The organism is Pedobacter jeongneungensis (genome assembly GCF_039538295.1).
GTDB classification, from domain to species: Bacteria; Bacteroidota; Bacteroidia; order Sphingobacteriales; family Sphingobacteriaceae; genus Pedobacter; species Pedobacter jeongneungensis.
The window spans coordinates 346,029-460,931 of record NZ_BAABBY010000006.1 but is presented as its reverse complement, the minus strand read 5'-3'; the positions used below and the strand labels follow the sequence as shown (position 1 = coordinate 460,931).

Here is a 114,903-nt window from a genome sequence, read left to right as displayed (position 1 = left end):
TCTTAGGCATAAAAACCTTGACGACTTTTTAATGTGCCGCTACCGCTTTAGGTAATCTGATTAATAATTAAGCAAATTAGATATTTGTTATCCTAAAATTAAATATCAAAACAAATCTAAAGGACGATTTGCGTGTTGTTTTGATGTTTAATGTTTTAAAGTTGTAAGTTGTAAGTTTTAAAGTTGAAAAGTTGGAATGTTCCAAGATAACCTTCAAACATTCCAACTTTTTTATTTATTGAACTATTCAGCTCTTTTCAAGCCAAATTTCTCAATTTTACTATATAAGTGACTTCTTTGAATATCAATCTCGTCTGCGGTTTTTGATACATTCCAGTTATTTTTTTCCAGTTTGAATTTGATAAACTCACGTTCAGCATGGTCTTTATAATCCTGGAAATTGTTAAATGAATCAAATGATGAAGTTAAGGCTGAACCTCCGGCGCCCGCAATCTGTGCACTTGTGGCAGCACCGATGTTTGTTCCACCACCCGGGTTGGCAAATGCTCGCACATCATTTTCGGTAATTACCTTATCACTTAAAATAATTAAACGCTCAATCATATTGTGAAGCTCACGCACATTACCTGTCCATGGTAAAGCCTGCAATGCCGCCATACCACCATCATTTATTTTCTTTACCGGCATGCCATAATCACTGCAAATGCTTTCTAAAAAGTTCTGTGCAATTACCGGAATATCGTCGGTACGTTCTGTTAAATGCGGCACGTGGATATTGATTACGTTTAATCGGTGGTACAAGTCCATACGAAAATTACCGTCTTCAATTTCTTTTAATAAATCTTTATTGGTTGCTGCTAAAACACGCACATTTACTTCAATTTCTTTTTCGCCACCCACACGCGAGATTTTATGTTCTTGCAACGCCCGTAGAACTTTTGCCTGGGCGGATAAGCTCATATCACCAATTTCATCCAGAAATAAGGTGCCACCATTTGCAAGTTCAAACTTACCAATACGCTGTTTAACAGCAGAGGTAAATGAACCTTTTTCGTGACCAAACAGTTCACTTTCAATTAATTCAGAAGGAATTGCAGCACAGTTTACCTCAATTAGCGGACTATCGGCGCGGTTGGATTTTTCGTGTAACCAGCGGGCTACCAGTTCCTTACCACTACCATTTGCACCGGTAATTAAAACGCGGGCTTCAGTAGGGGCAACACGTTCTATGGTTTCTTTAATTTTAGAAATACTTTCCGATTCGCCTAAAATTTCGCGGGTTTTACTGGCCTTACGTTTTAAAACCTTGGTTTCGGTAACTAAATTTCCACGGTCTAAACCGTTGCGTACGGTGATGAGTAAACGGTTTAAATCAGGTGGTTTCGAAATAAAGTCGAAAGCTCCTTTTTTACTGGCCTCGATGGCGGTTTCAACTGTTCCATGACCAGATATCATAATAAAAGGCAGATCGGGTTTGATAATTTGTGCCTGTTCCAGCACTTCCATCCCGTCCATTTTATTCATCTTGATATCGCAAAGTACCAGGTCGAAATTTCCTTTTTTGATCATTTCGAGGCCATCGATACCATTATCAGTATCTTCAACATCGTAATTTTCGTATTCCAGAATTTCGCGTAAGGTACTCCTTATCGCACGCTCATCGTCAATTATTAATAGTTTAGCCATTAGAGATGTATTCTTTTATTTCAGATGCGAATATATTATTTTTTAATTAATGTATAGTTTTTTATACAATTTATAGGCTATAAACCATTAAGTAGGAGAAAGGTTTTAATGATTATAATCCATTTTGAATTTACTCAGATCTGGTTTGTACTTTTTGTTTCTTTTTAATTCCAGATCATAAATCGTTCTGCCCAGATTTTTCATAAAAGGGAAACAAACCGTATCATATTCGTATTTATTATCATTGAAAATACCGTCTTCATTGCTTTGTACCACTGCTGTGAGGAAATATTCAATTCCATTTTTAAAATCAACGAAATATGAATTATCGATGATGTAACCATAACTATCGCCATATTTATTAAAAATCCTGATGTCTGGATCTGGCGTTTCCTGCTCACGACCATAATAAAGCATTTTTGCATAAGTAGCCCAAAACGCTTTCGGATCGTATTTAGGAAAATCACTTTCCGTTGGATACTTGCTCATGTAGGTGTAAATTAACTTATAATCTTCCGGAGTCAGGTTAAATCTTTCTTTAACCGGGAAAGCTTCCGGAAAAATCAGTTTCTGCATCAGTTTTTGCTGATCGTTAATGGCAAAAGCATTTTTTCCGGCCAAACTGAAAGGTTTGTTTACAAGTTTATCGGTGCTGTCCAGATAACCTTTGCCCATCACCAGATTGGTTAACTGCAGCTCATATTCCTTTGGGTCATACTGAGCCGCTTGATCATACACCAATTTATCGCCGTTATAAAATTTAACGGGATTGGTATGTCTGGTTGATTCGCCGGCATTGCCAATGGCCAAACGGTTTAAAATCCGGCTGTCATTCAATCCGTTTGCTTTTAGCTTTTCGTTAATTTCGGCACGACCGATAAATTCGAATAAACGGTTAAAGGCATCATTATCGCTGGTGAGCAGGATTTTTTTGATATAATGCTCAATAGAAGGGAGGCTGCTTTTTGCGCTGGTATCTTTTAAAACTTTAGTCTGGCCTTTATAGGCACTATCGGTAATCATGATGCTTTTGGTAGTTAGTCCTATACTTTTTAAACGATTTACCTTTTCCAATGCAAAAATTACGGCGGCAAGTTTAACCGTACTTGCAGGGTAAAAATAATGGTGCGGATCTAAATTATAACTGAAGGTTTTAAATGCCGGTTTATTCTTTGCATCGCGGTTTACCTGAGTATAAAGGATTTGTACCTGGTTATGATCGGGATGGTTGAGTATGGCCGAAAAAAGTTCGGGCTTGCTCTCCAGTAATTTCTTTAAGAAGACAGTATCAGTTTGTGCCATAACAGACAGGCTAATGAACGATAATATAACGGTTAAAATCCTTTTCATGGTTGAAAATTTGATTCCTAATTTAGCTTTTTCTGTTAGAAAGACTGTTTTCCATCATCCATTTTACATGTTGCTTAATTTTATTACCTTTGCAGCGCTTTTGGTTTCCGGCTTTACACCCGGAATTAAAAGGGAATACAGTGTAAATCTGTAACTGTCCCGCAGCTGTAAGCTCCTTAACGGATTTCCAATCAATTTGCCACTGTTCCGATTCGTCGGGATGGGAAGGCCGGAAACCCGGGAGTAAGTCAGAAGACCTGCCTTAGCATTATATTTCATAGCTTTCGGGGATTGAAGCTAAGGGGTGATGTACTTACGTAATCGTATTTCATTTCTTTTCCATCTGTTGGCTGTGGGTTAAACTCACAATCAAAATGACACAAAAACATTCTGCCTATGCGGGCACAATGCGGTTTTTTATATTTTCTTCTATTCTGTGGACAGGGTTTTTATTGCCCTTAAATACCTGGGCGCAAACAGACAGCACGAAGAAAAGTACGCAGCTTAAGGAAATCCGGATCAGGGAATATCGGTTAACTGAGCAGAGTAAATCGCCTACACCGCTTCAGATATTATCAGGTGAAGACCTTAAAAGGATGAACAGTCTTTCGGTTGCCGATGCCCTCCGTTATTTTTCTGGCTTGCAGTTAAAAGATTATGGTGGCATTGGGGGACTAAAAACCGTTAATGTACGCAGTTTAGGTACCAACCATACCGCTGTTTTTTTGGATGGGATTCAGGTTGGAAATGCACAAAATGGCCAGGTAGATTTGGGAAAATTCTCATTAAACAACCTTGAAGAAATCTCCTTATACAGTGGCCAAAAGCCAGAATTACTTCTGCCCGCCAGGGCTTACGCCTCTGCCAGCAGCATCTACTTAAAAACCAGGGTGCCTGAATTTGAAAAAAATCAGCATCAGCAATTAGAATTGGGCTTAAAAGGCGGATCTTTTGGTCTCATTAATCCAACCTTGGTTTATCAGTATAAGGTTAATGATCGCTTAAACGCCAGTATCAATACCGAATATATACACGCAGATGGAAAATACAAATTCAGATCGACTAATGGCGTGTACGATACCATTGCGGTAAGAAATAATGCCGATGTAGAACGCTTTCGCTTGCAGGCAGCACTTTTTGGTAAATTTAAAGATGGAAAATGGCAGGCACAGGCTTATTCTTTCTTATCAGAAAGAGGCCTGCCGGGTGCAATTGTATCCAACAGGTTCGATTTTACACAAAGAATCTGGGACCGTGATTTTTTTGTTCAGGGAGGTGTAGAAAAGCAACTTTCGGCTAAACTAAGCATTCTTGTTAATGGAAAATATAGTTATGCTTATCAGCGTTATTTGGATCCTGATTTTGTAACCACTACGGGCCTTTTAGATAACCGTTTTAAAGAACAGGAAGCTTACTTTTCCATTTCCGGCAAATATAAAATCAATTCGATATGGGAAACTGCTTATGCATCCGATTATACTTATCAGACATTGGATGCCAATATTTACAGGTTTGCTTATCCCACCAGAAATACCTTTTTAAATGTTTTAAGTTCGTCGTTAACATTAAATCAGCTTAATGTAAGGGCGAGTGTATTAAGCACTACTGTAACCGACCAGGTAAAAGTTTATTCTTCAGCAGGTGATAAACAGGTTTTTAGTCCAACGGTAATGCTTTCATGGAAACTGCTCAAGGATAAGGACATCAGAATCCGCGCTTTTTACAAAGACATTTTCCGGATGCCAACGTTTAACGACCTTTACTATACTTTCATCGGCAATACTTTATTAAGGCCTGAATACGCAAAACAGTATGATGTTGGCGTAACCTATTTCAAAAACTTTAAAAACCAGAAATTTAAGTTTATCGATATTCAATCTGATGTTTATTATAACCGCGTAAAAGACAAAATCGTAGCACAACCAGGTGCAAACTTATACCGCTGGATTATGTACAACATTGGTCTGGTGGATATCCGTGGTTTAGAAATTAACGCAAAAACTGCATTTGAGCCTTTTACCGATCTGATGGTAAATCTTGCCATTAATTATACCTATCAAAGAGCGGTAGATATTACTTCAAAATCTGAAGATCAATATCAAGACCAGATCCCTTACATACCCCAAAACAGTGGTTCTTTTTTAACGAGGCTTGATTATCACCACTGGCGGGCAAACTATAGTTTCATTTACACCGGGTTTCGTTATAACCAAAAAGCAAATATTATAGAAAACTATATGGAACCATGGTACACCCATGATGCTGCAATTGGTTATGAATTTAAACTGAAAAAGGGAAGCTTAAGCATTAATGGCGAAGTAAATAACTTGCTTAATCAACAATTTGATATCATTCCGAATTTCCCTATGCCCGGCAGAAACTACAGGTTAACCTTAAATTATAAGTTATGAGGCAGCTAAAATTTTCGATATGCATTTTGGCTTTTCTAGCGGCAACTACCACTTCCTGCAGGAAAGACCCGAAGCCTTTGCCATCTGAAATTACCAGGGTTGAGCCAGAGCCAACATCAGCCATTAAAGGTTTCTACCTGGTTAACGAAGGCAATATGAACATGAATAAAGCCTCATTGGGTTACCTTGATCTGGTAAATGGCATTTACACCCGCAACCTGTACAACCAGGTAAATCCTGAAGTTACCAAAGGTTTAGGCGATGTGGGCAATGATATTGGCCGTTATGGCAGCAAGCTTTACGTGGTGGTTAACGTTTCCAATAAAGTAGAAGTTTTAGATGTGAAGACCGGTAAAAAAATCGGTCAGATCAACATCACCAATTGCCGTTATGTAACTTTTGGTAACGGAAAAGCTTATGTAAGTGCTTATTTAGGCAAAGTTGGCGATCCTAAAGCGCCAAATGGTATTGTAGCCGAAATAGACACAACGGCTTTAAAGGTAAACCGTACTGTTGAGGTGGGCAGGCAGCCGGAAGAAATGGCCATTATTGGCAGCAAATTATATGTGGCCAATTCTGGTGGTTATAGTCCGCCTGATTATGAGCATACCGTTTCCGTGATCGATCTGTCAGGTTTTAAAGAAATTAAACGGATTGAAGTTGCCATTAACCTTCACCGGATTAAAGCCGATCGCTATGGCGATTTGTATGTTACTTCGCGTGGTGATTATTACACCATCCCTTCAAGACTTTTTGTAATTGATACCCAAACCGACCAGATTAAAAAGGTATTTAACATTGCTGCAAGCAATTTGGCCATAGATGATGATTATGCTTACATCTACGCCACCGAATGGAATTATATCGAACAGAAAAATACCATTACTTATTCGATGATTAATGTAAAAGATGAAACATTGACGGACCGCAAATTTATTATGGATGGTACCGAAAAGAATATTAAAATCCCATATGGCATTGCAGTTAACCCCAACAGTAAAGATGTATATGTAACCGATGCCAAAGATTACGTTACGCCCGGCAAATTACACTGTTACAGTCCGGAAGGGCGCCTGAAATGGTCGGTTACTACAGGCGATATTCCTGCACACATTGCATTTACAAACTAAAATCTAATAATATGAGAAATCTCTACAAAAACAACATTTTATTTTTGGCTGCCGCCATGGTGGTTTTTGTTTCATCCTGCAAAAAAGAAAGCATTGAAATAGCCGAAAAAACACAGGTAATATCAGATACCAAAGGTATTTACATGCTTTGCGAAGGTTTAATGGGCAATGGCAACAGCTCTATATCGTATTACGATGTTGCTACAAAAACAACTGTTGCCGATTATTACAAACAGGTAAACAATGTAGCACTCGGAGAAACTGCAAACGATTTGCAGCAGTATGGCAGCAAAATGTACTGTGTAGTAGCAGGTATTCAGGGCAGCAAACAATCTTTTCTGGATATTATCGACATCAAAACCTGTAAATCGTTAAAAAGGATTTCATTCAATTCGGCCACCGATGGGTATATCCCAAGGTTTGTTGCTTTTTATAAAGATAAAGCTTATGTATCACGGTACGATGGAAGAGTAAGCCGGATTGATACCGCATCAATGGCTATTGATGGAGAAATTATGTTATCAGAAGGTTTAGAGCAACTTGCTGTATCCAATGGAAAGCTTTATGTGTGCAATTCATCACATCCGTATTACCAGAACGGTGCAAAAAACAAAGTATCAGTAATCGACCTGGCCACCTTTACCAAAACAAAAGATATTACCGTAAACAATAATCCGGTTAGGATACAAGCGGCTGATAACGGCGATTTATTCGTAGTGTGCTGGAATGATTACATCATTAATAACGACCCTTCGTTAGATAGGATCAGCAGTGCTACCGATACCAAAACCGCCTCTTACAGTTACGATCTGGGCGCCATTGCCATTAACGGCTCTTCGGCGTATATATCTAAAGATATTTACAGCAATCCCGATATCAAAGCTTTAAATACAGTTAGTGGAGCACTTGGTTCAAGTTTAATTACCGATGGGCACTCGATAAACATTATTTATGGCTTAACAATAAATCCATTTGGTAAAGATGTAATGGTTGCCGATGCTAACAGCTATAACGGTACCGCAGGCACAGCCTATTGTATAGGGACAGATGGTAAAGTGAAATTCAGTTTTGCAACCGGTGTGTTGCCACAGCATGCCGTATTCAACTACACTTATAAATACGAATAAACAACAACCATATATAATAATAAACAAATGAAAAAAAGTTACCTGATCTTAACGCTCTGCCTTGCAACACTGATGTTTAGTTGCAAAAAAGACAATGAAGCAGCTCCTGATGTAAATCTCTCTGTTAAAGGAGAAACCATGACGGCTAAAGTGAATACTAAAGTTGCATTCTCTGCCGGAACAAATAATGGAAAAGGCTTTAATCACCAATGGAAACTGGATGGTAAAGTAGTAAGCACCGCGTATAATTTTGATTTTATACCCACGCAGGCTGGCACTTATGTAATAGAATATACTGCAAGTAACAATGTGGGGGCATTCTCTCATAAGTACACTGTAACCGTTCCTGTTCCGGTAGTGGCCATTACGCCAAATAGTACCAAATTTATTACTACGGTATTTGAATATTTACCAGCACCGGGCCAGTTTATTAATGAAAGTTTAGGAAGCCTTGCAGGTGCACAAAAAATTATTGGCGATGTATCTCAAACCGGCCTTGTTAGTTTAGGTGGCTTTGGTGGGTACATTATTTTCGGATTCGACCACTCTGTGGTAAATAATACCGGTGCTGATTTAGCCATTTACGGCAACCCGATTGGTGGAACAACCCCATGGGCCGAGCCGGGCATTGTGATGGTAAGTCAGGATGTGAACGGTAACGGAAAACCTGACGACGAATGGTATGAATTGGCGGGCAGCGAATACAACAATCCTTTAACCATAAAAAACTACGAAATCACTTACACCAATCCAAAAGGTTTCGCTAATGTAAGCTGGATGGATAACCAGGGCAACAGCGGCACCTATGATGTAAACAATTTCCACAAGCATAATTTCTATCCTGAATTTGCACCAGACCAGGAAAAATTAACGTTAAAAGGCACCCTGCTTCCATCTACCTGGGGTAAAAACGGCAGCATTTTCATTAACAACGCTTTCTCATTAGGTTATACCGATAGCTGGTCTATTGATGATGATTATGCCACTAAAAGATACAATAGTTTTGATTTAGACTGGGCCGTTGATAAAACCGGAAAGAAAATCGCTTTAAATACCATCGATTTCGTAAAAGTTTATACTGGTCAGCGGGAAAAAGGGAATACGCTTTTAGGAGAAATATCAACCGAAGTTAAAGGCGCAATGGATTTAGGTATCAAATAGTTTTCTTAAAAGAAATTACACTGGATTCACGCTCTTTTATAATTCAATAATCTTATTATGAAAACAAAATTTATCATCACCTTAACGCTTTTATCAGCCGTGCTTTTTTCTTGTAAAAAAGAAAATGCAGTTGAAAAAGAGGGCGAAGGGGAAAAGCCTGTTACTAACCAATCGCCATATTTAAATAAAATATATGAATTTAAACAGGCGCCAGGTCAATTTACCAACGACCTTGTTAAAACCGATGTATTAATCGGCAGCGCGGGTAACGGCCTCGTTTCACTTGGCGCTTTTGGTGGATTTATCGTATTTGGATTTGATCATAGCGTAACCAACGCAGCAGGAGCCGATTTGGGTATTTACGGTAATCCGTTAATCGGCGCAGATATGGAATTTTCTGAACCCGGAATCGTCTCAGTAATGCAGGATGTAAACAAAAACGGTCTGCCTGATGATGTTTGGTATGAACTGGCCGGAAGTGAATACAATGCCTCAACCACCATCAAAAACTATAAAATTACCTATTATAAACCAGCAAAAATAACCGACGATATCCGCTGGACAGATAATCAAGGTAAAGAAGGACTGGTATTGAGGAATCAGTTCCATACACAGGATTATTTCCCTTTATGGTCAACCGCCAGTGAAATTTCTTTCACCGGAACATTGCTTAAAAACACCCTTACCCCAGGTGAGATCATTACCAACAAACCTTTCGCCTTTGGTTATTCGGATAATGGCTCAAATGAGTACATTGCTTTGCAGGAATCGTTGGGAAGGGGATATAACACCTTCGATATCGATTGGGCAGTTGATGCCGCAGGGAAAAAGGTAAATCTGACTTCAATTGATTTTGTAAAGGTGTACACCGGGCAAAACAGCAATGGGAATCCTTTTAGTCCGGATAATGACAACGATCGTTCGCGCTACCTGGGCGAAATCTCAACCGAATTTGGTGGAGCGGTTGACCTTAAACTTTTAAAAAAATAAATACACAATATGAAACAATTTAACTTAAACCAATTTTTAGCAGGCGCACTATTTCTTACAACAGGATTATACTCTTGTAAAAAAGACAATGTAGAGAATCTGCAGGTAGATCCTGTTGAAGGTAAATATAAAAATGGCTTTTTTGTAATAGCAGAGGGCTCCATTGGGCAGAATTCAGGTAGTGTGAGCTTTTACCATTATGGCGACGATACCCTTAATATCAGGGTTTATGAAAAAGAAAACCCGGGTAAAATATTATCAAATGCGGCGAAAACAAGCACCTTACAGTTTGCCTCCATTATTAATGGTAGCATCTACCTGATGAGCAAAGTAAACGGACCCATCGTAAAAATACACGAATATACCTTAAAAGAGGAAGCCAGATATGTGCAGGAAGCCAGCAACTGGAGAAGCATTATACAGGTTGATGGAAACAGGGGATTGGTGAGCGCAAACGACGGCGTTTATCAGATCGACCTGAACACACTGGCTGTGCAAAATAAACTGACTTCAATTGGTACGGTAAATACGGGCGACATGTGGAAAAAAGGTGATTATGTGTACTTATTACAGAGCAACGGAGCCAAAATTGTATCTGCCAATAACTATTCGCTGGTAAAAAGTTTCTCTAACATTAACCGTGGGTTTGCGCAAACACCAAATGGGAAAATCTGGGGATCAACAGGCAGCAGGTTAATTGCCATTGATAACAACCTGGATACTGCTGGTGTAGCACTAAAGGTTGCAGTGGGTACATTCGCACTTGAAGCGCCGACAAGGCTCACCGCATCAACCAAAGAAAATGCCGTTTTCTATCATTCAGGAAAAGCCATTTATAAATATGTAGATGGTGATGCCACTTCATTAGCCCAACCTTTTATTACCATTACCGAAGATCCCTTTATGGTTTATGGCGCCATCCGTTACGATAAAAACAAAGATTACATCGTGGTTAATGGAATTCAGGGTTATGGCGCTGCATCTACCGTTAACTATTTGCTAATCTATAATGCATCAACAGGCGCTTTGGTTAAAAGAATTAAATATGGCGGCGATGGTGTAACCACTGATTTTACAAAGATATTTTTTAATGATTTAGCCATTTTCCATTAAAATATTATAATGCCTCAAATGTTAAAGGTCTGCAAAATTATCATTGCAGGCCTTTTTTATAAAGCTTGATTTTAATACTACAAGCCCTTATTTATAAACCCGGTAGTAGCGGCAGCCTCCGGTTTTTCATCGGAGTTACAGCGGATAACGGGATTATCGTTTCCGAAGTACTGCCAACTTTCCTTTTCAGAAAAGAAACTCTACTCATTTTTGCGCCTCGCTAAAGCCTATTTTTTTGCCACGGAAGCACAGAAAACACGGACAATATTTTTTGACACTAAAATAATATTAAAATATACTGAAATAGACGCGTCGAAGACTAAGTTAGTGTCTCGCAAGACTCAAATCATATCAAAATACAGTTAAATATACTCATCGAAGACTGAAATATACTCACCGAAGACTGAAATATACTCATCGAAGACTAAATTTGTGTCTCGCAAGACTCAAATCATATCAAAATACAGTGAAATATACTCATCGAAGACTGAATTAGTGTCTTGCATGAATCAAATCATATCAAAATGCAATGAAATATACTCACCGAAGACTGAAATATACTCATCGAAGACTGAATTAGTTAACCTGTGCTCTGTGGCTAAAAATTTAAAATAAGCTGATCATTTTGGAGCGCAGTTGCGGTGCTGGTCGGTGCCGGTAGTCCCGCTTTCCTTCCTGCCCCGATGAAAAATCGGGGGCATCCATCCAATCGGGCTAAGAACTATTGTTTGTGTCCTTAAAAGCGACCGTTGTAAATAAACCTGATAGAGCAGGTTAGCCCGGACGCCGATTCTTCATCGGGGGAGGACTAACAGCGATAGCAGGGCTGCTACCCCCCATGAAACAATGACATTCGTTTCCAAAAAATAATGCGATAACCATGCCTTTTCAAAATGCACTATAGTTAAATGCGGTAGCCTATATAAAATCTCCGTGTTAATCCGTGCATCTGTGGCTAACAAAACCCATCCCTTTCGTATATTTAACCACGCATTCCTAACCCCATGAGCATCCACACCGATATGAAAAGGCTTAGCCGACTAAGCGCTATTTTATTGCAATTGCAAACCAAAAGACTGGTAAATGCAAACGATCTGGCAGAAAAGTTTGCTGTAAGTGTGCGCACCATTTACCGCGACATCAGGGTATTGGAACAAACCGGTGTGCCCATCGCCAGTATAGAAGGCAAAGGTTACGCACTGGCCGAAGGTTATAAAATCCCTCCGGTAATGTTTACCGAACAGGAAGCCAATGCCTTAATCACGGCTCAGCAATTAATTAACCTGAATAAAGACAGCTCACTGATTGACACCTATAAAACAGCGGTAGACAAAGTAAAAGCCGTATTGAACTACACTGTAAAAGATAAAGTTGAACTGCTCTCTAAACGCGTCGCCGTGAGTCCGGCAAGCCTTGAGCAGCCTACCAGCAGTTCCTTAACCGCAATCCAGAATGCACTCACCAGTTTTACCGTGTTACGTATGAGTTACAGGGCAGAAGGTAAAAACGACAGTTCGGAAAGGCTGATTGAGCCTTTCGCTTTTTATTACAGCATGCAGCAACACTGGACGCTGATTGCCTTTTGCAGGCTGAGAAATGATTTTAGAATGTTTCGTTTAGATAGGATAGAAGCAGTTTACCCAACCGATTTTAAGTTTGCCCCGCATCAGCTCAGTCTGCAGGAATATTTACAGGAAAAAGAAAAAAACTTTACGGCCCCTGACAAACAGTTGTCATAAGCACCCAATACCTTCGTTGCACAATTAAAATTAATTAGCAATGAATTTAATATCAACCCGCATCATTACCGCTCAGGTAGAGGTACTCATTAGTTTTTACGAACAGGTAACTGGCCTTACAGCCACCAGGTTCACACCCGATTTTGCAGAACTGAAAACCAAAACCGCTACTTTGGCCATTGGCAGCACCCGGACTTTACAGTTTTTTGGCGGCGACAGCGTTGCCCAACCTGCACAGAACCGCACCGTAATTATCGAATTCAGGGTTGATGATGTGCAGCTACTTTTTGAAAAGTTAGCCGTTTCCCTGAAAAGCTATATTTTGCAAGAACCCACCCTCATGCCCTGGGGCAATCAATCTTTATTGTTAAGAGATCCTGACGGCAATCTGGTCAACCTTTTTACTCCGGTTACGCCAGAGGCTGTTGAGAAGTTTCGGGGGTAGTTAAAACTGATATGTTTCAGGGATGAAATAAAAAGGGGCTGTCCGATCATTTTCGGACAGCCCCTGGTTTGCCTTGTTAATAATTTATAACCGGAATAATATTACCTTAAAACGGATACGAATAGAGTGTGGTGTTGCTTTTAATGTCTTTTGCAACGCTGTAACTACCATATCCATAACCAAGATTGCGATTTGTTAGGTTATACACAATAAAATCGAAATTAATATTCGAAGGCAACCTGAATGATACAAATCCGTTAGCGTCCGTTACGCCTTTAAGGGCTGAAGAACTGATTATTTCTGCAACATTACCAGAGTTGAGTTTAATGTCGTTAACCGGATAAGCAACCACACCCACGTTTCTTAAGGGAGTTCTGTAATCGCTGGTGGATATCAGCGTAAGGTTTAAAACGCCTGAAAAGTCAGAAACTTTAGTGCTCTTCTTTTTATCCGTATTGGCAACAACCTGAACAAATTCATTAATACGGTACCTCAACTGATTAACAATTGCAGTATCTGCAGTTACAAGGTAATTTTTGGGTAACAGCTCAGAGAAATTAGCTACGCCATCCTGATCTGTACTTATGGTACTAATTAATGCATTTGGAGTTGGATAGCTTGTATTTAAACTGATTTGCGCATCGTATAACGAAACTTTAATCCCGGCTAAACCTTTCCCTGCATCATCTACGAGTTTATAACTCAATTTGCCAGAATTTACACCATCAACTAATTTAACGTTGGTAATCTTCTTGCAGGAGAGTGCTAAAATAAACAGCCCCAACAGGGCCATAATTTTACATTTCATATTCTATAAAATAAGCTCGGTTTCGATCAAACTATGGTTGATATATAGTCATTGAATAGTTAACCGTGGCATCTTTTTGTACCGATACGCTACTATTATAGTTGTAAGAAGCATTGTTAACCGTGTTATAAAGGTAAATTGAATACTGCTTATTTGAAGGGATTTTGAAAGTAATTAAACCGGCATCGTTGGTAACGCCCGAAAAATCGGCAACTTTTAAATTGGCAGCAGTAGTTGATGCATAATTGAATTTATTTGACGGAATTACAATCACACCTATGTTTTTTAAAGCCTGATTATTATTGTAGGATCTAACGCTAAGCGCAAATGTTCCTGAATAATCTGTTACTTTGGTTTCTTTAGCTTTAACAGCACCCGTAAGCACCTGAACATATTCCTGAACCATATATGCTACATTATTTACCTTTGCAGAATCAGCAACGAGCATATAATTATTTGGATTAAGGTCTCCAAAGTCGGCCAAACCATTTGGATCTGTTAAACGTGTTTCTAAAAGGACGTTGTAATTTGAATAATAGGCATCCGTACGGTCAAATAAAGATACTTTTACATTTGGCAATCCTTTTCCGGCACCATCAGTTAACCTATAGGTAAGTTTTCCGCTGGTTGAAACGGTCACATCAACATTAGTAGTTTTTTTGCAGGACATAAAAGCTGCAACAAGAAGAATTAAGAGGGTTAATTTTGATTTCATATTTATTTTATTTTGGGCGCAAATATAGAATAATGATTGAGCACTTATTAAATATTTTTTCCAATTAAAAAAGAAGACAAATAGTGATTTGATAATCAGGGGAATTAGAAAATTACAAGCAGAATGAAATACCCGGAATTTAAACGAAATGTCTCTATATCCTTACCACATATCACATATTATCCATTAAAATTACATTGAATTTATGCCCGTCGGGATCTGTAAAAGTAAAGCCATAATAATTGGCTTCATCTCTTTGTACTTCCTTCACGATGGTACCCCCTGCATTTTTAACCTTATCGGCAAATTCATTTACTTCTGCTTCAGTTTCTGCTGATAGGGTGAAGACAATTTCGTTGTTTGATATAGGTTCCGGTGCTAAAAATTCATCTATTGTGGAGCCCTGTTGAAAAAAATGGATCACAAAATGATTTGCACCAAAAAGAAAACTGGCCAATTGAGGTGCATTGTTTGGTCCATAAGGGCTGAAACCCAAAGCGGTATAAAACTGATTGCTGCGCTGAGCATCTTTTACGCTGTAATTTGCCCAGATTTTTGTTTTTGCATTCATATCGATGTTTTTTATTAAAGATGATCTCAAAATTATCGTTTAAATCAGAAATACATCAGGTGCAGGGGTGACATTTTACAGGGCTGTTTGTGCCAGAAAAAGTCAGCTTAGGATATTTTAGGAAAGTTAAATAAACAACGAGTTTAACCTGCATAAATTTCTGAAGATATTTAAAGTATTTTTGATGCTGATCCGTCTTCACTATCACAATCCTTTTTAATGTTACAATTGGCATCAAAGAAGGAAATATATCTCAAAGATCAACATAAAATAATGGCTAGAAAACAGTTAAACAGTGGAAATGCTCCGGGCGTGGAATTAGCAAAAGCAAAAATAACCAGAGAAAGTTTGGGCAATGTTGCCCGCCTGCTTACTTATTTAAAACCCTATCGCGGCAAATTCGTTGCCGCATTGTTTTTTCTCTTTTTATCGAGTTTGGTTGGACTGGCCTTTCCATCTTTTATCGGTGCTTTAATTGATACTGCACAGGGTAAACACACCAATAGTTACCTGCCGGGCACCATACAGGGTATTTTAATGTTAGCTTTCGCAGTATTAGCATTGCAGGCGGTGGTGTCTTATTTTAGAATCTTATGGTTTGTCAATGTAGCAGAACGCTCCCTGGCCGACATCAGACGCGATACTTACTTCAAACTGATCACCCTGCCCATGAATTTCTTCTCCAACCGCAGGGTAGGCGAGCTGAACAGCAGAATCTCTGCCGACCTTTCTCAGGTTCAGGATACCTTAACCACAACCATTGCAGAAATGTTGCGGCAGCTTGTGTTATTTGTAGGCGGGATTGTTTTTATGGCCATCATCTCGAAAAAACTGGTTTTTGCCCTGCTGTTGGTTTTACCGGTGATGATTGTGTTTGCGGTACTTTTTGGCAAGTTTATTAAAAAGATTTCGCGCCAGGCGCAGGATAAAATGGCCGAATCAAACAGTATTGTTGAAGAAACCTTATCTGGCATTTCGAATGTAAAAGCTTTTGTAAACGAAGCATTTGAAGCCACACGTTACAAAAACACCATCCGCGAAGTAGCTGATATTGCCATCAAAGGCGCGAAATACAGGGGCATGTTTGTTTCTTTTATTGTACTCTGCGTTTTTGGAAGCGTGCTGGGAGTGATTGGTTATGGTTGTGTACTGGTCAGTCAGCACGAAATAACCTTTGGCGAACTTCTAAAGTTCTCATTATACGCGATGTTCCTCGGCAGTTCGCTGGGAAGTTTTCCCGAACTTTTTGCCAACCTGCAAAAGGCTGTTGGGGCCAGCGAAAGGGTACTGGAGATATTGGGAGAACAGGGAGAGCCGGTATCTATAACAGAAAAGGATAATGCGGTAAAACAAAAAATAACAGGTAATCTCGCTTTCAACCACATTAATTTTGCCTATCCTTCAAGGCCGGAAGTTGAAGTGTTAAACCAGGTATCTTTTGAGGCTAAAGCCGGACAAAAAATAGCGATAGTGGGTCCAAGTGGTTCAGGTAAATCGACCACTGCAGGATTGATCCTGCAATTTTACCATCCGCAGAGCGGTGAAATATTGTTCGATGGCAAACCAGCCTCGGCCTATTCGCTTACGGATATAAGGAACCAGATCGCGATTGTGCCGCAGGATGTGATGTTATTTGGCGGAACGATATTGGAAAACATTGCTTATGGCAAGTTAACAGCCACCAAAGCAGAAATTATAGAGGCCGCTAAACGGGCAAATGCTCATGATTTTATCAGTGCATTTCCTGAAAGTTACGAAACCGTAGTTGGAGAACGTGGGGTAAAACTATCAGGCGGACAGCGTCAGCGCATTGCCATTGCCCGCGCACTGTTAAAAAACCCGTCTATTTTAATTTTAGACGAAGCCACATCTTCACTTGATTCTGAATCGGAACGTTTGGTACAGGAGGCCCTTGAAGAATTAATGAGCGGCCGCACCTCTATCATCATCGCCCACCGTTTATCAACCATTCGTGAAGCAGACAGAATCCTGGTAATGGAAAAGGGACAGGTTATTGAATCGGGTACTCATCAGGAACTGATGAGGAGTGAGCAGGGTTTGTATAGGTATTTGAGCGGCTTACAGTTTGAGGTGCAGTAGTAAAGGCTAAAAACAAAAATGGGAAAGAACTCGATTTCTCTAGTCTTTCCCTTCTTGTGATCCCGCTGGGATTCGAACCCAGGACCACTACATTAAAAGTGTAATGCTCTACCAGCTGAGCTACGGAATCTACTTTGTTTAAAAACGTTGTGCGTTTCCTTTAAAGTGGTGCAAATATAGGGTTATGATGTATTTCATGCAAATAAAAAATCACCAAATCCCTTACTGTATTGATTTATAGGCGAATTAATTATTTACCTTCTGTTTTTTAAATAGATTTGATATTTTTATCGCTCCATATTTAATCGCTGCCATGTATAAATTTCTTTCCTTCCTGTTTTTTTTGCCGCTTCTCTTTACATATTCATGCAAATCCGATCGTGTTAAAGAAGAAGAAAAGGCTAAACACCGGCAGGATTCACTGGCTTCCTGCGAAAAGAATATGCCCAGTCGTTTTGGTGCCGTAAAAGATTCTTCCAGTTTTGCTTCGAACAAAGTGAGTCACGAGGGTATGGTTTTAATACCTGCAGGCCAATTTGCAATGGGGGCTTCCGATAAAGAGGGCAGGGATGATGAATATCCTCAGCACAAGGTTAAACTGGCTTCATTTTGGATCGATGTAACCGAAGTAACCAATGCCGATTTTAAAAGATTTGTGGATGCCACAGGTTATAAAACCACTGCCGAGCGCAAACCCGACTGGGAAGAAATGAAGAAACAACTTCCGGCAGGTACACCGAAACCACCCGATAGCGTTTTTGTGGCCTCATCTCTGGTTTTTTATCAACCCAAAAGCATCACTTCTTTAAACGATGCATCACAATGGTGGCGCTGGGTTAAAGGTGCCGATTGGAAACATCCGCATGGCCCTAAAAGCGATATCAAAGGAAAAGAGAACTATCCGGTTGTGCATATTTCATGGGATGATGCCATGGCTTATTGCAAATGGTCGGGCAAACGTTTACCTACCGAAGCTGAGTGGGAATATGCTGCCAGAGGTGCATTAAAAGACCAGAAATACCCATGGGGAAACGAGGATATCGAAAAAGGCAAGGCTAAAGCCAACACCTGGCAGGGCGGTTTTCCTATCAAAAATACCGGTTGGGATGGCCACAACGGATTAGCGGCCGTGAAACAGTTTAAAGCCAACGGATACGGATTGTATGATATGGCCGGCAATGTATGGGAGTGGTGCAGCGATTGGTACAGGCCCGATTATTATGCTACGCTTCAGGGCATAAGCAATAATCCTCAGGGACCATCAGACAGTTATGACCCAATGGAGCCAACGGTACCTAAAAGAGTGGTTAGGGGAGGTTCGTTTATGTGCAATGCTTCTTATTGCAAAGGATACCGCGTAACCTCAAGAATGAAAACCTCTACTGATACCGGCCTGGAACACACGGGTTTCAGGTGCGTAAGTTCCAATTAACAATAAATTTAAAATCACGCAAACGTTTGCACAATACATAATTAGATTTTATTGTTTAGTTTGGCCGTATCAATTTAAACCGAACCAAACTTTATGCAACAAACCACCAAACCGGGCCAAACGCAGGGGCCGAAGCCATTAATTATCATCTGTGCTTTATTTTTTATTTTTGGCTTTGTAACCTGGGCAAACGGAACATTAATCCCATTTTTTAAATTATCTTTCGGCTTATCAAATTTACAGGCGTTCTTTGTAACCTTTGCCTCGTATATGGCTTATTTCTTTTTAGCCTTACCATCATCCTGGATCCTTAAAAAAGTAGGCTTCAAAAATGGTATCGTTTTAGGCTTAGTAATTCTGGGTTTAGGTTCTTTAATATTTATACCTGCAGCATCAACACGTACTTTCGGCTTATTTCTGACCGGTATTTTTGTTCAGGGCGCTGCACTGGCCTTGCTTCAAACCGCCTCTAATCCTTATTTAACCATTATTGGCCCCATAGAAAGTGCGGCAAAAAGGATCAGTATTGCCGGGATCTGTAATAAATTTGCCGGAATGATTGTTCCATTAATCATGGGCAGTTTGTTCCTTAAAAATGCTTCTGAAGTGGAAAAACAAATTAAAGCAGCTACAGGAGCGGTGCACGAACAACTTTTAAACGACGTTTTAGGACGTGTAAATATGCCATACATTGTTCTGGCAATCGTTTTTAGCCTCTTTGCTTTTTTCATCAAGTTCACTAACCTTCCGGAAGTTGAAGTAGAAGAAGATGTAATAGACGAAACCAAAGGGGAAGTGGTAAAACACAAAAGCATTTTCCAGTTTCCACATTTATTCTTGGGCGCACTTTGTATTTTCGTTTATGTAGGCGCAGAGGTAATGGCGGGCGATATTATAGGGATTTATGGTCGCGAGTTAGGCATTAGCACAGAGATTAGCGGAAAATTAACCTCGATTACCCTTTTTAGTATGTTAATCGGTTATATTATTGGTATCGTTACCATTCCAAAGTATATATCTCAACAAAAAGCCCTTAGAATTTGTGCAATTTTAGGGATCATATTTACGGTTTTATCTTTCGCCATTTCGAGTTGGTTCGCGGTTATTTTTGTGGCCTTATTGGGTTTGGCAAATTCGTTAATGTGGCCGGCAATTTTTCCGCTGGGGATTAGTCATTTAGGGAAATTTACCAAAATTGGTTCAGCCATTATGGTAATGGGTATTGCTGGCGGCGCGATTATGCCTTTACTGTATGCATTTTTGAATGAAAAATTACACGTTCACTTCCAATTGGCCTACCTGTTAACCGTATTGCCTTGTTACCTTTATATTTTGTTCTTTGCTATAAAAGGCCATAAAGCCGGACTAAAGTTAAAATAACCAAAACCAAATAAATTTTATGATTAAGCCCGGTCTATAATTAGATTGGGCTTTCTTTTGTGCTTAATTTTCAGTTATTTTGGCGAAATTATAAATGAGGTCTGAATCTCATATCTCAAATCATAATACTCATATCTCAATAATGAACAAAGCTATTTTTCTCGATCGCGACGGAGTACTTAACCACGAAATTTACGATTACATCTGCCGGGTAGAAGATTTTAAAATATTAGATTACCAGATCCCTGTACTCAAAAAGTTCTTCGACGAAGGCTATCTGCTAATCGTAATTACCAACCAGGGCGGCATTGCCTTGAAACGTTATACCGAACAGGAACTGGCCATTATGCACCAGATGTTAAGGAATGCTTTTGTTGCCAAAGGAGCAGATATTGCCGGTTTTTACTACTGTCCGCACCACCCAACCGTTGGCGGAGAATGCAAATGCAGAAAACCAGCCTCCGGAATGATTCTTGATGCCATCGACATGTACGACATAGATCCCGCACAATCTGTAATGATCGGCGATAAACCACGTGATGTTGAAGCCGCAAACGGGGCAGGTGTAAAGGGAATCCTGATCGAACCTGATGAGCAGATCAGTTATGAGAAAGTGAAAGAGGTTTTGAAAAGAGAATCTTTAGTTTAGTTTGGAGTTTGGAGTAGGCATAGCAGCCAACAAACCTTAATGGTCTTAACTTCTTAATGTCCGGAAAACGTAAAATGGAAGATGGATGATGTAACCTGCAATTCGTCCCTTATGCGTCTTATATTTTCTATTTTAATAATCCGGGCGTTTTAACACGCTGTACACTATATCTTTTTGGCTGTCCTTCGACTACGCTCTCCACAGGAGTCCTTTGGACAGGATGACAGCCAAAAAGGATGCCGTTTCCATCGTTAACACAAAATAACGCGATGACTTACGAAGTTTAGAAAGGGAAGGAGAGAGTAAATAACTTGGTAAGTCAGAAGCTTCTGAAATCTATTACGGCTTTTCCTCACCTAATACTTACGAAATCCTTCCATGCACTTGCCCATTAAGATTTCGTAAGATGTCCTGGCCACCTAGACCTGATTGAAATGGCATTCCGGTATCACTAACTATTGGTTTGCACTGAACAACCACCGGAATATAATGTAAAGCAGGACTGTTGTAACCGATAAGCACTGTAACTGCTCTCCAAAAAAAATGGAAAATGTAAAAGGGAAAACGACAGATGTAGCCTGCGACTTGCCCATCATCCATTTCCATTATGCTCCATCTTCCGTAAAACAAAAAATCCTAAGTCTTAAACGGGAAACCCGACTCAAGACTTAGGACTAAAGACTCTCGACTTTAAATATTACTTACCCGCTGCCTTAGCATGATCTGCTAAGAAAGTAGCCAAACCGCTATCGGTTAAAGGGTGTTTCAATAAACCAACAATTGCAGCCAAAGGAGCAGTGATTACATCAGCACCCAATTTAGCACAGTTTACAATGTGCAACGGTCCGCGGATTGAAGCAGCTAAAATCTGTGTTTCGTAACCGTAGTTATCAAAAATAGTTCTGATATCTTCGATCAATACCAAACCATCGCTCGAAATATCATCCAAACGACCTAAAAACGGAGAAACATAAGTAGCTCCGGCTTTTGCAGCCAATAAAGCCTGACCGGCAGAGAAAATTAAAGTACAGTTGGTTTTGATTCCTTTTGATGAAAAATATTTAATGGCTTTAACACCATCTTTAATCATCGGAACTTTAACCACAATTTTAGGGTTTAAAGCAGCTAAAGCTTCACCTTCCTTAACAATCTCGTCGAAAGTGGTCGAAATTACTTCTGCACTTACGTTATCATCAACGATATCGCAGATTGCTTTATAGTGGTTAATTACATTTTCATCGCCGGTAATACCTTCTTTAGCCATTAAGCTAGGGTTGGTGGTTACACCATCTAAAATGCCAAGATCTTGCGCCTCTTTGATTTGATCAAGATTTGCTGTGTCAATAAAAAATTTCATGCTTATAAATTCTTAAAATGATTATTAGGTTCTGTTGCTAGAACCCCTGAAGAATTTAATATCCCCCCTTCAGGGGGTTAGGGGGTAAAAAAAAAGGGCAAGCACCTTCTATCGCACCGCTACAACCTTCTACCCTTGCTATGTTCCCATCCTGGGGGAGTTCAAAGGGAGCTGGTCGTAAAAGACTTGCCCGGCCACAAAGGTAGAAAAAGAAGTTGTTTCACAAAACCCAATTTTCTATTTTTTTTGTCATTTAAGCTATGTTGCTGATTAGTAAATTAATAAATTTAAAATGTGTATTTTTAGGAAGGCAAAAACAGGAGTAAATAATCAAAATGCTTAATTATATTTATTAATAAATTAAAAATTTAAATATAAATCACAAATTAAAACGTTTTAGGCTCAATTTTATTAAAAAAAGCCAAATTATTATAGGATATTACCATTATGGATTTCATAAATAATAAGCTAAAAAATTATAAATACTTTAATTTAATTGCTTTATATTACATAAGAACTAAAATTTTTCTAAAAAATATATCAACTCTGTAATTTAAGAATTCTTTTTCGTATCTTAGTGTTTCCTATACACTAACAACTAACGAGCAAAGAATGGAACCAAACAGTGGATTGTACGATGCGCAATTTGAACACGATGCCTGCGGTATTGGGTTCGTTGCGCATGTGAAAGGGCGAAAATCGCATCAAATCATCTCTGATGCACTTACTATTTTAGAGAACCTGGATCATAGAGGGGCAAGTGGCGCAGAACCAAATACCGGCGATGGTGCAGGTATTATGATTCAGATTCCACATGAATTTTTTTACGACGAATGTTTAAAAGCTGGCTTTAGCCTACCAGAAACCAATAATTATGGTGTTGGTATGTTATTTATGCCAAAGGATATCAGATCCAGGGAAGAGTGCAGAGAATTGATTTACCGTGCCGCCGAAAAACTAGGCCTTGAGATTTTAGGCTTCAGAAAGGTTGATGTTGATACAACCGATATTGGCAGCATGGCCCTTTCGGTTGAACCTGAAATTGAGCAGGTATTTATTGCACGCCCTTATGCGGTGGCACCTGGTGCTGATTTCGAACGTAAACTCTACATTTTCAAAAACTACCTGATTAAACTGATCGTGAATACCGTTCACGGTGGCAAAGATTTTTATATCGTTTCGCTTTCTGCGCAAACCATTATATATAAAGGTCAGCTTACTTCATTGCAGGTACGTACATATTTTAACGATCTTACCGATAAACGCGTAGTTTCTGCGCTGGGTTTGGTACACTCACGTTTCGCAACCAATACTTTCCCGTCGTGGAGATTGGCCCAGCCGTTCCGCTTTATTGCACACAATGGCGAGATCAATACTTTGCAGGGAAATTTAAACTGGTTCAGGGCAGGTGTTAAATCTTTTGCTTCGGCATATTTTACACCGGAAGAACTGGATATGTTATTGCCGGTAATCGACGAAACCAACTCTGATTCGGGCTGTTTGGATAACGTAATCGAATTGTTGCTTCATGCAGGCAGAACACTTCCTCACGTATTGATGATGCTGGTTCCGGAGGCATGGGACGGCAACGAGGATATGGATCCTGTTAAAAAGGCATTCTACGAATTCCACGCTACTTTAATGGAGCCATGGGATGGACCTGCTGCCATTGCTTTTACCGATGGTAAATTAATTGGTGCAACTTTAGACCGTAACGGATTACGTCCTTCGCGTTATACCATTACTTCTGATGACCGCGTAATTATGGGCTCTGAAGCTGGTGCATTGGCTATTGATCAGAGTACGGTGATCGAAAAAGGCCGTTTAACCCCTGGCAAAATGTTCGTAGTGGATATGGAGCAGGGCAGAATCATCAGCGACAACGAAATTAAACAACAGGTTTGTGGCAAAAGTCCTTACGCCGACTGGATCAACCAATACCAGATCCGTTTGGAAGAATTGCCTGATCCACGCGTAATGTTCACCGGCCTGTCAGAAGAATCTATTTTTAAATATCAGCAGGTTTTTGGTTACAGCAGAGAAGATATAGATCTTTTACTTAAACCAATGGCCATCGAAGCCAAAGAGCCAATCGGTTCAATGGGTACTGATACCCCTCTAGCTATATTATCAAAACGTCCTCAACACTTATCTTCTTATTTTAAACAGTTATTTGCACAGGTAACCAACCCACCAATTGACCCCATCCGCGAGAAAGTGGTGATGAGTTTGGCCAGTTTTATGGGCAGCATGGGTAACCTGCTGGATGAAACACCAAAACAGGCGCACTGCGTAGCTATTAAACACCCGATTTTAACAAATCAGGAACTTGAAAAATTAAGAAGTATCGATACCGGTGTTTTCCAGGCTAAAACTTTACAGACTTATTTCAGGGCCGATGGTAAACCTGGCGCTATGGCAAAAGCTTTAGACCGTTTGTGCCGTTATGCCGTTGATGCCGTTGAAGATGGTTTCCAGGTAATTGTATTAACCGACAGGGCAATCGATTCAGAGCACGCTGCAATGCCATCCTTATTAGCTGTTTCTGCAGTACACCATCACTTAATCCGCAAAGGTTACCGTGGTGCAGTAGGTATTGTAATCGAAGCTGGAGATATCTGGGAAGTGCATCACTTTGCCACTTTATTGGGCTTCGGTGTTACTGCGATCAATCCTTATTTAGCTTTAGAAACCATTAATGGTTTCCAGCAAGAATCTGGTTTATCAGCAGAGCAGTTAACCAAAAACTACATTTATGCGGTAAATAGCGGATTGCTTAAAATCTTCTCTAAAATGGGAATCTCAACCCTGCAATCGTACCAGGGTGCGCAGATCTTCGAGATTTTAGGTCTGGATAAAAAAGTGGTGAATACTTATTTCACAGGTGCGGTTTCGCGCATCGGTGGTTTAGGTTTAGATGAAATTGCAAAAGAAACCTTAATTAAACACCACCGCAGTTTTGGTCCGTTAACGCAGACCGAAAACTTATTGCCTGCTGGTGGAACTTATAAATTCCGTCGTAAAGGTGAAGCGCATTTGTTTAATCCGCAAACCATTCACTTATTGCAGAATGCTACGCGTAAAAATGATTACAACATATTTAAACAATACTCTAAACTGGTAAATGAGCAAACGCAACAGGCTTATACCATCCGTGGATTGTTCGAATTTAACTATAGCCGTCCGTCTGTTCCTTTAAATGAGGTAGAATCTACCGAGGCAATCTTAAAAAGATTTGCAACAGGGGCAATGTCGTTTGGTTCCATTTCGCATGAGGCACACTCAACCCTGGCTATTGCCATGAACCGCATCGGCGGAAAAAGCAATACCGGAGAGGGTGGTGAAGACGAAATGCGTTATACTAAATTGCCAAATGGCGACAGCATGCGTTCGGCCATTAAACAAGTGGCTTCTGCACGTTTTGGTGTAACCAGCTATTATTTAACCAATGCCGACGAGTTACAGATTAAAATGGCTCAGGGTGCTAAACCTGGAGAGGGTGGACAGTTACCCGGACACAAAGTGGATGACTGGATTGCAAAAGTTCGTCACTCTACACCAGGTGTGGGTTTAATTTCTCCGCCACCTCACCACGATATTTATTCGATTGAAGATTTGGCTCAGCTGATTTTCGATTTAAAAAATGCCAACCGTGAAGCAAGAATCAATGTAAAACTGGTTTCGAAAGCAGGAGTTGGTACCATTGCAGCGGGTGTAGCTAAAGCACATGCTGATGTAATTTTAGTATCGGGTTTTGATGGTGGTACCGGAGCATCTCCGCTAACGTCTATTCAGCACGCAGGTTTACCTTGGGAGCTTGGATTGGCAGAAGCGCATCAGACTTTGGTGAAAAACAAATTACGTAACCGTATCGTGTTACAAACAGATGGTCAGCTTAAAACAGGTAGAGATATCGCTATCGCTGCTTTATTAGGTGCCGAAGAATGGGGTGTGGCTACTGCAGCCTTAGTAACTTCGGGCTGTATCATGATGCGTAAATGCCACCTAAATACTTGCCCGGTTGGTGTGGCTACGCAAGATCCGGAATTAAGAAAATTATTCACCGGTGATGCTGATCACGTCGTAAATTTATTTTATTTCCTTGCTGAAGAATTGCGTGAGATTATGGCTGAATTAGGTTTCAGGACTATCCACGAAATGATCGGCCAGGCTGATATTTTAAAAGTACGCGAATTGCCTGCTGAAGACTGGAAATTAAAACACCTTGATTTATCGGCTATTTTATACAAAGCTGAAGACAATGGCTTGCCGCTGTTCAATACCGAAGGTCAGGATCATGGTTTAGATCATGTGTTAGATCATAAATTAATTGCCGCTGCACAACCAGCTATTGACAATAACGAGCCTGTTTTCGCAAGTTTCGAGGTTAAAAATACTGACCGTGCATTAGGTACCATGTTATCAAACGAGATTTCGAAAGTACATTTGGGTGCAGGCTTACCTCCGGATACCATCAACTTTAAGTTTGTGGGTTCAGCCGGACAAAGTTTCGGAGCTTTCAACACCCGCGGGGTAACTTTATCGTTAGAAGGTGAAGCGAATGATTACGTAGGTAAAGGATTATCAGGAGCAAGATTGGCCATTTATCCTTTCTCAAATTCAACTTTTATACCGGAGCAAAATATCATTATCGGTAATGTGGCCCTTTATGGCGCAACTTCTGGTGAATTATTTGCCCGTGGTAAAGCCGGTGAGCGTTTCGCGGTACGTAATTCCGGAGCAACTGCGGTTGTAGAAGGAGTGGGCGACCACGGTTGCGAGTACATGACAGGTGGTGAAGTGCTGATCCTTGGAGATACCGGAAGCAATTTTGCTGCCGGGATGAGTGGTGGTGTGGCCTGGATCTATGATGCAAACGGAACTTTTGCACGCAAATGCAATAAAGAAATGGTTGATTTAGATCCATTACAAGCTGAAGATGAAGAACGTATTTTAGCACTACTTAAAACACATATCCGCTTAACAGATAGCAGGGTTGCAGAATTTATCTTAAGTGATTGGAAAACACAGTCCGCTCATTTTGTAAAAGTATTCCCTAAAGAATACAAAGCGGTTTTAAGCAAACGTAATCAACAAGTAAAAACACACTAGGCCATGGGAAAAGTAACAGGATTTCAGGAATACGATAGAGTTGCGCCCACAAGAGAAGAGGCTGCAACACGTGTAAAACACTATGGGGAATTTTTAAATGAATTGCCCGCTCAAGAATTAAATAATCAAGCTGCCCGTTGTATGGATTGCGGCGTTCCTTTCTGCCAGTCAGGTTGTCCGCTGGGCAATGTGATCCCGGAATTTAACGATGCCGTGTACCAGGGAAAATGGGAATTAGCTGCAAATATTTTATTAAGCACCAATAACTTCCCCGAATTTACCGGCAGGATTTGCCCGGCACCATGCGAATCTGCATGTGTATTGGGTATCAATCGTCCACCGGTTTCTATCGAGGAAATTGAAAAACACATCATCGAAATCGCTTTCGAAAAAGGTTTTATTAAAGCTAAAGCTCCACTAATCAGAACCGGTAAAAAAGTTGCTGTAATTGGTTCAGGTCCTGCAGGTTTAGCTGCTGCTGCACAGTTAAATAAAGTAGGACATGAAGTTACCGTTTTCGAACGTGATGATGCGCCCGGAGGTTTATTAAGATATGGCATTCCTGATTTTAAACTGCAAAAAAATGTAGTGGATCGCCGTATCGATTTAATGAAAGAAGAAGGCATTATTTTCAGATGCAACGCCAACGTAGGCGAAAATGTTGAAATCGGTACTTTATTAAGAGATTTCAATGCCGTGGTTTTAGCCGGTGGTTCTACCATCCCACGCGATTTACCAATCCCTGGCCGTTCTGCCAAAGGTGTTCACTTTGCTATGGATTTCTTAAAGCAACAGAATAAACGTGTTGCCAACAGGGCCGTTGAAGTGGAAGATATTATGGCTACAGGTAAAAATGTAATCGTAATCGGTGGTGGTGATACAGGATCTGATTGTATCGGTACTTCAAACCGTCATGGCGCTAAATCGGTTACGCAGTTCGAAATTATGCCAATGCCGCCACAGGCACGCAACGAACACATGCCATGGCCAAATTATCCGATGTTGCTAAAAAATACTTCATCGCATGAGGAAGGTGCACAAAGGGCATGGTCGGTAAATACCAAAAACTTTATTGCCGATGAAAATGGAAACCTTAAAGCTTTAAAGGTAGTAGATGTTGAATGGGAAATCGATGCAAATGGTCGTCCGGTTACTTTTAAAGAAGTTGCGGGTACCGAAAGAGATCTTCCTTGCGAACTGGTACTTTTAGCAATGGGTTTCTTACATCCGCAAAAAGAAGGATTAATTGAAAAACTAGGGGTAGAGCTGGATAACCGCGGAAATGTTAAAGCTTCGGAACATACTTACCAAACCAATATTGCAAAGATTTTTGCTGCAGGTGATGTTCGCCGCGGACAATCGTTAGTGGTTTGGGCCATCTCCGAAGGCAGGGAAGCTGCACGCAAAGTAGATGAATACCTGATGGGTACCACTAAACTGGCATCAAAAGATGCAGTTGCTTACGCTTAAATAAGTTACAGTTCTATATTTTTAGGGTCGTGGTGCAAGCCACGACCTTTTTTGGTTTATAATTAATCCGTCATTCCCAATCTGATTGGGAATTGTAATGCCTGATAGGTTTAGAAATCCCGCCTGCACTGGATAAAAGTAATCATAGATCTTTCTATAAAATTCATTATTTAAGCTCCAGACATGCCGGAGCCTAAAAATATTTCCTTCATACATTAAGGAGTGCTACAATTGCTGCCGATCAAAGGCGTATATGTACTATTCAATTGTGTGGTATGAAATTTAAAATAACACCCGCTGTTATAATATACACCCTCCATGTAGCCATTATTATAATTATTAGCATGTTCAAGATCTATCGCCAGTATTTTGCTTTGATACAACAGCGTAATTTGGTTATTAAGAATGGTGTGCCCAATATACGTACGATCTGCCCCAAACTTAGCAAGTATGGCATCTACTTCGGCTTGCGTAAGGGTTTGCTGAGCCATTCCTCTATACCAATAAAGACCAACAGAACTACTGGTAGCCGTCTTACAATTTTGAGTAGTACAGGTTTTGTTAATCACATTGCCTACATACACATTAAGATCGGTTACGGTTTTTGGCAATGCAGCCACATCAGGACTGATACCGGCATGTAAGAATAAAGTATTGCCTGATTTTTCTAAGATATTCTTGCTTCTTAGCCACTTACCTAACTCGCTATCAGCATCGTATAGTGCAGAATAGGGCTCACCTATGGTTTGGGCATTGGCCGTATATTTTGCGTTCACATAGCGATAATCTCCTATCAGATTCATAATATCATGATTTCCCAATATAAAATGCACTTTACCACCCACATTTGCTGCTTCCTGTTCCAGTTTATAGATCAGCCACAAACATTGTGTTACATATTTTCCTCTGTCAAAAACATCTCCCATAATGAAGAGGTGGCCTGTACCATAACTCCACTTGTAGTTGTTATCTATAATATTTGCTTTTTTGAGTAGCAGAATAAACGCATCTATACTACCTTCAATATCGGAGGTTGCGAAATATTTGGTTGGTAATGTGGCCGATTCTGATGGCTCACGATTGAGTAACTGCGGCTTCAGATTTACTGCAAAAGAGCCACCTCCCGGCAGTTCTACATTAAGATTTACCTGATCGCGACTAGCATATGTTTGGCTCACATAACCGTTTTGCTTAGTAATCGATTTTACGATATACTGGTTGTTCCTGAAAAACACATATGGTCCATCAGGATCTGATTCTACAGCGTTCCTGATCGAGAGATCAAAAGACACATCACTGCTACTGCTATTCTGGTTATGTACTTCAACGGCTATAACATTATCTCCGGTACTGAAATGTGATTTTGCTATCTTATAAGTAAAAAAGTTATTTTCCTGAGCGGTAGGTATAAAAGTACTTGTTCCGGTGGTGTAGGTAATGGTTCCGGTTTGAGGCATTAGCGGTGTGCGCAGTACTTCAGTTCCATTAATATATACTACAGCTCCATCGTCATGTATCATAGAGAGGATTACCGAATCAGGAAGTGCATTTACATCAGTTATATTAACATGCTTCCTAAAGTAATAAGTCACAAATCCCGATTGTAGAACTGTAGCTTCATCGCCGTCGCCAAAGCCAAATTGGCCTGATCCCGTTTTCCAGCCTGAATCGTTAAAGCCGGCAGAACGCCAGGCTGAGCCTTGATCAGATCCATTATCAAGGTATTTCCAGCTGGATTTTTCATCCACTACTGATTGTGGCGAAGTTACACCCTGAACTACAGATTCTTGTTTTAGTTCATCGTTTAAACCTGGATTTAGACTCATTTTTTGGCAACTCATTGTCGCAGCTACCGCAACAAAGCAACAGGCAAGTAGAAATTGTTTTTTCATTTTTTGTTTTTCATAGGTTAGAAATAGGTACCAGCCATCTGATTAAAAGGCCTTTCTTCACTAATTTAGAGATTAGCGAATGACTATCATCTCCTTATGACAATTTGCCACTTAATTAATCAATTTTGTATGATTATCGGTTAATTTTTGACTAGGCCGCTTTAGACGAGCTGTGCCATTTTGATAAAATTGGGCTATAAAAAGATTCTTAGCCTTTGCTCGATTTTCATATCTATTTCAGCTACGGAAACATAGAAAACACAGAGCGTTGAAGTTAAAATGTAACTCAGTCTGTTATCTTCCCCATGTGCCATCCTTTCGACCGTAGCGGAGCAATCTAAGACCTAATCATCATTATTTTTGCCACGGAAGCACCGAAAATATGGAAAAGTTATGTGCTGTTGAGAGTATGATGATAGACTTTATAAAACGGTCGTCATCTCAACTGAAACGTCCCGAATATTCGGAAGAGAGATCTACCTCGGGATAGATTTAGCTTCGCTGTGCACTTACGTGGTTCTCGACTTCGTTGCACCACGCTCGAAATGACGATCATTTGGATAGCCCTACAGAATAAAACTATAGCTTAATCTTTACCGATAATTTATAAATATCATAAGCCACTTTCTGGATCAGGTCAAATTGTTCTGGTATTAAATCTTCACCTTTTTTTATCGCTAAACTGGTATCATTTAACCTGATTAACGGCACATTATCAATTGTACTGGTACCTTGCTCTAAGTTTTCGATAGCCGTATCCAGCAAATAGTTGGTATTATTCGCAATCGGTTTTAAAGCCTCGAAACTTTCAAAAATAAATTCATGCTCCTTATTATACAGCGAAAGCGTGGCCACATACGAAGATAATAAATGACTTAATGCCGTAAATTGGTGTACTTCTTTAATAAATAACTGTTTGCTTTTCGGTTCTGAGAACATTCGCTGAAATAAGGAAGCCAAATTTGCAGTACTTACATAAACTTCTTTCCGTGCGAGTTTATATTCCGTTCTGTTATAGTTTTTTTCGAAATACAGTTTAACTACCTGGGCATAATAGGCCTTATTGGCTTTCAGAATATTAAGCATGGCTTCTTTTAGTTTCTCATGCTCCCAGGTCGGGAATAAAGAATAACTGGCCAGTAAGGCAATACCTGAGCCAATAAAAGTATCATAAATCCTTTCACGCGCCAATGCTATTGATCCCATACCTAAGAAATCAAAAAGGATCAGGATATAGGGTGTCATAAAAAGTACGCTGACTACATAATTTTTCCTTTGGAAACTATAGCAACCGATCATACAGATCAGCAGGATTACGAACAGCGTATTTTTATCATCAATGTAAGTTACCACGCCCATTCCTATAAATGCGCCAACGGTAGTTCCTATTAAACGCTGGTAATTGCGTTCTTTGGTCAAACTAAAGCCTGGTTTCGATATCACCAGAATGGTTAGCAGGATCCAGTAACTGTGCGAGAAATTGAGGAGCTGAGAAACCACAAAGCCTAAAAGCATTACCACTGTTACACGCAGCGAGTGCCTGAAAGTAGACGAACTGTACGTTAAATTCTCGGTAAAAAGTTTAAAATCAAATTTCTGCCGGGTTATAAATTTTTCTGTATCTACCTCAGCCTGACGGATATCCTTACTGTTCCTGATTTTGAAATAACTGAAAATCGTTTTCACCCTCGCCAGTATATTTTCAATATTAACTTCAATATTTTTTAAAGCGATAATGCCCAGGGTATTGTATTCCTGATTTTGATTGTTTTTCTCCAGGTCATTGATCTTAACTTTTAAACGTTCAATTTCAATCAGTAAACGTTTCGAAATTACCGGCGTTCTGCCACTTTTTAAGCCAAAAGCAATATCATCCAGCGCATAAGAAATCCGTTTAATCGCCATTTCATAATCCGATAATATCCCAGCTTTATCAAACTGATCGTGAAGCTGCTGGTAATTGTAATAGGTAGACATTACCTGCTCAAACAGGTCGACCATATCTACAAACACCAGTAAAAGAAAACGACCTTCAGGAGTAGAATCCCGAACAATTTCGCGTGTTCTGAAAAGCAGTTCCCTTACGGCATCCTGTTTTTCATGAACAGAAACCTGAAGCTGTAATAAATCTGAATAGGTTTTATCGTAATTATTGTTCTGGTGATAAAATTTGGCTTTCTCTCTTAAAAATTCTGCCACTTCCAAAATAGAATCACTTAACGATTGCTGAACCAGGCGGAAGGGGCGCAGGCGGTAAACAAAATAGCTCAACCCCGTGTACCAAAGGCTTCCTGCAAGCACCATAACGGCATGTAGCAATACTTCCTGCCATGGCCTGATGTCATCGATGCTCAGCACCATAATCAGCAAAACAGCCGTACCCACCGATGCTGCCCTGATGCCGTAAATGTAGAACATTGAAAATACAAAACTCGATATAGCAAGCAGAAAACCGATAAAATAATGGCTTCTATTGGTTAAACCTGTCAGGATAGAAAAAGTAAAGATTAACGCAGTGGTAACCAGCATGGCATTTCTCCGGTGTACCATTGGCCCAGGGCTATCTACCACACTTACACATAAGGCGCCGAGTGATAAGGTCATCCCGTACTTTAGCATACCAAACTGGGCAAGGATTAAAGAGGGGAGCAGCACACCAATAGTAATACGGAGACCGTCGGCAAAATACGTACTCAGTAAAAAGTCTTGTATGTTTCTAATGGGTTGCCTGATCTGCATGTTACAAAAATAACATAATAGCGAAGTTTTTTGTTGTGATTAAAATTAAGTTTTTTGCTTTTTTTAAACTTTTAAGCAGAATTTCGTTAAATAACTGGTTAACAAAATAATAGCAAATGTTTATAAGTGGAAGCGGCTAAAATGTTAACAACATTATTAAAAGCGCGAATTAGAGATAAAAACGATTGTTTAGTTGAATTAATCTGTTGATAAACAGCTATTTTAGGTTGATAACTATGTTTATAAAAACGTATATTTTTCTCTTGACAAATGAGTGTTTTCGTGCTAAATTAGGTCATATCAAATACGAAGTACTTTGAATTCTGACAAACAATCCAAAAGAGATAAAGAGCCGAAAGGGGAATTATTTCGGATAGTTTACAGGGAAAACGATAATTTCATAAAGGGTTAAACCGAGTAAGAATATACACTACCACCGCAAGGTTGGAAGATAAGAAAATCGAACAGGCCCAAACAGAGCTTATGGAAAACTCAGAAGTTTACGGACGGAAGAGTTGGAAATAAATTTTCACGGATCGCAAAAGTTGCAAAACCTAACGAAAACGGAAAAATCAAAGTAACAAGAATTAGATGCTTTAAAATACAATTACGGTTGTTTTTAAAGTTAAAACGGGGAACTTAATCGAAAGAAGAAAGTCCCCGTTTTTATTTTGACCAAATTTTTCACCTCCCTTGAAATATATAAAAAATGTATATTTGTATATAAATACATTTATCATGGAAAGCTTTGTAATACACATACCTACTAAAAAAGCCGGATTAGTTAAAGAGCTTTTAAAGGAACTGGGGGTTACTTTTGATAAAGTTGACACAGATTTAGGGAATTGTGATAAAAATCATGTCCCAAATGCGGAAACCATTAAGGCAATGAACGAAGTTAAAGAGGGTAAGGGAGTCAAATTTGCTAGTGCCGACGATTTATTTGCCAGTATTAAGTAATGTATCAGATTGTTGCTTCCAACAAATTTCTTAAAGATTTAAAATTGCTTAAGAAGCGCTCATTAAAAGATTTTGCATTGCTGCAAGATATAGTAACCATATTGGCTGAAAGGCCACTTAGGTTTAAGCAAAAAACATTATCCTCACAAATTAACGGGAAATTTCAGCGGTTACTGGGAATGTCACGTAAAGCCGGATTTACTGTTGATCTGGGATGAAAATGAAACAATAAAGTTAATAGAGTTAATCCGCACAGGTACGCACTCAGATTTATTTTAAACATTCAGGCCAAAAAAGAATAGTTAATTCTTCCTAAAATATTAAATTTACCAAATGGCCAAAAAAGGTAAATCAATCTCCAATCCGTCAAAAAAGATCTTCGTTTTAGATACCTCGGTTATTTTATACGATCATGATGCCGTAAATAACTTCCAAGAACACGATGTGGCCATCCCAATTCAGGTTTTAGAAGAATTAGACAATTTTAAAAGTGGTAACGATACACGTAATTTTGAAGCCAGGAGTTTTATCCGCCTGATTGATGAAACCTCTAAACAAAAACTCATCAGCGACTGGATTTCGTTAAGAAGTCCTGATTCAGGTAAATTTAAGGTTGTTCTAAACGAAAAACCATTAGTTGTGGATGCCGAAGAAGTGTACGGAAAAGGCAAAACCGATCACAAAATTTTAAATGCTGCTTTAAGCCTCAAAGAAGAACATCCAGACAAAAAAGTAGTGCTGGTTTCAAAAGATATTTGCCTGAGATTAAAGGCAAAAGCCCTCGATTTGAATGCTGAAGATTACGAAACCGGTAAAATTAAAAATGTAGATGAGCTTTATGCCGGCAAAACAGAATTGATTGATTTCCCAAGTGAAATTATTGAGGAAGTAAAGAAAAATACTTTTGTAGACGCAAGCGACTTAGGATTACCACCCAAAAATGCCAATCATTTTTATATCCTTAAAAACAAAAGAAAAACAGCCAACGTATTTTACAATAACAGCCTAAAAACCATTTCTGCTGTATCTACTGATGCGATTTTTAAAATCAAACCAAAAAACATCGAACAGGCTTTTGCCATTCATGCGCTTTTGGATCCCGAAATTAAACTGGTAAGCATACAGGGCAATGCCGGAACAGGAAAAACCTTGCTGGCGCTGGCCAGTGCTTTGGAGCAGCGCAAAAATTTCAGACAGATTTATGTTACCCGTCCAATTGTTTCGCTGAGTAATAAAGATATTGGTTTCCTTCCGGGAGATGCAAAATCAAAAACAGATCCGTTTATGGCGCCGATATGGGATAACCTGCGCTTCATTAAAGAACAATTTATTGGTGATGATAAAATGTCGGAAAAAATTGACGAGCTGATTAATACCGAAAAAATAGCCATTGCGCCTTTGGCTTTTATCCGTGGCAGAACCCTCACCAAGATTTTCTTTATCATTGATGAAGCACAAAATCTTACCCCGCACGAAGTTAAAACCATCATTTCGAGGGCAGGAGAGCATACTAAAATTGTTTTTACGGGAGATATTTACCAGATTGATACACCATATCTCGACTCGGAAAGCAATGGATTGTCTTATTTAATCGAAAACGCTAAAAATCACCCTTTGTATGCGCACATTACCTTGCAAAAAGGGGAGCGGAGCGAATTGGCAAATTTGGCGAATGAGTTGTTATAGCGAATGATCCAACAATATCCTCATTCCGACCGTAGTGGAGAAATCTTTTAAATTTGATTTTTGTAGCTTACTCAAAAGATACCCACAGATGGAAAAATCCTCGTTTATCAGTGTAGATTGTGGTTAAAAGCCCTTAACTCAATGATATTTCTTTAAACTTCTCAAACAGATAAACAACCCAATCAAGGTTAACACGGCGCTCAGTATAAAAGGCGCCCCTGGAAAATAAACGGGTGCTTTACCCTCTATAAAATAGGCGAAAATATGTGTCATAACCCAGGGTGCAAATATCGCAGCTAAGCTTTGTAAGCCTGTTAAAACGCCTTGCATTTCGCCCTGTGCATTTGCAGGAATCTGATTGGAAATTAAACCCTGCATTGCTGGTCCGCCGATTCCGGCCAAACCGTAAGGCACCATAAAAGCAAACATCATCCAGCCTTTACTGGCAAATGCAAAAGCCACAAAACCAATTACATATAAAATCAAACCAAAATAAACCGCTTTCTTTTCGCCAATTTTGGGTAAGATCACCCTGATTAAACCACCTTGCACAATTCCAATTACTAAACCAACAAATCCTAACGAATAACCCACCCAGGAAGCATCCCAGTTGAATTTTTCCATCGTATAAAACGTCCAGTTAGACTGAACGGAATGACTGGCAAAATACAACAAGAATAAAGTAATCATTAAACCCAACAGTGCCGGATATTTACCAATACTAAACAAAGAGCCAATAGGATTCGCCCTTTTCCATTCAAAAGCCCTGCGTTTTTCAACCGGTAAAGATTCTGGTAAGATAAAATAACCATAAAGCCAGTTGATTAAAGATAAACCTGCAGCAATCATAAAAGGAACCCGGGTACCGAAATGGCTAAATGCACCACCTAAAACCGGTCCTAGAATAAAACCTACACCAAAAGCAGCACCCACGAGACCGAAATTCTGTGCTCTTTTTTCAGGCGGAGATACATCTGCGATATAAGCCTGCGCCGTGGTAAAACTAGCTCCGGTAATGCCCGCAATAATTCTTCCTACAAATAACCAAACAATTGAAGGGGCAAAAGCCAGGAAAATATAATCGATACCCAAGCCAAACAACGAACTCAATAATACAGGCCTTCTGCCGTATCGATCGCTTAAAGCCCCGATAATCGGAGAAAATATAAACTGAACGGATGCATAGGCCAAAGTAAGCCAGCCGCCATATTCTGCCGCCAAACCAAAGCCTCCACCGGTAAAATCCTGTATAAGTTTTGGTAAAACCGGAATAATGATCCCAAAGCCTGTAAAATCGATCAGCAGGGTGACCATAATAAAACTCATTGCAGATTTTTTCTCGTTTGCCATTATATTAGAGGTTGAAAAACAAAAGTATCAGAATTACTTAAGTTCTACAAACCTTTAAAAACCTGATCGGTGTAAACGAAATATTTAATAAAGAGCCCTTGTTTATAAACCTGATATAGCGAAAAGCCCGCATCCCGATTTTCCATCGGGGAGGACTTGCAGCGGTAGCAGGGCTGCTGCCCGCCATTAATACTGAACCCTACATTTCCAAAAAAAACATAAAACTCAATTAATCTGCACAATTACGGAACGCGTTAAACTGGCCTTCAGTAAATTAAAATTCCATCGGGCATAAAAAACCTATAACAAAGGTCAAAACTTTTCCACAATGCCTTAATTCGGCATAATTTTGTTAAATTCGCATGGTTATAGTAATACCCTTTTTTAATATCGTTTTAAGTAGCGAGAATAATAATTTATGGCAGAAGATTTAGAAAATCAGCAGAACGACAAAATCATTCAAATTAACATAGAAGAGCAGATGAAATCGGCCTACATTGATTATTCAATGTCGGTAATCGTATCAAGGGCATTGCCCGATGTACGCGATGGATTGAAACCAGTACACCGCCGTGTGCTCTACGGCATGTTGGGTTTAGGTGTAACCAGCGGAAAACCTTATAAAAAATCAGCCCGTATTGTAGGCGAGGTTTTAGGTAAGTATCACCCACACGGTGATGCATCCGTATATTTTACCATGGTTCGTATGGCTCAGGACTGGAGTTTGCGTTACCCGATGGTAGATGGACAGGGAAACTTTGGCCACATTGATGGTGATTCGCCGGCTGCAATGCGTTATACCGAGGCACGTTTTAGCAAACTTGCCGAAGAAATGGTTGCAGATATTAATAAAGATACGGTTGATTTTCAGTTAAACTTTGATGATACTGAGCAGGAGCCAACAGTTTTACCTGCAAAAATACCTAATTTATTAGTTAACGGTTCTTCGGGTATTGCCGTGGGGATGGCCACTAACATGGCGCCACATAACTTAACTGAAGCGATTGACGGGGTTATAAATTATATTGACAACCGGGATATTACCATAGAGGAATTAATGAAGTTTGTAAAAGCTCCCGATTTCCCTACAGGTGGTATTATTTATGGTTATACAGGTGTAAAAGAAGCATTTGAAACCGGTCGCGGACGTATTGTAATGCGTGCAAAAGCCGAAATCGAAAACATTAAAGACCGCGAGGTAATTATCGTTACCGAAATTCCGTACCAGGTAAATAAGGCACAAATGATTGAGCGTACTGCTGAATTGGTTGGCGAGAAAAAACTGGAAGGTATTTCGAACATCAAAGATGAATCGAACAAAGATGGTATCCGCATCGTGTACGAAATTAAACGTGATGCAAATGCCTCTATCGTTTTAAACAACCTTTATAAATATACAGCGCTACAAACCTCGTTCAGTGTAAACAACATTGCATTGGTAAAAGGACGTCCGCAGATGTTGAATCTTAAAGATTTGATTGTGCATTTTGTAGATCACCGCCATGATGTAATTGTTCGCCGTACCAAATATGAATTAGCCGAGGCTGAAAAACGTGCACACATTTTAGAAGGTTATTTAATTGCTTTAGATCACTTAGATGAAGTAATTAAATTGATCCGTGCATCCGAAACGCCAGAAGAAGCCCGTTTAGGCTTAATGGAAAAATTCGGTCTGAGTGATCTTCAGGCACGTGCCATCCTGGATATGACTTTACGTCGTTTAACAGGACTAGAGCGTGATAAGATTAAAGAAGAATATGCTGAATTAATGAAAACCATCGAATACTTGAAATCTATTTTAGCGGATGAAGGTTTGCGGATGAAAATCATTAAAGATGAGCTGGAAGAAGTGAAACAGAAATTTGGCGATGAGCGCAGAACTACCATCGTTCACTCGGCCGAAGATATGAGCATGGAAGATTTCATCGACGATGAAGAAGTTGTGATCACCATTTCTCATGAAGGTTATGTAAAACGTACGCCTGCAAGCGAATTTAAAGCGCAGGGAAGGGGTGGTAAAGGATCTAAAGGCAGTACCTCAAGAAATGAAGATTTTATTGAGCACATGCTCGTAGCCACCAACCATAACTACATGTTGTTCTTTACCGAAGCAGGAAGGTGTTTCTGGCTCAGGGTGTACGAAATTCCGGAAGGTTCGCGAACCAGTAAGGGAAGAGCGATCCAGAACATCATCAATATTCCGAAAGAAGAAAAAATTAAAGCTTATATTAAGGTTAAGAACCTTAAAGATCAGGAATATTTAGAGAACAATTTCATCATTATGTGTACTAAAAAAGGTACCATTAAGAAAACTTCTCTTGAGGCATATTCTCGTCCGCGTGTAAATGGTATCAATGCCATTAACATTAACGAAGGCGATATTTTATTAGAAGCTTGTTTAACCAATGGCGAAAGCGAAATTGTAATGGCCTTACGTTCAGGCAGAGCGATTCGTTTTAACGAAAAAACCGTTCGTCCAATGGGTAGAACAGCTACCGGTGTACGTGGTGTAAGGCTTGCGCACGATCAGGATGAAGTTGTTGGCATGATTGCTGTTAACAATCCTGAAGTTACCGTGTTGGTGGTATCAGAAAAAGGTTATGGAAAACGTACCGATATTGAAGATTACCGTGTAACCAACCGTGGTGGTAAAGGGGTAAAAACCATTAATGTTACGGAAAAAACCGGACAACTGGTATCGATTAAAGATGTTACTGATAGTGAAGATCTGATGATTATTAATCGTTCAGGTATTGTAATCAGAATTCCGGTTTCAGCTTTAAGGGTAATGGGACGTGCCACTCAGGGGGTTCGTTTAATATCGTTAAAAGGTGATGACGAAATTGCATCGGTTACCAAAATTGACCACGAAGAGGACGAAGAAGAAACAGTAGATTTAACAGATGTTGTAGTTACAGACGGTGAAGAAATAGAAGCCGATACTACTCCTGAAGCTGATGATACTGAAGAAGAAGAGGACGAATCGGATAACGAAACGGAAGAAGAAAATTAACTAAAATTAAGATTAGAATAAAAATTATGAAAAGAGTATTTCTAAGTATATTTCTAGCAGGTGCGGTAAGCGCTGCTTTTGCTCAGAAAAGTGAAATAACCGCGGCAAAAAACGACTGGGGTTTATTCCAGCTAACTTCTTCAAGCGCCACAACACCGCTTGCAAAAAAACTTGAAGCATTAGCTAAAGGCTTGGCCCATACCGATAAAGCTATTGCTGATGAGAAATCTAAAGTAATGCCGGAAGCATGGTCGTACCGCGCTTTGTTTGCTTCTTCTGCAGCCATTTTAGATTCTACCAGCACCGCAAATGCTGATGCAAACCTTAAAATTGCACAGGATGCAATTGTTGAAGCTAAAAAACTGGATACCAAAGGCACTGAAAAAGATAACATCAATTCAGCTGAAACCAACATTATTAATGCGGTTAGAAACGGCGGTGTAATCGCTTACAACAAAAAAGATTACAAAACGGCTTACGAAAAATTTGTTGCAGCAACCGTGATCAATCCACAGGATACTTCGATGTATTTAAATGCTGGTATTGCAGCAAGAAATATTGAAGATTATCCGGGTATGATTACCCAGTTTAAAAAAGTAATCTCTTTAAACTCACCACAATCTAAAGATTTATATTCTGAAATCATTAACGCTGCTTTAAGCAAACAAAAAGATACAACAGCAGCCTTAGCAGTGATTAAAGAAGCTTCAGCTAAATTCCCTGAAAATACCGACTGGATTAAAACTGAAACGCAGATCTATATTGATAGGGGTGATGCAGCAAAATCTGAGCAGATGTTAACTGCTTTGGCAGCAAAAGAACCAAATAACCCTAATTATCAGGTATTATTGGGAAATATTTATTTCAGCCAGGCTTTAAAATTGCAAGCAGACAGAAATAAAATTGATGCTAAAAAAGTGAAAGAATTTAATGAGGTAACGGCTAAAATGAATGCTTTATTAGATAAATCTCTTCCTTTTTACAAAAAAGCACTTGAAGTAGATGCTAAAAATCAAGGAGCTTTAGAAACATTGAAAACCATCTATGGTTTCAGAAACGACACTAAAAATTACGAAGACATTAAGAAACGTTTAGACGCATTGCCTAAACAATAATTTATTCACCAATCTAAAAAAAGAGCCCTGAAATTTCGGGGCTCTTTTTTTTATGTTTATTTTTATGGTTTATTACGGTTTTATCACATTAATACATTTATGCAGAATTGCCTTAAAATATCTTTAACCGCCCTTATTTTCGTCTCATTTAATGCTGTAGCCCAAAAAAGCCAGATTTTAATCGCCAGGAATGCTGTCGGGAAACTTCAGGCATCTATCGCCAATAAAGAAGATGAGAAAAAGCAGTTAAGTATTATTACAGAAGGTTTAAAATCGATAGAATCTGCCGAAAAAGACAATAAATCAAAAAACTGGACCGAAACCTGGTCGATAAAATCTTACCTTACTTCGTTTGCATCATTAATCGATACCGACCCGAATAATGCGAATAAATTTTACGATAGCGCTGTAGAAGCTGTTGCCAAAGCAAAGTCATTAGACCGTTATAATGACAATGGGGGACTTATTAAGGCATCTGATCACAATATTCTGATCAAAAAGCAGGATAAAGGCAACGAAGCTTATTTCAACAATGAATTTAAAGAGGCATTTGCTGATCTTAAAGAAGTATCGGATAATTTTCCGGCAGATACCACTCTGGCGCTAAATACCGCGATTTGTGCGTTAAATATTCAATCGTACGATGAATCTTTAACTTATTTTAAACGTGCAAAAGAAAATGGAATTAGAAATCCATCTGTTTTTCAGAAAATGGCGCAGATGTACGTAGTAAAATCAGAAAATGAAACTGCTATTAAAACTTTAGAAGACGGACTGGCCTTGAATCCATTTAATCGTTTTTTAACCAACGATTACATCAATCTCTTATTGGATACTGAAAATTACAGTAAAGCGCAGGGATTGATCGAAAATAATTTAAAAGTTGAAAAAGGAAATAAATTGCTTTATTTCCTGTACGGTTACCTGCAACAGGTTGGCGGTAATAATGCGACTGCAATTTTAGCTTATGATAAAGCTTTGTCAACTGATCAGAATTATTTTGACGCCTTGTATCAATTAAGCTTAGCGTACATCAATACAGCTAATGAAACATTGCGTAAAAATGATGCAGACAAAACCGAAAAATATAAAGGCTTAATTAACCGTGCACAATTTGCTTTGCAACGCGCCAACGAAATTAATCCAAACGATAAAAAAACTGTACAGTTGCTGATTGATATCTACAACAAAAAGGGAGCAACAAATAAAGTACAGGAACTTAACCGCAAACTCCAGGAACTATAATTTTATTGAATATTTATGACGATAGGGATGGTAATAGAAAATACAACTTAACATAATATTAATTATAAGACAAGTCTATTAAAACAATTACCTGTCTCAAATTGTCCTAAAAATATGTACGATCATTATAGTTTCGAAGAAGCTGCTGCTTACCAAATTGAACTCGCCAAGCAATTAAAATTTCAGCCATTAGAGAAAATTGAAACCATTGCAGGCGCTGATATTTCTTTCAATAAAAACAGTTCGACCATGTATGCCGGAATTGTAATACTCACATATCCGGGCATGGTTTTAAAATCATTCGCCTTAGAAACTTACGAAACGAATTTTCCATATAAAGCTGGATTTTTAGGCTTTAAAGAAGTTCCGGCATTGTTAAAAGTTTGGGAACTCATCCGTAATAAACCAGATGTTGTAGTACTTGATGGGAATGGAATTCTGCATCCACGCCGTATGGGCGTCGCCTCGCATTTTGGAATTTTAGCCAATCACTCAACCATTGGCTGCGCTAAAAGTATTTTGCACGGAAAAAACCACATTCCGGAAAACGTTAAATTAAAAACTGAGGAAATTAAAAACAATGCAGACGAGCTGCTTGGTTTTGCACTCAGAACAAAGATAAATTGTGCGCCGGTATATGTCTCTGCTGGTCATTTAATTACCGCAGAACAAAGCCTGGATATTATTAAAAATTGTGTTGGTAATTACCGTATTCCTGAACCAACCCGCATGGCGCACAACATTGTCAACGATTTTAGGATTGGTAAATTAAAAGCTGGTTTTCATGAGACATCGGCGCCCTTAACTTTGTTTTAACTCCTCAAAATTACCGTCATTTCGAGCGAAGTGCAACGAAGCCGAGAACCACGTAAGTGCAGCGAAGCTAAATCTGTCTCAAGATAGATCTCTCCATTGCACTGCGTTCCAGTCGAGATGACGGAAATTCCTAAACCCAATTAATTCCTTTTTTAAGCAACTGAACGGTTTTATATTCATCTGAACCTGCTTCAGGCTGAATATTGTAACCCCAATTAGCCTGTGGTGGTAAACTCATTAAAATAGATTCGATCCGGCCATTGGTTTCCAGTCCGAATTTCGTTCCCGAATCGTACACCAGGTTAAATTCTACATAACGGCTACGACGTTGATATTGCCATTCCTTTTGTGCTTCAGTAAATTCTTTATCCCGGTTACGGTCAATTAATTCCGTATAAATTGGTAAAAATGTTTCGCCAATATTCGCAGAGAAATCTAAAATCTGCTCCCAGGATAAATTGGTATTTTCAGGCTTTAATCTGTCGTAAAATATACCGCCAATGCCCCGGGTTTCTTCACGGTGTTTAATGAAGAAATAATCATCCGCATGTGTTTTAAATTTCGGATAAAAATCAATGCTGAAATCGTCGCAGGCCTGTTTTAATTTATGGTGAAAAAAACGGGCGTCGTTTTCGAATACATAATGCGGAGTTAAATCGATGCCGCCACCAAACCAGCGGGTTTCTTCGTTTAATTCGAAATAACGGATATTCATGTGGATAATCGGAACCAATGGATGGTTTGGATGAATCACAATTGAAACACCGGTTGCAAAAAAATCATCTTCAGTAACGTTAAAAGCTTTTTTTACAGCTTCGGGTAATTTACCGTGTACCGCAGAAAAATTAACACCACCTTTTTCAATAATTGCGCCATTTTGCATAATCCGGGTGCGTCCGCCTCCCCCACCGCTTCTCTCCCACAATTCCTCTTCAAATTTTCCTTTGCCATCGGCAATTTCCAATCCACGGCAAATTTCATCCTGAATTTGCTTATATCGCTCTGCTACTTCTTCTTTAAACATGACGGCTCTTTCTAATTCCATGCAAATTTACACCTATTAAAGCTGCTATATTGATTTATGTTTAGATAGTACATTTTATTGACATTGATTTTTAGTCTGGAGTCTTTAGTCCTTAGTCTAAAGTCCTAAAACTAACTTTCCAGGTAATTAAGGTCTTTATTAAAACTTTCTTTCAAATACGATACAGAAATCATCGCAATTACTGTTACAATCCCCATTACGATAAACCCTGCTGAAACAATGTTATAACGGTGAACAAAAAATTCGAAAACAAATGTAATCGGAATTAAAGCACCACGCACAAAGTTTGGTGCGGTGGTTGTTACGGTTGAACGGATATTGGTTCCAAACTGTTCTGCAGCAATGGTTACAAATGTAGCCCAATAGCCTACAGCAAAGCCCATAAACAAGCAAATTAGAATAAAGCTGTTTTCGGTTAAGCCTGTACTGGTTAAATAAACAATCACGGTAATTACCGATAAACTTTGAAAAATAAGCACGGTTTTCTTACGCGATTTTAAAACCTGTGCCAGAAATCCACACACTACATCACCGATGGCAATACCAAAATAAGTGTACATAATACCTGTACCGGCATTAAGCAAATCTTTTGCACCAAGAGCCTTACCAATTTCCGGCGATTGTGTAACCAAAATACCTACAATAAACCAGAGCGGAAGCCCTAAACAGATACAAGCCAGATATTTTAAAAAACGTTTTCGGTTTGAAAAGAGCATAAAGAAATTGCCTTTCGAAACTTCAGAGTTTTGCTCAGCATGTTTAAACATCCCCGATTCGAATGTGCCAACACGTAAAAGCAATAACAATAAACCCATGCCGCCGCCTACAAAATAAGAAGTTTGCCAGGTAAAATGTTTGCCGATGGTGGCTGCCGCTGCTGCACCCAATAAGCCTATACCAGCTACTACCATGGTTCCGTAGCCACGTTTTTCTTTATCCATCGTTTCGGTAACCAGGGTGATCCCGGCTCCAAGTTCGCCTGCAAGACCAATGCCCGCTACAAATCTGATAATTGCATAGGTGTGTACGTCAGTAGCAAAACCATTAGCCATATTGGCCAGGGAATACATTAAGATAGAACCAAACAATACTTTAATCCTGCCAAATTTATCGCCAATAATACCCCAGAGCAATCCCCCAAGCAATAAACCAAACATCTGCATATTAATAACGTATTCACCTTCAGTACGCATATGCTCAGCAGAAACACCGATATCAGTAAAACTTTTTACCCGTACAACGGAGAATAAAACGAGATCGTAAATGTCGACGAAATAACCTAGAGCGGCTACAATGACTAAGAAAATGACGCTACGGTTAGCTTTTGCCTGATTGTCCATTTAATTTATTTGGTTTAAAACGCTGAAAGTACGCAATAACACAAATATTTAAAATAGATTTTAAAAATAAAAAGCCACTCAGTTTAGAGTGGCTTTTCAGATCCTACATAGGAGGATTCTTTTTTGTTGTGTCAGGTGGCATTTTCGTTGTCGTGTCTGGCGTCTTTGTAGACGTAGTATCCATCGGTGCCGTAGTTGTCGAATCCGTCTTGGTACTGTCTGAAGAACCAGCCATATTTTTTGACGAATTGCATGCTGATGTGGCTATCATAAGAGAGCCTGCAAAAGCAAGACTTAAGATTATTCTTTTCATAGTTTTTATTGTTATCTATCAAACTAACAACCTTATAATCATTTGGTTTTATTTTTTTTCTTCAAAAAAGCTTTTATCTTTATTAAAGTGTTGATTATTAATATTTTGCAAGTATTAACAAGAAGCTATTCGTGATGGATTTTTAGCTTATTCAATAATTCCGGGGATACATTTTCAGCATACATCCCGTAACCATCAACCAAAACGCCTTTCAGATTGCCAACGTTTGATGAAATGGCATAAACCACCGAACTATCGGCAGGATCAGTCATGCCTTCAAAACGATAAACCTCCTCAATTTCAAATTCTTCGGGCATCAGGAACAAATCAATTGATTTGCATTCCAAACCGTCAGGAGTTAAATTGAAATCTAAATTGTAACCGCGACTATCTAAATCTGTTAAAGCGCCGCTAATTGTATCGTAAACATGCATAACCTAAATTACGGAAATATTACTAAAACAACATGGCTAAAACTTTAAAAGGTGATAAAACTTTCTGATATTAGTAAATATGATTATTTCTCAAAACACCCTGAAATGGGTAATGCGCTTTTACCCGCCTTTGTTTTTCCAGCGCATTTGGGTTCAGAAATTTGAAAATGAATTTAGAAGCTGTACGGTTAAACTTAGCAAGAGCTTCCTGAATAAAAATTATAACGGGTCTATTTTCGGGGGGACTATTTACGCCGCTACCGATCCTTTTTATGCCTTATTATTTGATCAGTTGATGCAGCGGCGCGGTTTTAAAGTACGTGTATGGTTAAAAAGTGCCTCTATACAATATTTAAAACCCGGGCGTTCTACCTTATATTTTACCATTAAGGTAACCGATGAAATGCTTAATGAGGCCGAACACGCTTTAAGAACAGTCGGGAAGTTTGTGAAAGCCTATCCTATGGAAATTACCAGTAAGGATGGTGAGTTGTGCGCTACCGTAATGAATGAAGTGTATATCCGAAACCTGCACCAGGGCGAAATGCCCAGAGTTGCTTACTAATTTTTAGATTATGCCGAGTATTAAGAATTTAATTTTGCAGGGTGAGGGTGTAATGCTCGATTTTAAAAAAACCATTACCAGTACCGAAAAAATTGCCAAGAGCCTGGTTGCTTTTGCCAATAATAAAGGTGGTAAGTTATTAATAGGTGTTGCTGATGATGGCTCAATTAAAGGAGTAAAATCAGAGGAAGAAGAAAAGTACATGATCTTAACTGCTGCACATCAGTTTTGTAAACCTGCTATTGAAATCCAGTTCGAAGAAATTTATGTTGATGATAAACTGGTGTTAGTGGTTAACATTCCTGAAAGTGATATCAAGCCCCATTATGCACTTGATGACCAGAAAAAATGGTGGGCCTATATCCGCATTGATGATAAAAGTGTGCTGGCCAGCCGGATCATCGTGGAAGTATTGAAGCAGGAGTATAAAAACAATGGTGTGCTCATCTCCTATTCTGATAACGAAAAAAAATTGCTCGAATACCTGGAACAGAACGAAAAAATAACCCTTAAAGAATTTAGCAAACTGTTGCGAAGTTCTTACCGAAAGGCCCAAAAAGTTCTGGTCAATTTAATTTTAACCAATGTAATTAAATCGCATACCACCGAAAAGGAAGAGTATTTTACTGCGGTGAGGTAGTTTAAATATAACTATAATAGCGCTTCATTAAAGCAGTCGTCATTCCCGCGCAGGTGGGAATCTTAATCTTTAGGCTTATTGCATTAAAATTCCCTATCAACCCGATAGCTATCGGATGAAGCGCAATCCGGAAAGTTCGAGAGAAAGATTTAATTCTGTAGATTTCTTGGCTCCGTTGCACTCCGCCCGAAATGACGACATCTGGACATTAACTTTTCTACAACCCTATTTTTTGAGCTTTAAAAACCCGACCTTTGCAAACTATGTTTTCTAAAATTTACACCAAATATAAACCCTATTATAAGGAAAATCTTCATTTGGCGCTGCCAATTGTAGGTTCGCAGGTAGGTCATACTCTGGTGCACATGGCCGATAGTATTATAGTTGGCCATTTTACCGATACCATTCAATTAGCAGCAGTTTCGCTGGTTAACAGCATATTCATGCTCATTTTAGTGATCGGTTTGGGTATTTCCTATGGTTTAACGCCATTGATTGCTCAGGAAAACGGTCGTCAGAATTACGATGAATGCGGAAAACTTTTATCAAACAGTTTAATTATCAACATCTGTGTTGGCATATTCTTGTATGTGCTGGTTCAGTTGGGGATATTCTTTGTAATCGATCACCTCGAGCAAACACCGGAAGTGGTTCGTTATGCCAAACCTTATCTTAATCTTTTATCGGTTTCCATTATTCCTTTATTGGTTTTCCAGACCTTTAAACAATTTGCAGAGGGTTTAGGATTTACCAAGCAGGCGATGTTTGTTTCCATCTGGGGAAATGCCCTCAACATTATTTTGGGGATTATTTTTGTTAAAGGAATGTTTGGCATCAAATCAATGGGGGTTAGTGGTGTAGGTTTAAGTACTTTGATCGACAGGATTCTGATGGCGACTGTAATGTCGATTTATGTATTGCGCTCACAACATTTTAAAAAGTACCTGATCAGTTTCAAAGCTACATTTTTTGATAAATTAAGGGCAGTTAAAATTGCAAAGATCGGAATGCCTGTTGCCATGCAATATTCTTTCGAAATCAGTGCTTTTAGTGGTGCTGCTGTACTAATTGGCACTATTGGTGCGGTAGAACAGGCTGCGCATCAGATTGCAATTAGCCTTGCTGCTATGACCTACATGATTGCCAGCGGTGTGGCTTCTGCAGCTACCATAAAAACCGGGAATAATTTTGGAAAAAATAATTTTGATGATCTGCGTAAATCGGCAATTGCAAGTTACCATGTCATTTTACTGTTTATGTGCTGTACTGCAGTTATTTTTGTATTGGCCAACAACGTCATGCCTTTTATTTATACCGAAGATGTAGCAGTAATTCCCATAGCAGCGCAGTTATTAATCATTGCAGGCTTTTTTCAACTGTTTGATGGTACGCAGGTGGTGGGTTTAGGCGTGTTACGTGGCATAGGGGATGTTAATATTCCAACTTTTATCACATTTCTGGCCTACTGGGTTGTTGGAATTCCTGTGGGGTATTTATTGGGTTTTCAGTTTGGCTTAGGTGTTAACGGGATCTGGTATGGATTAACTTTGGGTTTATTAACTGCCTCTATCCTATTATTTTTAAGGTTTCAGAATAAAACGAGAAGTTTGAAGGTGCAAAAGCTAAATTTTTAGATTAATCCGTCATTTCGACCGCAGTGGAGAAATCTATCAGACACAATTTTCTTATAGATAGATTTCGCCTTTCTCCAAGTTGAAATGTCGTAACCCCCGCAAAAAAAAAGGTCACTGCTTAGCAGGCCCCATTATGATTGCGTCATTGATCCTAAAACTCAAAACAGATTCTTCGTGCGCTACCATTGACAGATTTAGAAAGGTCGTCATTGCGAGGAGGAACGACGAAGCAATCTTTCCTGCTAGCGACCATTGTTAGAAAGATTGCTTCGTCGGCTGAAAAAGCCTTCTCAGCAATGACGAACTTAGCGGCTTATCATTGCGCGAAGATTCTTCTGTCATTCATATTGATTTTTATAAAATTAATTATCCCTCAGAATGACAAACTAATGCTATTTCCCTCCAACATTCACCACCACACCAATGGTGAAGATAGAATTGCCCGCAGACATGTATTTGCGCTTCTTCAGGCCAATATTACTACTAGTGGTATATTGTAGCTGAAAAGTTTTGCTAAGTGCCATTCGGGTAAAAAATACGGGTTCGAAAAAAATGTTATCTTCTTTAGGCTGTACTACACCATTTAAAAAGAAACGATCCATTTTAATATGACTAATCCTTAATGCCGTACCATAATTGATCGGAAAGTCAGTTCCAAATAAACGCAGGTTATTTTTCTTTTTCGAGCTGTAGTTTACCTGTAGAAAAGTTTTTCTGTAATCCACATCCTGTACTTCATTGCTAATCAGTACGTCATCTTTAAAATCGCGGAAAGTAATATCGCTCCAGCCCTTACCTACTCCGGCATAAATTTCAATAATCCGGTTATTTTCTGGTCCAAAAGTATCAAAGTAACCACCGCCAATTTCAATTAATTTGTGTCCAAAATCTTTGGTTCTCCTTTCGCTGTTCATTCTTGAACCACTAAAAAGTAATCCAACATGATCCGAAACGGCGTAGGCACCATTAACACTGGCATTACCTTTTAAAGAAATATGCGCCCCACCACTAAATTCGCCCTGCTTACTTAACATGGGCGTATTTGGAACATTAGGCATATAAACAGAAGAACAACTGGCTGCAAAAAGCGCTAAAACCGGGAGTGTGAATCGTAAGTATTTAATCATAGATGCTATATAAACAGATTTTGATGACAAAAATTGTGTTAATGTTCCATTTTCATGAAATCCATTACTCTTTTAAATTCGTCGTGTAAACCGGCTTTTAAATGTATTTTTTGTTTGGTAATGGGGTGAATAAACTGCAGTTCAGAAGCATGCAGCAACATGGTCGTCATATCCCATTGCTCTTTGAAGAATTTATTTTGTTTGTTACAGCCATGTGTGCGATCACCAATAATCGGATGAAGGATATGACTGAAATGTCTCCTGAGCTGGTGCATTCTCCCGGTTTTAGGCGTGGCTTCTACCAGTGAATAACGTGAAGTTGGATGTTTGCCAAAAGCCACTTCAACCTCTGCCTTTTGGAGTGTTCTGAATGAAGTAAAAGCGTCTTGCATCGTTCCGTTTTCTTTTGCCAGCGGATAATCAATGTCCATCGCATCAGGCGCAAATCCCCTTAATATGGCTAAATATTTTTTATCGGTTTCGGCATTCATAAACTGCTGATGCATAGCAGTTTCAGAAACCTTATCAAAAGCAAACAATAAAATTCCGCTGGTTTTTCTATCGAGCCTGTGTACCGGACTAACATGTTTGCCCACCTGATCTCTAAGCATTTGTAATGCAAATTCAGTGGCATCTCTGGCAATAGAAGACTGATGCACTAAAAGACCATGCGGCTTATTAATTGCAATCAAATGCTCATCCTGATAAATAATCTCCAACATATTGCCGCGAAGATAAGGATATTATGTTTTTTGAGGGATGGCTTAAGCAAATAAATCAAACGCTAACCGGTAAGTATTGCAATGTGCATCAACAATATCTTTAATCTCAGTGGAATAGCCACCACCCATACTTACCTGTAAAGGCAGGTTTTTGTTTTTACAGGCCTGCAGCACAATCCTGTCGCGTTCTTTGCAGGCAGCTTTACTTAACGAGAGCTTACCCAGTTTATCGGTAGAAAGCACATCTACGCCCGAAAGGTAAAATACAAAATCAGGCTTTGATCTTTCGAATGCTTTTTTAAGATTAATATTTAATAATGAGAGATATGCTTCATCCTGCAAGCCATCATCCAATGGTACATCCAGACTGGAAATCTCTTTCCTGAATGGAAAATTTTTATCGCCATGCATCGAAAAAGTAAATACACGCGGCTCGTGCTGAAAGATTTCTGCGGTACCATTACCCTGGTGCACATCTAAATCAATAATTAAGATACGTTGGGCTAAGTTATTATTTAATAAATAGTTAGCAGCAATGGCCTGGTCATTTAACAGACAAAATCCTTCTCCCCAATTACTACCCGCATGATGTGTTCCCCCAGCTACGTTAAACGCAATTCCATTCTCCATAGCAAAATAAGCGCCATCAATGGTGCCTTGTGCAATCCTCAGCTCTCGTTCAACAAGTTGTGCATCTAAGGGAAAGCCAATCCGCCTTTGGTCTTTAGCTGAAAGTGTTAAATCCCTTAACTGCTCCCAATAAGCCTTTTGGTGTGTCAGCAGTACAATTTCATCGCTAAGTGGCTCAGGACTGAACAAATTTTGATGTTCAATCGTACCTTCATGTAATAGTTGTTCAGGTATCAGTTCATATTTCAGCATAGGAAAACGGTGTCCCTCGGGTAAAGGGTGCGCGTATATCGGATGCCAGGCAATTTTAATCATTAGCCTAGAATCTCTCCCACGTGTTTTTCTATATTGTTGCAAATCTGATCTACCGGAAGATCATTTGCATCATAACCAAACGGATTCTCTATTTCTTCAGCTATCAACTCCAAACTCGCTAATACATAAAGGATAAAGGGAACAATTGGCACAACAAAGTAACCTAAACTAAAAACCCAGCCAAAGGGCAGGGTGATTACGTAAACAAAAATAAATTTCTTAATAAATGCGCTGTAAGAAAACGGGATCGGAGTATTTTTGATTCTTTCGCAGGCACCGCAAATATCAGTAAACTGATTAAAGTCGCCCGAAAGTACGATAAATTGTTCCTGCGAAATTGCCCCCTTTTCTAACAGACCGTAGAACCTGCTGGTTAAACTGCTTGCTATCTGGTTTGGAATATGTTTACCTTCCTCAACTTCAATTAACAAGCTGTTCTTGCCAAAATACATCTTTTCGCGTAAATGTTCTTTTAATGCAAAAGCATATTTAGGGATGCCATATTCGAAAAAGCGGACATCATCCTCTTCCAGTTTAAGTGCTTTAATTTTTATGGCCAGGTTACGGCTTACGTTGGTTAGCGCCCCCAGCAATTTTCTGCCTTCCCACCACCTGTCGTAAGCAGTATTAGTTCTGAAAACCAATAATAGCGATAAAACAAAGCCTAATAAGCTGTGCATCATACCGATATTGGTCACATTGCTGGTTTTAGAAAGCTGAAAATAATTTAATTCAGCATATGCCACCAAGCCTGAAAATACGGCTACTCCAAGCATTAAAGGCCAAAGCTTTCTGAAAGTGTCGCTCTTATCGATATGAAAAATGAAGGTACTCCAGTCTTTAGGGTTGTAGTTGATCATTTTTATTTCTTCTTTTATTTATAAAATATCTTTACTCACTTTTAACAATGCTTGTCCGGCCAGATAAATATCCTCATAAGAATTATAAAGTGGAACAGGGCTTAACCGTATTACGTCAGGCTCACGCCAGTCGCCCAGCACATGATTCGCCATTAATCCATCGAAAATCTCTTTTCCATTACATTGGGCTATAATAGATAGCTGAGCACCTCTGTCTTCAGGATTTTTTGGTGTGATGATTATGTACTGCTCCGCACCTAATTGATTATTTACCTCATTTATAATATATTCGAGATATTGAGTTAAAGCAATACTTTTAATCCGTAAAGGCTCAATAAAGCCAGCCTGTTCAAAAATCTGAAGTGATGCATGGTACAAAGCCATAGGCATTACCTGTGTACAGCTTACCTGCCAGCCGTCGGCTCCAGCCTCAGGCACAAAACCTTTTTCCATTTTAAAACGCTTGCTTTCCTGATACCCCCACCATCCGGCAAAACGGTTTAAATCACTGTTAAAATGTTTCTCATGAACAAAAATCCCGCTAATGCCACCAGGACCTGAATTTTGATACTTGTAAGAACACCAGCAAGCAAAATCGACATCCCAATCATGCAGTTTCACCGGAACATTTCCGGCTGCATGTGCTAAATCCCAACCTACAAGGGCTCCAATATCATGACCGGCTTTGGTAATAGCTTTCATATCATACCACTGACCGGTATAGTAATTAATCCCACCAAATAGCACCAATGCAATTTCGCCGGCATTTTCTTTAATCTGATCAACAATGTCTTCTGTGCGAAGGGTTTCTTCGCCATCCCGTGGAAAAACCTCTATAATCGCTTCTTTTGGATCGAAACCATGAAACCTCACCTGACTTTCAATTGCGTACTGGTCAGACGGAAATGCGCCGCCTTCCATCATAATTTTAAAACGTTTACCTTTGGGCTGGTAAAAACTCACCATTAACAAATGCAGGTTTACGGTCAGGGTATTCATCGGACAAACTTCTGCCGGAGAAGCGCCAACAATGGGTGCCATTAATTTTTTAAGCGCTTTATGATAGAACATCCAGGGTTCGTTTCCATCAAACCAACCTTCAACCGCATAGTTGGCCCAGTTATCTAACTGGCGTTTTAAAACATCACTTGCAGCTTTAGGTTGAAGTCCTAATGAATTGCCGCACAGGTAGATAAAGTATTTTCCGTTATGCTTTGGAAATAAAAATTGAGATCTAAACTGATGGAGCTGATCTGCCTCATCCTGCGCTTTAGCAAATGAAAGGGTATTTTCGAAATTCATTGCCTCAATATTACAAAAAAAGCAGGTATTGTTTCCAATCCTGCTTTTCAATTATTTTGGTTTAATTAAAATTTCATGGTATCGTGTTTACCTAAATCAGGCGTATCACCAGTAACCACAGCCTTTAACATGCTGAACAGCACCACGATTTTTGAAGATGATGCATCCCAGTATTCAGCTTCCTCAGGCGTAACTTTTATCAGGATTAATCTTGGATCTTCAATTCCATCAGGGAACCAGGCTTTAATAAAGGGTGAAAAATAGGCTTCTTTACGTACTTTATCATCAACAAGTTCAGCTTTACCCTTAACGGTTAAATAAGTATTTTTTGAAGGATCGCTGTAGGCCAGCAATACATTGTTCTCTTTTGAAATCTCTTTCGATTTTGGCGAATATTCATTGGTGTAAAACCACAGACTTCCGTCGTCTTCTATTTTTGCCGTGCCCATTGGCCTGCTTCCAAATTCATCACCTGAAGAGAAAGTAGTAAACATACAGGTTCTTACACTTTCTGCCATTTCTTTCAGGATTGCTATATTTTTCTCGTTTTTCATGATTTTTAGTATATGAAAGAAAAACAGGAAGCAGCCTAAAAGGTTTGCATGAATTAAACCTTATTTGGTTTACTGACGTATTTATTACCTTTTACGAAGAAACGCCAGGGCAATAAAGCGTGCTCTTTAGCATAAGCAATCCCTACGCGGGGCGTGGCTGCAATATCTTCTTCTTTATACTGGATTCCATGGTCTTCAATCCAGATTTCCTCTCCCGCAAGGTTTTTTGTGTTAAATGTCCTATCAATCCCTAAAGCTTTCGCAGCAGAACCTGGCCCGGCAGAAATAGCGCCTTTAGTATAAGGCATATTCCTTCTTTCTTCAATGATGTCGATACCTACCAGCGGCTCAATACCCCTGATTAACACCGCATGGGGGTCATTTTCAACCGAAGTAACCACATTAAAAAGATTATGCATGCCATAACAGAGATAAACATAAGCAATTCCGCCAGAGCCGTACATGGTTTCTGTCCGATTGGTACGGCGACCACCATAAGCATGTGAAGCTTTGTCTTTGATTCCAAAATAGGCTTCGGTTTCGACGATGATACCTGCAGTGATTTCGTTATCAATTTTAGTGTACAGCACCTTACCGAGCAGATCTTTGGCAAGTGCCACTACATCTTCATTCAGGTAATATTCCGGATTTAATTTCAATATTTTATATCAATTATCTGTTTAATAAAATATCGATAATTTGCTCTAAATAAGCCTGATCTGTTTCATCAAACTTATTCAGCACTTCACTATCTACATCTAATACCCCAATCACTTCTCCGTCAACAATCAAAGGCAAAACGATCTCTGATTTAGAAGCGGATGCACAGGCAATGTGACCGGGAAATTCTTCTACATCGGGAACAATAATGGTTTTCGCTTCTGCCCACGATGTTCCGCAAACACCTTTTCCTTTTTTAATTCTTGTACAGGCAACCGGGCCCTGAAATGGTCCAAGTACTAATTCATCCTGTTTAACCAGGTAAAAACCTACCCAAAACCAGCCAAACTGCTCTTTAAGCGCTGCAGCAACGTTGGCCAGGTTGGCAATAAAATCTGTTTCGCCATATAACAAAGCTTCAATCTGAGGAATGATGGATTTGTATTGTTCTTCTTTGGAAGTATCTCTGGTAATAATTAAATCTTCTGCCATTTTCTTTTTTCTGTAAACCAAAGTTAATCATGATTTATGAGATGTACAGATGCTTTGATTTTAATGACGAAAATTTGAAAGATAAGCTATGTTTAAAATCCTTAGTTTTGGCACATAAACCCTTATTTTATGATTGTAACTTTAACCATTACCAAATTCCGGGGCATTACCATTCCTTTTGCTTTTATGGGAATGGCGATTCTAAGGATTCCATTAGGATTAAATAAGCGCTGCAGATTCTGGAAATTAATGGGAAGCGGAAAGGATGCACAGGTAGATCAGGCTCCGGATTATAAGCATTGGGCCGTATTAACCACCTGGGATAACCGAAAGGATTATGACGCTTTCCATCAAAATTCATTTGTGATGAAGTGGTTCAGTTTATTTGGAACCGAAAGCTTTACCATCTTATTAAATCCTTTATCAAGCCATGGCTTATGGTCTAAAAAAGAACCATTTAAAGTTACATATTCAAATCAAATTCATACCGGAAAAATCGCAGTGATTACCAGGGCTGCGATCAGATTTAACAAGCTCAAGGAATTCAGGCAGAACATTAAAAGAGCTGCTGTTGCCATGCGAAATGCCCCTGGCTTTATCCTTTCAGCCGGAATTGGTGAAAATCCGTTTTTTGACCAGGCTACGTTTTCCATCTGGGAAAATGCAGAAAGCATGAAAGCTTATGCTTATAAATCTTTTGATCACGCTGATGTGATTAAGCTTACCAGAGAGCGGAAATGGTATAGGGAGGAACTATTTGCCCGCTTCGGAATCGTGGAGAGCTGGGGAACATTAAACGGCATTTCAATCAATAATACAAACGAATAAATATACAATATGAGAGTAGTAGCAGAACTTCCACATCCGGAATGTAAGATTACCATTTTTTCAATGAACCAGAAATTCATCATTAAGTTTGAACAGGGCACTTTTGAGCAGAGTTATAAATTAGCCGAACTCGACCTGAGCGGAGGTGGGGTAAATGATGTATTCGAAATTCTGGATGAAGAATTTATCCAAACGGTTATTGCAAGGTTTAAGGTGATGCGAACAGACTTCACAGCGGCGTATAACAGGCATCAATATTAGATATTTGTAATGTAACTAACTGACATTCACTTAATTAACTAATAAAACAAAATTATATTCTGCTTTTTATAGCTATTTTCGAACTAAAAATAGCCATCGTCAATAGTATTAATTTAACATAATAATCTTAAGTATTTGATATAATGATACTTAAACACTTAAACAAAATAAAATTTTGAGTGTCGATTTTACCAAATAAATGGGAGGTTTATTAGTTTATTGGTCATTTGTGTATTGGTTTAGTGTTTAGCGAGGTGCAGGACAATACTCTAATTCAAAACGTCATCTCGACAGAACGCAGTGGAATGCCCGCCAGCTTCGGGTAGGGAGAGATCCATTCTTAAAGTTTAACTTGAAATAGATTTCTCCACTACGGTCGAAATGATGGAACGCGAGAAGATTGGGCAATGAGAAAAAGCTTCTCTGTAGCAACGCTCAATCGGCAGGGAGAGATCTATTCTTAAAGTTACTTGATATAGATTTCTCCACTACGGTCGAAATGACGGAACGCGAGAAGATTGGGCAAGGAGAAACAGCTTTCTCTGTAGCAATACTTAAATTCAAACGTCATCTCGACTGAAGCATAGTTCATACGTCAAGTCGGGAGAGATCTGTTATCGAAACTTAACTTAGTATAGATTTCTCCACTCCGGTCGAAATGACGGAACGCGAGAAGATTGGGCAAGGAGAAAAAGCTTTCTCTGTAGCAATACTTAAATTCAAACGCCATCTCGAACTGAAGCATAGCCCATACGTCAAGTCGGGAGAGATCTGTTATCGAAACTTAACTTAGTATAGATTTCTCCGCTACGGTCGAAATGATGGATTTCGGAAAGGAGTCGAAATGACGGAATAAGGTTATGAAATCACGGTATCGTGCACCACTACCCGGTACCAGTTTTTAGAGAACTTTTCTACCGCATCCAAATGTGTTTTATCTTCCTGGTAGGCATTATGATCGGCAATATTGGCGAAAGTAATGGTAAGTGAATAGGTAAATGAATTATCGGTAACCGGACGTACGGGTGTATTTGCCGCTAAACCATAACTCAATGTTTTAATATATTTAATCGGCTTCAGGCTTTCGAAAAAGTTTGCAAAATCTGAAATTTCAGTTTTGGTAAGTTGTGGTTTTAACCAGAACATTACAAAGTGTTGAATCTGGCCTTTATCTGCAGTTTCTGTCATGGGATCTTTTTTTCACTAATATATTAAACCTTTTTTATCAGGCATAAAAAAAGTCCCGGTATAAACCGGGACCTTAAATATATGTTTAAACTTAATTAGTTCTTAGGTTGCACACGACCAGATTTTCTGTCTTCGCCTCTACCGATTAAATAACCGCCACCGGCTCCAACTAATCCACCGATAATTGCACCTCTACCTTTTTTCTTATCAATTAAAGCGCCACCCACTGCACCACCTACACCACCGATTACTGCACCTTTTGCAGCATCACTCCAGCCTTTTTTCTTAGCAGTTGGCTGCGTACCACCATAAGCAGCACTTGAACTACCGCCTGAACCAGAGCTTGCGTACGATCTAGATGATGCTGCTCTTGCTCTTCTGGCGGCTACTAATTCTGCCTGATGTTTAGCTTCTTTTTCCTGTTCTACTTTAGCAGCTGCAGCTTTATTAAAGCTATCCAATCTTAAACTGTCTTTCACAGCTTTAATAGCCAGCTGTTTTTCTGCCTGTTGTTGTTTTAATGCTGCTTCTTCTTTTGCTTTATTGTTACAAGCAAACAAAACAGATGAACTTAATGCGATTACTACCAATATCTTTTTCATAACATTTAATTTTTACATGACGCTTGTTCAGCTACCTAACCTCGCTAAACAGGTTTCATTTCGGATGTGTGATTTAGTTAATTATATGTAGTAAAGAAAAAATGATGCCAAAATGTTTTGAAAATGAAAAATTATGGCAATAAATCATTATACCAGAAACCGGAAAGTGCTGTGGATGAACAAGGTGAATCATCATCTGATGTAATTTTGGCCGGTGCATTATAGGTACGGAATACACGCTCTCCGATGGTGAATGGTATTTTATTCCTGAAAATCGGGCCTTCAAAGGCGAAAGTATGAAACTCTCCGTTTTCGCCACAGGGATCGATATCTGCAGGAAGATTATTGATTAAATCATGGCTGATTACTTTTCCACAAATGCTTTCCAGATTTTGTTGTGTGCAAACTATGATGGTTTTATAGCGCAGGTTTAAGAATTCGCTGATCAGTTTCTTCGTATCTTTCTGCCATAAAGGAAAAATTGCCTGAAGGCCGATTTCAGCCAGTTTATTTTCGCGGTATAAACGGAGATCTTCTAAAAAGATATCGCCAAAAATGGAGTGGGTTATGCCTTCTTCTTTAAATTCAGAAAGATGCGTTTTCATGGTACTATCATAAGTTTCCATATCAGGCATTTCGCCAAGGCGGATCTGATACAATGGAATGCCAATGCTTTCAGCCTGTTTGATCAGCAAAGCTTCCCTTACTCCATGCATGGAAACTCGGTTATATTTTTCGGTAACGGTAGTAACCAGGTAACGGATTTCGATCGTTGGATCCTGCAAGGCATAGTGGAGCGCTAAAGTGCTGTCTTTACCTCCACTCCAGTTAAAAATACAAATCTTTTTATCGGGCATTGGATAAGATTGCTTTAAGCTCGGCCACTCCTTCTACAGCATTTTTCTCGATGTTGATCACATTTTTATAACGTTTAACATCGGGAATCCGCGGATCAATGATGTATTTATCTACCACAGATGGTACAAAATCGATTAAGCCGGCAGCGGGATAAACAGCCAAAGAGGTACCAATCAACACAAAGATATCGGCCTGTTTACAAATTCTGGCAGCAACTTCAATCATTGGCACGGCTTCGCCGAACCATACTACGTGAGGTCTGAGCTGAGAACCCAGTTCGCATAATTCGCCCATTTTAATTTCTGAACCTTTAATGGGGTAAGTTAAATCTGACCTTAAATCGGACTGGGATTTGGTAATTACACCATGGAGATGGGTAACTTTAGCAGTACCTGCCCTTTCGTGCAGATCATCAATGTTCTGGGTAATGATTTCAACGTCAAAATCTTTTTCGAGATCAGCCAGCAATTGGTGTGCCCGATTGGGCTGTGCATCCAAAACCTGCTTTCTTCTTTCGTTATAAAACTGCTGAACCAGTTCGGGATCTTTTTCCCAGGCTTCGGGCGTAGCCACATCGTACACGTTGTAACCTTCCCATAATCCATCGGCATCCCTAAATGTTTTTAACCCACTTTCGGCACTGATCCCCGCTCCTGTTAAAACAACAAGCTTCATCATGATTAAACTGATTTAACTGAAACTACGGATTGACTGTAGCTGATGAATTTTTTAGCAATATTCTCATCGGCTTTAAAAATGTCTGGATGAAACATACAGGCTAAAGCTTCAATGCCTTCTACCAAAGTACCCACACTTGGTTGGGTAAACATATCGAAATCAGCAATGTAAACCTGATTGCTTTTTACGGCTTCGAGATTTTCCCAGCCAGGTTTAGAGGTTAACAGCTCCATTTCCTCCATGCTCCTGTCCTTGTCGAATCCACAAGGTGCAATTACTAAAACTTGGGGATTGTATTTCAAGATTTTATCCCATTGGGTAACAATTGAATCTCCGGCAGGATTAGATAACATATCTACGCCACCGGCAGCAGCAATCTGAAAGGGAATCCAATGGCCACAGTTATAAATGGGTTCGATCCATTCCATCAGCATGATGCGTTTTAAAGGTGCACGGTTTGCCCTCAACTGATCTAAAATATAATCGGTTTTCTTTTGTAAGCCAGCCAGATAATTTAAAGCTACTTCTTCTTTGCCTAAAGCTTTGGCAATGGTGATGGCACATTCAAAAACATCCTGAAGGTTATTGGGCGACAAAGGAACCAAAGTTGGCTGTTTGCTCAGCTTCATTACGGCAGTTTCGGTGCAAACGGTGTCGATATTACAAACTTCGCAGATATCCTGTGTGAAAACGACATCAGGCGAAATGCTTTCCAGAAGTGCATCATCCACCCAGTACAAACTTTTGCCTTGTGCTTTGGAAGCTGAGAATATCCGGTCGATTTCGATACTGGAATAGTTTTTACCTTCTAATATGCAACGAACAACCTTTGGCTGATTGGCAGCTTCTTTAGGGCATTCGAAGGTTACACCATGCAGGTACTCCTGCAGGCCCATATCGTAGATCATTTTAGTTGCGGCTGGTAAAAAGGAAACGACTTTCATTTGATGGATGATGTAAAAGTAAAATGTAATTAGCTATCGAAGATAAAAAAAATCCCCTTCTGAATTTAATCAAAAGAGGATTTCTTGCTAATTTTTATTTGGGTTGGTATGCTGCCAAGGTAATTCGAATCCTTTTACCGCTCTATGCCGCGGGGCATCAAACTTTTGAGGCATCAAAAGTATGCAAAAATGCTTAGTCAATCCAGCAAGGGGCCTTTTACTCAATCCCATACACATCAAAAAAACAGCGGCACTTTGTTTTGTGTTCAATATTTTGTTTTTGAAATTAAATCATCGTTTATGAACACAAAACCACTGCGTTTTAGGTTTGGAACTGCCAGTTTGCCTGAAATACACCTGTTTTTTTGATTTTCCCGGCCCTTGGGATTGACGGCGTTCTTCGGTAAAGATTGTAGGTTGTTGAAGCAGGTTTAGCATAATGCCAAAAAATATTCTAAAAATAATATCTAAAAAATCCCCTTCTGAATTTAATCAAAAGAGGATTTCTTGTTGATTTTTATTTGGGTTGGTATGCTGCCAAGGTAATTCGAATTCTTTTACCGCTCTATGCCGCGGGGCATGGTACTTTGGAGCGCCAAAGTACCCAAAGCGTTTTGTCAATCCGGCAATGAGCCTTTTGCGCAATCCTATGCTCATCAAAAAAACAGAGGCACTTCGTTTTGTGTTCAATATTTTGTTTTTGAAATTAAATCATCGTGTATGAACACAAAACCACTGCGTTTTAGGTTTGGAACTGCCAGTTTGCCTGAAATACACCTGTTTTTTTGATTTCCCCGGCTCTTGGGATTGACGCGTTCTTCGGTAGAACCTAATGGTTTTTTTAAGTAGGTTTAATATGATGCTGAAACTATTTCTATAGAATAAATCGATACAACATGACGAAAAACTCACAGTAAAAAAAATCCCCTTCTAAATTTAATCAAAAGAGGATTTCTATTTATTTTTGTTCAATTGGTGCTTACCAATCGAGGGATAATAACTATAATTTCTGTGTTTGCAGTTTTAATACCGGGTATTTCGCTTTTAAAATTTCGAAAGCTCCGAAAAGCAATGCGCCGTAAATTACGGTTCCTTCTAAAAATCTGATCTCGAATGGAATTGCTTTTACCAAACATGCCCAAAAACCAGCTAAATCTTGCGTATAGGCCGGATTTTTAAACCAAACACCGATGTCGCTCACAATCCAGTGGATTAAAACGATTACCAGTGTTGAAGCCAGTAAATTCACCACGTTTACTTTTTTAAGCAATACCCTGCCTACCAATACCATTAATGCAAAGGCAATATAAGTCCAGTACCAGCCTTCGTATAAAAAACCGCTGCTGTATTTACTGAAAATGGTGATTGATAAAATAAAATCGCTTAAAAACAAGCTCAATATCGGAAAGGCAAAAGCTTTAAGATGATCTTTAAAATATGCACCACCAAATAAAGCTACTGCTCCTATTGATGAGAAATTGGCAAACTTTAATTCATCAGAGTTGAAGGTTACCAGCAAACGGAAAGCCGTTATGGCCAGAATCATCAGCAACAAAATTAAAGTGCGTGGATTAAATTTTAAATGAGACATTTTATTTTGGTTATTATTTATACTGCAAAGTTAAATTTTATTAGTGTATATTAAAAATTACACCGGTATTAAAGTTGAAACCTAAGCTATTGTACCCAATAATCTCATTGTATTTTTCATTCAGGATGTTCTTAGCATCGAAAAACAGCTTTACGCGTTTCTTAGCTAAAGCATATTCTGCATAAGCATTTAACAATTTATAAGCAGGTAAGTTATCAACCGTGTAGGTGGTAAAATTACCATCGGTACGTTTGCCGAAATAACGGAAATTGGCACTCACATATAAATTGCGGGTAGCCTGTGCACCTGCAGTGATGCCGAAAGTATGTTTTGGTCTGCGGAAAAGATAGTCGGCCACAGCATTATCAACAAAGTTGAACTCATTACCTTCTACATAAGCATAGTATCCATTAATGTTAAACACGCTGAATTTTACCGCCGGCTCAACTTCGAAACCTTTGGTTTTCTGACTCACCTGGTTAATATATCCGTTAGGATAAGCATAAAGAATGGCATCAGTTAAATCGCGTTTATAACCCGCAATGCGTAAACTAAATTTATCATCAGCAAAGCTAAAGTTTACACCTGCTTCATAATTCTGAGATTTCTCCGGTTTTAAATCGAGGTTTGCACCAAACTGACCAAAAAGCATGTTTAGCGTAGGAACTTTAAATGCTGTTGAAACCGTTCCGAATAATTTTATTTCTTTAATGATATTGATGCTTGGGGTAACTGAGTAAGTATAGTTTTCGCCATATTGTTCGTGTTTGTTGTAACGTCCGCCAACTTCGAGGTTAAAGATGCTTAAATCGTGTAATAATAATGATCCGTAAGCAGCGAAAATGTTGGTTTCCGGTTTGTTTGTTGCCGATGATAATTTCATCACACGGTTATCGATACCCACCAATAAATCGAGCTTGTTACCTAATTTCTGGTTGTAAAATAAATCCAGTAAGGATACACGGCCTTCGTTAATACTTGGATACTGGCTGTGCGCATCGTTCCTTGTACTTTCGAAACTGTAATTTAAGGTTACTTTACCGGTGGCAAATTCGTATCTGGCATTTGTACCCGCAGCAAAGTTTTTCAAAATCGAATAATTGTTTGCATCAGTAAAGGCACCCCCATCGAATTTATAATTACCATAATAGTAACGTACAAACGGATTTACAGAAAAATGATTATCCAGCTTGATCCCGAAATTCGCATTTAAGGCGTCCGTTTTAAAGCCGTCTTTATCAAATGTGGCTGTGCTGCCAACCGGCGTTGCTGCTTCTGAAATTCCATCGGTTTTGGCATGGGTATAGTTAATGTTATACGAAAAACCTTCAACTCCGCCATTTAAGCCAATGGTTCCTTTGTAAGTTTCGTAACTGCCTGCACTGGCCACACCGTAAATGGTATTGCCTTTAGGTCCGCCTTTCTTGGTGATGATATTGATTACCCCTGCAACGGCATCAGAACCGTAAATGGTAGACTGACCGCCCCTTAAAATTTCGATATGGTCAATCTGATCGATAGAAATCAACCTTAAATCAAACGCACCTCCGTTTCCTGATGGATCGTTTTGTACAATGCCATCAATTAAAACCACTGCGTAGGCACTTCCGGCACCCCTGAAAAATACCGATTTGTTTAAACCCGGGTTACTGCTCGATCCTGCAACAATAATCCCCGCCTGCTCACTGATCAGTTCTGGCAATGATTTACCATTACTGCGCTCCAATACTTCGCGACTGATGATGGTAACCACTTTACCGGTTTGCGATTGTTTCTGATCGTTTTTAGTTGCAGAAATTACAACATCTTTCAGTTGTACACTGTCCTGGTTTTGAGCATTAGCCAGCTGGCTAATCATTAACTGTGCGAGCCCAAGCCCTGCTACAGTTAGCATACTTTTTTTGTTCATTTGATTGTGAGTTTTGCCCACAGCCAACAGATTAGAAAAGGAAATGAAAATACGAACAACGTTAATATCTCAATCCTAGCTTCAATCCCCGAAAGCTATGAAATTAAACGCTAAAGGCAGGTCTTCTGACTTACTCCCGGTTTTCTGTCTTCCCGCCCAGTAGTTAATTGGGCAGTGACTTATGAATAGAAAAACGTTACAGAGCTTACAGCTGCGGGACAGTTACAGATTTACACTGTATTCCCTTTTAATCCAGATTTTACATCGGGAACCAAAAGCAGCGCAAAGGTAGTAAAAAGAGCGGAAAACAATGAGCGAAGATGGAATTGAAAGACAATTAAAGTATTGTAATATACTATTATTTCTTAACCTGGATAATGAATTATTAAAGCACCAGATTTTTTATTAATGTATGTACAGTTTTCATTAAGACGTTTTACCTATCAAACTATTTAATTTTTTCAGCCACAGATGCACGGATGAACACGGAGATTTTATATAAGCTACCGCATTTAACAGTGGTGCATTTTTTAAAAGGTATAGTTATAGCATTATTTTTTGGAAACGAATGTCAGTGTTTTATGGGGGGTAGCAGCCCTGCTATCGCTGTTAGTCCTCCCCCCGATGAAGAATCGGTGTCCGGGCTAACCTGCTCTATCAGGTTTATTTACAACGGTCGCTTTTAATGACACAAACCATAGTTCTTAGCCCCGATTGGATGGATGCCCCCGATTTTTCATCGGGGCAGTAAGGAAAGCGGGACTACCGGTACCGACCAGCACTGTAACTGCGCTGCGAAATGTGCAGCTTATTTTAAATTTTTAGCCACAGATGCACAGGTTAATACAGAGATTTTTTGCTTTTTAACTTAAGTGAAAATTCGGCAAGGCAATAAATATGATCTTTGATTCAGAAATTAAAAGCAATACATCATGACAACTACAAATCAACCCGGCCAAACCATGCAAACGGCCCGTTCATTACAACGATTATATTTTATACGTGCAGGCTTTTCTATCCTCTGGGTAGTATTGGTAAGCGCTCTGGCCAAAACCAATACCGGCATCGCAACTGTTTTATTTATCATTTACCCGGCATGGGATGCCCTTGCCACCTATTTTGATATTCAGGCAAATCCACCTGCTGCCAATAAAATACCACAATATGTTAATGCTTTAATCAGTATTGCAACAACTGCAGGGGTAACACTGGCCTTGCAAAAGGGCATTCCCGAAGCATTGATTGTATTTGGTGCATGGGCCATATTAACGGGACTAATCCAGTTGATTTTGGGGTTGCGCAGGCGTAAACAATTTGGCGGACAATGGCCGATGATGATTAGCGGTGCACAATCCATGCTGGCTGGCGGCGCTTTTATAGCCATGGCGCATCAACCAAACCAGGGCATAACCACATTGGCGGGTTACGCAGCTTTCGGTGCCTTTTATTTCCTGCTTACGGCTTTCAGGTTATCGAAAACCATTAAAGCTGAGGCGTAATAACCAGATTGAATACTGCTTGCGGAATGGAGAAATCATTTAACTTTTATACGGGCGAGGTTCAAAGACCTCTCCCGGTTTAAATTGCGGCTTGTTACCTTTTAATCCGTTTCCTGATGCGGCTTAATGATGGATTGGTGATGCCCAGGAATGAAGAAATGTGGTAAGCAGGAATCCGTTCTACGATATTGGGATGTTCTTCGAGCAACCTCAGGAACCTTTGTTCGTGCGAAAAGAAAATAAACTCTTCGGTGCGCGATTGTGCATAGGCAAAAAATGTTTCTGCCAGCAGCCTGCCGAACTTGCCCCAGTTGAGGTTCTTTTCGTACAAAGCATTCAGGTCACGGTAAGAAATAAAAATGATTTCTGAATCTTCCATGGCCTCGATAAAATACCAGCAGGGGTTTTGCGAAATGAAACTCCTGAAAGAAACCACAAATTGGTTTTCTGAAAAAAAGAAAAGGTTTTTTTCTGCTTCGGTTTCCGGATCGCGGTAAAAAATGCGGAAAATACCTTTTACAACCAAACCAAGATCATTGCATACCATGCGCTGCATATTAAAGTAATCGCCTTTTGCAATCTTTCTGGGTTTCCAAAATGGCAGGCTTTCCGTAATGTCCTGATCGGTTAAGGGTGCAAAATTCTTCAGGTGCAGGGTTAATATCTCGTTTTTATTATTCATGACAGGATGTTCGCATGGGTTAAAATTATACCTTATTATTGATAAAGATAAACAGGCCGAAGTTCAGGATTGATCATCCCTAAAATTTTAACTTAAGTTAAAATTTTGTTACAAGTTACAATAAAATTAAAAAAGGCGACCGGAGTTTATCCAGTCACCTTTTAACAATGAATTATAGTGCAAATTCTGCTATAATTCGTGTGTTAACATGACCTGCCGCTCTTTTAACAGCGGAACAATTTTAGCCACAACAATATCCTGATAATGTTTGCTGTTGAGGTGTGCTGTGAGGGCTTCTTCGTCCTGATATGCCTCGGCAAGCATTATGCTGTTTGGATCAGCGTTATCCTGATACACCTTATAATATAAATTGCCAGGTTCGGCAGTACTTTTTTCAGCGAGTTGGGGCAGATAGTCCAATACGGTATTCAGTTCGCCCTCCGTGATCTGCCATTTGGCAAATACGTGTATGCTTTGTTTGTTCATATTTTTTTAATGATTGAATGAATGATTGAGTGACTGAATTATTGAATTAAGGAATGATATATTTCAATAATTAAGCTTTTACATTTTCTAATAAGGTTACAATCTTTTCGCCTACGCCTTTGGCCGATGCGGGGTTTTGTCCGGTAACGAGGTTGCCATCGGTAATGCTATTGGCAGACCATGGCGTAGCGGCATGGAAAATAGCGCCCTGATCAGTTAATGCTGTTTGCAAGTCGAAGGGAACATCTGCCCTGGCATAATTGTCTTCCTCTTCAGTGGTAAAAGCAGCTATGTTTTTGCCGTTTACCAGATAGGAACCATCGCTTAATTTTACGTTAAGCAAGGATACCGGACCATGGCAAACCGCGCCTACAATGGCATTGCGCTCATACGTTTCGGCAATTACTTGTTTTAGCAACGGAGCCTCTGGCATATCAACCATTGGCGCCAGGCCGCCTGGTATAAATACGGCATCGTAATGGCTTGTATCTATGGATGCAAGCTTTGCAGCTTTTTGCATATCTGCCCAGCCTTTACCTGTGAGGAATTTAAGATTTTCAGGATTATCGGCCAGGTTAAGGGCGTCAAGATAAGGCGTGTCTCCGGTTAAACTGGCAAAATCGATCTGGTAACCGGCATTTTCAAATTCGGCATAAGGGTGTGCCACTTCCGGCAAAAAAGTACCTGTTCTTCTGTTTTGAGGGCCAATGGCATTGGCATTAGAAACGATAATTAAAACTTTATTTTTCATAACCTTAATTTTTTGTGGTGTTTAAATCAACTGATTTGTTTACCTCACAAAGTTGCATCATCAAGGCTTTCGGAAAGGAGGAGCCAACGCACAAAAAAAGTGTGATCAGGATCACACTCATGCCATTAATCTAGCCCGAATAAAGCCGGCTTAAAGTTTCGCGACTTACGCCCAGGTACTCTGCGATGTATTTCTTGGGTATTTTTTGCATCAGGTGCGGATACAGCTGTCCAAATTCTTCGTAGCGTTGCTGCGGACTGCCCGAAAGTAAGGAGACAATCCGTCGCTGCTGTGCCACGTAACCATTGGTAAGTTTCACGCGAAAGAAATGTTCCATTTTATGGAAGTTAGCCGATAAAGTTTCGCGGCCCTCGAGCGTGGTGTACAAAACTTCTGCATCTGCCATGCAAAGGATATGCAGCGTTGCAGGTTTTTGGTTAAAGTAGGCCTGGTAGTCAGCCATCCACCAGTTTTGCCCGGCGAACTGGATAATGTGCTCCTTCCCTTCTTCATCCAGGTAAAACATCCTGAAAATGCCCGATAAAACCAGAAACTCATATTTAGCCAAATCTCCTTCCTGTTGCAGGTATTGGTTTCTCTTTACCCTGCGTAGTGTAAAAAATGTTTTCACGTTTTCATACTCCTGATCGGTAAGCTCAGCAATTTCTTCAATATGGTTTCTTAATCTGTCCATCGGCAATAAACTTACTAAAAAAGCTATAAAATCCCTTTAATTAATGCTTGCTCGTTAAAACAGATGGTTTACGAAGAGCCTGTATTATAAGTATAGAATTTTATCCTGAGGGATAATTATCTTATAAAAAGCATTTCCTTGTCTCAAATAATGGTTTCGGCTAAATCAAAAGCAGATTTGGATAAATCACGCTGCTTAAAGCTGTTGATATTTGTATCAACAAAAGAAAATCAATTATGCGAGTATTTGTTACAGGAGCTACAGGCTTCGTAGGTACTGCCGTTGTGCAGGAATTAATTAACAATGGCCACCAGGTATTGGGATTGGCCCGTTCTGATGCCTCGGCTCAAAAACTGATTGCTGCTGGTGCAGAAGTGCACCGCGGTGACCTGGAAGATTTAGATAGTTTGCGCAGCGGTGCAGCAGCTGTAGATGGTGTGATCCATGCCGGGTTTATCCATGATTTTACCCGCTTTGCCGAAGTTTGCAAGGTAGATCAAACTGCCATCGAAACCATTGGCGAGGTGCTGGCTGGTTCGAACCGCCCGTTTATTGTTACCTCTGGTACTGCTCTGGTAAGTCCGGGTACACTGGCTACCGAAGATATCATTTCTCCTTTTAATCCCGCATGGCCAAGGGCTTCCGAACAAACTGCAGATGCGGTAGCAAAGCTGGGTGTGCGTACATCAGCCATCCGCTTATCGCCATCGGTACATGGCGATGATGATAAACATGGTTTTATCCCGATACTGGTGAACATTGCCCGCGAAAAAGGCGTTTCTGCTTATATTGGCGAAGGACTTAACCGCTGGAATGCCGTACACCGTTTAGATGCCGCACGTTTATACCGTTTGGCTTTAGAAAGTAATGCCTCAGGTGCCCGCTTTCATGCTGCTGCAGAAGAAGCCATTACCGTTAAAACGATAGCTGAGGCCATAGGCAAACAACTGAATATTCCCGTGGTATCCATTGCTCCCGAAGCAGCTGCTGATCATTTTGGATGGTTCTCGCACATGGCTGCAATAGATTGTCCGGCATCGAGCAAATGGACGCAGGAACAGTTACACTGGCAGCCATCACACTCAACCCTACTTACTGATATTGAAAACGGCATCTATACCCAATAAGCAATGAAAATAATAGTAACCGGCTCGTTAGGGAGCATCAGCAGGCCTTTAGCCGAAATGTTAATTGCACAGGGACACCAGGTAACCGTGGTAAGCAGCGACGCCAAAAAGCAGGGCGAGATTGAAAGTTTAGGTGCCATAGCTGCTATAGGATCAATTGCTGATGCAGCGTTTTTAACCAATACTTTTAAAGGTGCAGATGCTGTTTACGCCATGATTCCGCTGAGTTTTACAGCACCTGATTTAGGCGATTATATGCATCGCATGGCCTCAAATTACAAACAGGCACTGAAAGATGCCAACATCAAGCGTATTGTACTGTTGAGCGGCTGGGCGGCAGACCTGGTTAAAGCCGAAAATGTTGAACACCTGTTCGATGGACTTGAAGCATCTATAACTATTATGCGGCCAGGAGCTTTTTACACCAATTTCTACCAGTCGATGGATTTGATTAAAGGCAAAGGTTTGATTGGAAAATTCCTGACGCTGCGTTATTTTGGTTTATGGGCTTTGCTTACTGGAAAAACAGGTTTATTGATGGGAAACTACGGTGGCGAAGACCGGATTGTTTTTGTATCGCCAACTGATATTGCCGCTGCTGTTGCAGAAGAATTGTTATTATTGCCCGCTGGGAAAACCATCCGTTATGTAGGCAGTGAAGAAATGACCTGTAACGAAGCGGCGAAAATTATCGGAACTGCGGTTGGCAAACCCTGGTTAAAGTGGGTATTGCTTAGCGATCAGGAAATGCTGCGGGGCTTAAAGATGGCTAAAGTACCCGGAAAGCTTGCCGAAACTTTGGTAGAAATGCAGGCCGCCATGCACAGCGGCAAAACGCTGGAAAACTTTCACCAGAACAACCCAAAAATGGGTAAAGTAAAACTTGCTGATTTTGCCAAAGCGTTTGCCATCGCTTATCATAAAAAATAACGAACTTTATTTATCATCATGAATAATAACCCGCTTTACCGTTTCAGTAGCATTACCGAATATCACCGCGCTGCAGGTTTGCCAAAACCGGCACATCCCTTAATTAGCCTGGTGCATATGGATGAACTGACCAGGCCACTGGCCGACGGTTCTTTCAGTCTGATCTACGATTTTTATTCAATCTCGATGAAAAGGGTAAAGAATGCCAAATTTAAATACGGACAGCAGGCCAGCGATTTTGACGAGGGCGTGCTGTTCTTTATGTCTCCCGGCCAGGTATTTGGAATGGAAATTGAAAAGGGAGCAGAACGGCACCCGCCCGAAGGCTGGATGATTTTGATCCACCCTGACTTTTTATGGAACACCCCATTGGCTAAAACCATTAAACAATACGAATTTTTCAGTTATTCGGTTTACGAGGCACTTTACCTCTCTGATAAGGAAGAAACGATGCTCAGTACCATTGCGCAGAATATAGAACAGGAATATCATGCCAATATCGATCGCTTTAGTCAGAGTGTAATTATTGCCCAGTTAGAACTGTTGCTCACCTATTCGGAAAGGTATTACCAGCGCCAGTTTATTACCCGTAAAATTGCAAACCACGAAATACTAACCAAACTGGAAGATTTGCTTACCGGTTACTTTGACAGTGGTATGCTTGCCCAAAAAGGACTGCCGAGTGTGAGTTACATTGCCGAAAACCTGAATATCTCCCCCGGTTATTTAAGTGGTCTGCTTAAATCGCTTACCGGACAAAATACCCAGCAGCACCTTCATCATAAACTGATTGAGTTGGCAAAAGAGAAGCTTTCTACCACCAGTTTATCCGTTAGTGAAATTGCATACCAATTGGGTTTCGAGCACCTTCAATCTTTCAGCAAACTGTTTAAAACCAAAACCAATCTCTCGCCAATGGAATTCCGTCATTCCTTTAATTAATTTTTGCCGGTAATTTCTTTACGGTGCTGTACGCCCCAATCGGTCAGGTTGTTGATAATGGTTTGCAGCGTTTTACCGTGTTTGGTAAGCTCGTACTGTACCGTTACCGGATGCGTGTTTAACACCGTACGTTCAACCAGTTTGTTTACTTCCAGTTCTTTTAATTCCTTGCTCAGCATTTTGTTTGATATCCCAACTACATCATTTAAAATGTCCGAAAATCTCCTTTTATTATAATGGCAGATGGATGAAATGATATAGATTTTCCATTTCCCGCTCAATACATCCATGGCATCATGAATGGCCATCATCTCCTTTTTACGATCGTTCTGGTCTATTGGTGTGCAATCCATATGTTACTTTGTTACCTCGAGGTTACTGTTACTTTTTGATACAAAGTTACTAAAATATATTTTGATAATCTAACTTTGAGGCCTCAATAAACAATATCAGGACATGAGTAAATTAAAAAATAAGGTAGCTATTGTTACCGGGGCATCAAAAGGAATAGGTGCATCTATAGCAAAATATTTTGCCGCCGAAGGTGCCAAAGTGGTGGTGAATTATGCAAAAGGCAAGGCCGATGCAGATCGGGTGGTTAAAGCCATAACGGATAACGGCGGAACAGCCCTGGCCATACAGGCAGATGTATCAAAACAGGAAGAGGTAAACAGGCTTTTTGAAGAAACAAAAAATGCTTTTAGCACATTGGATGTACTGGTTAACAACGCAGGAATTTATCAATATTTACCAATTGAGCAGGTAACAGAAGCATCCTTTCATCAGCAGTTCAACATCAACGTTTTAGGATCTATACTGGCTATTCAGGGTGCTTTAAAACTATTTGGCGATCAGGGTGGTAATATTATCAACATCAGTTCGGGTGCCAGCAATACCCCTTTGCCTACCGGCACCGTATATTCTGCAACTAAAGCAGCATTAGATGCCATTACCATTGCCTTGTCAAAAGAGTTTAGTGGAAGAAAAATCCGCATCAATTCCATTTTGCCCGGTGTGGTAGAAACAGAAGGTTCGCACAGTGCAGGTTTTATTGGCAGCGATTTCGAAGCCAAATTAGTGGCCACTACCCCGCTTGGGCGCACCGGACAGCCGGAAGATATTGCTAAAGTTGCTGTATTTCTCGCTTCAGAAGATGCAGCATGGATTACCGGAGAAAAAATTTCCGTTTCGGGGGGCATTTACGGAATTTAAAATTAAAGAGAAAAAATGGACAGGCTAAAAAATAAAGTTGCGGTAATTACAGGTGGTAATAGCGGTATCGGATTTGGAATTGCAGAGGCTTTTAAGAATGAAGGTGCAGTGGGCACCATTACCGGCAGAAATGATGTCACTTTAAACCATGCGGTAAACGCTTTAGGTTCAGGTTTTATCGGTATTAAAGGTGATGTTACCGACCTGAATGATTTAGAAAATACCTTTAAAGAAACGGCTGGTCAATTTGGAAAAATTGATACTTTGGTGGTAAATGCAGGTGGTATTGTGGATGGTATGCCGATGGCAGGCATAAATGAGGTTACCGAAGAAAATTACGACCGATATATGGACCTGAATTTGAAAAGCGCCTATTTTACGGTACAAAAAGCACTTCCCTATTTAAACGACGGCGCTTCGGTTATACTTATCGGATCGAGCGCCGCGCACCGTGCTGCACCTGGAATGACTATTTATGGCGCAGCAAAAGCAGCCATCATATCATTGGCCAGGGGTTTGTCGCATGATTTATTATCAAGAAAAATAAGGGTAAATACACTTTCTCCAGGCTCTATTGATACCCCGGTTTTCGGAAAAATTGTACCTGAAGAACAATTGGACCAGGTTAAGCAACTCTGGATCGATATTACACCTGTAGGTCGGCAAGGACTTCCATCAGATATTGGAAATGCTGCAGTATTTTTAGCATCTGATGAATCAGCTTTTATCGTAGGCACGGAAATTCTTTCGGATGGCGGACTTACCAATATTAGTTTGATGAAATAATTTATTAAAAATGGTTCGGATTTAATTCTATTTTATAAGATAGCTGTCCGAACCATTTTATCAATCTGTTTCTGTGCTAATGGTACAATTGAATACACAAGATTGTTAATTTTGAACAACAGACTTAATTGTTAAATCACTTTTAACTGACAAACATTCTAATTTGATACACGTTGGATTAATAGTTAAAAAATTATAATCATGTCTATATTAGAAAATAAAGTTGCCGTTGTTTCGGGAGCAGGTTCAGGAATTGGAAGGGCAATCGCCGTTACTTATGCAAAAGAAGGTGCTAAAGTAGCTGTTGCCGATATTAATGGCGCACATGCCGAAGAAACCGTTAAAATAATTAATGATGCTGGTGGCGATGCTTTTGCCATTACTGCCGATTCATCAAAAGCAGCAGAAAATAAAGCCATAGTAGAAAAAGTTGTGGCACAATATGGCCGGTTAGATATTGCCTGTAATAATGCGGGTATGGGAGGCCCTGCCAAACCAACCGGCGAATATGAACCGGAAGAATGGGACCGCGTAATTGCCTTAAACCTGAACGGTGTGTTTTATGCCTGCAGGTACGAGCTGGAGCAAATGGAAAAAAACGGTGGTGGTTCTATCATCAACATTGCTTCCATACACGGTCAGGTTGCGGCGCCTAACAGTCCGGCTTATACCGCTTCAAAACATGCAGTAGTTGGCCTTACTAAAAATATTGCTGCAGAGTATGCACAGAAAAACATCAGGTGTAATGCCGTTGGCCCTGGTTATATTGAAACTCCTCTACTTTCTGCCAACCTTGATCAGAAAGCCCAGGATGCCATTGCTGCTAAAAGCCCGATAAACAGGCTTGGAACCGCACAGGAGATTGCAGATTTGGTTGTATTTTTAAGTTCTGATAAATCATCTTTTACCACCGGAAGTTATATCATTTCGGATGGCGGTTATACTGCGGTGTAGAAAGTTAAAATTGATCAAAGCAATTTGTTATTGCGAGGCATGAAGCAATCTTAAAACGTACGCTATTAATTATTTTTTAAGATTGCTTCAGTAAAGATTTATAGGCTACTACTATGCTAAGCTTGCTTTGGAAAAGCACAATCCTGACCGAAGCACAACCGTGCCTGTTAACGTTCAACGAACAAGGCTTTATCCTCAAGGTCTAAAGTTATTCTTTTACCCAGCCAGTTAATCCAGATTATGCCATCATAAATAAGGCCCTCAACAAATTGTACAGGCAAATCTTTAACCACCACAGCCGGCTGATCTTATTAACATGCTTTATGATTATCTTTATTGATTCAAATAATGATTAATTTTCGCAAATCTGATCAGATTAATCAGCCATTACCTATAAGTTTTATTTAATGAAACCACAAAAGCATATCCATACCATATTTTTCATTGCAATATTGATATTTAGTCAGTTAATAACCTTTGGACAAACCAAAAAGCAAAATATTGTAAAAACCGGCAAACCATTTGTACTTGGCGTGATTGATGAAATCCAGTCAAAAGAACTGGCTGAAAAAAGGGTGCTGAATATCTACCTTCCAGAAGGTTATAGCCAAAACGATACGACTAAATATCCGGTAATTTACCTCCTTGATGGTTCTGCCGAAGAAGATTTTATCCATGTGGCCGGCCTTGTTCAGTTTAATAGTTTCGAATGGGTTAATCAGGTTCCCAAATCAATTGTGGTGGGAATAGCAACAGTTGACCGCAAACGGGATTTTACCTTCCCTACAAAGATTGAAAGCGATCAGAAAAAATATCCTGCAACAGGTCACTCAGCTAAATTTATTGCATTTATCGGCAACGAACTACAGCCCTTTATTCGGCAGAGATATAAAACAAATGAATCAAAAACCATTATTGGACAATCTTTGGGTGGATTGTTGGCCACCGAAATCCTGTTTAAAAAACCATCTTTATTTAACAACTACGTTATTGTCAGCCCAAGTTTATGGTGGAACAACGGATCTCTGTTAAATGAACAACCAAACCTCCCCAGTCAGCCCACCCGGGTTTATATTGCAGTAGGTAAAGAAGGATTAACACCCACCGAAATACCAAGGGTTATGGAGGTTGATGCAAACCTTTTGGCAGAAAAGATTAAAGAAACGAAAGCGAAGAATGTAAAGGTATATTTTGATTATCTGCCTTTAGAAAATCATGCAACCATCATGCACCAGGCAGTTTCCAACTCGTTTCGCTTTTTGTATCCTGTTAAAGTAAAAGAATAATTTAATATTCAGGGCTTATTTTATTTTCTTAAAAGTATTCTGATAAACAAAAATTTATCTCACTCATAGATTTCCAATATTCATATACTAAGCCAACAAGATGGCTTCATCATTATATAATATGATTTATATTCTTTCGTAAATACCTTTTAAACGCATGTTTCTTTTAAAATGCGAGTAAAATTTTTTATTTCAAATAAATAAACGTTAATTAGACGATTATTTATTGTTATGAGCACAGCAAACTATGTAATTGGTGTAGATTACGGGACGGATTCTGTCCGCTCCGTTTTAGTTGATACCGCTAACGGAAAAGAGATTTCCTCATCCGTTTTTCTCTATCCAAGATGGCAGAAAGGCCTCTATTGCAAGCCAGCCGTTAACCAGTTCAGGCAGCATCCCCTGGATTATATCGAGGGTTTAACCCACACCATAAAAGATTGTTTGGCCAAAGCCGGTGGAGCTGAAATTGCACATTTGGTAAAAGGGATTTCGGTTGATACTACCGGTTCCAGTCCCGTAGCAGTTGATGCAACAGGTACGCCTTTAGCTTTAACGCCAAGTTTTGAAGAAAATCCAAATGCCATGTTCGTGCTTTGGAAAGATCATACCGCTGTTAAAGAAGCAGCAGAAATAAACGATCATGCCAAAAAGTTTCCGGTAAATTACCTCAAATATGCAGGTGGAATTTATTCATCAGAATGGTTCTGGTCTAAACTGTTACACACCTTAAGAGTTGATCCGGCTATTAAAAATGGGGCAGCATCGTGGGTAGAGCATTGCGACTGGATCCCGTTTTTACTTTGTGGCGGAAATGATATTAAATCAATGAAACGTAGCCGCTGCGCCGCCGGACATAAAGCCCTTTGGGCAGAAGAGTTTAACGGCTTACCTCCTGAAAACTTCTTTAGCAGCCTCGATCCGGTTTTAACCGGCTTTAAGGATAAATTATTTGCTGATACTTATACTTCTGATATCGCTGCAGGAACCCTTAGCGAAGAATGGGCAACGAAATTAGGCTTAAATACCAGTGTAATTGTTGGCGTTGGCGCATTTGATGCACACATGGGGGCTGTTGGCGGGCAAATTGAGCCTTATTACCTAAGTAAGGTAATGGGTACCAGTACCTGCGATATTTTAGTTGCTCCTAACGAAGATTTGCACGGAAAATTAATTAACGGCATCTGCGGACAGGTAAACGGATCAGTAATTCCGGGTATGGCAGGTTTAGAGGCCGGACAATCTGCTTTTGGCGATGTGTATGCCTGGTTTAAAAATTTAATCAGCTGGCCCTTAAATCATTTACTAACTGGATCTAACTTAATTGATGAGGCTACTGCAATTGCTTTAAAAGAAGAATTAGAAGGTAAAATTATTGCAAACCTGAGCAAACAGGCCGAAGCTTTGGAAGATGGAGATTATGCCGAACTGGCCATCGATTGGTTAAACGGCCGAAGAACACCAGATGCCAACCAGGAGCTAAAAGGCGCAATTACTGGTTTGGGATTAGGAACAGATGCGCCAAGATTTTTCCGTGCTTTAGCTGCAGCAACCTGTTTTGGTGCAAAGGCTATTGTAGATCGTTTTAAAGAACAGGGCGTACCTGTAAAAGGAATCATTGGTATTGGTGGTGTAGCAAAAAAATCATCATACATTATGCAGATGATGGCTGATGTATTGGAAATGCCGATCAGGATCCATCGTTTCGAGCATACCTGTGCTTTAGGTGCAGCCATGTTTGCTGCGGTGGCGGCAGGCATCTATCCTACCATCGAAGCGGCTATGGCTGCCATGGGAACGGGTTTCGAAAAGGAATACAAGCCTGATATTAAAAAGCAAAAGCTGTACCGCCAGCATTATCAGCAATATCTGGGCTTAGGCCGTTACCTCGAAAAATACAATAAAAAAGATGTTAAACCTTATTTATCATGAGCAGCTATCAGGATATAAAAGAACAGGCGTATAAAGCCAATATGCAATTGCCAAAATTAGGCCTGGTGTTGTTTACTTTTGGTAATGTAAGTGCTGCAGATCGTGCTAAAGGTGTTTTTGCCATTAAACCAAGTGGTGTTCCTTACGAAGATTTGTCTCCGGATGATATGGTGATTGTCGATTTTGAGGGCAATACCGTTGAAGGCAGCTTAAGGCCATCGTCTGATACTAAAACCCATGCCGTTTTGTATAAGCATTGGGAGGATATTGGCGGCATTGTGCACACCCATTCTATCTATGGTACCGCATGGGCGCAGGCACAAAGGGCTATTCCGATTTTCGGTACCACACACGCCGACCATTTAACAGTCGATATTCCATGTGCACCACCCATGGCTGATGAGATGATTAAAGGAAATTATGAATATGAAACTGGTTTTCAGATTATGAATCATTTTGAAAGCCTGGGTTTAAGCCATAAAGAAGTCGAGATGATTTTAGTGGGAAACCATGCTCCTTTTACCTGGGGCAAAACAGCTGATAAAGCGGTTTATAACAGCGCCGTTTTAGAAACCATAGCACAGATGGCTTTATTAACTGAACAGATTAATCCGCAGGCACCGAAATTGAAAGATTCATTAATTGAAAAACATTACGAGCGGAAGCACGGTGACGGGGCATATTACGGGCAGAAATGAGTTAGGAGTTATTAGTTTGGAGTTTTGAGGCTCAATGACATAAAAAATTTAAAGAATTAGAAAAGCAGTTGCAGTGATTCTTAGTAAAAGATAGTCCCGCCATTCGCTGTAGTCCCGATGAAGAATCGGGAGCTGCCGCTGCTGTCGGGTTTAACCTTGTAAAGTCTACCTAAGTAAGCTAAACCTGATTGGAGTGAGCATTCCGATGTAAAATTGGGATAAAACGGAAAGCAGGACTGCGGTAACCGATGAATTACGGAACTTTGCTTTCCAAAAAAGAAAAGAGCATTTCGGTCTGTGAAGACACAGACCTAGGATTAAATAAAAACAACATCATAATGATTGATTTAAAAAAATTACAGGTTTGGTTCATCACCGGTACACAACATTTGTACGGTGAAGAAACCTTAAAACAAGTGGCAGAACATGCACAACAAGTGGCAGATTCGCTAAACCAGAATGGACATATTTCCGTTTCGGTAGTATATAAACCCATTGTGAAAACCACTGAAGAGATTTTCGAAACTTTACAACAGGCCAATACTGATAAAAATTGTATCGGGGTAATTACCTGGATGCATACATTTTCTCCGGCCAAAATGTGGATCAGGGGTTTAAATGTACTTCAGAAACCTTTACTGCATTTACATACGCAATTTAACCGTGATATTCCATGGAATAGCATCGATATGGACTTTATGAACCTGAACCAAAGTGCCCATGGCGACCGTGAATTTGGTTTTATGGTTACCCGTATGCGTAAAGACCGTAAGGTAGTGGTTGGCCACTGGCAGGATGAAGAAGTGGCAAAACAGATTGATACCTGGTGCAGGGCTGCAGCCGGATGGAACGATTGGCAAGGTGCAAAATTTGTTCGTTTTGGCGATAATATGCGTTTTGTAGCCGTAACTGATGGTGATAAAGTGGAAGCTGAAATGAAGTTTGGCTTTTCGGTAAATACTTATGGTATAGGTGATTTAGTAGCAGTAATTAATGGAATTAATGAGGATGCCATTCAAGCTTTATTAAAAGAATACGAAGAAACTTACGAAATGGCTGCTGACTTAAAAGTTGGTGGTGACAGACATTCGTCTGTTTATGAAGCGGCGAAAATTGAGCTGGGTTTAAGAAAATTTTTAGAAGATGGCGGTTTTAAAGGTTTCTCTGATACGTTTGAAGACCTGCATGGCATGATTCAGCTACCGGGTATTGCAGCACAGCGTTTAATGGCCGATGGTTATGGATTTGCCGGTGAAGGTGACTGGAAAACGTCTGCTTTGGTGCGTGCCTGCAAGGTAATGGGTGCTGGTTTACCTGGTGGAAATGCTTTTATGGAAGATTACACCTATCATTTCGATCCTGCCAATTCAATGGTGCTGGGATCGCACATGCTTGAAGTTGATGCTTCTTTAGCTAATGGTAAAGCCAGTTTAGAGGTTCATCCTTTGGGTATTGGCGGCAAAGCAGATCCGGCACGTTTGGTTTTTAATGTAGCTGGTGGTGATGCTTTAAATGCATCTTTAATTGATATGGGCAATCGTTTCCGTCTGTTAGTGAATGAAGTAAAAGCTGTAGAAGCGGAACATGATTTACCAAATTTACCTGTAGCACGCGTACTTTGGAAACCGCTACCGGATATGAAAACGGGTTGTGCAGCCTGGATTTATGCCGGCGGTGCACACCATACGGCTTACAGTCAGAATTTAACAACCGAGCATTTATTGGATTTTGCAAATATTGCTGGTCTGGAATATGTAAATATCGGCGCAGATACGAAAATTAACCAGTTCAGAAATGAACTGCACTGGAATGAAGTGTTTTATAAATAGTTTGGTTAATTAACGCTCAATGCTCAGGCCGGTAATCTTAGGGTTATCGGCTTTTTTATGCGATCGTCATCTCGACCGAAGCAACGCGAAGTGGAGAGATCTAATAGGTGAAGTAAATTGAAAAATAGATTTCTCGGCTGCGCTGCACTCCGCTCGAAATGACGATCTTTCATAGCTTATCGTTGCAATGAAATAACTAGATACTCACCATCGCCTTAATCACCCCATTTTTAGGGTTCAGCCAACTTTTAAATTCATCTTTTACTTCTTCAAAATTAACCTGATGAGTGATGTAATTTGTTGGATTTACCAAACCGGCTTTCATCGATTTAATAACATGTTCAAAATCTTCGGTTGTGGCATTTCTGCTGCTCATCAGGGTAGATTCCCTTTTATGGAACTCAGGATGATTAAAGATTAAATCGCCTTTTTGCAGACCAATTAACACAAACCTTGCGCCGTGGGCCATATAATTAATGGCATTGTTAATGGCTTTTTGATTACCTGTAGCGTCGATTACAACCGTTGGCATATCGCCATTGGTAATCTCGCTCAGTTGTTGAGTAACATCATTAGAAAGTGCATTTACCACGTGTGCAACATTTAATTTCTCTTTACAGAAGGTCAAACGGTCTTCATTAATATCAAGTGCAATCACGTTTGCGCCAGCTATCCTCGCAAATTCCATGGTGCCTAAACCAATCGGTCCCGCTCCTATAACGAGCACAAATTCGCCCGGCTGAACATCTGCCCTGCGTACGCCATGTGCGCCGATGGCTAAAGGCTCTACTAAGGCAAGTTCATCAAAACTTAGTCCTTCTCCGTGTAACAGCGTTCTTGATGGCACCTGCAAATATTCACGCATGCCACCATCAACATGTACACCGCAAACCTGCATTTTTACACAACAATTGGGTTTATTCATGCGGCACGCAATACATTCACCACAGTTAAAATATGGAATAAATGTAACAGCCTCTCCTATTTGAAAACCATCGGCTCCATCGGCCTCTACCAATTCGCCGGATAATTCGTGACCTAAAATGCGTGGATAATTAAAAAATGGCTGCGTACCTTCGAAAGCATGTAAATCTGTTCCGCAGATACCTATCCTCTTAATTTTTATGATGGAATGATCTTTTTTTAATTCAGGTTTTTCCGTTTCCGAGTATTCAAAAGTGCCCGGAGTTGTACAGGTAAGGGTTTTCATTTTTATTAATTTTTTAATTTTGAATGATAGACTGAGTGAATGTTAAATTAGAGATAATTGACTGGCAAAATTTAAATTATTAATTTAGGTTTGCATTCAATCATTCAAAACGCTGTCATTCAGTCATTTTTCATTTTATGCGTTTGCTAAAGCCCTGTCCAGATGTACATAACCGCCATCAACATGGATAATTTGTCCCGTGGTATGGCTCGATTTGTTCGACATTAAAAAAGCAGTCATATTTGCAATTTCTTCTGCAGTGGTCATCCGGTTTTCCAATGGGATTTTAGAGGTAATTTCTTTTAATTTTTCTTCTGCATGATCAAGGGTTTCTATCCAGGTTTCGTAGGCTGGTGTCCAGCATTCGGCAACAACTACTGCGTTTACGCGAATGCCATATTTTAAAAGCTCAACGGCCCACTCGCGGGTTAAAGCATTTCTACCACCATTCGCTGCTGCATAGGCCGAGGTATTTCCTTGTCCGGTTTCAGCTGTTTTCGAAGTGATATTTACAATGGCGCCTTTACTTTTAATCAGTTCGGGCAAGGCATGATGCGCCATTAAATAATAATGAACCACGTTTTTATGTAGCGAAGCCATAAAGTCCTTATAGTTTCCACTTTCTAAACCAACACCATCATTCACGCCTGCATTGTTCACCAAACCGTCTATCCTGCCAAATTTTGCAATAATATCTTTAACAACTTTTTCGCAATCATCCGGACTGGAAAGCTCAGCCACAAATTGTTCTGCTTTTTTGCCTTGTGCCGTAATTTCATCAACCACTTTCTGGTTATCTTCTGCTTTTCTGCCCACAATTACTGCAATTGCATCTTCTTTGGCAAATACTTCTGCAATGCTACGGCCAATGCCTTTTGCTGCACCTGTGATGATGATCACCTTTTCTTTTAATTGTAAATCCATGTTTTTTTTAATTAGTGAATGATTGATGGATTAAATGATTGAATGTAAATTTCCACTCCATCATTCAAAATCCACTCATTCTATCATTTTTTTAGTTAGTGAATGAGTGTTGGATCAAATGATTGAATTTAAATTTTTATCTATCATTCAAAACCGACTCGTTCTATCATTTTTTTTAATTAGTGAATGAGTGATGGATCAAATGATTGAATGTAAATTGTCACTCCATCATTCAAAATCCACTCATTCTATCATTTTTTTAATTGGTGAATGAGTGATGGATCAAATGATTGAATGTAAATTGTCACTCCATCATTCAAAATCCACTCATTCTATCATTTTTTTAATTAGTGAATGAGTGATGGATCAAATGATTGAATGTACATTTTCACTTCATCTTTCAAAACCCACTCATTCTATCATTTTTTTAGTTAGTGAATGAGTGATGGATCAAATGATTGAATGTAAATTTTTATCTATCATTCAAAGCCGACTCGTTCTATCATTTTTTTTAATTAGTGAATGATTGAGTTTTTGAATGAATGAATGTTTAAGCGCTATGCAAATGCCCTCATTAAGCCATTCAATCATCCTGTCATCCAATCATTTTATTGATCACGTCCTTTTTCCTCGATTCGGGGATAACTTTTAAATCTATTAATTTTCCATTTTTTAATTGTCCTTCTACAGTGGTTTGATAAGGTGCGTAAAGTTTGAAATGCACATCCCAATCTTTAGGCCAGGCCGGGAACAGATAGATTTTTTTGCCATCTGCCTGCATCAGCATTTCCTGTAAACCGATCATGCCTGAACCTCCCCAGTTATGATCTGGCGTCCAATCGAAACCTGGTCCCCAGAAAGCTGGAAATCTTCTTCCTGAATCTTTTAGTTTCGCAGTGGTTAATTTTGCTGCTTCATCGGTTAAACCTAACCTTGCTGCGAAAATATTATCCTGTTTCCATCCTATAAAACTGCGGAATTTAAGCACATCGGTATCGTATTTATAAGTATTGATGGCGGTGTCTAAACCCGGTTTTCCGATGCCGTAAATTCCCCATGGATAAACAGGATATAACTGCGGACTTTCTGTATTATTGATCCTTTCCCAAAGTTTTGCCGGAGCAATGGTGGTATATCCATTGAACGACCTAAAATTAATGGATGGAATGGTTTTTAACATCGCGCTCCATTCTGTTTTTTGTTTTTCAGATACATTGGGAAGCTCCAGAAGCCTTTCCAAAACAGTTTTTAAAGCAGCAATGGTGGATGTTGAATTATATGCCATTTTATAGGTTTCTGCACCGGAACCCGGAAATAAAACCAAATGACCGTCAGCATCTAAAGCTTTTGCGCCCCGTTGTTTGGCTAAATAAGTGTAATGTTCTTTAAAAAAAGTTAAGGAACTTTCAATCAGTGGCAGATAATTTTCAATGTTTGCACCATTATACCTTTCGGTTTCTAAAATCATCATACAGAACTCTAAAACGGTATCCCATTCATATTCTAACCAGGCATTATATTCCATACCTTTATTGAAATCTCCAGGACGTTTCCAGCCATATTCAGCGGGATTGGGTAATCCGAAATTTTCCAATTGTTCGGTAAAACTTGCACCATTGTGCCCCCAGGCAGATTGTGTTCTGATTTCCGCATTCTTTAATAAATTGAGGTAGAAATCGAATTGAGGCTTCATCATTTCAAAATCGCCACTTTTTAGCATTGGCCAATAAACCAAACGCTGGTTTTGTGCAGTGTGTGTACCACCTCCCCAATTCCTGAAATCTGGTGTGTATTTCAGAGCGGTATCCGTAAGTTGGGGATCGAAAGTGAATAAACCACCATTAAACTTTGTAGGATATTTGCCAAAGGCATTGCAGCCCAGCATGTACCTGAACAACTGATAATTTTTAGACGATTGATTGGCCAGTTCATCCTTCGAATTAATGAAAATAAAACTCTTTTTCCAATAGTTATTCCACCAATTTATGCTTGCTTTTTGGCTGTTTTTGTTGTTTATGGCTTTTAAATTAGTTTCCCAGTCCTGTATTGATCCGGTTGTTGCCGTATTCAAAATAATGGTGAGTTTTGTAGAGCTGGAAGGTTTTTTACTTTTTAAAGTCCAGGCTTTAAAAGGCGTACTTAAATAGATTCCATCATAATTTCCTGCCGGAATCATGTTGTTGCCCTGTATTGAACCGCCAAAAACCAGGTTATTTAAAGGATTGAACAATTTAGATTTTTCAGCCTCTAAACCCTGCTGTTTTACAGTTACATCGAACACGGTTTCAGGTTTATTCTGATGGTAAAACTGAACGGTGTTGTTTTTAAAGGCAATTTCATCTTTTAAAGTTTTTACGATCCCTTGTGGCGCCCATTTATAAGAATTCTGGTTATTTTCTTTGCCTTTGGTGATCCGGTCTTCAAAACGCCAGCTTTCGTAGGCGGCCTCTGTGGTGATTTTTTGGTTTGATTTAACCTCTAAATGTATAACAGGGTTAAAAACATCTACCCAGACCTTAATTTTGGTATTTAACTTACCATTCGAGCCTGAAATTTGAGCATAACCGTCTTTCAAGATCAGCTCTTGTTTAAAGGTATTTCCTTCGAAAGGGTTTGGGGATAATTTGAGTTTTACACGGCCAAGTTTTAGCAAGGTATTGTTCTCATCGAAAGTGCCGCTTTTGGATAGGTAAAGATAGATATTACCATTTTCAACCCAGAGGTTTAGGCCAATATCACCACCGCCAACAGGCATTGATTCTGCTGAATTGTTACTTTGTGAGGTCCACACCAAGTTGTTGCTTTCTTGTGAAAAAGCATCTGAAGTGATTAACAACAAAGGCACAAACACAAGGAAAAGGTTTAGTGCTTTTAAGTACTTGTTTTTTGACCATATAAGACATATAAGAACATTTAAGCTCATGGTGCACATACTTAGTTTCCTTTGTGCCTTAATGGTTAATTTTTTAGCGTGTGTAGCGTTTAACCACCTAAGATACCTGAGCACACCTGAGGCATGGCTCAAAAAAATTGACCATATCAGGCATATAAGAACATTTAAGTTCCTGATTAAAATACTTCGTGCTTTTTGTGTCTTTTTGGTTAAAATCATATTAATTCTCCCAATCATCAGTGCGGAAAGAAGAAACAGGCAAGCCATCATTTCCAAATAAATCGCCAGTTACAAAATCCTTAAATGCATAACGCACAGCTACCGGAACTTTTACCTGATCTGCTGAAACGGTAATACTGCTTCCGGTTATGGTTGCTTTTGCAGGGTAGAATTTATGGTCTGCCCCTGCTACTTCAAATAAACTCAATTCTTTCCCGAATGAAGTTAAGCCATTTGCCACATTTTGAAATTTTATAACTGATTTATTTTTATCTACCGTGAAGGAATCATAAGTTGGGCTTAAGGCCCCAAAACCTTTTATACCATACGTTTGGGCCAAAGCCAGGTAAGCTAAACGGATTCCGCCCTGTTTTTTATGAGCCGGATGGATAGATTTTTCTTCGCCGATATCCATTAAAACCGCCATCCCCGAATTTAGGATTTTAGTTAGAGATCTACGCTGCGCATCCCTTAAAAATGCCGAATTATATTTTCCTCCGACGTGATAAGGTGGCAATTGTGCATAATTATAAGGTGCGATTTGCGCGTAATAAAATGGAAAATCGCCATTGTCCCAGTTTTTTCTCCATGAGGCCACCATTGCGGGAAATAAATCTTCGTAACGGTCTGCACGTTCGTAATTTGATTCGCCCTGGTACCAGATGGCTCCTTTAATGCCATAACCGATTACGGGATAAAGCATGCCATTGTATAAGGTAGTTGGCGTTCTGCTTACTTCTCTTATGGTGTCGGTTTTTGAAGGGATTTTAATTTCAAGAAATGTTTTTAAATCCTCCGGCGACATCCAGGCTTCTATTGTAGATCCGCCGTAGCTGTCGTTGATGATCCCGATGGGTACGTTTAACATTTCGCTCAATAATGAACCGAAAAAGTAGGCAGTAGCACTAAAACCGGAAACAGTTTCAGGCGCTGCTAATTTCCATGGAGAAGGTTTGCTGTTTTCTTGTCGTTCGGTGATCGAAGAACGCGGAACGGTATAAAGCCGGATGTTTTTATTGGTTGATTTCAGAATTACCTCATTTGAACCGATTACAGGCTGACTTTTAAAACCTTTCATGGGCATTTCCATGTTCGATTGTCCGCCACAAAACCACACTTCTCCGATTAATATATCAGTTAAAATGAGTTTCTCTCCATCATTTAGTTCAATTTCGTAAGGTCCGCCGGCGGTTGGTGTAGAAACTTTTACTTTCCATTTTCCGTTTTGATCGGAAGTAACGGTATAATTCTGCTTATTCCAGGAGGTATTGATTTTTACTTTAGCGGATGGTTTGGCCCAACCCCAGATGGCCACATTGCTTTGTTGTTGTAAAACCATGTGATCGGTAAAAATGGAGGCAGGTTTTACGGTTGCTGAAGCGATGAGGCAACAGGTTAGGTTCAGGAATATGATGAGTTTTAGTTTCATTTTTTTTGTTCTTTTAGTAATCGTCATCTCGACTGAAACGTAGTGAAATGGAGAGATCTAACTTGAGACAGATCTCTCCGCTCCACTGCGTTCCGGTCGAGATGACGAAGATGACAATATTACCTACTCACAGGCAACCAAACCGACATTTCTGAATGGCCACGGTTTCCCCAGGCGAAATATGGCACCAGTTTTATTTCCGTTTCTGTGTTTTTGTTGTCAATTGGTTTGTAGAGTACATTTTTCCAGTTATTCGGCTCCACTATTTTTGCATTTCCAACTAAACTCATCATTTCGGCCCCATCAATATTAATGGCTTTGGCTTCGAATTTGGTTGAAGTTGGTATAAAGGCATTAAAAATACTTTTGTCAGGTAAATCCGTCGATTCTAAACAATACACAATGGGGCCGCGTTTTACCGCAATCTGATTTCTGTTTTCTTCTACCAATGGGTTTGCTTCAATCAAAGTAGCCTCCATGGGAAGGTTTAATTCTATCACATCACCCTTTTTCCAAACGTGGTTGATTTCTGCATAAGTGCCGGAAATGGCCTTAACATTTTCAATTTTTCCGTTGATGCTGATCTGCGCATTATGCGTCCACGATGGGATTCTTAAAAATAAGGAATAAGCTTTATTTCCTGTTTCTTTAATGGTGATTTTGATCTTTCCATCCCAGGGATAATTCGTTTCCTGTGTTAACGAAACTTTTCTTCCATCAGTTAATGCAGTACTTAAGTTATTACCACCATATAAATTAAACCACAATCCCTTATCAGAAATATTGTAAGCGTAATCACTTACTTCGGCGATGGTTCTTACCACATTTGGCGGACAACAATTTGATAATGCAATGTAAGGAACACGATCTTTCGACCAGCGCTGTTTAAAAGGTAAATCATCTGATTGCGCCAGTGGATTGGTGTATAAAAAGTTCTTTCCATCCAGGCTGATTCCAGATAGAACGCTGTTGTGTAAAGCCAGTTCCATTACATCGGCATATTTTGCATCGCCCGTAATCTGTAACATCCGCCAGTTCCAGAGAACGTTACCGATATTGGCGCAGGTTTCGTTATGTGCTGTGAAATTTGGCAACTGAAAATCGCGACCAAAAGCCTGATGGATTTTTTGTACATCAGCTGGATTATAAGAGGTTCCATCCGGCGAAGTGCCGTCATAAAGTGAACCACAGCCTCCGGTTATGTACATTTTATGCTGATTTACGTCATCCCACATTAAATTCAGGGTTTTTAAGAGTGAATCTTTGCCCGTTTCGGCATAAAGATCGGCTACCCCGGCATACAGGTAATTTGCACGCACGGCATGCCCCATTGCCTTGGTTTGTTGTAAAAAAGGAATCCGGTCCTGGTTATCATCGGTACCATCATCAATTTTTCCTTTAATGGCGATTAAATGTTGAGCCAGTTCTAAATAACGTGGATCTTTTGTAGTACGGTACATTTCTACCACCCCCATATAATGCGAAGGACAAATGGCGTTTCTTGCCAATGTTGGCGAAGCCGATTTATAGAAATTATACAGGTAATCGGTTGCTTTTTTTGCAATGTTAAGCAATGTTGTTTTTCCGGTTGCACGGTAATGGATACAGCCAGCCGTCATTAAGTGGCCAATATTGTATGATTCGAAGCTCAACCGGTCTTGAAATTGATTTTTAGAACCTGTTTTACGTTGCTCAATCATTGCTTTAGTATAAATATAGCCGTCTTCGCGCTGCGATTTACCAATTACGGCAATGGCTTTATCCATCATTTCGTTCAGCTTCGGGTTTTTGGTTGAGGCGTATAAAACCGCCACGGCCTCCAAAGTTTTGTAATAATCGCCGTCATGAAAAGAAGGTCCTGCGTGAGAACCTGTATCCAAACCTGCCGCAATTCTAAAATTCTCAAACGCATGACTGATTTTTGGATCGTTATAAATGGCCCACATATTCGGCACCATCGTTTCGGTTGCTACTTTAAAACGGTCGGCCCAAAATCCTTTTGTCCAGGTTACATCCGTCATGTTGATGCTGTGCAGTTTAGCGTAGGGTGAATTTGAATTATTAACCAAAGCTTTATCCTGCGCTTTTGAGTTTAAGCTTATAAAAAGAATAACGCCAATAATCATCCGGACTCGTAAACTCTGAAACGCAAAAAAATCGGTCATCTGAAGTAGTTTTATCATTATTTGTTCGTTTTACCTGAAATGTTACCAATATAATTTATCACCAAAAGTGCTTAAATTCTGAAGCGTGGGTAAGGGTCTTATCATTATTTTCTTTGTTTTTTTCCTGGCAACTTTTCCAGGATCCAGTGATTCTAATGTTTCTGTTCTCGTGCCTGCCACAAGATCGAATACGGTTTCGGTTGTTGCGTTTTGCCCATCATACACTACGCTGGAGATTTTAATCAATTGGAAAATTCCGTTTTTATAAACGAATTTGTGTTCGTACCGAATATCATTTTTTTCAGCGCTCATTAATAAAAATCCTTTCTCAATAAAAAAATCAGGGATGCTATTTTTAGTATGTACACCGTTTACATATTGCGGTTCAATTACATCCGTTGAAGAGAAAACCAGTTTGTATTTCTTATTGGGCTGTAAAAAGAATATTTGGAGCCTTAAGGGCACGGATGCTGAAATCGTATCCATCGTAATTACCGTTTTATCAATTAAACCATCTTTATTCAAATCGCCCTTTTCTAGTCGGATCTGGACATTAAAATTATCCTTTACTTTCTTTTGTTGAGCGTAAACAACAGTTTGAACCATAACCAGAAATAGTACAATTATTTTTTTCATTTAGTAAATATTAAATTCCGATCATTCTTCCATTTGTATTACCACTGGCCCTAATAATCCAGCAGGATTTAAAGCTTTACCTTCCAACCGGAAAGGTGCTGTGGTTTTCGTTAACCTTTTATCTTCAGGTAATTTGCTATCACCAATCAGTCGGTTTGCCCAGGTATTGGTGATTTCGATTTCGATTTGGTTATTACCTTGTTTTAATGCTTTTGTGATTTCCAAACGGTGCGGAGCAGTCCATAAAGTACCGCAGTTGATACCATTGATTTTTACTTCAGCAATGCTGGAGAATTCGCCTAATTCAATCCACATTTTATCCCTTTTGTTTCCTGTGAAATTGAAATTTTTAGTGTAAACAGCAGTTCCGGAATAATATTTAACCAAACTATCAGGATTTTTTGTCCAATCGGTTAAATCATTAAAAATGACCGGTTTTGAAGGCCCGGCATAAGTGGTATCGAATTTTGCCTGCCAGGTTTTTGAAATATCCTGAACGATTTTGAAGTTTGGCCAGTTGTTGCTGTTTTTAAATTGTGATTTAGATATCCGTTTTTCAAAAATGACAAATAATGATTCATTAGGAGCCATTTGTAAATTAATCATGGTATTGGTTTTATACATCGACCAATTTTTTAATTCAATAGTTTGGTCGGTTACAGCGTTATAAATAACAGGTTGCTTTCCCGAAACCCGAAACCAAATCCTTAAGTCTCTGGTGCTCCCTAGCTGATTTGATATGAAATAAATATCCTTTTCGGCAGATTTTCTATGAGTATATGTGAGTTTAGTCGCGTATTTTGCCTTTTGCTCAATGGCATAAAAATCACGTTGCACATTCATTTTTTCAAAACTATCACCATAATACGGAGCTTTAAAGATCACCCCTTTCCCTAAATCTTTGGTTTCTATAGGATGTATGTCATTATAAATCTGGCTAAAACTCCCGCCCCATATTTCTTCAACAATTTTATTAAAATCAATTTCGTTAACCTGTTTTAAGTCATTCTGGTACAGTGGTTTATCTCCAATGATTATTTTAGCGCCCGCTTTTACCAATGCTGAAAGTTTTTTAACGGTTTCATAGCTCATATACTGGTAATTCGGGTCCATTTTCATATTGCCAGGAAAAACCAATATTTTATATGTTGCGCCGCTTCCGAAAACCACATTTCCGTTTTTTACTGTTGCTGTGGTTAATACATCGGGATTAAAGCTATCGTAAGCATAACCACGCAAAGGATTTACCCAGTTTTCGGGATCGGCCATGTTTGCCGAATGGGTAACACCGGAAGGAATTTGACGCAATGGCTCGCCCACATTTGCCAAACGTTTCTTTTCAGCTTCTACTACCTCCTCACCAAAAATACCGGGCAGGGTTTCGACCAAGCGATCGGGCAAAACGGAACGCCTTGGTAGTTCCTCGCCGGTAAAAACGGCAATATCTACAACGGGTTTTCCCTGTTGAAGTAGATCTTGAGTGCGTTCTGCATAGTCTATCCATGCTTTTCCGGCTTTCCACCAGGTTTGATCGCGCTGGAAATATAAACCTACACCGTCCAAAGTCATTCCCGGTTTTCTATCTGTCCATGGATTGTGTGTAAACACGTGATAAACCAATTTATTGATGCCCAGCGCGTAGTTGCGGTCTTGCAGGGTTTTCATATTGGCCGGGCTTTCGTTCCAATCCATCCTTACGGTGGTAAAAGCCTCAGCCTGGATGATATTTTTGCCATAAATATGTGCTCCCGAAATCGCATCAAGCATGTCGTTCGGTTTATCGTGTGTGGGGCTGTTTAACCAGAACTCGCCCATCGGTACATCAACGGTTTTATAATGCAGTAAACCATCGCTCATCATGGTTGGCGCTATACTTTCGGCGGTAAAAGTAAACCCTTGCTCCTTTGTCAGTTTTGCCAGGGTTTTATAAAACTGATCGACAACCAGTTCTGAAATGGTTTTTCTAACATCGTAGAGAAAGCTTTCGGAAACCGAGGTACTTTCTACAGGCAAGCCCGTCATTATTGGCAAATAAGGTGTTAAATCATAACCACGACGCTTTAAAAACTCGGCTTTAAATACCGGCGACCAGTTCTGACTGCCGCATTCCCAGCTGTCTACATGAAAAATGCTTAAAACCTTCTTAGCGATTTGCGGTCCGCCGTGTTTTAACGCTTCGCCATACCAATTGTTGAACTGTAATTCGACGGCTTCGGGATTAAATTTATCGCATTCTAAGCCCATTCCGCCCCCACCAGTTGCATTGCTATGTCCGGTTGAGGTGTGCCCAACTCTTAAAATTGTCCAGTTGTCTTTTGGTGCTTTCCAGTTTAAGGTGCCATCAGGATTTAATTTATCTGTTAAGTTGAGGATCTTATTCAATGGTACGCAAAGGTTTTTAGCAATTTCAGCTTCTGTACTTCTTTTGCTGATCCGCCATACCGAACCATTTTTTCCTTCGAATTGGTTAATTTGTGCTTCGGAAGATAGTTCGAGATTGACCAGTTTTAAAGAAGGTTTCCATTTTGCGGCGTCTAAATCCTCTGATCCCGGTTCTGAACCTTTTTTATCGTAAATAAACCTGAAAAATTTTGCGGTGGTAGGCACAATGGAATGGGTAACATCTTCATCAGTATCCTGCCAGCCATGTCGCGGGGCTTCCAGTCTGCCGATTGCACTGAAAACCTTGCCATCATCGCTTACCTCAATAGCTAAACGCTGCGCCTGATAGTTATTTCCACTTACTTTGATGGTTATAGTTCTGCAGGTAAAAGGTTTTTCAAATTCGTATTGAATGTAACATGGCTCATTTGAACCAAAGTTTTTCTTATTTCCCGGTTGCACCAAGCCAGTGGCATCAGCACCATTACTGGCTGTAATTTTTGGAATTACGGTTCGTGTTGAAACACCCTCGCCAACAGGTGAAGGATAAGCATAAACTGCAATATCTTTATAATAATTCTGTTTAGATTCTGGTTGAGTTAAAGAGATCTTATTGTCTGTATTACTGATATTTACTTTAGACCAAACTACTTTTTGCATCGATAGTTCAGGTGTAATCCACGGACCACCGGCCAGGGCAAAACCATCACTTACATGCATGCCCAGTTTCAGGTTTAAGCGTTTGGCCTCGCTCATGGCAAACTCAACCATCTGCCACCATTCTGGTGTAAGCTGAACGGCAGGCGGTGAATAAACTGGTGTTTTATCAGGTCCCTGAATGCTCATTAGATAAGCTCCTGCAATTCCGTTGGCCTTCATGGCTTCCAGATCGGCCGTTATGCCAGCCTTAGAAACTGCTCCTTTTACCCAATACCAAAATACCCAGGGTTTTGCATTTTCGTTTTCCTGCGCAGAAAGGCTTACTGAACAGTGAAGACTCAACAATAAAACAATCAATATTTTATTCAACCTATATTTCATTTTTTACTTTTTCTCTATTGGATTGCTTCGTCGTGCCTCCTCGCAATGATGTTAAATTTTATTTATGTGCGATTTTATAACCCCTTAAACTGAAATAAAGGATAACCAGGAAACATACCAGCGGAATGCTGTAGCCGATCTGGATATTATCGCCATACATATCAATCAAACTGCCCATTGCAAAGGGTAAAATTGAACCCCCTACTATGGACATAATTAACCATGATGAGCCTGGTTTCGTATCGTCACCAATGCCATCAATACCCAGCGCAAAAATGGTTGGAAACATGATTGACATAAAAAATCCGATAGCGCCCAGGGCATAAACCACATAAGAACCTTTACCTAAAATGGCTACCAGACATAAAATGATTGATATAATAGCATACACTGCAAGCAATTTATTTGATGATATAAACTGTAACAGCGCTGTGCCTGCGAAACGCCCTGCAGTGAATAAAAATCCATAAACAACCAGATAAGAGGCCGCCGTTTTCTCATCAAAACCTCCGCCCTGTTGCGCCATTCTGATAAAAAAACTCGTTACACAAACCTGAGCGCCTACGTAGAAAAACTGGGCCACAACTGCCCATTTCAAATGTTTGTGGCGTAATGCTCCAAAAAAACTTCCTTTTGCTTCACCATCAATGCTTTTAGTTTTAATTTCAGGAAGATGGATAAAGAAAAAGATTACTGCAATAACCAATAAAACTACGCCTAAAGTGATGTATGGCAGCTTAACTGATGCTGCTTCTTCCAAAAAATATGTATTTCTTGCGGTATCGGCCATAGCGGCCAGTGCTTCTTTACTGTGCGATTTTCCTGAAAGGATAAATAATCCGCCGATCATGGGAGCTACCATGGCAGCCAGGCCGTTAAAAGACGCGGCTAAATTTAGTCTGCTGGTTGCTTTTGCCGGATCGCCCAGCACTGCTGCATACGGGTTTGCCGATGTTTCGAGCATGGTTAAACCGCAACCGATAATAAATAAGGCAATCAAAAATGTGATGTAAGATAAACTGTTGGCTGCTGGTACAAATAAAAATGCGCCAAATGCAAAGGCTAACAAACCCGAAATCATAGTCGCTTTATAACCCCACTTTTTCAAAATCATTCCGGCAGGTATAGCCATTAAAAAATAGGCAAAGAAAACAGAGGTATCGATTAGCGTTGATTGCCGGTTATTCAGGTTGCAGGCTTTTTTAAGGTGCGGAATCAGGATGGAATCGAGGTTATGTGCCATTCCCCACAGAAAAAATAAGCTTATTACGAGTATAAACGGTAATAAATATTTTTTGCCTGAAGATGGATCGCCCTGGGTTATAGTTTCTGGTTGTGTGTTGTGGTTCATTATATTTGGTTTTTTTCTTTGTCTTAAATGGCAAAAAAGATTGCCGCGTCGTTCCTCCTCGCAACAACAAGCAGGTGGTCGCAGACCAATACTACTTCTCCATGTTGGTTTATGATTTCTACGTGTTCGGTTACACTGCCGTATTCGGGTCTTTTGCTCTCCCCTTTTTCAGAAATGGTGATTTCGGAGTGGATGGTATCGCCAATGAAAACCGGTTTTACAAAACGTAATTTATCGTAACCTTTACTCATGGCCTCGGGATTGATTTCGGAGGCAGTTAAGCCGATACCAATGCTAAAAATCATGGTGCCATGGGCAATACGTTGTTTAAATGGCTGTGTAGCACACCATTCGGCATCCATGTGGTGCGGGAAAAAATCGCCAGTGTGACCTGCGTGCACTACAAAATCAGTTTCTGTTATGGTGCGGCCCAGGGTTATACGTTTATCCTGTAACTGGTAATCTTCAAAAAATGTTGATTTGAAATACATATGTTCTTTCTATACTATACCGTCATTGCGAGTTTTCGATCTTTCATCGAAACGAAGCAATCTTTAATGCAAAACAGATTGCTTCGGCTCGCTCATTCCCTGCCTCGCAATGACGATTTAATTAATTTTTTAACTGCTCCTTAACCTTCACTCCTCCAATATCGCTCGATTGGTAAGCGCTCTCTACCACAGCCATGGTTTGGATTACATCTTCTACACTGGTGTGCAACACATCTATAGAACCTTCATTATAGCGCATTAAATTGGCCATGGTACCAATAAATGCCTCGGGGAACCACGATCCGTCTAGCTGAACGCGTTGCCACTCTGGTGTTTTTCCATCTTCTACGATGCAATATTCAAACACATCGGGCACACCATGGGGATAATCCATCAGTAAACCGATTTTTGCTACAATTGCACCTTTGGTTCCTTCCCATTTAATATAACTTTCCTGGTGGTCTGGACCGAAATCATGGTCGTGGTTGGTGTTGATTACCGCATGCATGGTATCGCCATAGTCTAATAAAATGGTAGAACGTGATGAAGACAAACTTTTTGCGGGATGTTTTAGGGTTTTTGCCAGAACACTTTCAGGATTACCCAAAAAAGAACGGATCAAATCAACATAATGAATGCTATGGTACTGAATTTCTAAGCGTGGGTGAATAATTACGTGCGGAAAAATTTCCCAGGGTGTTTTTATGGTTACCCGAACTTCCATATCATATAATTCGCCTATTAAACCTTGATCGATCAGGTATTTTGCTGCGCTTACAAATGGCGCAAAACGCAGCTGAAAGTTAATTGCTGCTTTAAAGTTCTTCGCCATGCATAATTCGAGGATTTCTTTTGCCTGCTTAAAATCATCACCCATTGGTTTCTGGATTAAAACGGCACTTCCATCAGGTAATTGCTGTAGTGTTTCGATATATTGTTCGGGCATGATCGTTAAATCGTAAACTGCATTAAGCGGAGCCAGTTTTACTGCTTCAGCAACCGAATTGTACACATTTGGGATTCCAAAAGTATCAGCCAGTTTCTGCGCCCTTTCTTTAGTCCGGTTTACGATGCCATGTACTTCAAAACCAGCAATTTTATAAGCCGGAAGATGTGCATCGGCTACTATTCCGCCTGCACCGATAATGATAATGGGCTGTTTGGTTTGCGGTAGCTCAGGTTTATATTTGATATCAATACTCATTTGTCAATTTCATTAATCTGGTTCTGTGCCAGGTGGATAAGTTCTTCGGTTGAAGCATCGGTGTTGATGGCCTGCAAAACCATCTGGTCGATTATGGCCGCAATTGCAGCCCAGTTTTGTTTCTGTGGCAACATATTTGCCACTTCATGCAATTGTTCCAGTTTATGGTAATAAGGGATAATTGAGTTGATTTCTTCATCTTTCCAGGTCGAAATGCGGCAACCAATTCCACCTTCCAAAGTAAGCTGTTTGTCTTGCTCAGGCGCAAGTGCAAAACGGAGAAAATCGTAGGCAATGGCTTTATTTTTACTTCCATTGGCAATGGTGTACAGCCAATAAACATTTAATGATGCTGAATTTGAACCGGGAGCTGCCGGCAAGAGTTCAACATCGATTTTACCCTTTACTTTCGAGTTTGGATCAACTTCGCACATGGCGGCAAAACCAAACCAGTTGATCATCATAGCTGCTTCACCATGTGAAAAGGCGATTCCGGCACCAACTGATTCGAATTCGGCCGATTTTGGATGAACAGCAGTTTTATCATTCACCATTTTGCGGTAGAAATTTAAACCATCAACTGCAGCCTGGGTATCGATCCGGATAAAACCGTTTTTATCGACTAAGGTTCCTCCCCTTGTCCACAACTGCAGGCAAAAATCGAAAACGGTATTATGGCCGTCGGGATAGCAGGCGAAAATACTGCCATACAAATTTTCTTCCGGGCGGTTAAAAAAACGGGCAAGCTGATGGAAATCTTCCCAGTTTTTGGGTACTGTTAAGGTTTTACCAAACCGGGCTGAATAATTTGCTTTTTCAGTTTCGTTTTCAAATAAATCTTTTCTGTAAATGAAACATTCGGGTCCATCGTGAAAGGGTAAACCAACTACTTCCCAGCCAAAACGCTGCAAACCCAGCAGTGATTTACTCCAACCCTTGGGAAAATTGCCGGGTTTATTTTTGTTGATATAAGGATTTAAAATTTCGAAATCATTATTGGCGTAACCTTCTAAAATCCAGTCGGTACTGATGTGCGCAATATCAAAATCGCCATTTGCCAGGCCTTTTTTTGTAATGGTGCTATCGTAAAGTTCGTGCAAATCCATTACCACCATTTCCAGCTTTAATGAACAGCCTGAAATGGCACAATATTGCTCCCAGAATTTCTGCATGGCAGCTTCAAACGGCGCAAATCTGCGTACGGCTATTTTAAAAGTGTTTATTTGGTTATGCATTTGCAGTGGTGTGCTGTGTTATAAATTCTTTGATAATTTTTTCATTATCCTGTCCTAATTTTGGCGAACCTTTGGATGAGGTAAGGATTTCGCCATCAATACGGATCGGGCACCTGGTGGTCTCATATTTGTATCCGTCAACCATTTCCACTTCCTGAACCATATTCAATACCTTGAAACCATCGTGTGCCATCAGGGCATTCCAGTTTAGCACATCGGCGCACCAGATATCGGCCGGTTCTAATACAGAAAGCCATTTTTCGGTTGTTGCCGATAAAAGATGATCAGCCAAAACGGCTTTAATTTCATCACGCTTATTAAATGCCTCACTTTGTTCAATATAATCTTCTAACTTCTCGCAGCCAAGCAAATTGCCAAGTTGTGGAATGGAAGCCATCGCCAGGGCTAAATATCCGTTTTCTGTTTGATAAATACCATACGGAGCGCCTAAATATGCGTTTGCATTGTTCTTTTTCGAACGCTCGGGCAAGCTACCGCCATCATTCATAAAAGTAGTAATGGTTTCGAACTGGAAATCATAAGCTGATTCCATCATGCTGATCTGCACAAAACCACCTTCGTTTTTAATGGCTTTACGGTATAAACAAGCCAGGATTCCCTGCGCGAGGTGTGCACCTGCCAGCATATCAACAATGGATAAACCCATTGCTACAGGTCCACTGTCGGCATTTCCGGTTAAGGAAGTTAAGCCGGTTACGGATTGTAAAAGCAAATCCTGACCTGGTTTATTTTTCCACTCGCCCTCAGTTCCATAACCCGAAATTTCGCCATATACAATGGTGGGGTTTAAAGCAATAACCGATTGATAATCGAAACCTAAACGTTCCATTACGCCGGGGCGGAAGTTATGGATCATGACATCTGCTTTTTTGAGCAGCTCACGCACCATTTCGCAATCTTCTTCACTTTTTAAATCGACTTCAAAACTCTCTTTATTTCGGTTAATGGCATGAAAAACGGACGATTCGCCATTCATAATCAGGTTTGAGGTATAAAGCGTGCGACAAATATCGCCTACGCCCAAACGCTCTATTTTGATTACGCGTGCGCCCATATCGGCCAGGCGTAAACCTGCCGATGGCCCCGAAAGGAACTGGCTGAAATCGATAACTAAATAATCTTCAAGCGGTAGCATCATTTTAATCTTTTAAATCGTCACTTTAATAAACGTGATCGTCATCTCGACCGTAGTGGAGAGATCTGTTAAATTTTTTCTCTATAGATTTCTCCGTTTCACTGCGTTTCAGTCGAAATGACGAAATTTTATTTTTTTAATTCTTCACTAAGCATTGCTGTCATTTCCACCGTAGTGGAGAGATCTGTTAATTTTTTCTCTATAGATTTCTCCATTTCACTGCGTTTCAGTCGAAATGACGAATTGTTTTTAAACAATTTTATTTTTTTAATTCTTCACTAAGCATTGCTGTCATTTCCATCGTAGTGGAGAGATCTATTAATTTTTTCTCTATAGATTTCTCCATTTCACTGCGTTTCAGTCGAAATGACGGTCTGCGTTAACTCAAACTCTTTATTAATATCTGCTGTATCAAAACCCAGTTTAGGAGCTGCTTTAGCGGCAAATAACTTTTCATGATCCAAACGGATCGGACTTACGGTAGTTCTGATTTTTTTGCCATCACCTAAGTCTAATTGCTGTTCGATCTGAAGTTTTTTATACGTGCTTAATGCAGTTGCTGTTTGATAATTCAATACTTCTGCGCACCAGATTCCATGATTTTCCAGAAGATCGACCCAGTATTTGGTATTTTGCTTTTTAAAGGTCTCGGCTAAACGAAGGATTAATTGATCGCGGTTTTCGAAAGCAGAGCCGGCCTCCACATATAAATCGGTAATGTCGCAATTTATAATCGCACAAATATTTGGCAGGTTTCCCATGGCCATGGCAATGTGGCCATCGTTTGTTTCGTACATGCCATAAGGCGCACTTAAATAAGCGTGAGCACTGCCTTTTGCCCCACTTCTATCCGGTAATTTTCCGCCATCGTTAAGGTAAGTAGTCAATACTTCGAACTGTACATCTAAAATGGATTCGAGCAAACTCACTTCAACCAGAACACTTTTACCGGTTTTTGCCCTTTTGATCAGCGCTGCCATAATTCCCTGTGCCAGATGGTTGCCACACATGATATCCGAAACAGAAAGGCCAAAGGGTACCGGTCCGTCTACATCTACCCCTGATAAAAATGTTAATCCGGAAACGGATTGCACCAGTAAATCCTGGCCGGGTTTATTTTTCCATGGTCCATCATTTCCATAGCCGCTAACCACACCATAAACAATTTTAGGATTGATTTTTCGAACATTCCCATAATCCAAGCCGATTTTTTCCATCACACCCGGACGGAAATTATGCGTCATTACATCGGCCCTGCTGATTAGCTTTTTAAGCCTTTCTAAATCTTCCGGATTTTTTAAATCGGCCGTGTAACTTTCTTTATTGCGGTTGATGGTATGAAAAAGCAAACTATCTTCCTGATCGCCTGTTGAACAGATGCTTCCTTCGTCAGCATGACAGGTATTTACAAAAAGATTTTTTATGGATAAAGCCCGGCAGGCGTCACCTGTTTTCGGCCGCTCGATCTTGATCACACGGGCACCTAAATCAGCCAGTTTTAAACCTGCTGATGGTCCGGCCAGAAATTGGCAAAACTCTAAAACCAAAAGTCCTTCTAGCGGTCTGTTCATGATAACACAAAACTTTTAGATTTCTGATACAATCTGTTCATGGCTGATAAAACCTGGATTTCATCGCCTCCGTTTATTAAATAATCGCGGACAACATCGCCGGCATGATCCTGAAAATACATGGAACCATGGTAACGCGGACGGAGAAATGCCCTTTGTAAAGCCGGCAAGGTATTTTGAAAGTAATTCTGGCTCTGGCGGTTTACTTCTTCATTTTTCCACGCAGCTAAATGTCCCGGCTGACCACCACTTTCAAAGAATAAAGAAGACTGACAAGCGGGTGAACCTACAAATTTTACATATTCAGCGGCGGTTTCAATTGCTTCACATTTAGAAGAGATGGCCAAACCGGTTCCGCCCAAAGTGCTTCTTAAATTGGTATTTCCATTTAAGGAAATCATATCGTGAAAATGCAAAGTTTTGCGTGCATAGCCATTTCTCGAATAATTAGAATAGCCGTAAGCAAAAGGACAATAGGCAATTTCATCGCTTAAAGTCATGGCTTCATAAACCTGAATCGGGTTTCTGTTGAAATTTGCTTTATCTATTTTCGAGGCCAGTTCGCGGTACATTTTCAAAACTTTAATACCGGTCTCAACCGAAACCACTTCCTCATCATTTTGGCAGGGATCTTCGCCCAAAGAGCAGCAAAGGGTGTAAAAATTCATTAAAACATCAATCGGGATGCCTGCAAAAGCCACTAAGCCTTCATCTGCGAGTGCCAGTAAATCATCAAATGATTGAGGCAATTTTAATCCTTTTTCTGCCAGTAAATCCGGCCTCGATGCTGCTACCGGTGTTGCTGCATCAATGGGTAAAGCCCATAAATGCTGGTTATAAAAATAACTTTCGTAAGATTGGCCTACAGAGTTTTCTTCCTGGTCTTTCAGGTATTCCCGGGGTAAATATAAATCCAGAGGAACGATCGATTTTGTTTTTGCGGCAAAACCTGCCCAGGGGTGATCAATAACCAGCAAATCAAACCTTTCGGCCAGTTCCTGAATGGAAAAATCGGCAAATTGCTGCAAACTTCTTTTCTCCCAGGTGATGTGCACATTTGGATGCAGTTCGGAAAACCGTTGTGCTGTTGCCACCATCGGCAAAAGCCCACGACTGTGGTTCCAGGTTATTCCTTTTAAATTAATCGTCTTTTCCACTTAATCTTATTTTAATATTTTTTAGTGAACTTTCACTAAAATTTAATTCGTTTTACTTTATTGTGAAGCGCTTCTTTATTACCCTCAAAAGGCACTAAATAAAAGCTGTAATTATAATTTTTTGCTGGTATCTGGTATTGCGGCAATGGCGCAGCAACATCACTCCAACTGTCGTTTCCACCAACGCCCATTTGTATTAAATCGATGTTTACGGTTAAATAGCCAGCATCTTTTAACTTGTTGGTGTGTTTTGCAGCCTGAACATTCTCATCAGTGTAAGGACTGGCGCTCATGCTTAATAAACTGTCGGCTACGATTAGCAGGCCCTGTTTTTTGGATTGATCCGAAAAGTACATCCAGCGCACATCGGTACGGTTTCCATTTTCCTGCGGAACGGCGTAATGCTCCATAAAATCGTTTACCGATTCAGCATAAACGGCAGCATCTGAAGCATAATTTTTATCAATATAATTTTCCATCGGGCCTTTGCCATACCATGAAATGTTATCGTAGTTACGGGCAATTCCTGTTTGCATCCCTACTTTTGGAATATTCGGTAAACCGGGTTTAACCTTCAGCACGTATTTTACCTCTATGGTGCCTGAAGAAGTAATTAAATAGCTGATTTGAACGGTTGCGCTATCATTTATCAGGCTATAATTCGAAGTATGTACGAGGCCTGAACCTGCCATGTTATCAAACTTAACCGCATTTGATCCTGTGTATTTGAGATCATTGGTATACCATTGCTTTAATTTTTTGTTCGATTTCCAGCCGCGTTTATCATTGTCGGTTAAAGGACGGGTAAAATGTGGCAGCAATGGAGCAAAAATCTGTTCCTTACCTTTCCATTTATAAGAAATCAAAGCGCCGTTCTTTTTGCTGATACCAATCTCAAAATTTTGTCCTGAATAAATATACATATCTGCATTGCCTGTGTATTTTGGTGGCATAATTTTATCGGTCAGCCTGGATTCGGCTAAACCTGTTAACGCAAACTGATTTGAAGCTACTTCGAAACCTTTTTTGGCCCAGACTTCGTCCTGGCTTAAAGTAAAATGGATATCAGCTAAATATTCTGATCCTGCATCCATTTTTGGAAGATATTTCGAAATGTTAAGTAAAGTATCTTTTCCGGCAGCAAGATTAACGGCAGGCAGAATTTTCTGGCTCAGTACCACTCCGTCTTTGCGTACAAATAACGTGGCAGTATAAGCGTTCAGATTTTTAACCGCATGGCGATTGCTGATTTTTAAAATCCTTTTCGCCTGATCGGCCCATTCGGTTTCTGCGCCCTGATAAACACGTTTACATTCGTACATGGCTCCTTTGGGTTTCCCGTCAGAATTAACCACGCCTTTAATAGTGAAATTATCGAAATACTTTTCGCCAAAATCGCCGCCATAGGCATAGAATTTATTGCCCGCACTGTCGGTTTGCAGAATGCCCTGATCTTTAAATTCCCAGATGGCTCCTCCGATTATACGTGGCGTAGCACGGAAAACATCCCAAAAATCTTTCATGTTTCCCACAGAATTTCCCATCGCGTGGGCATATTCTACAAAGAAAATCGGGCGGTTATCGCCATTTTTCTGTTCTGCCAGCATTTTGGGGGTATAAATGCCAGGGTACATCCGGCTTACCATGTCCACATAAGGCTGATCTTGAGGGTTTTGCAGGCGATGCGAATGATCGTTCGGTTTTAAATAAGCCGGATTGCCTGGGTCGATGTAACCATCCAACCGCGGATTTCCCATGGCAGGTTCGTAGTGAACAGGCCTGGTGATGTCAAAATCGTGGATCCACGCTGCCATAGCTGCATGGTTTGGGCCACTACCCGATTCATTGCCCAAACTCCAGATAATGATGCTCGGATGGTTTTTATCGCGCATTACCATACGGCTGCTACGCTCTAAATAAGCCGAAGTCCAGGTAGGGTCGTTACTTAATTTACCCCCGAGGCCATGGGTTTCCAGATTGGCTTCATCAATTACCAGGATGCCGTATTCGTCGCACAGATCGTATAAATACGGATCCATTGGATAATGGCTGGTGCGGATACAGTTAAAGTTGAACCGTTTTATCGTCTGCACATCCTGCAGAATATCTTCGCGACTTAATGCTTTGCCTTTTGTTGGGTGATGATCGGGACGGTTGATTCCATAGAGATAAGTTTCTTTGCCATTAATTAACAGTTTACCATTCGTTTTAGAAAATTCGATACTTCTGAAACCAACTTTACAACTTTTAACCTCGAGCACTTTACCTAAACTATCTTCTAAAGAAAGGGTTAGTGTGTAGAGATTAGGCACTTCATCACTCCATTTTGCCGGATTCTTTATCTTACTTTCCAGCAGCCCAAATTTCACGTTATCCAGGCGTGGCCATATTTCATTGATGATGCTTTCTGCACTTCTTTCTAACGGCTGGTCCAAAACGGCTCTACCATTTTGATCAAAAAGCAATGCTTTTACCTTATAGCCTTTTACTTCTTTACCTGTAAGGTTTTCAATCCGCGGACGAATGCTTAAAGTAGCATCTTTATAATCTTTATCGAGTTTGGTTTGAACAAAGAAATCGGCAATCCGCAATTTAGGTTCGGCCAGGAGCATTACTTCGCGATGGATGCCGCTTAAACGCCAGTGATCCTGATCTTCGAGAAAACTGCCATCTGTCCAACGCATTACCTGAACCGATAAAATGTTTTCTCCAGCCTGGAGATAAGGTGTAATATTGAATTCGGATGAAAGAAAACTATCTTCGGCATAACCCAGGAATTTCCCGTTCACCCAAACTTTATAACCTGAACTTACCCCTCCAAAATGCAGGGTGATATTCATATCTTTCCAGTTTGCAGGAATAGTAAAAGTGCGCTGGTAACTGCCCACGCCATTATAATCCATTGGCGGATTTGGCGGATTTACAGGACGGAAAGGATAAACAGCACTTTTATAAATGGGTTTATCGTAGCCTTTCATTTCCCAGTTTGAAGGAACTTCGATTTTTTTCCAGCCGCTTACGCGCGATTGATAGAAGTTTTGCGGTGCATCAGCAGGTTTAAGGGCGAAAGAGAAATCCCAATCACCATTTAAAGAAATCATTCGGCTTGATTGTTCACGAATGCCTTTTTTTGCAGCTTCAATATTTTCGAAAGAGTAAGCTGTTGCACGTGATGCATCACGGTTTATGCCACTTACCGATTGATCTTCCCATGGCTCCCTGCTGTAAATTTGCGGAGCTTTTTGGACAGCTGTAGGTGTTTTATCGACAAGCTGGGCATTGGCAATTAAAATCTGACCACAAAGGCTCAAAAAACACAAGGCAAGTGCTTTAGCCCAAAAGCTTGATCTTGGTATCTGAGCGGTTAAAAATTGATACATCTTCATCATTTCGCTGTGTGAATTAAAATTGAAGATGAAGACAAACCTGCTGAGGCTGCCGTTAATTTAATAGTTCCGGTTTTTTCGGTAGATTGGAGAATGGCCAGGCACAAACCATGAAATGTTTTACGGTAATTTGCTTTAAAAGGCTCTAAACTGGCCTGGAATCCATTATCAACACCTGCAATAAAACCATTGCCTTCCACTTTAAAATTAACCAGGTTATCAGCATTGGGAACAACATTTCCTGCGGCATCTAAAATACGGACGGTGATAAAAGACAAATCCTTTCCGTCAGCTTTAATATTTTTTCTATCGGCTAGTAGTTCAATTTTGGCAGGTGCGCCTGCTGTTTTTACCTCGCGCACCAATACCTCTTTGCCATTTTTACGCGATACCGCTTTTAAAGTTCCAGCCTCGAAATTTACATGCCAAAGCACATGCAGATCATCACCTTGTTTAGACTTTTTACCCAGCGATTTGCCATTCAGGTATAATTCTACTTCATCGGCATTATTGTAATAAGCCCAAACTTCAACTGATTTGCCTTTTTCCCAGTTCCAGTGCGGTAAAATATGTAGTACAGGTTTGTTGGTCCACTCACTTTGGTACATGTAATAGGAATCTTTAGGAAAACCTGCCAGATCGACAATACCGAAATAAGAACTCCGTGCCGGCCATGGATAAGGTAAAGGTTCGCCGAGGTAATCAAAACCTGTCCAAACGAACAATCCTGATACATGATCGTATTTTTTTGCTTCCTTCCAGGTTTCTTCATGGGTAGAGCCCCAATAGGCAGAAACATTATCATAAGCAGATGCCGACCACTCTTTATTGCCTTCAGTAAATTTGGTTTTACCATCTTTAGGCCAGCGGCGAATGGTATCAGCAGTATCATAAAATCCTCTGGTTTCTAGTGCAGAAGTAGTTTCTGTAGCCAAAAACTTAACCCCGGGATAATTCGCAGGAAAGTCTTTATAAAGTTTGTGGTTATAGTTTAAGCCATAAATATCAAGTGCATTGGCCTGGTAGATGAAGTTTTTTTCAGCTTTTGTTTCGGTTAGTGCCGAAATTACCGGACGTGTTTTATCCAGATTTTTAACGATTGCAACCAACTCTCTGGTAAGCGAAATGCCCGTGCTGTCAAACTGTTCGCGGATTTCGTTTCCAATACTCCAGAGGATAATGGATGGGTGGTTACGATCGCGTTTAATCATATCTTCCAGGTCTCTTTTATGCCAGTCAGGAAAATTCAGGTGATAATCATTTTTGGTTTTCTTTTTCGCCCACATGTCAAAAGCCTCATCCATTACCAAAAAGCCCATTTTATCGCATAAATCCAAAAACTCAGGTGCCGGCGGATTATGGGCGGTACGGATGGCATTTACACCCATTTTTTTCATGATTTCGAGCTGGCGCTCCATGGCCCGTACATTTACAGCAGCACCTAAGGCACCTAAGTCGTGGTGCAGGCAAACACCTAAAATTTTCATCGGTTTTCCGTTTAAAGAAAAACCTTTCAGCGCATCAAAATTGAATCTCCGGATGCCAAAAGTGGTACTTTGTGCATCTATAATTTTATTTTCGGAATCAATAATTTTAACCAGCAATGTGTATAAATAAGGCCTGTCTACCGACCATATTTCAGGTTTATTGATCAGCAGATTTGAAACGATTTTACCACTACTATCTTCAATAAGATCCTCTTTTGTAGTGTGTTGTAAAACCTGCTTCCCTTCTTGGTTTTGTACCGTAAACTCGATTTTATATTTTTTAATTTTATCTACAGATTTATTTATAAAATTAACCTGAGGTGCTACAAAACCAACTGTTTGACCTGGTTGTAAATTTCCGACATCTGTCGATTCGCCGAAATCGCCGCTTACAAAACCCGCTTTAACAAAAATGCCATGTTCTTGTATAGCAACTTTAGCTGTTGAGGTTAACCATACATTTCTATAAATACCCGAGCCGGAATACCAGCGCGAATCGGGTTGAGCAGAATTATCAACTTTAACGGCAATAATGTTTTTTCCAGGTTTTAAAAATTTACTGATTTCGTAAGAAAATGAGCTATAGCCATAAGGTCTTTTGCCTAAATATTGTCCGTTTACCCAAACCTCACTATTTTTATATACGCCATCGAATTCGATGGTGATTAACCGATCTTTAAAATTGGCAGGGGCGGTAAATTCTTTTCTGTACCAGCCAATTCCGGTAGGTAAACCACCGCCTTCAGGTTTTGCTGGGTTTTTCTCGTCAAATTTTCCTTCAATGCTCCAATCATGTGGTAAGGTCAGTTTTCTCCATTTCGAATCATTGTATAATGGAGATTTAGCTGCAGAATCATCGCCCAGGAAGAATTTCCAGTCTTTATTGAAACTAGTTCTCATTCTCATATCGTCATTGCGAGCCCTATTTTTCATCGGGAGAAGCAATCTTTCCTGTAAAATAGATTGCTTCGTCGTTCCTCCTCGCAATGACGGAATTTCGACCGCCGTGGAAAAATCTATGAGTTGTTTATTTATGCCATTATTATAAATTTCTCTCCCGAATATTCGGGACTTCGCTTCAGTTGAAATGACCCCAAAAGACATTGCCATCAAGATCATCAAACTAAAAATTCTATATTTAAATTGAGGTCTCTTCATTCTAATTGCCACTTACAAAATCTACTTTACTTTTACCTAAATCTTTCGAAGTTGCTACTGCAATTCCGCGTTGATCCTGTTTATTTACGGCGCAATAGAAATGGTAAACCACGCCTTTATATTTTAATACGAAAGATTTATGTGCATACAGTTCATCATACTTTTCTGATGATTCAATCAGGTTATCGCCCGTCCAGTCGGTCCAGTTTACAAGATCTTTTGATACTGCAAAACGGTTAAAAGATCCTTTTCTATCCTGCCAAAAAGCGCCAAAGTAAAACATTACATAATTATCGCCAATTTGCTGAATTACAGCATCTCCAGTAATGCCAACCGGATGATGAACCACTGGATTTTTATTAAAGCGCTGCCAATGAACCATATCCTCCGAAACTGCCATCCCGATCCGTTCATACCAGCGTGTTTTTTTATTGTTCGCCAGCGAATCGCCCACAGCGTTATAGTACATTACAAAGCGATGTCCTGTTAATCTTTTCTGGTCTTCGATCACCGTGCTTTTAAAGAGTTTATTGCGGTTTTCCCACCAACGTACATCTTTATCTGATGAGCTTAATACAGGTTTTTCTAAGCGGCTCCACTCCTTCACAATGGATGGATCTTTTGTTGTATAAGCCATTCCGATAGATAAAGGCTCCACTTCATAACCTTTCTCTTTTCCACCAAAATACGACATCCAATATTTGCCATCAAACTGATTTACACCATAACTTCCACCCCATTTGATGTCGGTTAAGGCATTATAACCTGCTTTTTGATTATCATCCCAGTTACCGGCATCAGCAAACGACATCAGTTTGCCCTGGTTTTCCCAATGCAGCAAATCTTTACTTTTTGCCAGCCAGGTTTCGTAACCACGACCGCCAAAAATGAGGTAAGTCATGTACCAATCCTTTCCTTTTCTGAAAACTGTGGGGCAATCCATTTTATGGTCTTTATCTCCAGGAACCATTACCAGACCGTATTTGTAAGGTGTTTTTACTTCCTGATAGATTTTTCCCATCTCTGCAGCAGAAACAGTTTGATTACTTTGAGCGTTTGATTTAACAGCCCAAATAAAAAGAAGGATCAAAATGCTTATCTTTCTCATTTGAACTTTAAATTAAATTTATAATAGCCTGAACCGATAGCAATCCTGGTTTTACCGTTTTCGATCCCTGCATTGCTAAATGATGCATTATTTTCTTCCAGAAGCTCGCTTTTCGGATACGCCGGGAAATAAACCACAGCTTTAGTATTCACGGGTACATTAACCTCTAAAATGAAATTTTTATCGGTTTTCTCCCATGTAGTAGAGATTTTACCATAAGGAGAATTATAACTAACCTGAGCGGCAGTTAAATCGCCAACTACTTCTGGTTCAATTTTAATTTGGTTGAAAGCAACCGAATTTTCTGCCTGACGGATGCCACCAATGCCACTGTACAGCCATTCCATTAAATGACCGAGCATAAAATGATTGTTGGAAACCGTTGGTAGAGCCGCCCACGATTCGGTTAATGCGGTAGCACCTTTGGCAATTTGCATACCATAACCCGGTACATCGGCGCTACTGTTCATATCGAAAATCACATCCGATTTTCCGGCATCTTCTAAAACACGTAATACATAGCGATACCCGATATCACCAGCGGTTAAGCTGTTTTTTCTATCGCGGATATCTTTAACCAGATTGTCAATCACTGCTTTTTTATCTTGTTCTTCAACCAGGCCCATGTAAACCGCCATGGCATTTGCTGCCTGCGAACCCGTTGCGTATTGTTTGGTTTTAGCATCAAAAAACTTGTTATTAAATGCTTTTCTTACTTCAACGGCAAGTTCTGAATAAGCCATTGCATCAGCCCTTTTAACTAAAAGTGTAGCCATTTTCTCCATTACCTTCAAATCGTAATAGTAGATGGCCGTTCCGGTAACGCCCATTGGCGTGAGTTGAGAAACACCGGGTGGTTTTGGCCCTAAATCATACCAATCGCCCAGACCCTGAGATAAAATGTGGTTATTAGCTTTTGTTCCCAAATAATTGATATAGCGCTGCATCATCGGGTAATAGTCAGTAATGGCCTGTTGATCTCCATACCATTGATAGAGGTACCATGGTATCAAAATCCCACTGCTGCCCCATTCCGGCGAATCGCGGAACATATCGCCACCCCATTCGAATTTTACATATTCAGGGGCAATTTCCGGGATCAGTCCGTTGCTCAGCTGTGAGTTTTTCATATCCTCCAGTGCTTTTTTAAAAAGCGGCGCAGCATTGTAATTGTAACCTAAAGAATTGCCCATCAGGTGCAACTGCTCCAGCCAGCCCAGTTTTTCGCGGTGCGGACAATCGGTAAAAACACTCATCATGTTACTTTTTACCGACCAATTGATAAGATTGAAAGTTTTATTAAATAAACTGTTAGAAGACGAGAATTCGCCAACTTTTTCAGCAGCATTTCTAACGTGTAATGCTTTTAGATCTTCTATAACAGCTTTGGTTGAAGTATTTTCTTTTCCAGCCGGCACAGCGCCTTTAACCTGCAGATAGCGGAATCCTGTATAAAAGAATTTTGGCCGCCAGGTTTCTAAACCATCTCCTTTTAATATATAAGTAAAATAAGATGGACCACCCATATTTTTCTGGGTTACTGCGCCATCGGCTTTTAATAATTCTGCCGGTATAATGCGGATGGTATCGCCTTTTTTGCCACGTACTTTTAATTCGATGATGGCCGAAGCATTCTGTCCCATATCATAAACCCATTCATGATTACCAACTGCAGTGATGTTTTTTGCTGTAAAATGATCAAAAATTTTGATAGGTTCCTCTTTTTGTGCATTGAGTTTTGGTCCGTTAACCAATACAGCAGATTTCCAGTTTTGATCATTAAAGCCTGATAAATTCCAGCCTTTTTGTTCCAGGTTGGCATTATAATCCTCTCCACCATAAATACCCGAAAAAGTGACTGGCGACGGAGCCGTTTTCCAGCTCTGGTCGCTAACCACATTTATTGAAGTTCCATCGGTATATTCTACCAAAACGCGACAGATCATTTTAGGATAGCCAAAAGCTACTTTCAACTTTCTATACCTCTCTTTAACCGGTGGAATGTAGTAAAAACCATTGCCAAGCATTACACCAATGGCATTTTCGCCCTTTTTAAGCTGTTTGGTAACGTCGTAGGTTACATATAATGCCTCTTTATCGTATTTTGTCCAGCCGGGTGCTAAAAAATCATCCCCAACTTTTTCGCCATTTAAGCTCATTTCGTATTGGCCAAGACCCGAAATAAAAGCCGTTGCCTTTTTTATGGTTTTGGTTACCACAAAATTTTTGCGGAACATAGGCAAAACATTGTTGGCGTTATATTTATCCTTTTTGCCATCAGTTGGCAGCACATTTACATTCGAATCGGGTATTTTTTCATAAGCAATCCACCTTGCCTTTTTCCAATCGGCTGGGTTTATTAAACCCATTTGCCAGGTTGCGGTATTACTCCACTCCGATCCATTTGCATAATTATCCCAAACACGCAGCTTCCAGTAATAGGTTTTGGCTGGTAGAAGTTTAGCGCCTTTATATGTTATCTGGATAGATTGGCCAGAATTTATCTTTTTGGTATCCCAAATTTCGCCTATGTTCTTTTTTAAGTTTGCAGTACTGCCAGAAACCAGGATTTGATATGCGGTTTGCATCACATTGTGTTTAGGTGACAGCAATTTCCAGCTCAGGCTGGGATTTACCATATCAATACCAATAGGATTATTTCTGTAAGCACAATTCAAATCAATAACCTTTATATCCTGCGCAAAAAGCGGAATGCTCAACAGATAAAGCCAAGAAAATATCAGAAATCTGCTCATTATCCTTTGGTTAGCATTGCGAAATTTTTACGCAAAAGCAGTGGTTAAATTTTGGTTTATAAATGGTTAATTGATACCTTAATGTTATTAAAAATCGATTCTATGAACGATTTGATTAATAAAGTAGTGTCAATTCAAATATAAATGTTTTTTTTAAATATGAAAACATATATTCGTATTTAAATTACAAAATCTTCCCATCGTTAAATAGGAAAGCATTTTGTATGTTTGAAATTGTAAAAATTACGCTACAGCCAAATTTAAACCTGTATGAACGAAAAGGAATCAAAGTACCAGGCCCCTGCCTTAGATAAGGGACTTGATATACTGGAATATTTATCTGCACAATCTATCCCGCTTTCGCAAACTGAAATTGCAGTCGGCATTGAGAAAACACCGAACGAAATTTACCGGATGTTAATGAGTTTGGAGAGCCGCGGTTATATCCTCCGCGATGAGGTTTCGGGGAAATACAGGCTTTCGTTAAAACTTTTTTACCTTTCGCACAGGCATTCGCCAATTGATGAGCTGCGTAAAGCGGCACAGTTTCCGCTGGAAGAACTGGCCAATACCATCCGCCAGTCGTGCCACTTGAGTATTTTGTATATGAACCAGGTGATGGTTATTATTCATGCGAAAAGTCCGGGGCCAATTGCACTTTCTATCGAAGAAGGAAACCTATTTCCATTACCGCTAACAGCATCAGGAAAGGTTTTATTGGCTTATATGCCAGAAGTGGAACGTAATACTACCTTAAAAAACAACGCGATTTATAAGAAATATCACAAAACGCAGCAGGAAGATTTTTTGAGTTCATTGGAAGATATCCAGCAAACGGGTTCATATTTTAAAAACAGCGACTCGGTTTCAGGTGTAACCGATCTTTCTGTACCTATCGGTATTTCAGGAAATAACGGGATTATTGCCTGTTTAACCATTTCGATGTTAAATGCGATTAATGTAGATCAGGCAATCGAAAATGATGTGATACTGGCCGAAGCGCAAAAATGTGTGAAGAAGATTGAGCAAAGGATTGGGGTTTAGGCCGAACCCTCTGGAAGGGGATTTAACTTTCTAATTGATAAAACAGTAAAATGAATTGCAAGCTGATTTGGGCGTTACCCAAGCTGCGCAAGGGTCGGGCTTTTCAGGGCTGCGCTTCGCTCCGGTACCGATAAAATATCGGTACTAAACCCTTACAATCCCTAACGCGGATTTAACTTATTAAGGAATCTTTATTTAAACCTCGCAGGTTTTAAAAACCTGCAAGGTTTAAATTAGAAAAAGTTTGCGCTCGTTTCCCAACGAGTGCATCAATAACTAAACGATTTTATCGTCTGAAAACGATGAATTATTTAACGCTCGTTAGAAACGAACGTTAGCCTAAAGATTTATCCTGAATACCTCACCTCATAATCCCTGCCCTTTTCAATTGTTACCTCAAAAAGCCCTTTCGAAATTTCTTTCACTTCCGCATTTTTAACAACTGGCTTCGATTTACTTTTAAACCTTAATTTTCCAGTTCCTGTAGCAGAAGAAACTCTGATTTCTTTTTTGCTGCAATACACCGAAATATCGCCGTCTGCGGTTGGTACTTTTCCTTCCATCCAGGCTAAACCACCTAAATTAGGTTCAATGGTGTAGGTTTTGTAACCTGCTGTTACTGGCTGTACGCCCAGATAATATTTCCCCAGTAAATAAATCGGGCTGGCTCCCCAGGCATGGCAAAGGCTTTTACCAAATGGACGGCCATACATTTCCAAGTGCTCGGTTCCTTTTTTTTCAGGATTGTATTCTTCCCAGAAAGAAGTGGCACCCAGTTTTAACATACCACCCCAATAATTTTTTATTTCCTTTAACACATAAGGTTGTTCGCCCATAGCACATAAGGCCTCCAGTTCGTAAAAACGCATGTAAGGTGTAGTGATTTTGGCTACTTTACCATTCAGCAGAACATTTTCTTTCACTGCTAACTTTTGCTCGGGACTGAAATAATCAAAGAAAATTCCGAACATATTGGCGTATCGGGTTACGTTATCGGTTTGTTTGTCATTAATTCGGCTATGTACCAATGCACTTTTTTGCTGATTCCAGTAAAGCTCAAATATTTTTGCTTTTAGTGCTTTTGCCTGCTGATCATATTGAGTCGCTCCGTTTGTATCGTTGGCTAATTTAGCACATAAAGCCATGGTTTCTAAACTCCGGGCATATAATAACTGTTCGAAACTCACTTCACCATCTTTGCTTAGTTTATCTGCCCAATCAATAAAAATCCAGTCACCCGGCATCCATTCCAATAAGCCGTTTTTGTTCTTTCTGCCATCGATATAAGTCATTAACGATTGCATACGGGGATAAATATCCTGCACAAATTTCTGGTCGCCGGTAAATTTATAATAATCGTAAATTCCTAAAAACCAATAGAAAGAATAATCCATGATGGTATTAATATGCGCCGTTACCGGATCTTTGCCACGCTGAGCCAATAAGGTTCTTTTCACCGTTGGTGCATCAAAAAACGAATAATAATTCATCAGGTAACTTTGATAGGCATCACCACTCCAAACCCATCTGTCGCGCTTGATTCCATCGATAAAAAATTCGCGGGTATTTAAATGAAAAGTATATTTTGCAACATCATAAATTTTGTTCAATTCTGCATCAGATGATTTAAAACTACCGCGTTCGGTTACCGGGGCATACTCATATAACATGGAAATGGAATCAGCAGAAACACCGTTTCCGGGTTGAAAATTCACATATCTGAAAGCTTTTGAAAGCGGCATAATGGAATCTTTCTTCTGTTGCAGGTCAATGTCCAGATTGTCTAAAGTTTCGCATTTATCTATCGATAGTGCTTCTTCTTTTGATTCTCCATAGTAGATACTCAATCTCCCTTTTCCTTTTAAACCATGTACTTTAATGAAACCAAAGGTTTCTTTTCCGAAATCGGAAAGCGAGCCATTGTTTGTTTTTTCAGTTTTAGCTGCATATTGGGCGATAACCGGTAATTTAAATTGTGATGGTAACTGATTTGGATCGTTCAGGTTCCATGATCCGGCAGAAACAAATGTAGTTCCTGATTTATCGGATGTCTTTCCACTGGCATCAATCCATTCTT

89 protein-coding genes, 1 tRNA gene, 1 other RNA gene and 2 riboswitches (1 of these 93 cut by a window edge) are annotated in these 114,903 nt (G+C 39.8%); of the genes, 38 read left to right on the top strand and 53 right to left on the bottom strand.

Features of this window, described 5'->3' with window-relative positions; all coding sequences use genetic code 11:
* Positions 1–243: 243 nt before the first annotated feature.
* Positions 244–1,647 carry a sigma-54-dependent transcriptional regulator gene (locus tag ABD769_RS14195; RefSeq protein ID WP_025146223.1) on the bottom strand — a complete coding sequence of 468 codons (1,404 nt, stop codon included), beginning with the start codon at positions 1,645–1,647 and terminating at the stop codon, positions 244–246.
* 105 nt (positions 1,648–1,752) lie between these two features.
* Entirely contained in the window at positions 1,753–2,997 is a 1,245-nt protein-coding gene (locus ABD769_RS14190; RefSeq protein WP_344852074.1) for a serine hydrolase, read from the bottom strand.
* Between the two features lie 83 nt (positions 2,998–3,080).
* Positions 3,081–3,276: riboswitch (cobalamin riboswitch) on the top strand.
* A gap of 95 nt (positions 3,277–3,371) precedes the next feature.
* Here ABD769_RS14190 and ABD769_RS14185 point away from each other — a divergent pair.
* The 8 genes from ABD769_RS14185 to ABD769_RS14150 all read left to right on the top strand — a co-directional run bounded on the left by ABD769_RS14185 (position 3,372) and on the right by ABD769_RS14150 (position 13,113).
* Positions 3,372–5,408, top strand: a complete 2,037-nt coding sequence (locus ABD769_RS14185; protein WP_344852073.1) for a TonB-dependent receptor plug domain-containing protein — start codon at positions 3,372–3,374, stop codon at positions 5,406–5,408.
* On the top strand, positions 5,405–6,538 hold the full coding sequence (locus tag ABD769_RS14180) for a YncE family protein (RefSeq protein WP_344852072.1): 1,134 nt from the start codon (positions 5,405–5,407) through the stop codon (positions 6,536–6,538). The genes ABD769_RS14185 and ABD769_RS14180 overlap by 4 nt, the downstream gene beginning before the upstream one ends.
* 11 nt (positions 6,539–6,549) lie before the next feature.
* Positions 6,550–7,665: a YncE family protein gene (locus ABD769_RS14175; protein WP_344852071.1), complete on the top strand. Its 1,116-nt coding sequence runs from the start codon at positions 6,550–6,552 to the stop codon at positions 7,663–7,665.
* Positions 7,666–7,692: 27 nt separating this feature from the next.
* Positions 7,693–8,826: a PKD domain-containing protein gene (locus ABD769_RS14170; protein WP_344852070.1), complete on the top strand. Its 1,134-nt coding sequence runs from the start codon at positions 7,693–7,695 to the stop codon at positions 8,824–8,826.
* Between the two features lie 57 nt (positions 8,827–8,883).
* The gene (locus tag ABD769_RS14165; RefSeq protein ID WP_344852069.1) at positions 8,884–9,816 is read left to right on the top strand and encodes a PKD domain-containing protein; all 933 of its coding nucleotides are present in this window, start codon (positions 8,884–8,886) and stop codon (positions 9,814–9,816) included.
* 9 nt (positions 9,817–9,825) lie between these two features.
* On the top strand, positions 9,826–10,929 hold the full coding sequence (locus ABD769_RS14160; RefSeq protein WP_344852068.1) for a DUF5074 domain-containing protein: 1,104 nt from the start codon (positions 9,826–9,828) through the stop codon (positions 10,927–10,929).
* Between the two features lie 1,004 nt (positions 10,930–11,933).
* Positions 11,934–12,668: a helix-turn-helix transcriptional regulator gene (locus ABD769_RS14155; protein WP_344852067.1), complete on the top strand. Its 735-nt coding sequence runs from the start codon at positions 11,934–11,936 to the stop codon at positions 12,666–12,668.
* 40 nt (positions 12,669–12,708) lie between these two features.
* A complete protein-coding gene (locus ABD769_RS14150; RefSeq protein WP_344852066.1) occupies positions 12,709–13,113 on the top strand; it encodes a VOC family protein in 405 nt (134 codons plus the stop codon).
* 106 nt (positions 13,114–13,219) lie between these two features.
* On the opposite strand, the gene ABD769_RS14145 is transcribed toward ABD769_RS14150, so the two are convergent.
* The 3 genes from ABD769_RS14145 to ABD769_RS14135 form a co-directional block, all read right to left on the bottom strand.
* Positions 13,220–13,921, bottom strand: coding sequence for a hypothetical protein (locus ABD769_RS14145; protein ID WP_344852065.1), 702 nt, complete (start codon positions 13,919–13,921; stop codon positions 13,220–13,222).
* A gap of 31 nt (positions 13,922–13,952) precedes the next feature.
* Positions 13,953–14,636 (bottom strand): hypothetical protein, encoded by a 684-nt coding sequence (locus tag ABD769_RS14140; protein WP_344852064.1) that lies wholly within the window; start codon positions 14,634–14,636, stop codon positions 13,953–13,955.
* Between the two features lie 172 nt (positions 14,637–14,808).
* A complete protein-coding gene (locus tag ABD769_RS14135; protein WP_344852063.1) occupies positions 14,809–15,207 on the bottom strand; it encodes a VOC family protein in 399 nt (132 codons plus the stop codon).
* Between the two features lie 273 nt (positions 15,208–15,480).
* Here ABD769_RS14135 and ABD769_RS14130 point away from each other — a divergent pair, with 273 nt between their 5' ends.
* Positions 15,481–17,307, top strand: coding sequence for an ABC transporter ATP-binding protein (locus ABD769_RS14130; protein WP_344852062.1), 1,827 nt, complete (start codon positions 15,481–15,483; stop codon positions 17,305–17,307).
* 57 nt (positions 17,308–17,364) lie between these two features.
* Here ABD769_RS14130 and ABD769_RS14125 read toward each other — a convergent pair.
* Positions 17,365–17,437 (bottom strand) — tRNA-Lys (locus tag ABD769_RS14125).
* Between the two features lie 183 nt (positions 17,438–17,620).
* On the opposite strand from ABD769_RS14125, the gene ABD769_RS14120 reads away from it, so the two are divergent.
* From ABD769_RS14120 to ABD769_RS14110, 3 genes are all read left to right on the top strand, one after another.
* A complete protein-coding gene (locus ABD769_RS14120) occupies positions 17,621–18,739 on the top strand; it encodes a formylglycine-generating enzyme family protein (protein WP_344852061.1) in 1,119 nt (372 codons plus the stop codon).
* A 93-nt stretch (positions 18,740–18,832) separates the two neighbouring features.
* Positions 18,833–20,119: a sugar MFS transporter gene (locus tag ABD769_RS14115; protein ID WP_344852060.1), complete on the top strand. Its 1,287-nt coding sequence runs from the start codon at positions 18,833–18,835 to the stop codon at positions 20,117–20,119.
* Positions 20,120–20,261: 142 nt separating this feature from the next.
* Positions 20,262–20,768 (top strand): D-glycero-alpha-D-manno-heptose-1,7-bisphosphate 7-phosphatase, encoded by a 507-nt coding sequence (locus ABD769_RS14110; protein WP_138821120.1) that lies wholly within the window; start codon positions 20,262–20,264, stop codon positions 20,766–20,768.
* Positions 20,769–21,465: 697 nt separating this feature from the next.
* Here ABD769_RS14110 and fsa read toward each other — a convergent pair.
* On the bottom strand, positions 21,466–22,125 hold the full coding sequence (fsa, locus tag ABD769_RS14105; RefSeq protein WP_086546195.1) for a fructose-6-phosphate aldolase: 660 nt from the start codon (positions 22,123–22,125) through the stop codon (positions 21,466–21,468).
* Between the two features lie 92 nt (positions 22,126–22,217).
* Positions 22,218–22,317: signal recognition particle sRNA small type (gene ffs / locus ABD769_RS14100), an RNA gene on the bottom strand.
* 420 nt (positions 22,318–22,737) lie between these two features.
* On the opposite strand from ffs, the gene gltB reads away from it, so the two are divergent.
* A complete protein-coding gene (gene gltB / locus ABD769_RS14095) occupies positions 22,738–27,237 on the top strand; it encodes a glutamate synthase large subunit (RefSeq protein WP_344852059.1) in 4,500 nt (1,499 codons plus the stop codon).
* Positions 27,238–27,240: 3 nt separating this feature from the next.
* On the top strand, positions 27,241–28,707 hold the full coding sequence (locus ABD769_RS14090; protein WP_344852058.1) for a glutamate synthase subunit beta: 1,467 nt from the start codon (positions 27,241–27,243) through the stop codon (positions 28,705–28,707).
* Between the two features lie 215 nt (positions 28,708–28,922).
* Here ABD769_RS14090 and ABD769_RS14085 read toward each other — a convergent pair whose 3' ends face one another.
* Together ABD769_RS14085 and ABD769_RS14080 are read right to left on the bottom strand one after the other, a co-directional pair.
* Positions 28,923–30,533, bottom strand: a complete 1,611-nt coding sequence (locus ABD769_RS14085) for a metallophosphoesterase (protein ID WP_344852057.1) — start codon at positions 30,531–30,533, stop codon at positions 28,923–28,925.
* 645 nt (positions 30,534–31,178) lie between these two features.
* A complete protein-coding gene (locus ABD769_RS14080; protein WP_344852056.1) occupies positions 31,179–33,338 on the bottom strand; it encodes an FUSC family protein in 2,160 nt (719 codons plus the stop codon).
* Between the two features lie 738 nt (positions 33,339–34,076).
* On the opposite strand from ABD769_RS14080, the gene ABD769_RS14075 reads away from it, so the two are divergent.
* The 3 genes from ABD769_RS14075 (at position 34,077) to ABD769_RS14070 (ending at position 35,984) form a co-directional block, all read left to right on the top strand.
* Positions 34,077–34,298 (top strand): hypothetical protein, encoded by a 222-nt coding sequence (locus tag ABD769_RS14075; RefSeq protein ID WP_344852055.1) that lies wholly within the window; start codon positions 34,077–34,079, stop codon positions 34,296–34,298.
* A gap of 105 nt (positions 34,299–34,403) precedes the next feature.
* Positions 34,404–34,577: a type II toxin-antitoxin system YafQ family toxin gene (locus tag ABD769_RS25015; protein ID WP_425568862.1), complete on the top strand. Its 174-nt coding sequence runs from the start codon at positions 34,404–34,406 to the stop codon at positions 34,575–34,577.
* A 54-nt stretch (positions 34,578–34,631) separates the two neighbouring features.
* Positions 34,632–35,984 (top strand): PhoH family protein, encoded by a 1,353-nt coding sequence (locus ABD769_RS14070; RefSeq protein ID WP_344852054.1) that lies wholly within the window; start codon positions 34,632–34,634, stop codon positions 35,982–35,984.
* A gap of 138 nt (positions 35,985–36,122) precedes the next feature.
* On the opposite strand, the gene ABD769_RS14065 is transcribed toward ABD769_RS14070, so the two are convergent.
* Positions 36,123–37,334, bottom strand: coding sequence for a TCR/Tet family MFS transporter (locus tag ABD769_RS14065; protein ID WP_344852053.1), 1,212 nt, complete (start codon positions 37,332–37,334; stop codon positions 36,123–36,125).
* A 418-nt stretch (positions 37,335–37,752) separates the two neighbouring features.
* On the opposite strand from ABD769_RS14065, the gene gyrA reads away from it, so the two are divergent.
* The 4 genes from gyrA to ABD769_RS14045 all read left to right on the top strand — a co-directional run bounded on the left by gyrA (position 37,753) and on the right by ABD769_RS14045 (position 43,523).
* Positions 37,753–40,347 (top strand): DNA gyrase subunit A, encoded by a 2,595-nt coding sequence (gyrA, locus tag ABD769_RS14060; protein WP_344852052.1) that lies wholly within the window; start codon positions 37,753–37,755, stop codon positions 40,345–40,347.
* Positions 40,348–40,373: 26 nt separating this feature from the next.
* Positions 40,374–41,462 carry a tetratricopeptide repeat protein gene (locus tag ABD769_RS14055; RefSeq protein ID WP_344852051.1) on the top strand — a complete coding sequence of 363 codons (1,089 nt, stop codon included), beginning with the start codon at positions 40,374–40,376 and terminating at the stop codon, positions 41,460–41,462.
* A gap of 99 nt (positions 41,463–41,561) precedes the next feature.
* Positions 41,562–42,707, top strand: a complete 1,146-nt coding sequence (locus ABD769_RS14050; RefSeq protein WP_344852050.1) for a tetratricopeptide repeat protein — start codon at positions 41,562–41,564, stop codon at positions 42,705–42,707.
* Positions 42,708–42,821: 114 nt separating this feature from the next.
* Positions 42,822–43,523, top strand: coding sequence for an endonuclease V (locus ABD769_RS14045; protein ID WP_344852049.1), 702 nt, complete (start codon positions 42,822–42,824; stop codon positions 43,521–43,523).
* A 130-nt stretch (positions 43,524–43,653) separates the two neighbouring features.
* Here the strand turns inward: ABD769_RS14045 and hemF are convergent, their stop codons facing one another.
* The 3 genes from hemF to ABD769_RS14030 all read right to left on the bottom strand — a co-directional run bounded on the left by hemF (position 43,654) and on the right by ABD769_RS14030 (position 46,655).
* Entirely contained in the window at positions 43,654–44,547 is an 894-nt protein-coding gene (gene hemF / locus ABD769_RS14040) for an oxygen-dependent coproporphyrinogen oxidase (RefSeq protein ID WP_344852077.1), read from the bottom strand.
* Positions 44,548–44,678: 131 nt separating this feature from the next.
* Complete coding sequence (locus tag ABD769_RS14035) at positions 44,679–45,908, bottom strand: MFS transporter (protein ID WP_344852048.1); 1,230 nt, start codon at positions 45,906–45,908, stop codon at positions 44,679–44,681.
* A 438-nt stretch (positions 45,909–46,346) separates the two neighbouring features.
* A complete protein-coding gene (locus ABD769_RS14030) occupies positions 46,347–46,655 on the bottom strand; it encodes a phosphoribosylpyrophosphate synthetase (RefSeq protein ID WP_344852047.1) in 309 nt (102 codons plus the stop codon).
* Between the two features lie 79 nt (positions 46,656–46,734).
* Here ABD769_RS14030 and ABD769_RS14025 point away from each other — a divergent pair, with 79 nt between their 5' ends.
* From ABD769_RS14025 to ABD769_RS14015, 3 genes are all read left to right on the top strand, one after another.
* Positions 46,735–47,220 carry a PaaI family thioesterase gene (locus ABD769_RS14025; protein WP_344852046.1) on the top strand — a complete coding sequence of 162 codons (486 nt, stop codon included), beginning with the start codon at positions 46,735–46,737 and terminating at the stop codon, positions 47,218–47,220.
* Between the two features lie 10 nt (positions 47,221–47,230).
* Positions 47,231–47,860 carry an AlbA family DNA-binding domain-containing protein gene (locus ABD769_RS14020; protein ID WP_344852045.1) on the top strand — a complete coding sequence of 210 codons (630 nt, stop codon included), beginning with the start codon at positions 47,231–47,233 and terminating at the stop codon, positions 47,858–47,860.
* 263 nt (positions 47,861–48,123) lie between these two features.
* A complete protein-coding gene (locus ABD769_RS14015; RefSeq protein WP_344852044.1) occupies positions 48,124–49,494 on the top strand; it encodes an MATE family efflux transporter in 1,371 nt (456 codons plus the stop codon).
* Positions 49,495–49,886: 392 nt separating this feature from the next.
* Here the strand turns inward: ABD769_RS14015 and ABD769_RS14010 are convergent, their stop codons facing one another.
* From ABD769_RS14010 to ABD769_RS13975, 8 genes are all read right to left on the bottom strand, one after another.
* Entirely contained in the window at positions 49,887–50,621 is a 735-nt protein-coding gene (locus ABD769_RS14010) for a hypothetical protein (protein ID WP_344852043.1), read from the bottom strand.
* A gap of 38 nt (positions 50,622–50,659) precedes the next feature.
* Positions 50,660–51,343, bottom strand: a complete 684-nt coding sequence (locus ABD769_RS14005; protein WP_344852042.1) for a pseudouridine synthase — start codon at positions 51,341–51,343, stop codon at positions 50,660–50,662.
* Positions 51,344–51,385: 42 nt separating this feature from the next.
* Positions 51,386–52,288 carry a histone deacetylase family protein gene (locus ABD769_RS14000; protein ID WP_344852041.1) on the bottom strand — a complete coding sequence of 301 codons (903 nt, stop codon included), beginning with the start codon at positions 52,286–52,288 and terminating at the stop codon, positions 51,386–51,388.
* Complete coding sequence (locus tag ABD769_RS13995; RefSeq protein ID WP_344852040.1) at positions 52,288–53,148, bottom strand: bestrophin family protein; 861 nt, start codon at positions 53,146–53,148, stop codon at positions 52,288–52,290. Before ABD769_RS13995 ends, ABD769_RS14000 begins: the two co-directional genes overlap by 1 nt.
* Positions 53,149–53,166: 18 nt before the next feature.
* On the bottom strand, positions 53,167–54,450 hold the full coding sequence (kynU, locus tag ABD769_RS13990; protein ID WP_344852039.1) for a kynureninase: 1,284 nt from the start codon (positions 54,448–54,450) through the stop codon (positions 53,167–53,169).
* A gap of 65 nt (positions 54,451–54,515) precedes the next feature.
* A complete protein-coding gene (locus ABD769_RS13985; RefSeq protein WP_113951161.1) occupies positions 54,516–55,004 on the bottom strand; it encodes a pyridoxamine 5'-phosphate oxidase family protein in 489 nt (162 codons plus the stop codon).
* Between the two features lie 53 nt (positions 55,005–55,057).
* The gene (locus ABD769_RS13980; protein WP_344852038.1) at positions 55,058–55,663 is read right to left on the bottom strand and encodes a DNA-3-methyladenine glycosylase; all 606 of its coding nucleotides are present in this window, start codon (positions 55,661–55,663) and stop codon (positions 55,058–55,060) included.
* Between the two features lie 13 nt (positions 55,664–55,676).
* Entirely contained in the window at positions 55,677–56,156 is a 480-nt protein-coding gene (locus tag ABD769_RS13975; RefSeq protein ID WP_344852037.1) for a GAF domain-containing protein, read from the bottom strand.
* 129 nt (positions 56,157–56,285) lie between these two features.
* On the opposite strand from ABD769_RS13975, the gene ABD769_RS13970 reads away from it, so the two are divergent.
* Both ABD769_RS13970 and ABD769_RS13965 read left to right on the top strand, forming a co-directional pair.
* Positions 56,286–56,984 (top strand): DUF3291 domain-containing protein, encoded by a 699-nt coding sequence (locus ABD769_RS13970; RefSeq protein ID WP_344852036.1) that lies wholly within the window; start codon positions 56,286–56,288, stop codon positions 56,982–56,984.
* A 9-nt stretch (positions 56,985–56,993) separates the two neighbouring features.
* Positions 56,994–57,245, top strand: coding sequence for a hypothetical protein (locus ABD769_RS13965; protein WP_344852035.1), 252 nt, complete (start codon positions 56,994–56,996; stop codon positions 57,243–57,245).
* A gap of 858 nt (positions 57,246–58,103) precedes the next feature.
* On the opposite strand, the gene ABD769_RS13960 is transcribed toward ABD769_RS13965, so the two are convergent.
* The 7 genes from ABD769_RS13960 to ABD769_RS13930 form a co-directional block, all read right to left on the bottom strand.
* A complete protein-coding gene (locus tag ABD769_RS13960) occupies positions 58,104–58,433 on the bottom strand; it encodes a Dabb family protein (protein WP_344852034.1) in 330 nt (109 codons plus the stop codon).
* Positions 58,434–58,528: 95 nt separating this feature from the next.
* Complete coding sequence (locus tag ABD769_RS13955; RefSeq protein WP_344852033.1) at positions 58,529–59,035, bottom strand: YMGG-like glycine zipper-containing protein; 507 nt, start codon at positions 59,033–59,035, stop codon at positions 58,529–58,531.
* Positions 59,036–59,166: 131 nt separating this feature from the next.
* On the bottom strand, positions 59,167–59,892 hold the full coding sequence (locus ABD769_RS13950) for a Dph6-related ATP pyrophosphatase (RefSeq protein ID WP_344852032.1): 726 nt from the start codon (positions 59,890–59,892) through the stop codon (positions 59,167–59,169).
* The gene (locus ABD769_RS13945; RefSeq protein ID WP_344852031.1) at positions 59,882–60,571 is read right to left on the bottom strand and encodes an SIR2 family NAD-dependent protein deacylase; all 690 of its coding nucleotides are present in this window, start codon (positions 60,569–60,571) and stop codon (positions 59,882–59,884) included. The genes ABD769_RS13950 and ABD769_RS13945 overlap by 11 nt, the downstream gene beginning before the upstream one ends.
* A 2-nt stretch (positions 60,572–60,573) precedes the next feature.
* On the bottom strand, positions 60,574–61,515 hold the full coding sequence (locus ABD769_RS13940) for an ABC transporter substrate-binding protein (protein WP_344852030.1): 942 nt from the start codon (positions 61,513–61,515) through the stop codon (positions 60,574–60,576).
* Between the two features lie 1,000 nt (positions 61,516–62,515).
* On the bottom strand, positions 62,516–63,106 hold the full coding sequence (locus tag ABD769_RS13935; protein WP_344852029.1) for a DUF6580 family putative transport protein: 591 nt from the start codon (positions 63,104–63,106) through the stop codon (positions 62,516–62,518).
* Between the two features lie 40 nt (positions 63,107–63,146).
* Positions 63,147–65,015 (bottom strand): TonB-dependent receptor plug domain-containing protein, encoded by a 1,869-nt coding sequence (locus tag ABD769_RS13930; RefSeq protein ID WP_344852028.1) that lies wholly within the window; start codon positions 65,013–65,015, stop codon positions 63,147–63,149.
* Between the two features lie 98 nt (positions 65,016–65,113).
* Positions 65,114–65,306: riboswitch (cobalamin riboswitch) on the bottom strand.
* Between the two features lie 641 nt (positions 65,307–65,947).
* On the opposite strand from ABD769_RS13930, the gene ABD769_RS13925 reads away from it, so the two are divergent.
* The gene (locus ABD769_RS13925) at positions 65,948–66,514 is read left to right on the top strand and encodes a DUF308 domain-containing protein (protein WP_344852027.1); all 567 of its coding nucleotides are present in this window, start codon (positions 65,948–65,950) and stop codon (positions 66,512–66,514) included.
* A 94-nt stretch (positions 66,515–66,608) separates the two neighbouring features.
* On the opposite strand, the gene ABD769_RS13920 is transcribed toward ABD769_RS13925, so the two are convergent.
* The 4 genes from ABD769_RS13920 to ABD769_RS13905 all read right to left on the bottom strand — a co-directional run bounded on the left by ABD769_RS13920 (position 66,609) and on the right by ABD769_RS13905 (position 69,127).
* Positions 66,609–67,196 carry a Crp/Fnr family transcriptional regulator gene (locus ABD769_RS13920; RefSeq protein ID WP_344852026.1) on the bottom strand — a complete coding sequence of 196 codons (588 nt, stop codon included), beginning with the start codon at positions 67,194–67,196 and terminating at the stop codon, positions 66,609–66,611.
* Positions 67,197–67,385: 189 nt separating this feature from the next.
* On the bottom strand, positions 67,386–67,682 hold the full coding sequence (locus tag ABD769_RS13915) for a putative quinol monooxygenase (RefSeq protein WP_344852025.1): 297 nt from the start codon (positions 67,680–67,682) through the stop codon (positions 67,386–67,388).
* A 70-nt stretch (positions 67,683–67,752) separates the two neighbouring features.
* Complete coding sequence (locus ABD769_RS13910) at positions 67,753–68,433, bottom strand: type 1 glutamine amidotransferase domain-containing protein (RefSeq protein WP_344852024.1); 681 nt, start codon at positions 68,431–68,433, stop codon at positions 67,753–67,755.
* Positions 68,434–68,563: 130 nt separating this feature from the next.
* A complete protein-coding gene (locus ABD769_RS13905; RefSeq protein ID WP_344852023.1) occupies positions 68,564–69,127 on the bottom strand; it encodes a Crp/Fnr family transcriptional regulator in 564 nt (187 codons plus the stop codon).
* Between the two features lie 236 nt (positions 69,128–69,363).
* Between ABD769_RS13905 and ABD769_RS13900 the strand changes: the two genes are divergently transcribed.
* From ABD769_RS13900 to ABD769_RS13890, 3 genes are read left to right on the top strand one after another with little or no spacing between them, the layout of a single operon-like run.
* A complete protein-coding gene (locus tag ABD769_RS13900; protein WP_344852022.1) occupies positions 69,364–70,254 on the top strand; it encodes an SDR family oxidoreductase in 891 nt (296 codons plus the stop codon).
* Positions 70,255–70,257: 3 nt separating this feature from the next.
* Positions 70,258–71,184 carry an SDR family oxidoreductase gene (locus ABD769_RS13895; RefSeq protein ID WP_344852021.1) on the top strand — a complete coding sequence of 309 codons (927 nt, stop codon included), beginning with the start codon at positions 70,258–70,260 and terminating at the stop codon, positions 71,182–71,184.
* Positions 71,185–71,202: 18 nt separating this feature from the next.
* Positions 71,203–72,126, top strand: coding sequence for a helix-turn-helix domain-containing protein (locus tag ABD769_RS13890; RefSeq protein WP_344852020.1), 924 nt, complete (start codon positions 71,203–71,205; stop codon positions 72,124–72,126).
* Here ABD769_RS13890 and ABD769_RS13885 read toward each other — a convergent pair.
* Complete coding sequence (locus tag ABD769_RS13885) at positions 72,123–72,479, bottom strand: winged helix-turn-helix transcriptional regulator (RefSeq protein WP_344852019.1); 357 nt, start codon at positions 72,477–72,479, stop codon at positions 72,123–72,125. The two genes, ABD769_RS13890 and ABD769_RS13885, sit on opposite strands and share 4 nt — an antisense overlap.
* 103 nt (positions 72,480–72,582) lie before the next feature.
* Here ABD769_RS13885 and ABD769_RS13880 point away from each other — a divergent pair, with 103 nt between their 5' ends.
* The 7 genes from ABD769_RS13880 to araA all read left to right on the top strand — a co-directional run bounded on the left by ABD769_RS13880 (position 72,583) and on the right by araA (position 80,823).
* A complete protein-coding gene (locus ABD769_RS13880) occupies positions 72,583–73,338 on the top strand; it encodes an SDR family NAD(P)-dependent oxidoreductase (RefSeq protein WP_344852018.1) in 756 nt (251 codons plus the stop codon).
* Positions 73,339–73,353: 15 nt separating this feature from the next.
* Positions 73,354–74,124: an SDR family oxidoreductase gene (locus tag ABD769_RS13875; protein WP_344852017.1), complete on the top strand. Its 771-nt coding sequence runs from the start codon at positions 73,354–73,356 to the stop codon at positions 74,122–74,124.
* 201 nt (positions 74,125–74,325) lie between these two features.
* Positions 74,326–75,078, top strand: coding sequence for an SDR family NAD(P)-dependent oxidoreductase (locus tag ABD769_RS13870; RefSeq protein WP_344852016.1), 753 nt, complete (start codon positions 74,326–74,328; stop codon positions 75,076–75,078).
* 407 nt (positions 75,079–75,485) lie between these two features.
* The gene (locus tag ABD769_RS13865) at positions 75,486–76,364 is read left to right on the top strand and encodes an alpha/beta hydrolase (RefSeq protein WP_344852015.1); all 879 of its coding nucleotides are present in this window, start codon (positions 75,486–75,488) and stop codon (positions 76,362–76,364) included.
* A 231-nt stretch (positions 76,365–76,595) separates the two neighbouring features.
* Positions 76,596–78,296, top strand: a complete 1,701-nt coding sequence (locus ABD769_RS13860; RefSeq protein WP_344852014.1) for a ribulokinase — start codon at positions 76,596–76,598, stop codon at positions 78,294–78,296.
* Entirely contained in the window at positions 78,293–78,994 is a 702-nt protein-coding gene (locus tag ABD769_RS13855) for an L-ribulose-5-phosphate 4-epimerase (protein WP_344852013.1), read from the top strand. The genes ABD769_RS13860 and ABD769_RS13855 overlap by 4 nt, the downstream gene beginning before the upstream one ends.
* A 338-nt stretch (positions 78,995–79,332) precedes the next feature.
* A complete protein-coding gene (gene araA / locus ABD769_RS13850) occupies positions 79,333–80,823 on the top strand; it encodes an L-arabinose isomerase (RefSeq protein ID WP_344852012.1) in 1,491 nt (496 codons plus the stop codon).
* 196 nt (positions 80,824–81,019) lie between these two features.
* Here araA and ABD769_RS13845 read toward each other — a convergent pair whose 3' ends face one another.
* The 18 genes from ABD769_RS13845 to ABD769_RS13760 form a co-directional block, all read right to left on the bottom strand.
* The gene (locus ABD769_RS13845) at positions 81,020–82,033 is read right to left on the bottom strand and encodes a zinc-binding alcohol dehydrogenase family protein (RefSeq protein WP_344852011.1); all 1,014 of its coding nucleotides are present in this window, start codon (positions 82,031–82,033) and stop codon (positions 81,020–81,022) included.
* A 135-nt stretch (positions 82,034–82,168) separates the two neighbouring features.
* Positions 82,169–82,957, bottom strand: coding sequence for an L-fucose dehydrogenase (locus ABD769_RS13840; RefSeq protein WP_344852010.1), 789 nt, complete (start codon positions 82,955–82,957; stop codon positions 82,169–82,171).
* 595 nt (positions 82,958–83,552) lie between these two features.
* Positions 83,553–85,808, bottom strand: a complete 2,256-nt coding sequence (locus ABD769_RS13835) for a DUF5703 domain-containing protein (protein ID WP_344852009.1) — start codon at positions 85,806–85,808, stop codon at positions 83,553–83,555.
* Positions 85,809–86,070: 262 nt separating this feature from the next.
* On the bottom strand, positions 86,071–87,498 hold the full coding sequence (locus ABD769_RS13830; protein ID WP_344852008.1) for a sialate O-acetylesterase: 1,428 nt from the start codon (positions 87,496–87,498) through the stop codon (positions 86,071–86,073).
* Between the two features lie 119 nt (positions 87,499–87,617).
* Positions 87,618–89,681: an aceric acid hydrolase gene (locus ABD769_RS13825; RefSeq protein WP_344852007.1), complete on the bottom strand. Its 2,064-nt coding sequence runs from the start codon at positions 89,679–89,681 to the stop codon at positions 87,618–87,620.
* A gap of 24 nt (positions 89,682–89,705) precedes the next feature.
* A complete protein-coding gene (locus ABD769_RS13820; RefSeq protein WP_344852006.1) occupies positions 89,706–90,299 on the bottom strand; it encodes a hypothetical protein in 594 nt (197 codons plus the stop codon).
* Between the two features lie 21 nt (positions 90,300–90,320).
* The gene (locus ABD769_RS13815) at positions 90,321–93,722 is read right to left on the bottom strand and encodes a glycosyl hydrolase (protein WP_344852005.1); all 3,402 of its coding nucleotides are present in this window, start codon (positions 93,720–93,722) and stop codon (positions 90,321–90,323) included.
* 58 nt (positions 93,723–93,780) lie between these two features.
* Positions 93,781–95,073 carry an L-fucose:H+ symporter permease gene (gene fucP, locus ABD769_RS13810; RefSeq protein WP_344852004.1) on the bottom strand — a complete coding sequence of 431 codons (1,293 nt, stop codon included), beginning with the start codon at positions 95,071–95,073 and terminating at the stop codon, positions 93,781–93,783.
* Between the two features lie 23 nt (positions 95,074–95,096).
* Positions 95,097–95,564, bottom strand: coding sequence for a MaoC/PaaZ C-terminal domain-containing protein (locus tag ABD769_RS13805; RefSeq protein ID WP_344852003.1), 468 nt, complete (start codon positions 95,562–95,564; stop codon positions 95,097–95,099).
* A gap of 121 nt (positions 95,565–95,685) precedes the next feature.
* Positions 95,686–96,768, bottom strand: a complete 1,083-nt coding sequence (locus ABD769_RS13800) for a Gfo/Idh/MocA family protein (RefSeq protein WP_344852002.1) — start codon at positions 96,766–96,768, stop codon at positions 95,686–95,688.
* Positions 96,765–98,003, bottom strand: coding sequence for an extracellular solute-binding protein (locus ABD769_RS13795; RefSeq protein ID WP_344852001.1), 1,239 nt, complete (start codon positions 98,001–98,003; stop codon positions 96,765–96,767). The genes ABD769_RS13800 and ABD769_RS13795 overlap by 4 nt, the downstream gene beginning before the upstream one ends.
* Positions 97,996–99,159, bottom strand: coding sequence for a CaiB/BaiF CoA transferase family protein (locus ABD769_RS13790; protein ID WP_344852076.1), 1,164 nt, complete (start codon positions 99,157–99,159; stop codon positions 97,996–97,998). The genes ABD769_RS13795 and ABD769_RS13790 overlap by 8 nt, the downstream gene beginning before the upstream one ends.
* Positions 99,160–99,506: 347 nt before the next feature.
* A complete protein-coding gene (locus tag ABD769_RS13785) occupies positions 99,507–100,730 on the bottom strand; it encodes a CaiB/BaiF CoA transferase family protein (RefSeq protein ID WP_344852000.1) in 1,224 nt (407 codons plus the stop codon).
* Complete coding sequence (locus ABD769_RS13780; RefSeq protein WP_344851999.1) at positions 100,727–101,887, bottom strand: ABC transporter substrate-binding protein; 1,161 nt, start codon at positions 101,885–101,887, stop codon at positions 100,727–100,729. Before ABD769_RS13780 ends, ABD769_RS13785 begins: the two co-directional genes overlap by 4 nt.
* Before the next feature lie 35 nt (positions 101,888–101,922).
* On the bottom strand, positions 101,923–105,276 hold the full coding sequence (locus ABD769_RS13775) for a glycoside hydrolase family 2 TIM barrel-domain containing protein (protein ID WP_344851998.1): 3,354 nt from the start codon (positions 105,274–105,276) through the stop codon (positions 101,923–101,925).
* Positions 105,273–107,660, bottom strand: coding sequence for a glycoside hydrolase family 2 TIM barrel-domain containing protein (locus ABD769_RS13770; protein ID WP_344851997.1), 2,388 nt, complete (start codon positions 107,658–107,660; stop codon positions 105,273–105,275). Before ABD769_RS13770 ends, ABD769_RS13775 begins: the two co-directional genes overlap by 4 nt.
* A gap of 259 nt (positions 107,661–107,919) precedes the next feature.
* Complete coding sequence (locus ABD769_RS13765; RefSeq protein ID WP_344851996.1) at positions 107,920–109,026, bottom strand: glycoside hydrolase family protein; 1,107 nt, start codon at positions 109,024–109,026, stop codon at positions 107,920–107,922.
* Positions 109,023–111,782 (bottom strand): family 78 glycoside hydrolase catalytic domain, encoded by a 2,760-nt coding sequence (locus ABD769_RS13760; protein WP_344851995.1) that lies wholly within the window; start codon positions 111,780–111,782, stop codon positions 109,023–109,025. The genes ABD769_RS13765 and ABD769_RS13760 overlap by 4 nt, the downstream gene beginning before the upstream one ends.
* A 270-nt stretch (positions 111,783–112,052) precedes the next feature.
* Between ABD769_RS13760 and ABD769_RS13755 the strand changes: the two genes are divergently transcribed.
* Positions 112,053–112,826 (top strand): IclR family transcriptional regulator, encoded by a 774-nt coding sequence (locus ABD769_RS13755; protein WP_113950511.1) that lies wholly within the window; start codon positions 112,053–112,055, stop codon positions 112,824–112,826.
* Positions 112,827–113,173: 347 nt separating this feature from the next.
* Here ABD769_RS13755 and ABD769_RS13750 read toward each other — a convergent pair whose 3' ends face one another.
* Positions 113,174–114,903, bottom strand: partial view of an alpha-L-rhamnosidase-related protein gene (locus ABD769_RS13750; protein ID WP_344851994.1) — the 3' portion only. It continues 436 nt past the right edge of the window; only the last 1,730 of its 2,166 coding nucleotides appear in the window; its start codon lies off the right edge, out of view; its stop codon occupies positions 113,174–113,176.

Bases quoted from the DNA above. Each gene is read 5' to 3' on its own strand.
- ABD769_RS13865 (WP_344852015.1), top strand. From the start codon at position 75,486: ATGAAACCACAAAAGCATATCCATACCATATTTTTCATTGCAATATTG.
- ABD769_RS13765 (WP_344851996.1), bottom strand. From the start codon at position 109,026: ATGAGAAAGATAAGCATTTTGATCCTTCTTTTTATTTGGGCTGTTAAA.
- ABD769_RS14045 (WP_344852049.1), top strand. From the start codon at position 42,822: ATGTACGATCATTATAGTTTCGAAGAAGCTGCTGCTTACCAAATTGAA.
- ABD769_RS14170 (WP_344852070.1), top strand. From the start codon at position 7,693: ATGAAAAAAAGTTACCTGATCTTAACGCTCTGCCTTGCAACACTGATG.
- ABD769_RS14025 (WP_344852046.1), top strand. From the start codon at position 46,735: ATGATTATTTCTCAAAACACCCTGAAATGGGTAATGCGCTTTTACCCG.
- ABD769_RS13870 (WP_344852016.1), top strand. From the start codon at position 74,326: ATGTCTATATTAGAAAATAAAGTTGCCGTTGTTTCGGGAGCAGGTTCA.
- ABD769_RS13840 (WP_344852010.1), bottom strand. From the start codon at position 82,957: ATGGATTTACAATTAAAAGAAAAGGTGATCATCATCACAGGTGCAGCA.
- fsa (WP_086546195.1), bottom strand. From the start codon at position 22,125: ATGAAATTTTTTATTGACACAGCAAATCTTGATCAAATCAAAGAGGCG.
- ABD769_RS13905 (WP_344852023.1), bottom strand. From the start codon at position 69,127: ATGGACAGATTAAGAAACCATATTGAAGAAATTGCTGAGCTTACCGAT.
- ABD769_RS13955 (WP_344852033.1), bottom strand. From the start codon at position 59,035: ATGAAAAAGATATTGGTAGTAATCGCATTAAGTTCATCTGTTTTGTTT.
- ABD769_RS14015 (WP_344852044.1), top strand. From the start codon at position 48,124: ATGTTTTCTAAAATTTACACCAAATATAAACCCTATTATAAGGAAAAT.
- hemF (WP_344852077.1), bottom strand. From the start codon at position 44,547: ATGTTTAAAGAAGAAGTAGCAGAGCGATATAAGCAAATTCAGGATGAA.
- ABD769_RS13965 (WP_344852035.1), top strand. From the start codon at position 56,994: ATGAGAGTAGTAGCAGAACTTCCACATCCGGAATGTAAGATTACCATT.
- ABD769_RS13950 (WP_344852032.1), bottom strand. From the start codon at position 59,892: ATGCCCGATAAAAAGATTTGTATTTTTAACTGGAGTGGAGGTAAAGAC.
- ABD769_RS14090 (WP_344852058.1), top strand. From the start codon at position 27,241: ATGGGAAAAGTAACAGGATTTCAGGAATACGATAGAGTTGCGCCCACA.
- ABD769_RS14135 (WP_344852063.1), bottom strand. From the start codon at position 15,207: ATGAATGCAAAAACAAAAATCTGGGCAAATTACAGCGTAAAAGATGCT.
- ABD769_RS14130 (WP_344852062.1), top strand. From the start codon at position 15,481: ATGGCTAGAAAACAGTTAAACAGTGGAAATGCTCCGGGCGTGGAATTA.
- ABD769_RS13805 (WP_344852003.1), bottom strand. From the start codon at position 95,564: ATGTATTTCAAATCAACATTTTTTGAAGATTACCAGTTACAGGATAAA.
- gyrA (WP_344852052.1), top strand. From the start codon at position 37,753: ATGGCAGAAGATTTAGAAAATCAGCAGAACGACAAAATCATTCAAATT.
- kynU (WP_344852039.1), bottom strand. From the start codon at position 54,450: ATGAATTTCGAAAATACCCTTTCATTTGCTAAAGCGCAGGATGAGGCA.
- ABD769_RS13890 (WP_344852020.1), top strand. From the start codon at position 71,203: ATGAATAATAACCCGCTTTACCGTTTCAGTAGCATTACCGAATATCAC.
- ABD769_RS14020 (WP_344852045.1), top strand. From the start codon at position 47,231: ATGCCGAGTATTAAGAATTTAATTTTGCAGGGTGAGGGTGTAATGCTC.
- ABD769_RS13755 (WP_113950511.1), top strand. From the start codon at position 112,053: ATGAACGAAAAGGAATCAAAGTACCAGGCCCCTGCCTTAGATAAGGGA.
- ABD769_RS13815 (WP_344852005.1), bottom strand. From the start codon at position 93,722: ATGAAATATAGGTTGAATAAAATATTGATTGTTTTATTGTTGAGTCTT.
- ABD769_RS13825 (WP_344852007.1), bottom strand. From the start codon at position 89,681: ATGATAAAACTACTTCAGATGACCGATTTTTTTGCGTTTCAGAGTTTA.
- ABD769_RS13945 (WP_344852031.1), bottom strand. From the start codon at position 60,571: ATGATGAAGCTTGTTGTTTTAACAGGAGCGGGGATCAGTGCCGAAAGT.
- ABD769_RS13770 (WP_344851997.1), bottom strand. From the start codon at position 107,660: ATGAGAACTAGTTTCAATAAAGACTGGAAATTCTTCCTGGGCGATGAT.
- ABD769_RS13830 (WP_344852008.1), bottom strand. From the start codon at position 87,498: ATGAAACTAAAACTCATCATATTCCTGAACCTAACCTGTTGCCTCATC.
- ABD769_RS13795 (WP_344852001.1), bottom strand. From the start codon at position 98,003: ATGCATAACCAAATAAACACTTTTAAAATAGCCGTACGCAGATTTGCG.
- ABD769_RS13900 (WP_344852022.1), top strand. From the start codon at position 69,364: ATGCGAGTATTTGTTACAGGAGCTACAGGCTTCGTAGGTACTGCCGTT.
- ABD769_RS13760 (WP_344851995.1), bottom strand. From the start codon at position 111,782: ATGAGCAGATTTCTGATATTTTCTTGGCTTTATCTGTTGAGCATTCCG.
- ABD769_RS13985 (WP_113951161.1), bottom strand. From the start codon at position 55,004: ATGAAAAACGAGAAAAATATAGCAATCCTGAAAGAAATGGCAGAAAGT.
- ABD769_RS13775 (WP_344851998.1), bottom strand. From the start codon at position 105,276: ATGATGAAGATGTATCAATTTTTAACCGCTCAGATACCAAGATCAAGC.
- ABD769_RS14030 (WP_344852047.1), bottom strand. From the start codon at position 46,655: ATGCATGTTTACGATACAATTAGCGGCGCTTTAACAGATTTAGATAGT.
- ABD769_RS13925 (WP_344852027.1), top strand. From the start codon at position 65,948: ATGACAACTACAAATCAACCCGGCCAAACCATGCAAACGGCCCGTTCA.
- ABD769_RS13855 (WP_344852013.1), top strand. From the start codon at position 78,293: ATGAGCAGCTATCAGGATATAAAAGAACAGGCGTATAAAGCCAATATG.
- ABD769_RS14065 (WP_344852053.1), bottom strand. From the start codon at position 37,334: ATGGCAAACGAGAAAAAATCTGCAATGAGTTTTATTATGGTCACCCTG.
- ABD769_RS13885 (WP_344852019.1), bottom strand. From the start codon at position 72,479: ATGGATTGCACACCAATAGACCAGAACGATCGTAAAAAGGAGATGATG.
- ABD769_RS14195 (WP_025146223.1), bottom strand. From the start codon at position 1,647: ATGGCTAAACTATTAATAATTGACGATGAGCGTGCGATAAGGAGTACC.
- ABD769_RS13975 (WP_344852037.1), bottom strand. From the start codon at position 56,156: ATGGCAGAAGATTTAATTATTACCAGAGATACTTCCAAAGAAGAACAA.
- ABD769_RS13820 (WP_344852006.1), bottom strand. From the start codon at position 90,299: ATGAAAAAAATAATTGTACTATTTCTGGTTATGGTTCAAACTGTTGTT.
- gltB (WP_344852059.1), top strand. From the start codon at position 22,738: ATGGAACCAAACAGTGGATTGTACGATGCGCAATTTGAACACGATGCC.
- ABD769_RS13960 (WP_344852034.1), bottom strand. From the start codon at position 58,433: ATGACAGAAACTGCAGATAAAGGCCAGATTCAACACTTTGTAATGTTC.
- ABD769_RS14145 (WP_344852065.1), bottom strand. From the start codon at position 13,921: ATGAAATGTAAAATTATGGCCCTGTTGGGGCTGTTTATTTTAGCACTC.
- ABD769_RS13920 (WP_344852026.1), bottom strand. From the start codon at position 67,196: ATGAATAATAAAAACGAGATATTAACCCTGCACCTGAAGAATTTTGCA.
- ABD769_RS13785 (WP_344852000.1), bottom strand. From the start codon at position 100,730: ATGAACAGACCGCTAGAAGGACTTTTGGTTTTAGAGTTTTGCCAATTT.
- ABD769_RS13880 (WP_344852018.1), top strand. From the start codon at position 72,583: ATGAGTAAATTAAAAAATAAGGTAGCTATTGTTACCGGGGCATCAAAA.
- ABD769_RS14160 (WP_344852068.1), top strand. From the start codon at position 9,826: ATGAAACAATTTAACTTAAACCAATTTTTAGCAGGCGCACTATTTCTT.
- araA (WP_344852012.1), top strand. From the start codon at position 79,333: ATGATTGATTTAAAAAAATTACAGGTTTGGTTCATCACCGGTACACAA.
- ABD769_RS13895 (WP_344852021.1), top strand. From the start codon at position 70,258: ATGAAAATAATAGTAACCGGCTCGTTAGGGAGCATCAGCAGGCCTTTA.
- ABD769_RS14180 (WP_344852072.1), top strand. From the start codon at position 5,405: ATGAGGCAGCTAAAATTTTCGATATGCATTTTGGCTTTTCTAGCGGCA.
- ABD769_RS14120 (WP_344852061.1), top strand. From the start codon at position 17,621: ATGTATAAATTTCTTTCCTTCCTGTTTTTTTTGCCGCTTCTCTTTACA.
- ABD769_RS14085 (WP_344852057.1), bottom strand. From the start codon at position 30,533: ATGAGTCTAAATCCAGGTTTAAACGATGAACTAAAACAAGAATCTGTA.
- ABD769_RS14080 (WP_344852056.1), bottom strand. From the start codon at position 33,338: ATGCAGATCAGGCAACCCATTAGAAACATACAAGACTTTTTACTGAGT.
- ABD769_RS13790 (WP_344852076.1), bottom strand. From the start codon at position 99,159: ATGCTACCGCTTGAAGATTATTTAGTTATCGATTTCAGCCAGTTCCTT.
- ABD769_RS13995 (WP_344852040.1), bottom strand. From the start codon at position 53,148: ATGATCAACTACAACCCTAAAGACTGGAGTACCTTCATTTTTCATATC.
- ABD769_RS13800 (WP_344852002.1), bottom strand. From the start codon at position 96,768: ATGAGTATTGATATCAAATATAAACCTGAGCTACCGCAAACCAAACAG.
- ABD769_RS14115 (WP_344852060.1), top strand. From the start codon at position 18,833: ATGCAACAAACCACCAAACCGGGCCAAACGCAGGGGCCGAAGCCATTA.
- ABD769_RS14175 (WP_344852071.1), top strand. From the start codon at position 6,550: ATGAGAAATCTCTACAAAAACAACATTTTATTTTTGGCTGCCGCCATG.
- ABD769_RS13915 (WP_344852025.1), bottom strand. From the start codon at position 67,682: ATGAACAAACAAAGCATACACGTATTTGCCAAATGGCAGATCACGGAG.
- ABD769_RS14155 (WP_344852067.1), top strand. From the start codon at position 11,934: ATGAGCATCCACACCGATATGAAAAGGCTTAGCCGACTAAGCGCTATT.
- ABD769_RS14010 (WP_344852043.1), bottom strand. From the start codon at position 50,621: ATGATTAAATACTTACGATTCACACTCCCGGTTTTAGCGCTTTTTGCA.
- ABD769_RS14190 (WP_344852074.1), bottom strand. From the start codon at position 2,997: ATGAAAAGGATTTTAACCGTTATATTATCGTTCATTAGCCTGTCTGTT.
- ABD769_RS14000 (WP_344852041.1), bottom strand. From the start codon at position 52,288: ATGATTAAAATTGCCTGGCATCCGATATACGCGCACCCTTTACCCGAG.
- ABD769_RS14140 (WP_344852064.1), bottom strand. From the start codon at position 14,636: ATGAAATCAAAATTAACCCTCTTAATTCTTCTTGTTGCAGCTTTTATG.
- ABD769_RS13935 (WP_344852029.1), bottom strand. From the start codon at position 63,106: ATGTCTCATTTAAAATTTAATCCACGCACTTTAATTTTGTTGCTGATG.
- ABD769_RS14075 (WP_344852055.1), top strand. From the start codon at position 34,077: ATGGAAAGCTTTGTAATACACATACCTACTAAAAAAGCCGGATTAGTT.
- ABD769_RS14055 (WP_344852051.1), top strand. From the start codon at position 40,374: ATGAAAAGAGTATTTCTAAGTATATTTCTAGCAGGTGCGGTAAGCGCT.
- ABD769_RS14110 (WP_138821120.1), top strand. From the start codon at position 20,262: ATGAACAAAGCTATTTTTCTCGATCGCGACGGAGTACTTAACCACGAA.
- ABD769_RS14070 (WP_344852054.1), top strand. From the start codon at position 34,632: ATGGCCAAAAAAGGTAAATCAATCTCCAATCCGTCAAAAAAGATCTTC.
- ABD769_RS13875 (WP_344852017.1), top strand. From the start codon at position 73,354: ATGGACAGGCTAAAAAATAAAGTTGCGGTAATTACAGGTGGTAATAGC.
- fucP (WP_344852004.1), bottom strand. From the start codon at position 95,073: ATGAACCACAACACACAACCAGAAACTATAACCCAGGGCGATCCATCT.
- ABD769_RS14165 (WP_344852069.1), top strand. From the start codon at position 8,884: ATGAAAACAAAATTTATCATCACCTTAACGCTTTTATCAGCCGTGCTT.
- ABD769_RS14005 (WP_344852042.1), bottom strand. From the start codon at position 51,343: ATGTTGGAGATTATTTATCAGGATGAGCATTTGATTGCAATTAATAAG.
- ABD769_RS14035 (WP_344852048.1), bottom strand. From the start codon at position 45,908: ATGGACAATCAGGCAAAAGCTAACCGTAGCGTCATTTTCTTAGTCATT.
- ABD769_RS13845 (WP_344852011.1), bottom strand. From the start codon at position 82,033: ATGAAAACCCTTACCTGTACAACTCCGGGCACTTTTGAATACTCGGAA.
- ABD769_RS13860 (WP_344852014.1), top strand. From the start codon at position 76,596: ATGAGCACAGCAAACTATGTAATTGGTGTAGATTACGGGACGGATTCT.
- ABD769_RS14185 (WP_344852073.1), top strand. From the start codon at position 3,372: ATGACACAAAAACATTCTGCCTATGCGGGCACAATGCGGTTTTTTATA.
- ABD769_RS14150 (WP_344852066.1), top strand. From the start codon at position 12,709: ATGAATTTAATATCAACCCGCATCATTACCGCTCAGGTAGAGGTACTC.
- ABD769_RS13930 (WP_344852028.1), bottom strand. From the start codon at position 65,015: ATGAACAAAAAAAGTATGCTAACTGTAGCAGGGCTTGGGCTCGCACAG.
- ABD769_RS13940 (WP_344852030.1), bottom strand. From the start codon at position 61,515: ATGAAAGTCGTTTCCTTTTTACCAGCCGCAACTAAAATGATCTACGAT.
- ABD769_RS13970 (WP_344852036.1), top strand. From the start codon at position 56,286: ATGATTGTAACTTTAACCATTACCAAATTCCGGGGCATTACCATTCCT.
- ABD769_RS13910 (WP_344852024.1), bottom strand. From the start codon at position 68,433: ATGAAAAATAAAGTTTTAATTATCGTTTCTAATGCCAATGCCATTGGC.
- ABD769_RS14050 (WP_344852050.1), top strand. From the start codon at position 41,562: ATGCAGAATTGCCTTAAAATATCTTTAACCGCCCTTATTTTCGTCTCA.